Below are 111,219 nucleotides of genomic sequence, written 5' to 3' on the forward strand. Positions count from 1 at the left end.
GGCGCCCCCGGCACCACCGTTCATTCAAGCCGCAACGGGAACCCCCCCCCCCCGTCAACCCCCGGGTGCCCGCCCCCCCCGGGGGGCGCCCGGCCACCGGCTTTTCCGCAGGCCGTCAGGCGGTCAGGCCGACCTCGACCGGCTCGGCCTCGGACGGCAGCTCGATGTGCGCGCCCAGGTCGCGGAGCTTGTCCATGAAGTTCTCGTAGCCGCGGTTGATCAGGTCGATGCCGTGCACCGTCGAGGTGCCCTCGGCGGCCAGCGCCGCGATCAGGTACGAGAAGCCGCCGCGCAGGTCCGGGATGACCAGCTCGGCGCCGATCAGCTTGGACGGGCCGGAGACCACCGCGGAGTGCTTGAAGTTCCGCGCCCCGAACCGGCACGGGGTGCCGCCCAGGCACTCCCGGTACAGCTGGATGTGCGCGCCCATCTGGTTCAGCGCCCCGGTGAAGCCCAGCCGCGACTCGTACACCGTCTCGTGCACGATCGACAGGCCGGTGGCCTGGGTCAGCGCCACCACCAGCGGCTGCTGCCAGTCGGTCTGGAAGCCCGGGTGGACGTCGGTCTCCAGGGCGATCGCCTTGAGCTCGCCGCCCGGGTGCCAGAAGCGGATGCCCTGGTCGTCGATCTCGTAGGCGCCGCCGACCTTCCGGAAGGTGTTCAGGAAGGTCATCATCGGGATCTGCTCGGCGCCCCGGACGTAGATGTCGCCCTTGGTGGCCAGCGCCGCGCAGGCCCACGAAGCGGCCTCCAGGCGGTCCGGCAGCGCCCGGTGGGTGTAGCCGTCCAGCTCGTCCACGCCGGTGATCAGGATGGTGCGGTCGGTGCCCAGCGAGATGATCGCGCCCATCTTCTGCAGCACGCAGATCAGGTCGACGATCTCCGGCTCGATCGCGGCGTTGCGCAGCTCGGTGACGCCCTCCGCCAGCACCGCGGTCAGCAGCACCTGCTCGGTCGCGCCGACCGACGGGTACGGCAGCTCGATCTTGGTGCCGCGCAGCCGCTGGGTGGCGACCAGGTAGGTGCCCTGCGGGTGCTTCTCGATGGTGGCGCCGAACTGGCGCAGCACCTCGAAGTGGAAGTCGACCGGCCGGCCGCCGATGTCGCAGCCGCCGAGGCCCGGGATGAACGCGTGGCCGAGCCGGTGCAGCAGCGGGCCGCAGAACAGGATCGGGATGCGCGAGGAGCCGGCGTGCGCGTCGATGTCCGCCACGTTGGCGCTCTCGACGTGCGACGGGTCGAGGATCAGCTCGCCCTCCTCGTCGCCGGTGCGCACGGTGACCCCGTGCAGCTGCAGCAGGCCGCGGACGACCTTGACGTCCCGGATGTCCGGCACGCTGCGCAGTCTGCTGGGGCCCTGGCCGAGCAGTGCGGCGACCATGGCCTTGGGGACCAGGTTCTTGGCGCCGCGGATCTGGATCTCGCCTTCGAGCGGGTTTCCGCCGTGGACCAGCAGGACGTCGTCGGTCATCGTTCTCGCAATCCGGGTGCGCAGGGGAGGTTTTCGGCTGCGGAGCTGAGGGAACGGCCCTTCGCCACCTCATAGATGGTAGAGGGTGGGCGATTGGTTCCCGTGTGCCCTATTGGTGATCATGCTGTAAGGGGTGCTCCGCGGCACCGCCATTGGGCCGGACGGGTGGACGTGTCCCCGGCCCGCCGGCTGTCCGCGGCGGCCCGTCGGGGGGCATCATGGCAGGCATGGAAGCGGCCCCCTCGCTCACCGGCCGACTGCTCGTGGCGACGCCCGTGCTGACGGACCCGAACTTCGCCCGGTCGGTCGTCCTGCTGCTCGACCACGACGCCCAGGGGGCGCTCGGCGTGGTCCTCAACCGGCCCACCCCGGTGGACGTGGCCGCGGTGCTGGACGGCTGGGCGTCGCTCACCGGCGACCCCGCGGTGGTGTTCCAGGGCGGCCCGGTGGCGCTCGACTCGGCGCTGGCGATCGCCGTGGTGCCCGGCGAGGAGACCCACCCGGCGCCGCTGGGCTGGCGGCGGGTGCACGGCGCGATCGGCCTGGTCGACCTGGAGGCCCCGCCGCAGGTGCTGGCCGGGGTGCTCGGCGCGATGCGGGTGTTCGCCGGCTACTCCGGCTGGTCGCCCGGCCAGCTGGAGCGGGAGATCGCCGAGGGCGCCTGGTACCCGGTGGAGTGCGAGGCCGGTGACGTCTCCTGCATCGAGCCGGACCGGATGTGGCGATCGGTGCTGCGCCGGCAGCGCGGCCCGCTGGCGATGCTCGCCACCTACCCGGACGACCCCACCCTGAACTGACCGGCGGCCTCCTCCCGCATGGTGGCCGCCTTCCGGGCGGCCCCCATAGACTTGGCACCCATGAGCACTCTTGAGCCCGAGCGCGGCCTCGGCACCGGCACCCTGGTCGAGCCCGTCCCGCAGACTTCGCACGGGGACGGCGACCACGAGCGCTTCGCCCACTACGTCCAGAAGGACAAGATCATGGAGAGCGCGCTCTCCGGGTCCCCCGTGGTGGCGCTCTGCGGCAAGGTCTGGGTGCCCGGCCGCGACCCGAAGAAGTACCCGGTCTGCCCGATGTGCAAGGAGATCTTCGACGGGCTGAACAACCCGGGCGGGGACGACAAGAAGGACTGACCCGCACCTGCGGGAACGCCCCCCGAGTGGTCTATGCCAATCGGGGTCGATCGGGGCAGGATGAGGCGCATGGACCTCATCCCTGCCCCGTTGCACGTCCAGGCCCCCGACACCGCCGCCCCCTTCCGGCTGAACGCCGACACCCGGATCGCCGCCGCCCCCGGCACCGAGGGCGTCGCCCGCCGGCTGCGCGCCGACCTGTCCGCCGCCACCGGCTTCGACCTCGACCCCGCGCCCGCCGGGCAGGCCGCCGGCCTGGTGCTCGCCCTGGACGGGGCCCTCGCCGCCGAGGAGTACCGGCTGAGCGCCGGCACCGACGCCGTCCGGCTCACCGGCGGCAGCGCCGCCGGCCTCTCGCACGCCGCGCAGACCCTGCGCCAGCTGCTCGGCCCCGCCGCGTACCGCACCGCCCCGCTGCCCGGCGCGAGCTGGACGGTGCCCGCGGTGGAGATCCACGACGCGCCCCGGTTCGGCTGGCGCGGCGCACTGCTCGACGTCTCCCGGCACTTCATGCCCAAGGCCGGCGTGCTGCGGTTCATCGACCAGCTGGCCGCGCACAAGCTGAACGTCCTCCACCTCCACCTGACCGACGACCAGGGCTGGCGGATCGAGATCAAGCGCTACCCCGAGCTCACCGGGACCGGCGCCTGGCGTGAGCGCTCGATGGTCGGCTACCGGGCCGGCGGACGGCGCGACGACCAGCCGCACGGCGGCTACTACACCCAGGACGACCTGCGCGAGATCGTCGCCTACGCCGCCGCCCGGCACGTCACCGTCGTCCCCGAGGTCGACCTGCCCGGCCACAACCAGGCCGCCATCGCCGCCTATCCCGAGCTCGGCAACACCGACGTGGTCGACACCTCCGCGCTCGGCACCTGGACCGACTGGGGCGTCAGCGAGAACATCCTGAACCCCTCCGAGGACACCCTGCGGTTCTACGAGCACGTGCTGGAGGAGGTGCTGGAGATCTTCCCCTCCACCTTCGTCCACCTCGGCGGCGACGAGTGCCCCAAGGACCAGTGGAAGGCCAGCCCCGCCGCGCAGGCCCGGATCGCCGAACTCGGACTGAAGGACGAGTTCGAACTGCAGAGCCACGTCATCCGGCACTTCGACAGCTGGCTGGCCGAGCGCGGCCGCCGCCTGATCGGCTGGGACGAGATCCTGGAGGGCGGCCTCGCCCCCGGCGCCGCGGTCTCCTCCTGGCGCGGCTACGAGGGCGGCATCGCCGCCGCACGGGCCGGCCACGACGTGGTGATGTGCCCCGAGCAGCACGTCTACCTCGACCACCGGCAGGCCCCCGGCGACGACGAGCCGATCCCGGTCGGCTGGGTGCGCTCCCTGGAGGACGTCTACCGCTTCGAGCCCGTCCCGCCGCAGCTCGACGAGGCCGCCGCCCGGCACGTCATCGGCGCCCAGGCCAACATCTGGACCGAGTTCATGTGGGACGGCCGGGACGTCGACTACAAGGTGTTCCCGCGCCTCGCCGCGTTCGCCGAGGTCGCCTGGTCCGACCTGCCGCGCGACCCCGCCGCCCGCGACTGGGCCGGCTTCGAGGCCCGGATGGCCGGCCACTACCCGCGGCTGGACGCGCTCGGCATCGAGTACCGCCGCCCCGAGGGCCCGCGCCCCTGGCAGCGCAAGCCCGGCATCGTCGGCCGGCCGATCGAAGGCCGCCCCGGCGCCGGGCCCGCCGTCGGCTAGGCGCACCGGAACTCCGGACGCGGCCGCCTCGTCAAGACCAGGTGAACAACCGATCACCCGGACACCGACCCGGTCGCGTTCGCGTCCGGAGTTGTCCCGAGTTGGTCGGACCTGTCCGCGGCCCCGGAAATGATCAGCGGTCTTTGTGTGCCAGAGTTGCCCAACCCGCACCGATCGCCCGTACCCTACGGGCGGCAGGCCGCACTGCAAATGGAGCACGGTGGGAACCTGGTGAACCGGACGATCATGATGCCGGCCTCGGTCGACGAGGCGGTCGAAGCGCTGGCCGCCACCCCCGGGGCGGTGCCGGTGGCGGGCGCCACCGACCTGATGGAGGCCGTCAACGGCGGGCGGCTGCGGCCCGCCGCCCTGATCGGACTCGGCCGGATCACCGAACTGCGCGGCTGGCGCTACGAGGACGGCGGCACCGCCGTCCTCGGCGCCGGACTCACCCACGCCCGGATGGACCGCCCCGACTTCGCCGCCCTCATCCCCGCCCTCGCCGACGCCGCCCGCACCGCCGGCCCCCCGCAGGTGCGCAACGTCGGCACCCTCGGCGGCAACATCGCCACCGGCGCCCCCGCCGGCGACACCCTCCCGGTGCTCGCCGCCCTCGAAGCCACCGCCACCCTCGCCCGGCCCGGCACCGTCCGCGACGTCCCGATCAGCCACCTGCTCACCGGACTCGACCCGCTGCGCCCCGGCGAACTCCTCACCTGGGTACGGGTCCCGCTGCTGCACGCCCCGCAGGTGTTCCTCAAGTCCACCGGCCGCAGCGGCCCGTCCCGCGCCGCCGCCTCCGTCGCCCTCGTCCTCGACCCCGCCCGCCGCGGCGTGCGCTGCGCCGTCGGCGCCGTCGCCCCCGTCCCGCTGCGGCCGCTGGAGGCCGAGAGCTGGGTGGCCGGCTGCATCGACTGGGACGCCCGCGGCCAGGACGGCGCCGTCCTCATCGACCCCGCCGCACTCGCCGCGTTCGGCGAATACGTGGCCGGCGCCTGCGTCCCCGAAGGCACCGTGCCGGGCGAGGGGGCGGCCCAGACCGCCGCCCGCCTGCGGCGTACCGTAGCCGTGCTGGCCCGCCGGGCGTTGGGAAGGGCGCTGAAGTGACCGACGAACTGCTGAACCACCCCGGGGCGTTCCCGGGCGACGTGCGGCCCACCGCCTCGTACACGCTGCGCGTCAACGGCGTCGAACGGCCCGTCAGCGACGCCTGGATCGGCGAGAGCCTGCTGTACGTGCTGCGCGAGCGCCTCGGCCTGGCCGGCGCCAAGGACGGCTGCGAGCAGGGCGAGTGCGGGGCCTGCTCGGTGCAGGTCGACGGGCAGCTGGTGAACGGCTGCCTGGTGCCCGCCGCGCTCGCCGCCGACAGCGAGATCAACACCGTCGAGGGCCTGTCCGGCTCGGGCGGCGCCAGCGACGTCCAGCAGGCGCTCGCCGACTCCGGCGCCGTCCAGTGCGGCTACTGCACCCCCGGCATGGCGATGGCCGTCCACGACCTGCTGCAGCGCAACCACCGCCCCAGCGACATCGAGGCCCGCCAGGCGCTGTGCGGCAACCTCTGCCGCTGCACCGGCTACCGCGGCGCGCTGGCCGCCGTCCAGGCCGTCGCCGACGCCCGCGAGGCCGCCCTCGAAGCGGAACTCGACGCCGCCGAACAGGCCGCCGCCGCGGCGCCCGCCACCGGCGCGCCCGCCGCCGCCTCGCCCGCCGCCGAACCGGCCGCGGCGCCGCAGGCCACCGAGCAGTCCTTCGCCGACCTCGTGCTGGCCGGCGAGCTGCCGCTCTACGCCGACTCCGAACTCTGGCACGAAGCCGACCAGTTGATCCCCCCGCAGGCGCAGCCCGAGCCCGCCGCCGGCTACGCCCACCCGGCCGCCCCGGCCCCCGCCCCCGCCGGCTGGGAGCCCACCCCCGCCCACGGCACCGCGGCCGACGCCGCCGGCTACGGCACCCCGGCGCACGGCACCCCCTACCTGCCCACCCCGCCGCACGGCACCCAGCACCAGGACCCGGGCGGCTACGCCGGCACCCCCGCGCACGGCGTCCCGGCGCACGGAGCACCGCCGCACGGCACGCCTGCGCACGGCACCCCGGCGTACGGCACCCCGGCGTACGGCGTCCCGGTGTACGGCGTCCCGCACCAGGACCCCCAGGAGCAGGGCGTCTACGACGGCGCCCCGCCGCACGACACCCCGCCGCACGGCATCCCGCACCAGGACGCCGGGGCCTACGACGGCACCGTCTATGCCACCGACGGCCACGGACACCAGTACACCGGCTACGACGCCACCCCCGCCCACGGCATCAGGCTCCCCGAGGACGAGAACGCATGACCTCCGCCACCGAGCTGCCGGCGGCCGCCCCCGCGGACGACGAGACCGGCTCCACCGGACTCGGCAGCTCCCCGCTGCGCACCGACGCGCTCCCCAAGGCCCTCGGCATCTACCCGTACGCCGCCGACCTTTGGGCCGAAGGACTGCTCTGGGGCGCCGTGCTGCGCTCCCCGCACCCGCACGCCCGGATCGTCTCCGTCGACACCTCCGCCGCGCTCGCCGTCCCCGGCGTGCACGCCGTCGTCACCGCCGACGACCTGCCCACCGGTCCCGACGGCAGCCGGGACGGCGCCCCCGCCGGTCCCGTCGTCGCCGACCGGCCGGTGCTCGCCTCCGGCGTGGTCCGCCACCACGGCGAACCCGTCGCCGCCGTCGCCGCCGACCACCCCGACACCGCCCGGCTCGCCGCCGCCGCGATCCTGGTCGAGTACGAGGTCCTCGAACCCGTCACCGACCCCGAGGCCGCCTTCCACGCCCCGCCGCTGCACCCCGACGGCAACCTGCTGCGCCACCTGCCGCTGCGCACCGGCGACCCCGACGCCGTCGGCGAGGTCGTCGTCGAGGGCCTCTACCAGGTCGGCCGGCAGGACCCCGCCCCGATCGGCGCCGAGGCCGGCCTCGCCGTGCCCCGCCCCGACGGCGGCGTCGAACTGCACCTGTCCTCCACCGACCCGCACGGCGACCGCGACCGCACCGCCGCCTGCCTCGGCCTCGAACCCGACCGGGTCCGGCTCGTCGTCACCGGCGTGCCCGGCGCCACCAGCGACCGCGAGGACCTGTCCTTCCAGGTCACCCTGGCGCTGCTCGCGCTGCGCACCGGACGCCCCGTCAAGATGACCCTCACCCGCGCCGAGTCCTTCCAGGCGCACACCACCCGGCACCCCGCGCTGCTGCGCTACCGCCACCACGCCGACGCCGAGGGCCGGCTGGTCAAGGTCGAGGCGCAGATCCTGCTGGACGGCGGCGCCTACGCCGACGTCTCCGCCGAGGCGCTGGCCTCCGCCGTCGCGTTCTCCGTCGGCCCCTACACCTGCCCCAACGTCTTCGTCGACGCCTGGGCGGTGCGCACCAACAACCCGCCGGCCGGCCGGATGCGCGGCGAGGGCGCGCTGCAGACCTGCTTCGCGTACGAGTCGCAGCTCGACCAGCTCGCCAAGCAGCTCGGCGTCGACCCGCTGGAGATCCGCCGCCGCAACGCGATGTCCACCGGCGACCCGCTGCCCACCGGACAGGCCGTCACCTGCCCCGCGCCGGTCCAGGGCCTGCTCGACGCGCTCGCCGACTCCCCGCTGCCCGCCCTCCCGCTGGACGACCCGGAGGCCGACTGGCTGCTGCCCGGCGGCCCGGGCGGCGCCGGCGACCCCGGCGCGGTCCGGCGCGGCATTGGCTACGCCGTCGGCATGGTGCACATGCTCGGCGCCGAGGGCGAGGACGAGGTCGCCACCGCGACCGTCCGGGTCTCCGGCGACCACGCCACCGTGATCTGCGCCGCCGTCGACTCCGGACAGGGCTTCGCCACCCTCGCCCGGCAGATCGTCCAGTCCGTGCTCGGCGTCAGCGAGGTGTACATCGCGCCCGTCGACTCCGACCAGTCCGCGGCCGGCCCCGCCGCCCGCGGCCGGCACACCTGGGTCTCCGGCGGCGCGGTCGAACGGGCCGCGCTGATGGTCCGCCACCAGATGCTGCAGCCGATCGCCGCGGACTTCGGCATGTCCGTCGAACTGCTCACCATCAGCGACGGGAAGATCAGCTCGTACGACGGGGTGCTCGGGATGCCGGTCAGCCAGGCGCTCGAAGGCCGCGAACTGTGGGCGACCGCCCAGTGCCGGCCGCACCCCACCGAACCCCTCGACCCCGAGACCGGGCAGGGCGACGCCTTCGTCTCCATCGCGTTCTGCGCGATGCGGGCCGTCGTCGACGTCGACATCGAACTCGGCGCCGTCCGGGTCGTCGACATGACCGTCGCCCAGGACGTCGGCCGGGCGCTGAACCCCCGTCAGATCGAGAACCGCATCGAGGGCGCCGTCGCCCAGGGCGTCGGGCTCGCCCTGCTCGAGAACCTCCGCACCGAGCACGGCGTCCCCGTCAACGCCTCCCTCACCGGCTACCGCCTCCCCACCGCCCTCGACACCCCCGAGATCCGGATCGCCGCCCTCCTCGAGGAACGCGACGTGGTCGCCCCCTTCGGCGCGAAGGCCGTCAGCGCGGCCCCCGCCGTCGTCGCCCCCGCCGCCGTCGCCGCCGCCGTCCGCGCCGCCACCGGCCTCCCGGTCGGCCGCCTCCCCATCCTCCCGGAGGACGCCACCATCGCCTGACCCCGGCCTTCCGCCGCCCCGCACCCGCTACCATCCGATGGGCCCGGGCACCGGGGGGTGCGCGGGGAATCGGCCCGGGGGGATGTCGATGAGGTTGAGTGGGGCGCTGCGGATCTGCGGTGCCACGATTCTGGCGGGGGCGTCGCTGTTCGCCGCCGCGCCGGTGTCCGCGGCGGACCAGGTCCGGAACGACCAGTGGGCGAACTCGTACTTCGGCCTGGAGAGGGTGTGGTCGGTCAGCCGGGGAGCCGGAGTGACCGTCGCCGTGATCGACACCGGCGTGGACGCCTCGCACCCGGACCTCGCGGGATCGGTGCTCGCCGGCTACGACCCGAGCGGTCAGGGCCTCAGCACGAAGCCGACCGAGGCTCACGGCACCAAGATGGCGAGCCTGATCGCCGGCCACGGGCACGGGCCGGACGGCGTGGTCGGACTCGCGCCCGACGCGAAGATCCTCCCCGTCTACAAGGACGGCGCGGGCGGCACCGATGCCGTTCCCAAGGGCATCCGCTGGGCGGTCGACCAGGGTGCCAAGGTGGTGAACATCTCGCTGGGCGGCCCGGGCGCGCCCGGCTCGGACCCGGCGCTCACCGAGGCGGTCGGGTACGCCGTGAAGCACGATGCGCTCGTCGTCGGCCCGACGGGCAACAGCGGGCTCGGCTCGGTGGAGAGCCCGGCCAACGAGCCCGGAGTGCTCGCGGTAGGCGCGATCGACCGCAACGGGCGGATCTGGCCCCAGTCGAACTACGGCCCTCAGACGCTGATCTCCGCTCCCGGTGTCCGCATCGTCAGCGCCGGCGCCTGCGCGGGCAGCCGGTACTGCATCGGTGACGGCACCTCCGACGCGACCGCCTACGTGTCCGGTGCTGCGGCCCTGGTCCGGGCGAAGTACCCGAAACTGACGGCCGGCCAGGTGGCCGAGCGGCTGGTCGAGTCGGCCAAGCCACCCGCTGCACCGAAGGGCGGCAAACTGCCCGACCCGCACTACGGCTACGGGATCCTGTCGCCGTACGACGCCCTGACGAAGGACATCCCCGCCGGCCCGGAGCAGGGGCCGCTGGCCACGACCGCCGATGCACCCACCGGCCGAACTCCGGCGGACAGCGGCCCGTCGCCGGCGGGTGCCGGGCCGGCCGCCGCGGGGGAGATCGGGGATCCGTCGAAGTCCGCTCCGGGAGTCGGTGTCCTTCTCGCGGTCGGCGGGGGCTGCGCAGTCCTGCTGGTGGTCATCGTGCTCGTGGTCGCCAGGTCCCGCCGCCGTCCGGCACCCGGCTTCGCCCCGCCGCCCTACGCACCCGCGCCCGGTCGCCCGCCCGGCCCGCATCCGCAGTACGGCCCGCCCGCGCCGCCTGCACCGCACTGGCAGCACCCCGGGCAGCCGCACCAGCCGTACCGGAGTGGGCATCAATAGCCTTCCCTCCAAGGACGACAGCCGGACCTGGGAAGCGACCGTCCGCCGAGCCGGGCCCAGGTCCGGTGGGGCGAAATGTAGTTGGCTCGTCACCGGGGGTCTGCGCAGGGGCAGGGACGGGCGATACGATCGGACCGTCCTGCGTTCCGGGGGCGTTGCGAGAACGAACGGGCTGTCAATCGACTGACGGGGTATTGATGAGGCTGACCAGACTCACGCGTGCGCTCGGTACGGCCACGTTGACGGCGGGGTTCCTGTTTGCCGGACTGCCTGCCGCGTCGGCGGACCAGGTGCGGGACGCGCAATGGGCCAATCAGTACTTCGACCTCGAGAAGGTGTGGCAGGTCACCAAGGGCGACGGTGTGACCGTTGCCGTGATCGACACCGGCGTCGACGCCAGCCATCCTGACCTGACCGGCTCCGTCCTCAGGGGTTTCGACCCGGGCGGCCAGGGGCGCGATGCCAAGCCGACCGAGGAGCACGGCACCGGCATGGCGAGCTTGATCGCCGGCCATGGCCACGGAACTGACACGGGCATGGTCGGGCTCGCACCCGGAGTCAAGATCCTCCCCATCTACCGGGGGACGGCGACGAACGGGGACGCCATTCCGGACGGCATCAAGTGGGCAGTGGACCACGGTGCCAAGGTCATCAACATCTCCCAGGTCAGCTCCGGGGACGGTCGGGACGACCTGCCGGACGCCGTGGCCTACGCCATCAAGCACGGCGTCCTGGTCGTGGCGGGCAGCGGAAACGACGGTGGTGAAGTCCGCTCCCCGGCGAACATCCCCGGTGTCCTGGCGGTCGGCGCCGTGGACAAGAACGAACAGATCTGGCCGAAGTCGAACTACGGGCCCGAGGTGATGCTCACCGCGCCGGGCTCGGACATCGTCATGGCCGGTGTCGCGGGGCTCGGCTCGTGCAACAAGCAGTACTGCCTCGCCGACGGGACCTCCATCGCCACCGCCTACGTCTCGGCCGCTGCGGCCCTGGTGTACGCCAAGTTCCCCAACCTCACTCCGGGTCAGGTGGCGAACCGGCTGGTGAAGAGCGCCGCCGCGCCTGCCTCCGGAGGCAAGACGCCCGACCCCCACTACGGGTACGGCGTCATCCAGCCGTACGACGCCCTGACCAAGAACATTCCGACCGGAAGCGCGCAGGGGCCGCTCGGCGCGCCGTCCGGGTCCGCGCCCTCTGCCGGGGCTTCTGCTCCCGGCGATTCGCAGGGCGGCAGCTCGGGCAACGGCGGACTCGGTACTCCGGGCGCCGCACCGGAGTTGAAGCAGTCGTCCGGGGCGACCCCGATGATCATTGCGGCCGTCGGCGGCGTGCTCGTGCTGATCGTGGTGCTCATCGTGATCGTGGTGGTGAACAACCGCAGGCGTAGCCGCGCGCAGGCGGTCCAGCCTCCGGTCGGAGGTCCCGCGCCCTACGGCGCAGCACCCGGATGGCCTCCGGCGCAGCCGCCGTTCGGTCAGCAGGGCCCGCCGGGACAGCAACCGCCGCCGTACGGCTACCCGCCGCCGCAGCAGCCGTACAACAATCCGTACCAGGATGGCGGTCAGTCGCGTTGACGGTATGTCAGCGCACTGCGTGCACGCGATAGGATTGGACGCTCTGGCTGAACGGACAGCCCGTCGGTCGGAGTGCTACCACGGGGAAGTTTCGACACTCCAGGGGGAGAGGGCCTCGTGTCCGACGGATACAGCGTCAACCCAGCAGAGCTGGAGGCAGTCGTGAAGCGACTGCGGGCCCTCCAGCAGAACATCAGCACCTGCGGGACCAACACCAAGTACAAGACCGACATCACTCCGGATGCGTTCGGCGGCGACTTCGTCGAAGCCCGGGCACTGTACAGCGCCCACGGGAAGATGCAGGCGTTCCTGACTGAGACGATCTCGTCGATCGACGCACTGATCAACGAGTACGGCGACAAGACTCAGCTCGTCCATGACCGGTACATGGGTCGCGAGGACGACGGCCAGGCGACCATGAACCAGATTCAGGGGAGGTGAGCCCGACATGGCTTCGAAGACACGTTTCGACAGCTACGCCCTGATTCCGCTCAAGGGCATGGTCTCCAACTCGAGTCCTGAGCAGATCCGGGAAGTCGGACGGGCTTGGCAGAGCGTCCACGCGGAGCTGACGCAGGCCGCTGCGGACCTGCAGGCGGCGATCGAGCATGCGACGGCCAACTGGAGCGGTGCGGCGGCGCAGGGCTTCGCCGCGAAGGGCGCGCAGATTCAGCAGGGGATGGCCAACACGGCTGCCCACGCACAGAACACGTCTGCGGCGATGAACTACGCCGCGACGGCGCTGGCGCAGACCAAGTCGACCATGGCCCAGATCAAGGTCCCGACCTTCATGGACCGGGTCGGAAAGACGCTCAGCGACGGCTTCGCCAGTTCGGACGAGGGCTTCAAGCGCGACCTCGCTTCGGGCATGAATCGCATCGATGCGGTCAACAAGAACGCCCACGACCTGTCGGCCACCGAGGTTGCCCACCAGTACGCCATCGGCGTGATGGAGCACCTGGGGCCCCAGTACCTGGAAGCCGCGTCCTACCTGGACGGTGGCCCGAGCAGCATCACCGATCCGAGCAAGGGCTTCCCGCCCGACCCGCCGGCAACGATCTGCCCGCCGGGGCACACCCCGCCCAACGTGCCGATGCCGCAGTATCCCGAAGGCCACCCCAAGGACCTGCCCCCGCCCGGGTACGTGCCGGGGCATCAGCCGACGGTGCCGATGCCGGGGATTCCGCAGCCGACGGATCCGGGGCAGCACAAGGAGACGATCTACCCGGGGATCGATCCGTCGAGGCCGGTGACGCCTCCGTCGACCGGGCTTGACGGGTGGAAGCCGCCGGAGACCGGTGGCGGGCTGCCCGGGGTGCCCGGTGGCGGGTACCCGGGTGGGGTCGGAACGCTGCCCGGTCCGGGGACCGGTGGTGGCGGGACCGGCGGCGGTGGCATCGGTGGCGGTGGCATCGTGCCCGGCATCGGTGGCGGCGGCTACCTGCCCGGTGGCGGGTCCGGTGGCGGTCGTGCCGGTGGCGGTCGTACCGGCGGACTCGGGACCGGTGGTCTCGGGACCGGCGGCAGCGGCGCGGGCAAGGTCGGCGGTGCCGGCGGTGCCGCCGGTGCGGGCCGGGCCGGTGGTGCCGGGGCCGCGGGTGCGGGTGCCGGCGCGGGTGCCGCGGGTGGCCGTGGCGCGACGGGCGCCGGCGGCATGGGCGGCATGCACGGTGGCGGCATGGGCGGTGCCGGTGGCGCGAAGGGCGGCGGTGCCAAGGGCGGCAGCGGCCTGGTGCGCAAGGCCGGTGGCACGATCGGCGGCGCCAAGGCCGGCGGTGCCGGTGGCCGGGCGTTCACCGAGGGCGGCTCGGGCATCGGCAAGGGCCGGGGCACCGGACAGGGCGGTGCGGCCGGCATGCACGGCGCGCCGGGTTCCGGCGGCGCCAACCGGAAGAAGAAGAACGAGGGTCACCGTCCCGACTACCTGACCGAGGACGAGGAGACCTGGCGCGGTGGCACGGCGAACCCGCCGGTCATCGAGTAGCGGACAGGCGGTACGGCGGGCGTCGGTGCGGGTCCTGAGGACCCCGCCGGCGCCCGCCGCCGTTTCCGGGCCGGAACGGGGTGGGGTGCGGTGCGGCGCGGGGCAGAAAATTCGAGGGAAATTAAAAAACGGCAGCGGAATTCACCGGGCGCCGTGGTGCGGAAAATGGCGTCCGGTGAATTCCGGGGAGAGACCGTGACGGGAATCGAACCCGTGTAAACCGTTTTGCAGACGGTTCCCTGAACCACTCGGGCACACGGTCGTGAGAGGGTGCGCGCAGGCCTCGACGGGGCTGTCGGCGCAAGGGGGTTGCGGTCAGGCGCAACAGGAGAGGGAACACCGGCAGCCGGGACAGGGGGCACAGGTGCGGGGCGCTGCGAGGGCCACCGTCTTCCTGTTCATCGCCTTCTCCTGCCGTCCGTGGGGCTGCTCCGGTTCGTTCCGGTGAATTCACTATAGCGGGCGGCTTCGGTGCGGCGTCAATAGGCGGCGGTAATTCGCGGGGAATTTCGTGGCGCGGGGCTGTGCTACGGTCGGGAGCGAGGCGGGTGCTGGTGGCCCGTCCCGGACGAGGTGCGTCGTACCCGGTATGACAAGACGGCGCGGTAGGTGTTTCGACTACTGCGAGGAGTCCGTCGTCATGGCGTGGGTGGTTCTGATCGTGGCCGGTGTGCTGGAGACCGTCTGGGCGGTGGCGCTGGAGGCCAGCAAGGGGTTCTCGAGGCTGGTGCCGAGCCTGGTGTTCGCGGTGGCGCTCGCGCTGTCGATGGGCGGGTTGGCGTACGCGATGCGGTCGATCCCGCTGGGGACGGGCTACGCGGTGTGGGTCGGCATCGGCGCGGTGGGCACGGCGCTGTACGGGATGGCGGCGATGGGGGACGCGGTGAGCGCGGCCCGGATCACCTGTCTGGTGCTGATCATCGCCGGTGTGGTCGGCCTGAAGGCACTGCACTGAATCGGCCGAGGTCCTAGGCCTGCCGGGGGAGTCCCGTTCCGCCCGAAGGTCAGGATCAAAATGCCCTGACGGCACTTACCATATCGGGGTGACCACCACCTCCCAGGCCGAGACGGCAGCACCGCGCCCGATACCCGACGACCACGACGACGGCACCGGGGGAGTGCTCAGCGGCCCCTGGCGGGCGCTCACCCTGGGCATCGTCTCGGTGGTGCTGCTGCTGGCCTTCGAGGCGACCGCGGTGAACACCGCGATGCCGACGGCCGCCCAGCAGCTCGACGGCATCGGCCTGTACGCGTTCGCGTTCTCCGCGTACTTCACCACCACGCTGCTGGCGATGGTGGTCTCCGGGCAGTGGTGCGACCGGCGCGGACCGCTCGCGCCGCTGTTCAGCGGCATCGCGGTGTTCGCGGCCGGCCTGGTGACCGCCGGCACCGCCGTGAACATGTGGATGTTCGTCGCGGGCCGGGCGGTGCAGGGCCTAGGCGGCGGTCTGGTGATCGTCGCGCTGTACGTGGTGGTCGGCCGGGCGTTCCCGGAGCGGCTGCGCCCGGCGGTGTTCGCGGCGTTCTCGGCGGCCTGGGTGCTGCCGTCGATCCTCGGCCCGGTGATCTCCGGTGCCGTCACCCAGAACCTCGGCTGGCGCTGGGTCTTCCTCGCGGTGCCGGTGCTGGTCCTGCTGCCGCTCGCGGTGATGGGCCCGGCGCTGCGCCGCTCGGAGCGCCGCCAGCCGCCGCTGCGGGCGCAGCCGTACGACTGGCGGCGGACCCGGGACGCGGCGATGGTCGCGGTCGGTGCGGCGCTGCTGCAGTACGCGGGCCAGCGGCTGGACGGCTGGGCGCTGCTGCCCGCGGCGGCGGGAGCGGCGCTGATCGGTCCGGCGGTGCTGCGCCTGCTGCCGAAGGGGACGCTGCGGGCGGCCCGCGGCCTGCCGACGGTGATCCTGCTGCGCGGGCTGGCGGCGGGCGCGTTCTTCGCGTCCGAGCTGTTCATCCCGCTGATGATGCAGACCCAGCGCGGCCTGTCGGTGACGATGGCCGGTCTGACGCTGGCGCCGGGCGGACTGTCCTGGGCGCTCGGGTCGTGGTTGCAGGGCCGGCCGGGCGCGGAGCGGTACCGGGCGGCGATGATCCGCTACGGGTTCGTGCTGACCGCGGTGGCGATCGGCGGGGCGGCGCTGGTGCTGTTCGCGTCGGTGCCGGTGTGGGTGACGGCGGTGGCCTGGGCGGTCGGCGGGGTCGGCATGGGCCTGGCGATCGCCAGCATCAGCGTGCTGATGATGCGGCTGTCGGCGCCGGAGGAGACCGGGGAGAACTCGGCCGCGCTGCAGCTGAGCGACGCGCTGGGCAACGTGCTGCTGACCGGTCTGGCGGGCGTGCTGTTCGCGGCGCTGGGCGGTGGCGCGGTGAGCGCGGTGGCTCGGGACGCCGCGCTGCCGGCGGGGGCGTTCGCGGCGGTGTTCCTGACCATGCCGGCGGTGGCGCTGGTCGGTGCGGCGCTCTCCGGCCGGGCGACGGCGGCCCGGCCGAAGGGCTGACGGGCACCGTCGCCCGGCCGAGGGGCTGCCGGGCGGAGGACGGTCCCACCGCGGTCCGGCCGAGGGCTGACGGTTCGGCGCGCTACTTGCCGCCGGCCACGGGCGGGACGGACGGGCGGGCGGGTGCGGAGGCCGCGGCGCCCGTTCCGCCGAGGTAGCTGCGCCAGCCTTCGGCGGGGGCCTGGCCGGGGGTGAGGGCCTGGAGCTTCTTGAGCACGGCCGGGTCCTGCACCTCCAGCCATTCGACGAGCTGGCGGAAGGAGACCATCCGGACCTCGGGCTTGTCGGCGATCGCCTTCAGGGTCTCCTCGACGGCGTTCATGTAGATGCCGCCGTTCCAGCCCTCGAAGTGGTTGCCGATGATGAACGGGGCCCGGTTGCCGTTGTAGGCGCGGTCGAAGCCGGCCAGGTAGGAGTCCCGGGCCTGGGTCTGCCAGAAGGCTCGGCGGCCGGGGTCGCCCTTGGTGTTGTCGCCGGACTGGTTGTACATGATGTTGTAGTCCATCGAGAGCACCTGGAAGGTGTGCCCGGGGAACGGGATGGACTGCAGGGGCATGTCCCACAGCGCGCCGCCGGCGAACTTCTGCGGCCACATCTGCAGGCCGCCGGGGCCCGAACTGTCGTACTTCCAGCCGCGCTTGACGGCGGTGGGCAGCAGCCCGCGCTGGCCCTCCAGACAGGGGGTGCGGCCGCCGATCAGCTCCTTGCGGTAGTCGAAGGGGAAGGCCGGGAGGTCGGTGATGCCGGTGTTGGTCTTCCAGTTCATGACGAAGTCCATCGCCTGCTGGATCTCGCTGTCCCAGTCCTCGGGGGACCAGCGGCCGCCGCCGTTGGAGCCGCAGAAGTGCCCGTTGAAGTGGGTGCCGATCTCGTGGCCGTCCAGCCAGGCGGCGCTGATCTGCTCGATGGTGGCGCGGATGTGCTGGTCGCTCAGGTAGCCGATGTCGGAGGCGCCGACCGGGTGCTGCGGCGGGTGGTACATGGACTTCTTCGACTCGGGCAGGGTGTAGATGCCGGAGAGGAAGAAGGTCATGGCGGCGTTGTGGTCCTTGGCGAGCTGCCGGAACCGGCTGAACAGCCGGTCGTCGAGCTCGCCCGCGCCGTCCCAGGAGAACACCACGAACTGCGGGGGCTTCTGGCCGGGTTCGAGCGGTTCGGGGGTGGGCTGGTTGGGCTGCGGGCCGGTGTCGGAGGTGGAGCCGTCGCCGATCAGGGTGGCCGGGGGCTTGGGGACGGCGCTGCCGTTCGAGGTGAGGCCGTCGGCCTGGGCGGGCGGGGCGGCGCCCCCGCTCCCGGAGGTGCTCGCGCAGCCGGCCGCGAGGGTGGCGGCGGTCGCCGCACCGGCGGCCAGCAGCGACCTGCGGGAGAGGGCGTCCATGTCTCACATCCGTTCACCAGGGAGTCAGGGGAAGGCACCGGCCGGAGGGACGGTCCATCAGATGAAATGACTGATGCGTCGTCCGGGGGAGTCGGCCTCAGCATGGCACGGGCAGCCGCGCCACGCCGGGAAGCACGGCCCCGGGTACGGATGACCGGGGGACGCCGCAGCGGAACGGTCACCTGTTCGGCGCACCGGGTCGGAGCGGCACCGGCGCCCGGCAGGTGACCTGGCGTCAGATGGCAGGACCGGATCGGATCCTGGACACGGAGGTCGCACCCGCCGATGTGGCAGTCGCTGCTGGACGCCTACCGGGACCGGATCGTCGACACCGGACGGGAGCCGCTGTTCCTGCTGCTGCTCGGCCTGGTGCTGGCCTTCCTGTTCATCCGGATCAGCACCCGCCTGATCCGCGCCCAGGTCCGCTGGTGGCCCGGCAACGTCACCCCCGGCGGGCTGCACATCCACCACGTGGTGTTCGGCCAGGCCCTGCTGCTGATCTGCGGCGTCGCCGCGTTCGCGCTGCGCGGCGACGGCGGCGCCTGGTGGAACCTGCTCGGCTTCGGGTTCGGTGTCGGCTGCGGACTCGTGCTGGACGAGTTCGCGCTCGTCCTGCACCTCAAGGACGTCTACTGGTCCACCCAGGGCCGCACCTCGGTGGACGCCGTGATGCTCGCCGTGGCCACCATCGGACTGCTGCTGCTCGGCGAACTCCCGCTCGGCGGCTTCGCCCGCCACCCCGACGGGCCCACCCTGGCCGGGGCCGTCGTGCTGCTCGCCCTGGTGGTGGTCAGCCTGCTCAAGGGCAAGACCTGGACCGGGCTGCTCGGCATCATGCTCTGGCCGCTCGCCGTGGTCGGCGCCCTGCGGCTGGCCCGGCCGCAGAGCCCGTGGGCCCGCTGGCGCTACCGCTCCCGGCCCCGCCGCCTGGCCCGCGCCGAGCGGCGCGAGGAGCGCATCCACCGCCGCCTGGTGGCCGCCAAGACCACCGTCTACGACCTGCTGGCCGGCACCCCCGACGCCGACCTGGACCCCGCTGCCGCCGTGGGGCCGGCGCAGCCCGCACCGGCGCCGCCGCCCGCCGTCGAACCGCCGCCGCCCGCACCCTGGCGGCTGCGCTGCGCCGCGTTCGCCCAGTGGTACCTGCGGATCGCCACCGTCATCGACCTGCTCGGCGCGCTGGTCGCCCCGTTCCGCACCCAGGTCGCACGGGTCGACCGCGGCGAGTACTTCACGCCCGCGCTGGTCACCCCCGGCTTCACCACCGCGCTGCTGGCCGGGCTGCTCGCCGTCATGCTGCGCCGCCGCAAACGCGCCGCCTGGATCGCCGCGCTGGCCGTCGCCCTGGTGCACGCCGCGCTGTTCGCGCTGGCACTGGCCTTCCCCGAGTTCCGCGCCCACCCGTTCAACTGGGTGTCCGCCGCGCTCACCCTCGCGCTGCTGCTGGCCCTGCTGCTCGGCCGCCCCGTCTTCCGGGTCCGCGGCGGCCGCGGCAACCTGCCGCTGGCCGCCGCCGTCCTGCTGGCCGGCGGGGCGCTGCTCACCGGCCTCGGCGCGGCCGCCGTCCGGCTCGCGCACGCCGACGGCGAGCCGTCCTGGGGCGAGGCCGCCCGGTACGGGCTGCTGCGGCTGGTCACCCTGTCCGGCGTCGTCCGGGTCGGCGACGTGGACGTGCCGCGCTGGACCGACCTGACCCTCAACCTGCTCGGCACCGCTCTGCTGCTGCTCACCCTGCGGATCCTGCTGCGCTCCCCGCGCGGCGGCGAACGGCAGAGCCCCGAGGACGAGGCGGCGCTGCGCCGGCTGCTGGAGCGGCACGGCGACCGGGACTCGCTCGGCTACTTCGCGCTGCGCCGCGACAAGTCGGTGTGCTTCTCCGCCAGCGGCAAGGCCGCCGTCGCCTACCGGGTGGTCAACGGCGTCGCGCTGGCCTCCGGCGACCCGCTCGGCGACCCGGAGGCCTGGCCCGGGGCGATCGAGGAGTGGCAGCGGCAGGCCCGCGCGCACGCCTGGATCCCCGCCGTCACCGGCGCCGGCGAGCACGGCGGCACCGTGTACGCCCGGGTGGCCGGGCTGCGGGCGCTGCACCTCGGCGACGAGGCGGTGGTGGAGACCGCCGGGTTCACCCTCGACGGGCGGGAGATGCGCGGCCTGCGGCAGACCTGCAACCGGGTCGCCCGGGCCGGCTACCGGGTGGTGGTCCGCCGTCACCGCGACCTGCCCGCCGAGGAGTTCGCCGACCTGGTGCGGCTCGCCGACGCCTGGCGGCACGGCCGCACCGAGCGCGGCTTCTCGATGGCGCTCGGCCGGCTCGGCGACCCCGCCGACGGCGACTGCCTGCTCGCCGAGTGCCGCGACGAGGCCGGCCGGACCGCCGCCCTGCTGTCCTTCGTCCCCTGGGGCCCGGACGGGCTGTCGCTGGACCTGATGCGGCGCGACCGCGAGTCCGACAACGGGCTGGTCGAGTACACCGTGGTGCGGCTGCTCGAACAGGCCCGGGACGGCGGCCCGGCGGTGCGGCGGGTGTCGCTGAACTTCGCGATGTTCCGCGAGGTCTTCGAGGAACGGCTCGGCGCCGGACCGGTGCTGCGGCTGTGGCGCGGCGTGCTGCGGTTCCTGTCGCGCTGGTGGCAACTGGAGTCGCTGTACCGGGCCAACGCCCGCTACCGGCCGCACTGGGTACCCCGCTACGTGCTGTACGAGAAGGCCTCCGAACTGCCCGCGATCGGCGTCGCCAACGCGCTCGCCGAGGGCTTCCTGACCCGCCCCCGGCTGCGCCGCGGCCGCCGGGCGGACCGGACCTGACGGGCCGTCACCCGCGCGGTGCGCCGGGCGTGCCGGACCGGGCGGCGGTCGGTTGACTGGGCGGGACGGGTCGGCGCGGGCGGAGGATGCGGTGGTCGAGCGGGCGTGGGCCGGGGCGGCACTGGCCGCCGGGGCGATCGTGGCGGGCGCCCTGCTGCTGCACGGCGGGCTGGAGGGCGCGCTGCCCCCGGCGCCGGCCGCGGCGCAGGCGTACGACGGCACGCCGGTGGGGCCCGCGGTTCCGCCGCTGCCGCCGTCGCCGCCGGTGCGGATCCGGATCCCCGCGCTGGGCGTGGACGCCCCCGTGGCCCGGCTCGGCCTGGACGGCGAGGGGCGCCTGCAGCCGCCGCCCGAGGCGGACGGCAACCTGGCGGGCTGGTACCGCGACGGCGCGGCCCCCGGGTCGAGCGGTGCGGCCGTGCTGGCCGGGCACGTCGACACCGCGCACGGGCCGGCGGTGTTCTACCGGCTGGGCGCCCTGCACCGCGGCGACCTGCTGGACGTCGCCCGGGCCGACGGGTCCACCGCCTGGTTCCAGGTGGACGGCGTGGAGGTCTACCCGAAGCGGGACTTCCCCGACGCCAAGGTGTACGCGGCCACCCCGGACGCCCAGCTGCGGCTGATCACCTGCGGAGGCGGCTACACCCGCGAGGGCGGCTGGGACGGGAACCTGGTGGTGTACGCGCACCTGGTGCGCACCCAGCGCGCCTGACGGGCACCCGGCGGGCCCGCCGGCGCTCAGGCCAGCAGCTGGGCGAGCGCCCGGTCGCAGTCCTGGTGCCGCAGCTCCTGCCCCTCGGGTACCGCCAGGTGGCTGCGCCACAGGAAGCGGCGCAGGTCGTTGCGGGCGAACTGGAGCAGCGCGACGCCCTCCGGGGACCGCAGCTCGACCATGGTGCGCAGGCCGAACGCGGGCCGGATCCGGACGTCCCCCTCGCCGGCCGGCAGGTCCAGGCCGGCGGCGAGCAGCTGGCGGGCGAACACCCACTCGATCTCGGGCGGACACGGGTCCGCGGCGTCGACCGGGTCGTAGGGGTCGTACGGGTCGCGCGGCGCGTTCGGGTCGTACGGGTCGGGGTCGACGGCGTCCAGGGCGTACTCGGCGGGGAACGCCATCCGGACCGCCAGCGGGTCGTCGCAGCGGTAGCGCAGGGTGACCCGCAGCAGGGCGGAGCGGTGGGTACCGAGGATCAGTCGGGCTTGGACGGTCTGGGCTACCGGTGCGGGCGCTGCGGTCACGACGGTTCCTCCGGGGTGTGGGGGTCTGCGGGGTGCGACCGGTGTCGCCTCCCGTGACGGAAGAGTCGGAAGAGCGGGAGCGATTACACCGGTTTTGGGGCCCTTTCGAGTGATCTGCGCCACAGGACGAGGGGATGAACCGGGCATTTCGGGTGACGGGTGCGGGCCGCGGGAGGGTGCGCGCCGGATCGGGCCGCAGCGGCCGGCCGTGCCGGGTGAAGGTGCGGTGACGGCCGCGCGGGGGGAGTGGGACGCGCGCCACAGGGGCGTGCCGTCGCCGCGGTCCGGGCTCCGGAAGGAGCTAGGCTGGGCGGGTTCCACGACCGCCCGCCGACCGCGGGAGACGGGCCTCGCACAGGCCCTGACCTGCGACGACCCCGTTCGGAGACCGTGACTACCGCCGCCTCCTCTGCGATGGCCCCGCTGTTCTCGCACGCCGACAGCGCCCACCCGCGACCCACCGGAACCTCCGCCGCCGCGCACCTCTCCCCGGCCTTCCCCGGCCGCGCCCCCTGGGGCACCGCGGGCCGGCTCCGCGCCTGGCAGCAGGGCGCCCTGGAGAAGTACATCGAGAAGCAGCCCCGGGACTTCCTCGCGGTCGCCACCCCGGGCGCCGGCAAGACCACCTTCGCCCTGACCCTGGCGTCCTACCTGCTGCACAACCACCTGGTGCAGCAGATCACCGTCGTCGCCCCCACCGAGCACCTGAAGAAGCAGTGGGCCGAGGCCGCCGCCCGGATAGGCATCCGACTGGACCCGGCGTACTCCTCGGGCCCGCTGTCGAAGGACTACCACGGCATCGTGGTCACCTACGCGGGCGTCGGCGTCAACCCGATGCTGCACCGCAACCGCACCGAGGCCCGCAAGACGCTGGTGATCATGGACGAGATCCACCACGCCGGCGACTCGAAGTCCTGGGGCGAGGCCTGTTTCGAGGCGTTCGAGCCCGCCACCCGCCGACTGGCCCTCACCGGTACGCCGTTCCGCTCGGACACCAACCCGATCCCGTTCGTCACCTACGACGCGGGCAGCGACGGCATCCGCAAGTCCGTCGCCGACTACACCTACGGCTACGGGCACGCGCTCGCCGACCACGTCGTGCGGCCGGTGATCTTCCTCAGCTACTCCGGCAACATGCGCTGGCGCACCAAGTCCGGCGACGAGCTGGAGGCCCGGCTCGGCGAGCCGATGACCAAGGACCTGATCGCCCAGGCTTGGCGGACCGCGCTGTCCCCGCAGGGCGAGTGGATCCCCGCCGTACTGCAGGCCGCCGACCGGCGGCTGACCGAGGTCCGCAAGGGCATCCCGGACGCCGGCGGCCTGGTGATCGCCACCGACCAGACGGTGGCCCGCGCCTACGCCAAGATGCTGCGCGAGATCACCGGCGAGAAGGTCACCCTGGTGCTCTCGGACGAGACCGAGGCGTCCAAGCGGATCTCGGACTACGCCGAGGGCACCTCGCGCTGGATGGTCGCGGTCCGCATGGTGTCCGAGGGCGTCGACGTGCCCCGGCTGTGCGTCGGCGTGTACGCCACCTCGATCTCCACCCCGCTGTTCTTCGCCCAGGCCGTCGGCCGCTTCGTGCGTGCCCGCAAGCGCGGTGAGACCGCCTCGGTGTTCCTGCCGACCATCCCGATGCTGCTCGGCTTCGCCAACGAGATGGAGCTGCAGCGCGACCACGTCCTGGACCGCCCCAAGAAGGAGGGCGAGGGGCTGTTCGACGAGGAGGACCGGCTGCTGGCCGAGGCCGAGAAGGCCAACGACGGGCCGGACACCGGCGGCGAGGAGTTCTCCTACGAGGCGCTGGGCAGCGAGGCGGTCTTCGACCGGGTGCTGTACAACGCCATGGAGTTCGGCATGCAGGCGCACCCGGGCAGCGAGGAGGAGGAGGACTACCTCGGCATCCCGGGCCTGCTCGAACCCGACCAGGTGCAGATGCTGCTGCAGAAACGTCAGCACCGGCAGATCCAGCGCTCCAAGGCCCGGCCCGCCGAGGAGGCCGACCTGATCGAACTGCCCGCCGAGCAGCGGCCGGTGGTCACCCACCAGGAGCTGCGGGAGCTGCGCAAGGAGCTGAACGCGCTGGTCGCCGCCTGGCACCACCGCACCAACCAGCCGCACGGCACCATCCACAACGAGCTGCGCCGCCAGTGCGGCGGGCCGCTCACCGCGCAGGCCACCGCCAACCAGTTGAAGGCGCGGATCGGCCGGATCCGGGAGTGGGCGACCCAGGGTTGACGGAGAGTCACGCAGGTCGCTGACGGGGCGTCGGATTCTTTCAAGGTCCGGCAAAGAAAGTGTGCAGACGGGAAGGCTGATCATCCGCTAATCTTCCGCATGCCGGTGCTGGGGGGCCATCACGCGTGGTGCACCCTCGGCATGCGGAAAACCTGCCGATGCCGTCCCGTCCGACGCTCCGGCCCCACCCCGAACGAGGAGCCCACGGTGGCGTACCCCAACCAGAACCCCGAGCTGTCCGACAAGTCCAAGATCGTTGCCGGTGTCCTGCAGATCCTGCTCGGCGGCCTCGGCATCGGCCGCTTCTACACCGGCCACATCGGCATGGGCATCGCCCAGCTGCTCACCTGCGGCGGCTTCGGCATCTGGGCCCTGATCGACGGCATCATCTTCCTGGTCAGCGACGACCGCACCGACGCCCAGGGCCGCAAGCTGCGCGGCTGACCTTGCGCACCGAGGCGAACGGCCGGCGCCCCCGACCCGCGGACACCCGCGGCGGGGGTGTCGGCCGTTCGCCGTTCGCGCCGCTGCGGCACCCCGCCGCCGGCCCGCTCGGCCTGCTCGCCGCCGGCCTGGCCGGCGCCGCCTGGCTGTACACCCGCGACCCGCACCGGGCGGGGCAGGTGCTGCCGTTCTGCCCCTGGCGCCGGGTGACGGGCCTCCAGTGCCCCGGCTGCGGCGGCACCCGGATGGCGTGGGACCTGCTGCACGGCGACCTGCTCGCCGCCTGGCACGACAACGCCGCGCTGCTGCTCGCCCTCCCGTTCGTCGCCGCCTGGTGGGTCGTCCGGCTGCGCCACGGGCTGGCCGGCCGGCACTGGCGGCTGCGGCTCGGCCCGCGAGGGGTCGCCGCGGTGCTCACCGCCGCCGTGCTCTGGACCGTCGGCCGGAACCTGTTCTGACGTCCCCCGGCGGAGGGGGCGCTGTCCGGCTACCGGTCAGATATCGAACACCAGAGCGGTGGAGGCTGTGCTTTTGCCGCTCTTGTCCGTTTTTTCATCGCGACTTTCCAACGATGTGGACCGGATTTTGAACAACCACTTCCCCAGCGCACCTCCTGTTCACTAGCGTCTCCCCAACTCGTCCGGGCCCCACCCATCGGCCCGGCCGGGCAACCGCGGAGCCCTGCAACCGGCGTACCTCGCCGAGGCCGGACTCCCACGCCGTCCACCCCTCTGGCGTGTGATCAATTCCGGTGCGCCCCACGGCAGTTGTGCCGTAGGGTCGGACTCGCCGCGGAAAGGACCTGGCGTTCGTGACTGCTGAGACCTCCCAGACCCTGGACAGGGGTGTCCGGGTACTGAAACTGCTCGCCGACTCCGAGCGCGGGCTGACGGTGACCGAGCTGGCCGCCCGGCTGGCCGTCAACCGCACGGTCGTGTACCGCCTGCTGGCCACCCTGGAACAGCACGGGCTGGTCCGCCGCGACATCGGCGGCCGTGCCCGCGTCGGCCTCGGTGTGCTCCGCCTCGCCCACCGGGTGCACCCGCTGCTGCGCGAAGCCGCGCTGCCCGCGCTGCGCTCGCTCGCCGAGGACCTCGGCGCCACCGCCCACCTCACCCTGGTCGACGGCAACGAGGCGCTCGCCGTCGCCGTGGTCGAACCGACCTGGACCGACTTCCACGTCGCCTACCGCACCGGCCTGCGCCACCCGCTCACCGAGAGCGCCGCCGGCCGCGCCATCCTGGAGGCCCGCGCCTTCCCCGGCCAGCGCCGCCCCGAACAGGGCTTCGTGATCACCCGCGCCGAGGAGCAGTCCGGTGCCAGCGGCGCCGCCGCCGCACTGATCGGCCTGAGCGGCATCGAGGGCAGCGTCGGCGTGGTGATGCTCAACGGCCTGGTGCCCGAGCGGGTCGGCCCGCGCGTGGTGGAGGCCGCCACCGAAGTCGCCGACGCGCTGCGCTGAACAGGCGCCCGTGATCCGCGCGGCCGTCCCGGGTGGCGGCCCGGGTGTGTTTGGATGCGGGATGTGCCTTCCCTGAACCTGCCCCCGGCCCTGACCGCCCCGCGCAGCCGCGCCCTGGCCCTGTGCGCGCTGCCGGTGGTGGCGCTGTTCGCGGTGGCCGCGTTCGTGCCGCTGCCCTTCACCCTGGAGCAGCCCGGCGTCACCGCCGACACCCTCGGCGCGTACCAGGGCCACCAGGTGATCACCGTCACCGGGGCGCAGCAGCGCGCCACCACCGGCCAGCTGCGGGCGGTCACCATCACGGCCACCAACCCCGGCTACCGGAACACGTTGTGGGACTCGCTGCGGGCCTGGGCCGACCCGAAGCAGGCCGTCGTGCCCACCGAGGAGGTCTACCCGCAGACCGACCCGGCCAAGGCCCAGGAAGTGACGACCCAGCAGATGACGGAGTCCCAGGACAACGCGGCGCTGGCCGCGCTGGGCTACCTCAAGCTGTCGCCCGAGCAGGTGAAGGTCAGCATCGACCTCGGCGACATCGGCGGCCCGAGCGCGGGCCAGATGCTGGCCCTCGGCATCGTCGACAAGATCGCCGGCGACGGCCGGGGCGGCGACCTGACCGGCGGCCGCACCGTGGCCGGCACCGGCACCGTCGACCCCGACGGGCGGGTCGGCGCGGTCGGCGGCATCCCGCTGAAGACCCAGGCGGCGGCCCGCGACGGGGCCACCGTCTTCCTGCTGCCGCGCAGCGAGTGCGCGCAGGGCAAGGTCAACACCCCCGAGGGCCTGCAACTGGTGCCGGTGGACACCCTGTCCGACTCGATCGCCGCGCTCCAGGCGCTGCGCGACGGCGGCGCCGTCCCGCACTGCTGAACCCGCCCCGACGGCCCGCCCCGACGGCCCGCCCTGACGGTCCGTCGGGAACCGTGCCCGTCGGGAACCGCGCCCGGCCGGGTCTAGAGTCCGAACGCCGCCGTCACCAGGTCCTCGCCGACCCGGGTGCGCAGCTTCCCGGCCACCGCCGTTAACCGGTGCGCCTGGGAGACCGGCAGGGCCACCGCGATCGCCGCGAGGTCGCTGCCCATCACGATCGGCACCGCCGCCCCGACCAGGCCCAGCTCGTACTCCTGGTACTGGGTGATCGGTGCGGCCCGCTGCGGCCCCGGCCCGGGCAGCAGCGGCAGGTGGGCCGGCTCGCGCAGGGTGTACGGGGTGAACGGCACCATCGGGTGGCGCTCCAGGTGGGCCCGGCGCTCCTCGGCGGACATCATCGCCAGCAGGGTCTTGCCGCTGGCGTGGGCGTGCGCGCCGGCCCGGAAGCGCTCCGGGTCGGCGGTCGTGGTGCCGGGCGCGGCTCGGGCGGCGACCAGTTCGACCTCGCCGTCCTTGTACCGGGAGAAGTGCACGGCGGCCTTCAGCTCGTGGGACATCCGGCCGAGCAGCCCGTCCAGCCGGTTCCGCCCGGCCGCCCGGCCGTCCGGGCCGTCGTCGCCCCTCAGCCCGGACACCGCCGGGCCGGTGAGGTAGCGGCCCTCGCGGCGCTCCAGGTACCGGTCGTGCACGAGGGTGCGCAGCAGGTGGTACGTGGTGCCGAGGGCCAGGCCGGTGTCCCGGGCGAGCTGCTTGGCGGTGGCGCCGGACGGGTGCCGGGCGGCGGCCTCCAGCAGTCGCAGGGCGCGCTGCGCGGAGGCGATCAGGGTGGGCGCCTCCGCGCCGCGCCTCATCGCGGCGCCCCGGCGGGGTGAACGGTCCGCCGGCCGCGCCGGCCGCCCCCGCCCCGGCGGCCCTGCGGGTCCCGGGGCGCGGCGGCCGACGGACCCTGAGGGTGGGTGGTCCGCGGGCTCATCGCTGCATTCATTGCGTGCACGAGCCATAGGCATATGCCAAAAATCGCCCGCCGTCACCCGTGGACACGCCAAGCGGCCCGGAACGGCCGGATGTCATGCCCCGGCCGCCGCCCCCGCGGCCTGTTCGACCAGCGGCAGCACCCGGTACGGCACCGGGTTCTCCAGCGCGATCGCGGTGGACGCCCGGACGATCCCGTCGAAGCCCACCACCCGGTCGATCACCCGCTGCAGGTCCGCGTTCGACCGCGCCACGATCCGCACCAGCATGTCGCCGTGCCCGGTGATGGTGTGCAACTCCAGCACCTCCGGCACCGCCGCCAGGTGCGCCCGCACGTCCGCGCCCTGCCCCTGCGAGATCTCCAGGGTCGCGAACGCCGTCACCGGGTAGCCCAGCGCCGCCGGGTCCACCTGCGGCCCGAACCCGCCGATCACCCCGCGCGCCTGCAGCCGGTCCAGCCGGGCCTGCACCGTGCCGCGGGCCACCTGCAGGCGGCGCGAGCACTCCAGCACCCCGATCCGCGGCTCCTCGGCGAGCAGCCGGATCAGCCGTCCGTCCAGTGCGTCGATGGCATCGGGGTGCGGGGGCACGGGCGGCTCCTCGGTGGTGCGGGCGTCGACCGACATTGTGCGGTCGGCACGGCCCGCCCGTCAGCCCCGAACCGCCTCCGGTCAGCCCGGGACGACCTGCACGTTCGGCTCGAAGCCGTTCCAGGTCACGTACACCTGGGAGGCCCGGTCGTCCTTGGTGAAGTCGATCCGCATCCACTGGTCGCCGTGCCAGACCTGCATCGCCCAGCCCGCCTCCGGCGTCGCCGACACCAACTCGGCGTCGTGCGCCCGCAGATCCAGCGCCACCCGGCCGCCCGGCAGGACGTAGCTGTGCACCGACCCGGTCGGACTCGGCGAGCGGCGGGCCGCCGCGGTGCTCCGGGACGGCGACGCCTGGCCCCGGGTCGGAGCCGGGTCCGGATCCGGACCGGGGCGCGGAGCGGCCGAACCGGCCGGCGGGGCGGTGGACGACGACGGCGGCGCGGTCGCCGCGGGCGCGGGTGCGGGCGCTGCGGCCGAGGCCGTCGTCGGCGGCAGCGCCACCGGTTCCTCGAACACCGTGTCGGCGAGCACCGCGTGCACACCGAGCCAGGACAGCGCCACCGCCGCCCCGGTGGCCGCCGTCCAGGCGCCCAGTTGAACCCATCCGCTCCGCATCGCGGGCCATCCTGCCGTACGAAGGTCACGGGCAGGTCAGGGACCCGGTCAACACCCGGCAACCTTGCGGATCACGACTCCCGACGACCCGTCAGCTCCGCCCGGCGGCCCGCCGCAGGGCCACCTCGGCCCCCGAGGTACAGACCAATGGGCCGCCATGCCGTACCGTGCAGCCCCATGGCAACAGTGCTTGTGGTCGAGGACGACCCCTTTGTGCGTTCCGCCCTGATCCGCCATCTGGCCGACTCCGGCCACGCCGTGCGCTCCGTCGGCACCGCCCTGGAGGCGCTCCGCGAAGTCGCCCAGGTCGGCTGCGACCTGGTGATCCTCGATCTGGGACTGCCCGATCTGGACGGCAGCGAGGCGCTCAAGATGATCCGCGGACTGACCAACGTGCCGGTGATCATCTCCACGGCGCGGGACGAGGAGGCGGAGATCGTGCGGCTGCTCAACGACGGCGCCGACGACTACCTGGTGAAACCGTTCTCCGGCGAACACCTCACCGCCCGGATGGCCGCCGTCCTGCGCAGACTCGGCGGCGGCTCCCTGATGGCCCCTCAGATCCTGCGCGTCGGCGGCCTCGCCATCGACCCGCAACGCCGCGAGGCCCTGCTCGACGGGCAGCGCCTCGACCTCACCCGGCGCGAGTTCGACCTGCTGGCCTTCCTCGCCGCCCGGCCCGGCGTGGTCGTCCCCCGCAAGGAGATCCTCGCCGAGGTGTGGCGGCAGACCTACGGCGGCGACCAGACCATCGACGTCCACCTGTCCTGGCTGCGCCGCAAACTCGGCGAGACCGCCTCCAGCCCCCGCTACCTGCACACCGTGCGCGGCGTCGGCGTCCGGCTGGAAGCCCCCTCGGAACCGATCGGGTGCACCACATGAAGCGCCTGCTCCGCTCGCTGCGCTGGGCGATGGTCAAGGCCGCCATCGCCGGCACCGTCATGGTCGCGCTGGCGTTCCTCATCCCGCTCGGCCTGGTCGTCCAGCACACCGCCCGCGACCGGGCCTTCACCACCGCCCAGCGGCAGGCCGCCGCACTCGGACCGGCACTCGCCATCACCACCGACCAGGAAGCCGTCTCCCGCGCCCTCGCCTCCACCGACGCCGGCGCCCAGGACCGCCTCGCCGTCCACCTGCCCGGCGGCCCGACCGTCGGCAACGCCCGCGTCGACCCCGGGCCGCTCACCTCCGACCAGGGCCGCAGCCGGGCCGGCACCGTCCGCACCACCGGCGGCTACGCCCTGCTCCAGCCGTTCGCCGTCGACAACGGACGGACCGCGATGGTCGAGGTGTTCGTCCCCGACGAGGAACTGTCGCGCGGCGTCGGCACCGCCTGGCTGGTGCTCTCCGGCGTCGCGCTCGCCCTGGTCGCCGTCTCCGTCGCGGTCGCCGACCGGATGGGCACCCGGATCATCCGCTCCGCCCGCCGCCTCGCCACCGCCGCGCGCTCGCTCGGCTCCGGCAACCTCACCGTCCGGGTCCCGGTCGAAGGCCCCGAGGCGGCGGGCGCACCCGAAGAGCTCCGCGAAGCCGCCTACGCGTTCAACGCCATGGCCGACCGCGTCGTCCACCTGCTCGCCGCCGAACGGGAACTCGCCGCCGACCTCTCGCACCGGCTCCGCACCCCGCTCACCGTGCTCCGGCTCAACGCCGCCGCACTCGGCGAGGGCGACGCCGCCGACGCCACCCGGCACGCCGTCGCCCAACTCGAACGCGAGGTCGACCAGATCATCCGCACCGCCCGCCGGCACCCCGTGGACGCCCCACCGGTCGTCCTCGGCTGCGACGCCGTCGAAGTGGTCCGCGAACGCGTCGCGTTCTGGTCCGCCCTCGCCGAGGACGAAGGCCGCCCCTGGCAGCTCAACGGAGACGGGGACGCGGCACCCGTGCCCGTCCAGCGCGGCGACCTGGCCGCCGCCGTCGACGCCCTGCTCGGCAACGTCTTCCGGCACACCGCCGTCGGCACCGCCTTCGCCGTCGACCTGACCGCCACCGAGGACGCCGTCACCGTCCTGGTCGGCGACGCCGGCCCGGGCTTCGCCGACCCGGCCCCGGCGATCCGCCGCGGCGCCGGCCACGGCGGCGAAGGCTCCACCGGCCTCGGCCTGGACATCGTCCGCAAACTCGCCGAAGGCACCGGCGGCGACGTCGCCCTCGGCCGCTCCGCCGCCCTCGGCGGCGCCGAGATCGCCGTGCGGCTCAACACCCGCACCCAAGTCGAACTGCCGCGCCAGCAACGGCGCCGCCCCGGCCGACTGATCCGCAAGGACTGACGGACCGACGATGACGACACAGCAGCTGTTACCGCGGGGGCGACAGCTCGGGTGTCGCTCCCCTTCCTTAAGTACTCCCTAGTACGACCTCAGCGGCGGCTGATGCCGCCCCGACCGTGACGTTCCGGTCCGCCGGGTTGGCTAGGGTCGGGCCGCACGCCGTTCCCCACTCGTGGGCCGCAGCCCGTGGGCCGACCCGTCCTGTGGGATTCGTCGCACGGCGTCGCACATCGTCGCCCGTGCTCCGCCCGCCGTCGCTCTCCGTCCGCGGCGGCGGGCCGTCCGCCCGGGCGCGGACCGGCCGCCCGAACCAGCGGCCGCCCCGGGCCCGGGCCGGACCCGGACGGCCACCCTTCCCCGTGGCCGCCGGCAGGCCCCCGGAGGGGAGCCCGGGGCGACCGCGACCGGTGGCGTGGGCGGGGGAGCCGGGACGTCCGCGACCGGTGGCGTGGGCGGGGGAGCCGGGACGTCCGCGACCGGTGGCGTGGGCGGGGGAGCCGGGACGTCCGCGACCGGTGGCGCAAATCGGCAGGTCGGGTAGTGTCGGCTGCTGGCCCAGCGCAGGTCGACGGCGGACGGAGCAACACAGTGACCACGGTGCAAGCGGAACGCGCCACACCCTCCGGCGGGCCCGAAGAGCCGGCCGTTCCCGCCTGGCAGCGCACGCTGACCGCACCCCTCCGCCTGCTCACCGCCATCGCCGCAGCTCTGCGCGCCGCGCCCCGGCGGCCGCTCGCCGTCGCCACGGCGCTCGCCGTGGTCTCCCTGCTCGGCTACGCGGTCGTGCGGCACCTGGCCGGCACCTCGATGGTCGACATGATCGTCTACCGGGCCGAGGGCGCCGCCGTCGCCCACGGCCAGGACCTGTACGCGCTGCGGGTCACCGAGTGGAACCTGCCCGCCACCTACCCGCCGTTCGCCGCCATGCTGTTCGTGCCGACCACCTGGTTCGGCATCCCGTTCCTGCGGATCGCCATCACCGTCGGGAACCTGCTGCTGCTGGCCACCCTCGCCCACCTGTCCTTCAAACTGGTCGGCTGGCCGCGCCGCGAACTGCGGCCGATCGGCGTGGTCCTGATCACCGGACTGGGTGTCTGGCTGGAACCGGTCTTCACCACCCTGCGCTACGGACAGATCAACCTCGCCCTGGCCTGCCTGATCCTCTGGGACCTCACCCGCCCCGACCGCGCCCGCACCAAGGGCCTCGCCATCGGCCTGGCCGCCGGCATCAAGATCACCCCCGGGCTGTTCGCCGTCTACCTGCTGATCACCGGACGGATCCGGGCCGCGATGGTGGCCGGCGCCGCCTTCGTCGGAACCGTCCTGATCGGTGGGCTGGCGCTGCCCGACGCCACCCGCGGCTTCTGGACCGAGTACCTGTTCGACTCCACCCGGGTCGGCAAGACCGTCATCGTCGACAACCAGTCGCTCAGCGGCACCGTCGCCCGCCTGCTGCACACCGAGAACCCCGGACTGCCCGCCACCGCGCTCGCCGCCCTGGTCGCCGTCGGCGGCCTCGCCGTCGCCGTCTGGGCGCACCGCAGCGCCCGCTGGTCGCCCCGGGCCGACGCCTGGAGCGTCTGCTGCGCGCTGGTCACCGCCGTGCTGATCTCCCCGATCAGCTGGACCCACCACTGGGTGTGGTGCGTCCCCATGCTGGTGCTGCTCGCCGCCGAGGCCGCCCACGAACGCTCCCGCCCCGCCGCCGTCCGGCGCCTGCGCTGGCGGATCGTGTTCGGCCTCACCCTGCTCGGCTTCCTCTCCTTCGCGATGTGGATAGTCCCGCACAAGGGCGACCTCGACCTGCACCTGCCGCTGCCCAGCCAGGTGCCTGCCTCCGTCTACCCCCTGCTCGGCCTCTGCTTCCTGGCCGTCGCCGCCCTGCGCGTGCACTCGCGCCGCCGCGCCGCCGGCGCCTCCGTGGTGCACCTGCCCGCCCCCCGCACCGGCCCCGACGGGCTCACTCAGAAGGCCCCCGCGGCCCACTGAGCAGCGGCTCCGGCTCCGGTTCTGGCTCCGGCTCCGGTTCCGGTTCCCGCTCCCGCTCCCGTTCCCGTTCCCGTTTCGGTGGGGCGGGTGGGTGCCGGGGTGGGGCGGAAAGCGCTTGCCGAAGGTGGTTGGAAAACGTTTTCCGGGAGGTGAGGGAAAGCGTTTGCCGAACAGTGACTGGAAAACGCTTTCCGGAGGGGAGTGGAGAACGCTTTCCGGCGTGGACGGCGCTCCGTGCGCCGTGCCTGTACCGGTACCTGCGGCCGCTCCGACCGGGGCTCCGTGCGCCCGGCCCGAGGTGCGTGCCGGGCGCGGCGCGGACGTCCGGTCGGCGGGCGCTCCGGCGGACGTCCCGGCGGCCGGGTGGGGGCGGCCGGTGCCGACGCGGTCCGTCGGGGCGTCGCAGCGAACGTGGCGCGGGCCGTCGTGCGGAACGCCGTCCGGAACGCCGTTCGGGCCGCCGTCACGACGGGTGTCACGCCAGCAGTTCGGCGAGCGAGCCGTCCATGTCCATCGCCTCCAGCTCCGCGCCCGGCGGGACCAGGCGGTGCGCCCGCTCCAGCCACGCCGCCACGGTCGGCAGCGGCGCCTCCAGCAGCGCGTCGCCCGCCGGCGAGCTCAGCGCCATGCACAGCACGCTCCGCCGCCCCGAGCGGGTCGGCCAGATCCGCACGTCGCCCTGACCGCACGGGCGGAACGTTCCCTCCACCAGCAGCTCGCGCGCGAACACCCAGGTGACCGGCGTCCCACTGTCCAGGTGGAAGGTCACGTACACCGCGAACGGGTCGTGGCTCCCGTACGACAGCCGCGCCGGCACCGCGACGCTGCGCTCGGGCGACAGCACCAGGTTCAGCTCCAGCTCCTGCTCCACCACTCCGGTCGACTGTCCGGCCATGGCCGCTCACCCTCTTCGCCTCCGCTGGGCCGCCCATCGGCCCCGCACCTGGAGAGAGGAGGAGTGCCGCGGAGTCTTACACGGGTTTCCGAAGAACTTTTCCGGCGGACTTTCGCAGAACCTTTTCCCTGCCGCCCCGGTTGTTCCGGACGGGACACCCGCCCCGGCTGCCCGGCCCGGCCGGACTCCCAGGACTCGCGCCGTACCACTCGGGTCCATCCCGTTCCACCGGTTCCACGAGTTCCGTCGAACCAGGCGGACCGGGACACTCCAGGTACTACCCTTTGTGACTGCCCGGCGACTCTCCGCCCGCGGCCCTGTTGCGTACGTCCGCACACGCCTGCACGCCGCGGTGCCGGTACGAAGGAAGAGGCAATGACGGACCGGCCCCCCATCGCAGCACCGATGCTCGGCGCGACCGTGCCCGCGGACGCCGGAGCACCCGGCTACTACCCCGACCCCTCGGTACCCGGCTTCGTCCGCTACTGGGCCGGCCACGCCTGGGTCCCCGGCACCAGCCGGGCCGCCCCCGCGCCCGGCGAACAGCTCCACCCCCCGCGCTTCGTCGCCCGGTACCTCAGCCCTCCGCCGTACAGCATTCCGCCCGGCCTCGCCCACACCGCCCCCACCGGCCCGCTGATCGAGACCGGCCCCATCTACCTCGACGAGACCGGTGCCCACACCGCCTTCAACATGCCCGTCCACCCGGACGTGGCCGAGCCGCCGCCCGTGGCCGTCGACGTCCGCCCCCGCACCGGGATGTCGCCCCTGCGCCCGGACGAACCCGCCCCCTGGGCGGTCGCCGGCAGCGGGCTCCAGCCCGTCACCGCTGAGTCCTGGGCCACCGCCGCGGCGCTGCGGCTCGGCCCGCTCCCCGAAGCCGTCGCTGCCGCACCGCAGCGGGTCGGCGGGGGCGGGACAGGTGGCGTCGGTGCTGCCGTTGATGCGGAACGGGAGTCGGCAGAGGGGAAGATCCCGGGGCCCGAGCCCGAGGTGGTGGTGCCGGAGGAGGTCGGGCCGCGTCCGGCGCAGCCGCTCGGCGGCACGCCCTGGCACGGGGGCGCGGCCGCATCCGCATCGGCCGGCCCGGCCGGTACCGGGGTGGGCGGCGACGGTTCGGTCGGGATCTCGGCTGCGCCGGGGCCGCTGTACGAGCCGCGTGCGCCGTTCGAGCCGCGCAAGTCCTTCGAGCCGCGGGAGTCGTTCGCGCCGCGGGAGTCGTTCGCGCCGCGTGCTGCCGGGGCGGTGGCGGCGGAGGAGCAGCGGAGCGCCGAGCCGGCCGCCGGTTCGGCCTGGCGGGCGGATCCCCGGGCGCAGCGCGGGCTGATGGACACCGGGAACGCCGCGCGGCGGGTGTCCTGGGGGGTCGTCGAGTCGGCGTCCGCAGAGTCGGCGTCCGCAGGGTCGGGTCCTGTCGGGGCGGGTCCCGTCGGATCGGGGCCCGTCGAGTCGGTGCCGGGGAAGGCCCCGGCGGGGAAGGCCCCGGCGGGGAAGGGGCCGGCAAGGAGGGCTCCGGCGGGGACGGCCCCGGCGGGTTCGGCTCCGGTCGGCGGGGCGCCGTCGGCCGGGGAGCGGGTGGTTCGGGAGCCCCGGGCGGCGCACGTCACCAGCGAACGGGTGCGGCCGCCGCGCGGGGAGGCGGAGCCCGCTGCCGGGCAGACTGCGGAGCGTGCACCCGCGCGGGTGCGCGGTGGCGGGGAGCCGCGGCGGACGGCCGTGCCCGCGCCCGTTCCGGCGGGTCTCGCCGCGCGGGCGTTCGGATGGCTGGTGGACGCGGCGGTGGCGGCGGTGGTCGGGGCGGCCGTCGGGGTGCCGATGGCCGCCACGGTCTCGGCGCACGTCCAGCAGAAGATCGACCAGGCGCAGCGGGCCGCCCAGTTGACTGGCCGTCAGCACCAGGTGTGGCTGCTCGACCAGGTGGTGCTGGGCCGGCTGGGCGTGGTGGTCGGGGTGTTGCTGCTGTTCGCGCTGCTGTACCAGGTGCTGCCGATCGCCCGGACCGGCCAGACCTTCGGCAAGCGGCTGGCCCGGGTCCGGGTGGTCGTCGCGGGTGGCACCCGGCCGCCGGGCTTCGGACGTTCCCTGCTGCGGTGGCTGGTCGGCGGGCTGGGCACCGCCGTGCTGCTCGGCCTGGTCGCGCCGCTGCTGGACCGCTCCGCCCGGCGCGGCTGGCACGACCGGGCGGCCAGGACGAGGGTGGTGAAGGTGGCGCGGTCGGGGCGGCGGTGAGGGCCCACCCGGAGCGCGGCCGGAGCGCGGCCGGAGCCCAGCCGGAGCCCAGCCGTCGAGTGACGCCGCGTCAGTTTGGCGGCGCGAAGGGGAGGGCAGGCGTGGGCGGAACGGCGCGCGGTCGAAATGCCGTCGAAACGGGCCGAAACGGGGCGAATATCCCAACATCGTAGTAATTGCGGTGTTCTACTCGTGCCATGAGCACCCACGACCCCTCTGGGACCGAGCCGGAGGAGGGCGGCAAGCCTTCCTTCGACAAGCAGCCGCCGTCGGAGGGCAGCCCGTACGACACGCCGCCCGGCTACGGTGGCCAGTACGGTGCGCCACCCGGATCGGGCTCCCCCTACGACAACCGGCCCCCCGGCTACGTCCCCCCGCCGGGCCAGAACCCGCCCCCCGGCGACCCGTACGGTGCGCCCAACGGCGGCCAGTACGGCTCGCCCTACGGCACGCCGGGCCCCGGCCCGGTCCCCGGGATGCCCCCGCTCGGCGGCTGGGGCGCCCGGATCCTCGCCCGCCTGGTCGACTGGATCATGGTGCAGGCGGTCGCCGTCCTGGTGCTGCTGCCGTTCGCCAACTTCGGCAAGCAGGACGGCTGGGTCGGCTCGGCCTGGCTCGGCTACGCGCTCTACCTGGTCTACGAGGGCCTGATGCTCAGCCGGGACGGCCAGACTGTCGGCAAGAAGCTGATGAAGGTCCGCGTCGCGATGCTCGCCGACGGCTCCTCCCCGACTCCCGCCGCCGCCTGGTCCCGCGCCGCCACCTTCGTCGTCCCCGCGCTGATCTGCTGCGGCGGCCTGTGGTGGCCCGTCGACGGCCTGTTCGGGGTCTTCGACAAGCCCTACCGGCAGTGCATCCACGACAAGGCAGCCAAGACGGTGGTGGTCTCCACCGCTTGACGGCCGATCGGCTCGGGTTGGGCCCCGGGCCCGTGGCAGCCATCGACCTGCCGCGGACCCGGGAGTCGGTGCGTCCCGGTCGGCGCCCCGGACGCGGTAGTCGGTGCGTCCTCGCCTTCGGCTACCCGGACCGGTGGGCGTACTCCGGCCGGCGCGCCGCCGGCCTCGGGACGTCCGGGCTGCCCGTCGCGGCCACCGGCGGGCGTCGGCGCGCGGTGAGCAGGACGGCGGACAGCGTCCCCAGTGCGATCGCGAACGCCACCAGGACGGCGACCCGCCACACCCCCGTCTCGCCCGACACGGCCAGCAGGGCCACCGCGGCGGCCACCGCGATCAGGGCACCGGCGGCCACCTGGGCCGGCCCGGGGCGGGCGGCGGCGGACGACCGCACGGCAGAGCGCTGGGCGGCGGAGGGCCGAGCGGTGCCGGGCCGGGCAGCGGACGGCCGGGCAGCGGATGGCCGGGCGGTGGTGGGCCGGGCGGCAGGGGATCGGACGGCACGGGGCGGGGCGGTGGGGCGCGTCATGGTGGTGGACCCTTCGCGCGGGGAAATCCGGACCGGGGAGGGGCGTGGCGTTGAGCGTGGCACTGCACGTGGGTGCTGCACGTTGGCGCTGCATGTTGACGCTGTACCTGAGCGGGGCGCCGGCGGGGCCAGCGGCCTGGTGCGGGTAAGTCCAGCCTAATCGCTGGGAGTTGGGTCATCCCGGGGCACAGGGGGCGCACGGGCTCACAGCGTCGGGACGTACCGTCGTTCTCCGCGCCGCGACCCCGGGCGATAGCGTGCACACGGACAACACCGGGGTGGGTGCCCGCCCCGCGCCACCTGTTTCCGATCCGTCCGGAGTCGCCGTGACCGTCCCCGCCGACTGGCCCACCACCGCGGAAGCCGCCCGCGCCGAACAGGAACGCCTGCGCCCGCTGGTCGTCGCCGAAGGCCCCGAACCCCCGCGCCGCCCCGGCACGTTGATCGCCGGCGTCGACGTCGCCTACGACGACGAGCGGGACGTGGTCGCCGCGGCGGCTGTCCTCCTCGACTACGCGACCCTCGACGTCGTCGAACAGGTCACCGCCGTCGGCCGGGTCGCGTTCCCGTACCTGCCCGGACTGCTCGCGTTCCGCGAACTCCCCGCCGTCCTCGACGCGCTGTCCCGCCTCACCCGCACCCCCGACCTGATCGTCTGCGACGGCTACGGCCTCGCCCACCCCCGCCGCCTCGGCCTCGCCAGCCACCTCGGCGTCCACACCGGCCTGCCGACCCTCGGCATCGCCAAGACGCCCTTCACCTTCACCCACGAACCGCCCGGCGCCCACCGCGGCGACTGGTCCCCGCTCCTCGACGGCTCCGAAACGGTCGGCCGCGCCGTCCGCACCCGCCAGGGCGTCAAACCGGTCTTCCTCTCGGTCGGTCACCGCATCGGTCTACCTGAAGCCACCGCCGTCACCCTCGCACTCACCCCCTCCTACCGCCTCCCCGAAACCACCCGCCGGGCCGACTCCCTCTGCCGCCAGGCCCTCGCCGCCACCGCCCCCACTCCCTGACCTGACCCGCCGTCACCAGGGGGCGTTTTGACGGACCGTTCCATGTGTTAGACATATGGGTTGGAGCCAACTTTTCATCGGGCCCCAGGCGGTCGAGCGGGCAGTCCAGCGGGCAGCAGGTACGGGGGAGGTACGAAAACATGAGCACAGGCGGCAAGGGCTACCAGGTAGAGGTCGAGAGCCTGCGCGCGTTCGCGGCGCAAGTCCGTGGACTGCTCAAGGAGTTCGAAGACGGCGCAGGCGGCGCCAAGGTCCACGGCCAGACCGGCCTGGCGGGAACGGCCTTCGGCACGTTCCCGGAGGCGGAGGCGTTGCATGCGAAGTACGCGGAGATGCGGGATTCGCTGAAGCTGGTACTTGACCAGATTCAGCAGTCGATCGACGAGGCGCAGCAGAACGCTGACCGCACTGCAACGAACTACGAGGAGCAGGAGCACGACGCCAGCAAGCACCTGAGGCTGGCGAGTGACGGGTGGTCCACGGTCGGCCCCACCTCCGGGACCTCCAACCCGCGGACGGCAACGGCTGCCCCTCAGGCGAAGCCGCCGACGAGCAACGTCTCGCCGGCTGGCAGCGGGGAACCGAGGCCCCAGTGGTGACCGTCGTCAAAGCAGGGGAACAGGGCGACAGCCGAGGCACTGTCCGGCGTGAGGGGAGCCGATCGTGACCGACATGACCAACTTCTACTCCTACAGCCATGGCCAGATGCGCGACATGGTCCAGTCAATGGACTCCGGCTCGGTCATGGCAGCGGCCGACCCGTGGCGTCGCGCCACGAACACCCTCAAGCAGATCCGGACCGCGCTGAACACGGCTGCGGCGGACGCCAGCGACTCCTGGCAGGGTGACACCAGTAACGCGTTCTACTCGCGCATGACCACGCTCGCCAACAACGTCAACAACGTTGCCGCGTACGCGAATGACGCTGCGGGCGCGCTGGAGATGATGTCCGAGGCCATCGACAAGGCCAAGCGGGACATGCCCGAAGAGCCGGGGCTGTTGGACAAGGTGGGCGACGCGATCAGCGACACGGCCCAGCAGTCCGTCGGCATTGACAACGAGGAGACCCGCACCTCTGTCGCGGATTCGCGCAAGCAGGAAGCGGTCACGGTGATGCAGACGCTGGCGGCGAGCTACCGCGCCACCACCAGCTATCTGAAGCCGCCGCCGAACCGTGGCATCGATGAGGTGAAGGAGTTGCCGCCGCCGGACAATGGCGGCACCTCTGCCCTTGGTGCGCTGATCATGGGCATCGGAGCTGGAGTCGCCGCTCCGAACAGTGGCGGATCGACGGGTTCCTCCGGGTCGCGTGTTTCCGGCCAGGCCCCGGTGAGCAGCCGTACGCCCCAGGCCCCGAAGTTGCAGCCGGTGGTCGTGCGTCCGACTGACGCCGGCATCTCGGGCGGAACCGCCAACCCGGCCCCGCAGCCGAAGGGCCCGGGGACTGGCATCGACGGGATCCAGGGCGGAAACGGTGGTCTTCGCGGCGGTACCGGGACGATCGGTGGAACCGCCGGAACCGGCGGGGTGCACGGCCCGTCCGGTACCACTGGCCTCGGGCCGGCCGGAGGCACCGGCGGCAATCTGATCGGCCGCGGTGAAGGCGGACTGCTCGGAGGTGGCTCCGGTATCGGAGGCAGCCGCGCCGGGTTCAGTGGCAACAGCGTGTCGAAGGCAGGCACGTTCGGCGCTGGAGGCCTGGGAGGCAGTGGAGGCCTCGGTGGCGGTGCTGGCGCAGGCGCTGCTGGTGGTGGCGGTGCGGGTGGTGCCGGCGGCATCGGCGCGCGTTCCGGTGGCGGACTGACCGGCAAGGCCGGCGGCGTGATCGGCGAGGCGACCCACTCCACCTCCGGTGGACGTGCGTTCACCGAAGGCGGGTCGGGCATCGGCCGCAACCGCTTCGGCCAGGGCGGCGCGGGCGGCCAGGCCGGCGGCCCGGGTCAGGCCGGTGCCGGCCAGGGCGGCGGCATGGGCGGGCACGGCCAGGCCGGCAAGAAGGACAAGAAGCGGGGCAAGGACCGCCCGGACTATCTCGTCGAGGACGAGGAAACCTGGGCATCCGGCGATCCGGTGAACCCGAACGTGGTGGAATGACGTTCGGCCAGTAGAACAGTCGAAGACGACCGGCCGTCCCGCAGATCCGATGGTCTGCGGGGCGGCCGCTTCAACGAGTGGGGTGACGAGGCTTGACGACCAGCCGATCCGTGCGCGGTCTGGCCGCGCTCGCTGCGGGAGCCCTGGTGTGGGGTGTCGGCGCCGGGCCCGCGGCGGCGGACGAGATCCGCAACGGGCAGTGGGCGCTGAAGAACTACCGTGCAGCTGAGAAGGTCTGGCCGATAAGCGAGGGTGACGGTGTGGTAGTCGCCGTCATCGACAGCGGTGTCGGCTCGCACCCCGACCTGGTCGGCCAGGTCCTCCCCGGCACGGACTTCACAAATCCTGGTGGCGACGGGCGCAGCGACAGCGATGGCCACGGAACTGGCATGGCCAGCGTCATCGCGGGCCGCGGGCACGGCGACGACGCGGGCATCATGGGCCTCGCACCCAAAGCCAAGATCCTCCCCGTGAAGATCCACGTCTCGACCGGCCTGGACCTCGAGGCCGGCAGCGAGGCAGAGATCGGCCAGGCGATTCGCTACGCGGTCGACCATGGTGCCAAGGTCATCAACATGTCCTTCATTGGCGGCAGCAAGTTCGACGACGGTTACCAGGACGCCATCAACTATGCAGTCCAGAAGGATGTCGTCCTCGTCGCGGGTTCCGGAAACGATCCCAGTCTGAAGATCAGGTACCCGGCGGCCTTCCCCGGGGTGGTCGTGGCGACGGCGGTCGAGGAGAACGGCGATCTGTGGCCGAAGTCGACCACAGGCCCCGAGGTGACGCTCGCCGCTCCGGGTGCCAACATCTACCGGGCGAACGGGAAGCAGGGCTACGGCACAGCGAACGGCACATCCGATGCCGCTGCATTCGTTTCGGCGACGGCGGCGTTGGTGCGGTCGAAGTACCCGAACCTGTCGGCGGGACAGGTCATCAACCGGATGATCAAGAGCGCTGCGAAGCCGCCGGGCAAGGGGACGTTCCCGAACAATCAGTACGGCTACGGCATCGCATCCCCCTCCGGCTCTCTGGCCGCCAACCCCGAGGTGGACAACGGACCCAAGGAGAACCCGCTGCTCCACCGCGCAGGTTCGTCGTCAGCGGCTCCCAGTGCGGGTGCCTCCACCCCCGCGAAGCCCCCCGCGGGTGGTGGGGACGCCGCCTCCCCGCAGGCGAGTGGTGACTCCAAGGGCAGCAGCGGGATGCTGTTGGCGGTCGGCGGTGCCGTCGTCGGTCTCATCGTCATCGTGGTGATCGTGCTGCTTGTGCGCCGTTCCAAGAACGGCAACGGCGGTGGCTCTGGGGGGCCGGGCGGGTCCGGTGGGCCCGGGGGTGGGCCGGGTTATGGGTATCCGCCGCCGCAGCCCGGAGGCTATGGGCAGCAGGCGGGGCAGCAGGGTTATCCGGCGCAGCCGCCGTATCCGCAGCAGCAGGCGCCGTATCCGCCGCAGCAGCCGCCGGGTGGGGGGAATCCCTACCAGCGCTGAGTGGGCCCTGGTTGACGGCCCTCTCCCGAACGGGTGTGAAACCGTTCGGGAGGGGGCCGTTGGCGTCTTTCGGGTGGGGGACACGCTCACGGACGGCGGTAGGTGTTCGGCGGGGTGGGGTGCGCTCGGGTAGGAGATGACGGGAGTTCGGTTGTCGGATGCCCGGAGGTGGTTGCTGTGGTGCGGTGGACGAAGCTCGCGGTGGTGGGGATGGTCGCGGCGGTGACGGTGGGTGTCGCGGGGGCGGGTGTGGCCTCCGCGGAGGGGGTGCAGAACGCGCAGCAGGCGAAGGTGTGTTCGAAGATCTTGGGGCTGGTGTTCCAGGGTCTGGTGCCCACCGAGACGGTGTGCGAGGTGCACCAGGCGGGGTAGGCGGGCCGGGCCGTCTAGGCTCGTGGGCATGAGCCTGACGGAGTGTTACTCGTGTGCGCGCGAAGCGGAGTTCGGGGCGTTGCCGCGCTATCAGCGGATCGTGGTGGACGAGCACTGGCGGGTCGTGCACGCGGTGGACTGCGCGCTGCCGGGGTGGCTGGTGCTGTTGCCCCGGCGGCACGTGGAGTCGATGGCGGAGCTGACCGCTGCCGAGGCGGCGTCGCTGGGTGGGTGGCTGGTGCGGCTCGCCCGGGCGGTGGAGGCGGTGACGGGCTGCGCGAAGGCGTACGTGGCGCAGTTCGGGGAGGCGGAGGGGTTCGCCCACCTGCACTTCCATGTGGTGCCGCGCGGAGCGGAGTTGGACGTGGAGCTGCGCGGTCCGCGGGTGTTCGGCCTGTTGCGGGCCGGGGATCGGGCCGTGCCGGAGGACCGGATGGACGAGATCGGCCTCCGCGTCGCCGCCGCGCTGGAGACCGGCCTCGTCACCGACCCCGCGACGACGCGCTGAGGCCGGTCACCGACGATGCGGAGCTGTCGGCGTCGTGGCGTCGTGCTGAGGCCGGTCACCGACGATGCGGAGCTGTCGGCGGCACGCCGAGGCCCCCGCGTCGGCAGCAGCAGCCTGGGACCGGGCATCCCAACCAGGTCAACTCGCGCTGGTCCAGGGCGCCTTGTTCATCAGGGCCTTGACGTTGGCGACGTACGACGGGTTCGGGATGACGGATTCGCCGATCTGTGCGCCGGTGGCGGGGTCGGTGGTGAGGTTGTAGTGGACGTTGCCCGCGCCGGCGTTGTAGGCGGCGATGACGAGGTCGAGCAGCGGGGTCTTGCCGCTGGCCGGGTCGGGGGAGAGGTCGTAGTCGCCGCCGAAGCAGGAGTCGCCGTAGTAGGCGACCAGCCAGTCCAGGTACTCGGTGCCGAGTTGGACGTTGCCGGCGAGGGTGTGCGGGTCGGCGGTGTTGTTGTACTTGGCGTTCATGGTGGCGACGGTGCCGGGCATGACCTGCATGGTGCCGATGCCGCCGTCGCAGGCGAGGATCGCCGACTGCCAGCCGCTCTCCTGCCAGGCGATCGCCTTGACCAGGGCGGTCGGCAGCGGCGGGAGGGTGTCGGTGGTGCGGCCGCCGGACGGCGAACCGAGCGTGAAGGTACGGGACTTGGCCGCGGCGGCGGTGAGCGCGTCGCCGACGGCGGACTTGGGCTCGTTGGTACCGGTGTAGGACGGCTTGCAGGAACTCTGCAACGGCGGGGTGTGCGGCGGGACGGCCGGCGGCGGGGGCGCGACCGGTCCGGCCTTGGCGACGGGGGCGGGGGCCGCGGACGGCGGACGGCTCGCGGTGCGGGTGGGGGTGGCGCTGCGCGAGGGCTTCGAGGTGGCCGAGGCGCTGGGTGAGGCCGAGGCCGACGGCGCGGCGGACGCGGGGGCCGACCCGGACGGCGAGGCGGCGGCCGTCGGGCCGGTCGAGGGCTCGGCCGTGGCGGTGGTGTCGGTGCGGTGGCCGCCCGCCGACGTGGACTTCTTGGCGCAGCCGGCGACCGGGGCCAGGACGGCGGCGGCCGACAGTAGGCAGAGTGCGGCGCGCAGCGGAGTGCGAACAGTCATCAAATCCCCCCGTATGTGTACGAGCGACCCGGTCCGCGCAAGGCGACCGGCCCGCGAGTCGGGACGCATGCTACGCCCCCGCCGAAGCCGTGCGGGCGGCGGGCCGTCGGCTGCGGCCGTCGGCTGCGGGTGTTCGGCCGCGGGCGGCCGCGGGCGGTGGCGGGCGGTGGCGGGCGGTGGCGGGCAGTGGCGGGATCTCGACGGCCGCTGGCGGTGCTGCCCCTGTTCGGCCGGGGGCGGCGCGGGCGATGCTGGGCCGCATGATGATCCCTGACACCAAGGACTGGACCTGGGTGCTCGAGCGCCCCTGCACCGAGTGCGGTCTGGACACCCCCGCCGTCGGTTTCGCGCAGGTCCCGGGCATGATCCGGGCGAACGCCGAGGCCTGGGTGGAGCTGCTGGCCGGTGACCCGGCGGCGCTCCGCGAGCGTCCGCGGCCCGAGGTGTGGTCGGTGCTGGAGTACGCCTGCCACGTCCGGGACGTGTTCCGGCTGTTCGACGTTCGACTGCGGCTGATGCTGACCGAGGACGACCCGCTGTTCGCGAACTGGGACCAGGACGCGACCGCCGTCGAGGACCGCTACGACGAGCAGGATCCGGCCGTCGTCTCGGCGGAACTCGCTGCCGGTGCCGAGCAGTTGGCGTGCTCGTTCGAGGCGGTGCCGGACGCCGCCCGCAGCCGCACCGGACTGCGCAGCGACGGCGCCCGGTTCACCGTGGAGTCCTTCGCCCGCTACCTGATCCACGACCCGGTGCACCACCGGTACGACGTCACCGGTCGGCAGCACGAGAGCAGCTGACGACCCATCAGGTCAGGGCGAGTGCGGGGTCGTCCTGCTCCAGCGTCCACGCCGGGAGGCCGTGCGGCATCGCCTCGGCGAGGACGGCGGTGGGCCCGCTGCCGAGCCGTGCGGTGAGCAGGAAGCGGTGCCCGGCACCGACCCGGCGCGGCTCCAGGGCGAGGTGGACGAACGGCGCGGACGGACCGGACTCGGCCGCCAGGCGGTCCAACTCGGCTTCCACGGACCGCCATTCCCCGGCGGGGACGTACTGGCGCATGATCGAGTGCCAGACGACGGTGAGCGCCCCGTCGGCGACCCGGACGCCGCGCAGGAACTCCGCCGCACCGACCGGCTCGACGGGGGCGGGCAGCCGGGCGGCGAGGGCGAGGGCGCCGTTCAGGCGTTCCACGCGCGGGAGCTGGTCCGCCCAGAGGTAGGCGCGCAGGGCGAGCGCACCGTCGGCGGACCGCGGGTCGATCGGCGCGGGGTCGCAGCCGCGCCGCTCCACCACGTGCTGGAGCGGCGCGTCCCGCAGCCAGGCGGGCGGCTCGCCCCGCCAGGCGTCGGCGAGCACCACCGGCGAGTCCGCCGGACCGTACGCGAACCCGGGGGAGACGCAACGGAACTGCTCCGCCAGGAGGTTGAGGCCCGCGCTGGATCCGAGCTCGAACAGCCGCACCGGCGGCTGTGCGCCGTCGCCGGCGTTCTCGGCGAGCCGGTGCTGTGCCCAAGTCAGGCCGGTGAGCAGCAGGTTGGCGCGGCCGACCTCGTTGGTCTGCGGCGGCCGGGTGAGCCACTCGCGGATCCACGGCAGCTGGTCGGCGACGGTGGCGCGGAACGCCGGCCAGGGCGCGTCCGGATCGGCAGGGTCGAAGGTGCCGCCGGCGCTCGGGTAGTGGGCGGCGAGCGCGGGCGCGCGGCCGGAGATCACCAGGGCGTGGACGGCGCCGAGCAGGCGCAGCGCGACGGCCGACGGCCCGGGGGCGTCCTCGTGGCCGGCGATCGCCGCGGCGCACGGCCCGCCCGCGGCCAGGTCCTCGGCGGCCCGGCGCAGCAGGGCGGCGGACAGCGGGGAGCCGAGCTCCGCGCAGGCCTCGGCCTGGTGCCGGAACATGGCCACGGCGTGGTCGATGGGCATCCGGGAACTCCTCCGTCCTGGGGCGACAGAACGTCATCCTTCGCCTGAGGGGCGGCGTTCGGTAGCGGCTCCGGCGGTGATCTCGCTCACGGGTGGTGCGGATGCGACCGGCTCGGCCGCCCCGAAGAACCGCGCACGGGAGCACGCGCGGGGCAGTCGCGTCGACACGGGGGCGCACAGTCCACGCCGCGCGCCCACCTGCGACCCGCACCGGACCCCGGACGGCCCGCCTCCGACCCGCGCAGCCCATCCGCCCTTCGACCCGAGGCCGTGGTCGGGGCGGCCCCAGTGCCGTTCACCAGCCACGGCCCGGTCACCAGTCGGTGGCGCGCCGCCGGTCGGTCTGCCGGAGCTGGCTGGTGATGTTCGCGGTGTCGACGCCCACCACGTCGGCGATCTCCGGCGTGGCCAGGCCGACCACGTAGTGCAGGATCGCCAGGTCCTCGTCGGCGTCGACGTTCGGGCGCAGCCGTTCGGCACCGGCCAGTGCGTGCTGCTCGGTGACGGTGTCGCGCAGGATCTGCCAGGCCGCGGCGGCCGGGTTGGGGCTCTCCAGCACGGCCGGCCAGACCTCGGCCAGCGCGCGCAGGGCGAGCCGGACCACCCGGTGGGCAGCGCCGGGTTCCTGGAACCAGACCCGGGCGTAGCTCCGGTACCGCGGCTCGTGCAGCTCGCAGAAGGCGGCGAACTCGACGGACACGCGGGGAAGTTCGTCGGACCGTCCGGCGAATGCCGAGTCCGCGGCCGGGATATGACGGTCGGTCACATCAGCTGCCTCTCGATCTGGGTCCGGACGGGGAGCGTCAGCGCTCACTCTAGGCCCTCGGGCAGGTGCTGTGGGTGACAAGTCTGCTGAGATGCCCGGGGCTGGACCCGTTTCCGGGTGTTGTGTGACGCATCGTCAGCAACCGCCGCCCGCCGGACGCAGCTGCGAGCGCATCGCACCTGGTCAGGGATGGTAGATCGGCAGTGGCTGCAAGGCAGTTGGTGTGCCACTGTAGGCCTCATGGGTGAACGCGGACACGGCAACGGGGCTCACCTTCACGGGCGAAACCCGGACCACAGGCATGACCACCATCACACATCGAACCGGCAGCACCCCCAAGAACACGCACACCGACACGCGGACACGGGCCACGGCGCCCACCCGGACCGCTCCGGCGGTCCGCACCACCACCCGCACGTGCACGAACACGGGCACGAAGAGGGCCACGACCACGAACACGCGCACGACCGGTCGCACCACCACGCGCACCACGCGCACCACGACGCACCGGAGCACGCGGACGCGCACCGCGACGCGGATCCGCACCACCACGCGGACGCGCACCGCAACGCGCCCGAGCACGACCACCCGCATCCGCACGACCACCCGCACCGGCACGGTCCCGGCCACCGCCTGGCCCACCTGCTGCGCCCGCACTCGCACGACGCGGTGGACCGGGTGGACGCAGCGCTGGAGTCGTCCGCCGAAGGTCTGCGCACGCTGTGGGTCTCGCTGGCGGTGCTCGGCCTGACGGCTGCGGTGCAGGCGGTGATCGCGGTGCTGTCGGGCTCGGTCGCGCTGCTCGGCGACACCGTGCACAACGCCGCCGACGCGCTGACCGCCGTCCCGCTGGGCGTGGCGTTCCTGCTCGGAAGGCGGGCGGCGAACCGCAGTTACACGTACGGGTACGGGCGGGCGGAGGACCTGGCGGGCGTCGCGGTGGTGCTGGCGGTGGCGGCGTCCTCGCTGGTCGCCGGCTGGACGGCGGTGGAGCGGCTGCTGCACCCGCAGCCGGTGGGACACCTGTGGGCGGTGGCGGTGGCGGCCGTCGCGGGGTGCGTCGGCAACGAGTGGGTGGCCCGTTACCGGATCACGACCGGGCGGCGGATCGGTTCGGCGGCACTGGTCGCGGACGGACTGCACGCCCGCACCGACGGGTTGACCTCGCTGGCGGTGCTGCTCGGTGCAGGCGGCAGCGCGCTGGGCTGGCGGTCGGCCGATCCGGTGGTGGGGCTGCTGATCACGGTGGCGATCCTGATGGTGCTGCGGGGCGCCGTGCGTGAGGTGGGCCGACGGCTGATGGACGCCGTCGACCCGGCCCTGGTGGACGCGGCGGAGCGGGAGCTGGCCGCGGTGGAGGGGGTGCGCGGGGTCGGCGCGGTGCGGATGCGCTGGATCGGCCACGCGCTGCGGGCCGAGGCGGACGTGGTGGTGGACCGCACCCTGACGGTGGTGGCCGGCCACCAGGTCGCGGTGGCCGCCGAGCGGGCGCTGATCCGCGCCGTCCCCCGACTGCTGGCGGCCACCGTGCACATCGACCACGCTCCGACCGGGACCCCGGCCGGATTCTCTACGGCCCCCGGCTCCTGACGTTCCGTCAGAAACCGTCCCAGGGAGCCCTGGAGGGCTCCCTGGCGACCTTGCGGGGCGGTCAGTGACCCTCGGGGCCGCCCGCCTTCCGAACGGCCCGCAGAACGGCCCTCGCGCCCCCGACCCGCAGGCCGGTCCGTGCGCCGGCCTGCACGCCGCTCTGGACACCGGCCTCCGCATCGGTCGCCGGACCGGCCGTCGCGCCGCCCCCCGCAACCCGATCCGCGCCCGGCGCGGCGCCGCTCTCCGTGCCGCGCGCCGCGCCGTCCCGGCCCGCCGGGACGGCCGCCGCCGCCGCAGCCTCCGTCGCGGCCTCGGCGGCAGCCGCCTCCGCGGCCCGGGCGGCGGCGGCCACGCTGTCGGGCTCGCGCCGCAGTTGCTCGGGGATGCCGGCGGCGGTGCGGCGGATCCGGCCGGTCTCCTCGGCGGCCTCGCGGGCGGCCAGGTAGGCCTGCACCGCCGCGATCCCGTACACCGGCTGGATCAGCTGGTGGCCCTTGAAGAACGGCCGCGCGGGGGCGAACCCGGCGGCCGTGACCAACTCGCGGATCTCGGTTATCTCCTCTTCGCTGCGTGCCGTGAAACGGACTTCCCAGCCCTTCTTGTACGCACGTCCGTCCTCTCCGCCGCGGCGGGCGGGATCGGGTTGGCGGACGTAGCCGGGCAGGCGGCCGAGGCGCAGTCTGGCAGCGCGCTGGGCGGATGACTCGTCGCGGGACATGTGCCTGATGGTAGGCAATTCGGAACGGCCGCCGACGCCTCCGGGCGTGCCGCTGCGTGTGGGATCGATCACGGTCGGTCAGATCGCGCAGGTGGGCGGGCCGGGTCCGGCGCGATCGCGATGCTGTGTCGATCCAATGAAAATCGGATTGTAGGTGGTAAGTCCGCTCTAATCCGGCAACGGATCGAACGTCCGATCCGCCGAATGGGTGAGGGTATGAGGACTTTAGTGCGGAGCAGTCCCGGTTTGACGACGGTTGGGTAACAGGTCGTCAGGTCCGGCCCCGGGTGTCGGAGGCACGGGGGAGTGTGGTCGACATGAGCTACCGGATTCCGCAGCAGCCCGTCTCTCTCGAAGAGCTCGCCAGGCGCCAGCAGAATGTGGTGACGGCGAGTCAATTGCGGGCCCGGGGCGTGCCCGCCCGGCTGGTGAGCGAACACTGCCGGCGGGGCGGTCCGTGGCAGCGGCTGCTGCCGAGGGTGTACCTGCTGCAGGAGGGGCCGCCGACCCCGGAGCAGCGGATGTGGGCGGCGCTGCTCTACGCGGCGCAGAGCGGCCGGGCCGAGGGCGGTCGGGAGCGCGCGGTGATCACCGGCGCGGCGGCACTGGCACTGTACGGGTTCGTGTCGGTGCCGCGGCTGCCGGCGGTGCTCGGGGTGGACGTGCTGGTGCCCCGGCAGCGCCGGCTGCGGGACGCCGGCCAGGTCCGGATCCGGCGCACCGAACGGGAGTTGGAGGCCCGGACGGTGCACGGGCTGGCCTGCGCGCCGGTGGCCAGGGCGGTGGCGGACGCGATCCGCGAGTGGTCCGAGCCGGGGGCGTTCGAGGGCGGCCGGGCCGCCCCGGGGCTGCTGCGGGCGGTGCTGCGCGAGGCGCTGGCGCGGGAGGGCGGCTGCGGGGCGGCCGAGCTGCTGGCCGAACTGGCCGACGCGCAGCTGCTCGCGGAGCCGCAGGTGCGCGCGGCGGTGGACGAACTGCTGGCCGCGCAGAGGGAGTCGGCGCTCGCCTCGCTGATGGAGCTGGCCGTCGAGCAGGGGCTGCCGCTGCCGCTCCCCGGCGCGGAACTGCGGATGCGCGGCGGCACCTACGTCGCGGTGCCGGACCTGTACTGGCCGGAGGCGGCGGTGGCGGTGGAGGTCGACTCCGAGCTGCGCTGCGTCAGCGAGGGCGAGGCGGCCTGGATGCGGGCCGGCCAGCACCGGATGGAGTACCTGGGGGTGCGGGTGGTGTACGTCGGCTCGGCCCGCCTCGCCGCCGAACGGGACGCGGTCGGCGGCGAGTTGGCCGAGGCGTACGGGCTCGGCGGCGAGGACGTGGTGGAGCTGGTGGTCACCGAACGCTGAGCGCCGGCCGGCCGGTCGACGGCAGGGGCCGGGGCCGGCCGCGCACTGCCACACCCGCTCGGTCGCGCACCGCCGTCCCGCGGCACCCGCCCGCTCGGCGCCCCGGTCAGCCGCGGACCACCGGCGTCCCGGTCAACTCGACTCCGGCGGCGCGCAGTTCGGCGAGTGCGGCGTCGGTGGTGGCGGGCGCGACGCCGGCCGTCAGGTCGAGCAGGACGCGGGTGGCGAAGCCCTCCCGGGCGGCGTCCAGGGCGGTGGCGCGGACGCAGTGGTCGGTGGCGATGCCGACCACGTCGACGTCGGTGACGCCGCGCTCGTTCAGCCAGTCGGCGAGGGTTCCGCCGTGCTCGTCGAGGCCCTCGAAGCCGCTGTAGGCGGCGGCGTGGGCGCCCTTGGAGAAGACCGCCTCGACCGCTCCGGAGGTCACCGAGGGCGCGAAGTTGGGGTGGAAGCCCACGCCTTCGGTGCCGGCCACGCAGTGCGCGGGCCAGGAGTGGACGTAGTCCGGTTCGGCGGCGAAGTGCGCCCCGGGGTCGATGTGGTGGTCGCGGGTGGCGACGATGTGGGCGTAGCCGGGGGAGGCGTCGGCGATCAGGTCGGTGATCGCGGCCGCGACCTCGGCCCCGCCGGCGACGGGAAGGCTGCCGCCTTCGCAGAAGTCGTTCTGCACGTCGACGACGATCAGGGCCCGGTGCATGGCTGGCTTCTCTCGTTGGGTGGTGCGGTCCAAAGCCCGGGGGTCTCGGTGGCCGCGCAGGTGTGTCGGGGCAGGGGGTCCGGGGCGGGCCCGGACGGTACGGCGGTTGGCACTCTAGGCAGTGCCGGGCGGCTGGGGAAGGGTTCAGCCGGTGTGCCGCTCGGTGCCGATCACCGGCTCGCCGCGCGACAGCTGGGTGGCGGACAGCGGCAGCGTGGCGCGGGCCCGGCGGTGGCGCTCGCGGGCGGCGTCCAGCGGTTCGCGGCCGACCACCTCGCCGGCGGTGATCAGCGGCACGTGCAGCAGGTGCGGCTCCAGTTCGGCGGGCACCGGGCCGGTGCCGACCACCTCGGTCTCGGCGACGCCGTCGGCGTCGGGACGGCGGGCGGCCCACTTGCGGCCGCCGACGCTGGTCTTGCCGCCGGCCGAGCGCTTGGCGACCGGGACGAGCTCGCCGCCGGGCGAGGACTCGCGGGCGACCAGCTTGTAGACCATCGCGCAGGTCGGGTGGCCGCTGCCGGTGACCAGGCTGGTGCCGACGCCGTAGCCGTCCACGGGGGCCGCGGCGAGCGCGGCGATGGCGTACTCGTCGAGGTCGGAGGTGACGATGATCTTCGTGCCGGTGGCGCCGAGCTCGTCGAGCTGGCGGCGGACCCGGTGGGCGAGCAGCGTCAGGTCGCCCGAGTCGATCCGGACGGCGCCGAGGTCCGGCCCGGCCACCTCGACGGCGGTGCGGACCGCTTCGGCGAGGTCGTAGGTGTCGACCAGCAGGGTGGTGGCGCGGCCCATCGACTCGACCTGCGCGGTGAAGGCGTCCTTCTCGCTGTCGTGCAGCAGGGTGAAGGCGTGCGCGGCGGTGCCGGTGGTCGGGATGCCGTACGTGAAGCCGGCCTCCAGGTCGGAGGTGGCGGCGAAGCCGGCCAGGTAGGCGGCCCGGGCGGCGGCGACGGCGGCCTGCTCGTGGGCGCGCCGGGCGCCCATCTCGATCACCGGGCGGTCGCCGGCGGCGGCGGTCATCCGGGAGGCCGCGGCGGCGATCGCCGAGTCGAAGTTGAGGATCGAGAGGATCACCGTCTCCAGGATCACCGCCTCGGCGAAGGTGCCCTCGACGGTCAGCAGCGGCGAGCCGGGGAAGTAGACCTCGCCCTCGGGGTAGCCGTGGACGTCGCCGGTGAAGCGGTAGTCGGCGAGGTAGCGCAGGGTGTCGTCGTCGACCACCTGCTGGTCGGCCAGCCAGTCGAGTTGCGGGGTGGTGAAGCGGAAGTTCTCGATGGCGTCCAGCACCCGGCCGGTGCCGGCCAGCACGCCGTAGCGGCGGCCGTTGGGCAGGCGGCGGGTGAACACCTCGAAGACCGAGCGGCGGTGTGCGGCGCCGCTGCGCAGCGCGGCCTGCAGCATGGTCAGCTCGTAGCGGTCGGTGAGCAGCGCGGAGCTGCGGTGCGCGGTGATGGCGTCCATGGGATTGATGCTACTACCCCTTAGCGTCAGATTGACGATTTCCCTCGGGGGTTCGTGTCGGGCGACCCTGATTCGCTCCGCGGTCCCTCGGATGGAAGCATGGACCGCGGGGGAAAGATCGAGGTCGACGAGGAGAGACGGACTGTGAGTGTCGCGCCGGTGGAGATCGAGCGCCCGGAGGTGGAGGGGGTTCCGGTCACGGAGCCGGACACTCCCTGGGTGACCATCGTCCACAACGACCCGGTCAACCTGATGACCTACGTGCAGTACGTGTTCCAGAGCTACTTCGGGTACCCGAAGGACAAGGCGCACCGGCTCATGATGGACGTGCACACCAAGGGGCGGGCGGTGGTCTCCAGCGGAACCCGCGAGGAGATGGAGCGCGACGTGCAGGCGATGCACGGCTACGGCCTGTGGGCCACCCTGCAGCACGACTGACGGCCCGTCACCCACCACCCACGAGGGACTGATCCGAAACACATGGCCGGTTTGTTCGAGAGCGCCGCGGACGGCGGCGCGGCGATCCCGCTGGACGAGTTCGAGGCTTCCATCCTGCGCTCGCTGGAAGTGCAGATGCTGGAGCTGATCGGCCCGCCGCCCGGCGGGGAGAGCGACGACCCGCTGGCGGCGCTGTTCGCCGAGGGCCCGAGCCGCCCGCCCGAGGACCCGGCGCTGCTGCGGCTGTTCCCCGACGCGTACGGCGGCCCGGGCGCGCCCGAGGACCCGGAGGCCGCCGAGATGGCGTCCGAGTTCCGCCGCTACACCGAGCTGGACCTGCGGGCCCGCAAGCGCGAGGACGCGCTGGCGGTGGTCCGGGCGCTGGACGGCCTCGGCGGCGAGGGCGGCGTGGTCGCGGTCGGCGCCGGGGACTGCCCGCGCTGGCTGGGCGCGCTGAACGACCTGCGGCTGACCCTGGGCTCCCGGCTGGAGGTCGGCGAGGACGACGAGGACGGCCTGTACGGGCTGCCGGAGGACGACCCGCGCAAGCCGCTGGTGATCGCCTACCTGTGGCTCGGCGCGATGCAGGAGAGCCTGCTGGAGGCGATGATCGGCTGAGCCGTCCGGCCCACCATTCGCTCGTATTGTCCGATTGTTCTGTGAAAGCCCCGGAATCACGTGGTTCCGGGGCTTTCCCATGATTCACTGCTGCTTCCGAGGGAAGACGGGGCGGGCCGGCCGACCGGTCGGCGCGGATCGTGAGGCGAGGGCGGGCGGATGACGCAGGAGACGAACGAGGCGACCGACCCCGTCCCCGACGAGGAGGGCTACCAGCGCGGCCTGGGCGGTCGGCAGATCCAGATGATCGCGATCGGCGGTGCGATCGGCACCGGCCTGTTCCTCGGCGCCGGCACCGCCATCTCCAAGGCCGGCCCCAGCCTGCTGCTCGCCTACGCGGTGGCCGGCGTGGTGATCTTCGTGATCATGCGGGCGCTCGGCGAACTGCTCACCTACCGCCCGGTGTCGGGCAGCTTCGCCGAGTACGCCCGGGAGTTCCTCGGCCCGTTCGCCGGCTTCGTCACCGGCTGGACGTACTGGCTGTTCTGGGTGGTCACCGGCATGGCCGAGACCACCGCCGCCGCCGTCTACGTGCGGTTCTGGGAACCGGGCGTCCCGCAGTGGGGGACGGCGCTGGTGTTCCTGCTGCTGCTGTACGCCGCCAACCTGATCTCGGTGAAGCTGTTCGGCGAGATCGAGTTCTGGTTCTCCATGGTCAAGGTCACCGCGATCGTCGGCATGATCCTGATCGGCGTCGGCGTGCTCGTCTTCGGCTTCTCCGCGGCCGGCGACACCGCCTCGATCACCCACCTGTGGAAGGACGGCGGCTTCTTCCCCAAGGGCGTCGGCGCCGCCGTGATGTCCCTGCAGATCGTCATGTTCGCCTACCTGGGCGTGGAGCTGGTCGGTGTCACCGCGGGCGAGAGCGAGAACCCGGAGAGGACCCTGCCGCGGGCGATCAACACGCTGCCGGCCCGGATCGCGCTGTTCTACGTCGGCGCCCTGCTGATCATCCTGTCGCTGGTGCCGTGGTCCGAGTTCGAGCCGGGGGTCAGCCCGTTCGTCGCCGCGTTCGGCAAGATCGGCATCCCCGCGGCGGCCGGCATCATCAACTTCGTGGTGCTCACCGCCGCACTGTCCTCCTGCAACTCCGGGATGTACTCCACCGGCCGGATGCTGCGCGACCTGGCCCTGCGCCAGGAGGCCCCCCGGCGGCTCACCCGGCTCACCGCCAGCCGCACCCCGGCCGCCGCGATCACCGTCTCCTGCCTGCTGATGGGCGTCGGCGTGGTGCTCAACTACCTCGTCCCGGAGCGGGCGTTCGAGTACATCACCTCGGTCGCCACGGTCTGCGGCCTGTGGACCTGGGGGGTCATCCTGGCCAGCCAGCTCCGCTACCGCAGGGCTTGGAGGGCCGGCCGGCTGCCCGCGCCGACCTTCCGCGCGCCCGGCGGCAGTTGGAGCCGCTGGGTGGCGCTGGGCTTCCTGGTGATGGTCGCGGTGCTGATCGCCCTCGACCCCACCGCCCGGATCTCGCTGTACGTCTTCCCCGGCTGGGCGCTGCTGCTGGTCGTCGGCTTCCGGGTGCTCGGCCGCCGCAACCCGGCCGCCGTGCACGGCGATCCGCACGGGCACCTGCACGCCGGAAGCGGCGAATGAGGCCTCGCTATCCTGGCCGCATGCTGACCATCACCCGAGAACTGCGCGACCGGATGGTCGCCCACGCCCGCGCCGACCACCCGGACGAGGCGTGCGGCGTGATCGCCGGACCGGCCGGCACCGGCCGGCCCGAGCGGTTCGTCCCGATGCTCAACGCGGCCCGCTCGCCCACGTTCTACGAGTTCGACTCCGGCGACCTGCTGAAGCTGTACCGCGAGATGGACGACCGGGACGAGGAACCGGTGGTGATCTACCACTCGCACACCGCCACCGAGGCGTACCCGTCCCGCACCGACGTGAGCTACGCGTCCGAGCCGTTCGCCCACTACGTGCTGGTCTCCACCGCCGAGGGCACCGGCGAGGACGACCCCTACCAGTTCCGCTCGTTCCGCATCGTGGACGGCGTGATCACGGAGGAAGACGTCCAGGTGGTCGAGGCGTACCAGGACTGAGCCCCGCCCGCCCCGCGACGGGCCCGATCCGGCCGCTCCCCGAGCGGCGGACGGGCCCGTTTTCCCAATCCTCGGAACACGGCCGACCGGATGGCGAGACGAGCATGTCAAAGCAGGGGCGGGAATCTATACGATGAGTCCATGCGTTCCGTCGATGTGAGCATTCAGGCCCCAGGCACCCGCCTCGTGGCACGCCTGCACGTCGACCTGTGCCGGCTCGCCAGCGCGATCTGTCCCGGTACCGCCGCGCGCTGACCGGCCGAGCCGGCGGCAAGCCGCTCGACAGCTTTCTCGACCCTCCCGCCCCGGGCGCCCCGGGGCCCTTCCTCCTGCCGCGCCCCGCCCGGCCCGGCACACGACCCCACTCCACAGGAGCGCAGCCATGGCCATCGAGGTCCGCATCCCGACCATCCTCCGCACCTACACCGACGGCGCCAAGGCCGTCGACGGCAACGGCGCCAACCTCGGGGAGCTCTTCACCGACCTCGACGCCCGCCACCCCGGCATCGCCGCCCGCCTGCTGGACGGCGGCGAGCTGCGCCGCTTCGTGAACGTGTACCTGAACGACGAGGACGTCCGCTTCCTCGACGGCGTGGCCACCGCGGTCGCCGACGGCGACAGCGTCACCATCCTCCCCGCCGTGGCCGGCGGTATGAAGTAATGCGCTACGACAGCCCGATCGAGGCCGTCGGCAACACCCCGCTGGTGCGGCTGCCGCGGCTGTCCGCGGCCGTGCCGGGGAACGACGACGGCCTGGTCACGCTGTGGGCCAAGCTGGAGGACCGCAACCCCACCGGCTCGATCAAGGACCGCCCGGCGCTGCACATGATCGAGCGCGCCGAGGCGGACGGCCGGCTCACCCCGGGCTGCACCGTCCTGGAGCCGACCAGCGGCAACACCGGCATCTCGCTCGCCATGGCGGCCAGGCTCAAGGGCTACCGGATGGTCTGCGTGATGCCGGAGAACACCAGCGAGGAGCGCCGCGAGCTGCTGCGGATGTGGGGAGCGGAGATCATCCCCTCGCCGGCCGCCGGCGGCTCCAACACCGCGGTGCGGATCGCCAAGGAGATCGCCGCCGAGCACCCCGACTGGGTGATGCTCTACCAGTACGGCAACCCGGACAACGCCGGCGCGCACTACCACGGCACCGGCCCGGAGATCCTCGCCGACCTGCCCACCGTCACCCACTTCGTGGCGGGCCTGGGCACCACCGGCACCCTGATGGGCGTCGGCCGGTACCTGCGCGAGAAGGTCCCCGGCGTGCAGATCGTCGCCGCCGAGCCGCGCTACGACGACCTGGTGTACGGCCTGCGCAACCTCGACGAGGGCTTCGTGCCCGAGCTGTACGACGCCGAGGTGCTGACCACCCGCTTCTCGGTCGGCTCCGCCGACGCGGTCGCCCGTACCCGCGAACTGCTCCAGCAGGAAGGCATCTTCGCGGGCGTGTCCACCGGTGCGATCCTGCACGCCGCGATCGGGGTGGCCCGCAAGGCCGCCCGGGCCGGCGAGCGGGCGGACGTGGTCTTCGTGGTCGCCGACGGCGGGTGGAAGTACCTGTCCACGGGCATCTACACCGCCGAGTCCACCGAGGCCGCGGTCGAGGCCCTGCAGGGCCAGCTCTGGGCCTGACGGAACGTCGGTCCGACGGCGCGGCACCCCCTCCGGGTGCCGCGCCGTCGCCGTTCCCGCGGTAGGGACGTCCGATCATCGGCCCGCCGTGACATCCGGGTATTTGTCCGTTCCCGGTGACCGCTCTGTCACGGAACCGCGACCGGCCCGGGTCGCGCGGCGGTACCGGGCGCCCTCCCCGTGAGGCTGACGGCGCACCACTCGGTTCACCGTCACCCTGGAGGTGGGCAGCCATGCCCGGCCGGAAGCTCTGGTCCTACGTCGAGATCGCCCGCCACATCGGCGTGCAGGCCGAGACCGTCCGCACCTACAAGCGCCACGGCCTGCTCCCGCACCCCGACCGGGTGGACTCCGGCTACCGTCCCCGCTGGTACCCGGAGACCATCCGGCACTGGGCCCGCAGCCGCCCCGGGAGGCGCTGAGGCGCCCCGCCCCGTCCTGGTGATTCCGCCCACAGCGCGGCACGGGAGAGGGGGCAAAGTGCCGACCGGCCCTTACCCTCGACACTCAAAGAACCCGCTCCGCCCCCGGCGGCGCGGACGGCCGCGGACGATGGCCCGACGGGGCGGGAAGGGCTCGGCATGAAACTGACCGTGGTGGGATGCTCGGGGAGCTTCCCGTCCGTGGACTCCCCGTGCTCCAGCTACCTGGTGGAGGCCGACGGCTACCGCCTGGTGGTCGACCTCGGCAACGGCGCGCTCGGCAACCTGCAGAAGCACACCGGCCTGTACGACGTCGACGCGGTGCTGCTCAGCCACCTGCACGCCGACCACTGCATCGACCTGTGCGCCTACTGGGTGGCCCGCAACTACCGGGTCGAGGGCTGCCCCGCCCCGCTGCCCGTGTACGGCCCCGCCGGCACCGCCGACCGGCTGGCCCGCGCCTACGACATGCCGGAGAAGCCCGGCATGACCGAGGTCTTCGACTTCCGCGACCTCGGCGACGGCGCCCGGCTGTCCCTCGGCCCGTTCACCGTCACCGCGGCCCGGGTCAACCACCTGGACTGCGAGGCCTACGGCTTCCGGATCGAGGCGGACGGCCGCAGCGTGGTGTACTCCGGCGACACCGGCATCTGCCAGGACCTGGTCGAACTCGCCCGCGGCGCCGACCTGTTCCTCTGCGAGGCGGCGTACACCCACGGCAAGGAGACCTTCGACTCCATCCACCTCAACGGCCGGCAGGCCGGCGAGCACGCCGCCCGGGCCGGCGTCGAACGCCTGGTGCTCACCCACATCCCGCCGTGGACCGACGCCGAGCACAACCGCCGCGACGCCGCCGCCGCCTTCCCCGGCCCGGTCGACCTGGCCCGCGCCGGAGCCGTCTACGAGCTGTGAACCGGCGTCAGCCAGTGCCGGTACCGGACGTCCTCGCCGTGCACCGCGGCCCGGTACGCCTTCCCTAGGAGTGCGGTCAACTCTCCCTCGCCCGAAGGTAGTTCACGGTCATCGAGGGAGGCGACCGGGACCACCCCGGCGGCCGTCCCGGAGATGAACACCTCGTCGGCGGCGTACAGGTCCGAGCGCAGCAGCGGCTCCACCCGGACCTCGACGCCGAGGTCCCGGGCCAGCGTCAGCACGGTGTCCTGGGTGATCCCCTCCAGCGCGCCCGCGCTCGCGGGCGGGGTGCGCAGCACCCCGCCCCGCACCGTGAACACGTTCTCCGAACTGCACTCGCCGACCGTCCCGTCCGGGGCCAGCAGCAGCGCCTCGTCGTAGCCGGCGTCGGTCGCCTCCCGCCGGGCCAGCGCCGAGTTCAGGTACGGCCCGGTCGCCTTCGCCGCCGGCGGCACGGAGTTGGGGTCGGTGCGCCGCCAACTGCTGGTCGTCAGCCGCAGCCCGCGCCCCGTCGGCAGGTGGGCCGGCCACTCCCAGGACGCGATCGACACGCTGGTGGGGGAGTGCCGCATGTCCAGCCCCATCGAGCCGTACCCCAGGAACGCCAGGTGCCGCAGGTAGCACTCCCGGTGGCCGTTGGCCGCCACCAGCGCCACCGTCGCCGCCGCCAACTCCTGGCAGGTGTAGGGGAGTTCGATGCGCAGCATGCGGGCGCTGCGGTCCAGCCGGGCCAGGTGGTCGGCCAGCCGGAACACCGCCGGCCCGTCCGCCGTCCCGAACACCCGGGTGCCCTCCAGCACCCCGGTGCCGTAGTGCAGCGCATGGGTCAGCACGTGGACGCGGGCCTCCTGCCAGGGCACCAGCGCGCCGTCGAACCAGATCACGGAAGACTCGGGAATCGCCATGCCGCCCATCCTGGAGACCTCGGCCCGCCCGGCGAAGAGCACCGGTCCCGCCGGATCCGGCCATGGCCGCCACCGGCGGGCCCGTCTCGCATGCTGAAAACCACCGGTCCGCCCACCGGCCGCGGCCCTACCCTCCGGAGGGTGGAGACCAGCACCGCCGTGTACGCCCGCCTGCTCGCCGACCCCGGCTGCACGCTGGCCGGCCTCCGCGGGGAACTCGGCTGCGGGGAGCAGGAGTTCGCCCGCGCGCTGGAGGAACTGCAGGCTCTCGGACTGCTCCGGCCGACCACCGCCACCACCAGCGGCCTGGCCGCCGTGTCCGTCGACAGCGCGGTGCGCCGGCTGCTGGCCGACTCCGACCGCCGGCTCGCCGGACTGCTCGGCGAGGCCCGCCGCACCCGCGAGCAGGTCGAGCACCTGCACAGCCACTACCTGCCGCTGCGCACCGCCGCCGCGCACGAACTCGTCCGCGGCCCCGACCGGATCGCCGCCCTGCTGGAGGACGCCGCCCGCTCGGCCCGCACCGAGGCGCTGTCGCTGCGGCCCGGCCAGGACCAGTCCGAGGCGGGCCTCGCCGGGAAGCTCGCCCGCGAGCGGATCGCGCTCGCCCACCGGGTGGCCCTGCGCACCGTCTATCCCGCGGCCGCCCTGCACCAGCCGGCCGTGCTCGCCCACGTGCAGGCGCTGACCGCCGCCGGCGCGAGCATCCGCGTCGCGCACACGCTGCCGCTCTGGCTGATCGTCGTCGACACCCGTCTCGCCGTTCTGCCCGCCCCGGGCGAACCGCCCGGCACCGCGGCCGTGGTGGTCCGCGACCCGGCGGTGGTCTCGGTGGTCCGCGAGCTCTTCGAGCAGTTCTGGGCGGGGAGTTGGGTCCCGTCGGAGCTGCTGGGCCGGGCGGCGCCGGACGACCGGCACCGGGAGGTGCTGCGCCTGCTCGCGGCCGGCCTGACGGATCAGGCGATCGGGCGGAAGCTGGAGATCTCGGACCGGACGGTGCGGCGGCTGGTCGCCGACCTCACGACGGCGCTGGGGGCGCAGTCGCGGTTCCAGGCGGGCGTGCACGCGACCAGGCTGGGGTGGATCTGACCGGCCGCCGGGGTCATTCGAAGTCGTCGTCCTCGCGTCCCGGGGTCTTCAGGTCGAAGCGGAGGATGACGAAGCGGAAGGTCGCGTAGTAGACCGCCGCGATCACCAGTCCGATCGGCAGGATCAGCCAGGGTCTGGTGGCGTAGCCCCAGTTGAGGACGTAGTCGATGACGCCGGCGGAGAAGGTGAAGCCGTGGTGGACGCCCAGGCCCCAGGTGACGGCCATGGAGAGGCCGGTGAGGACGGCGTGCGCGGCGTAGAGCGCGGGGGCGATGAAGACGAACGCGAACTCGATGGGTTCGGTGATGCCGGTGACGAAGGAGGTGAGGGCCAGCGAGACCATCATGCCGAGGACGGCGCGGCGGCGTTCGGGGCGGGCGCAGTGGGCGATGGCGATGGCGGCGGCGGGCAGGCCGAACATCATGACGGGGAAGAAGCCGGACATGAACTGGCCCGCGTCCGGGTCGAACTGGAAGAACCGGGTCTGGTCGCCCTGGAAGGTGCGGTCGCCGACGGTGTAGGTGCCGGCCTGCTGCCAGAAGAAGGTGTTGGCTATCTGGTGCAGGCCGAACGGCAGCAGGGCCCGGTTGACCAGGCCGAAGACGCCGGAGCCGAGGGCGCCGAGGCCGATCACCCAGTTGCTGAAGTCGTCGACGGCGGTGCCGATCGGACCCCAGCAGAGGCCGAAGAGGACGCCGAGGCCGGTGCCGACGAAGGCCATCACGATGGGGACCAGCCGGCGGCCGTTGAAGAAGCCGAGCCAGTCGACCAGCCGGGTGCGGTGCAGCCGCTGCCACAGGACGGCGGAGAGCAGGCCGACGACCACGCCGCCGAGCACGCCGGGGTCCTGGTAGGTGGCCGGGAGGTCCTTGCCGGGCAGGACGACGTACTCGCTCTTGGGGAAGGCGGTGAGCACCTGGTGGTAGGTCAGGAAGCCGACCAGGGCGGCGAGCGCGGTGGAGCCGTCGGCCTTCCTGGCGTAGCCGATCGCGATGCCGACGCAGAACAGCAGCGGCATCCAGTCGAACACGGCGTGGCCGGACGCGGCGAAGACCTCGGCGACCTTGGTCCAGCCGAGGCCGTTGGGGCCGAACACGTCGTCCTGGCCGAGACGCAGCAGGATGCCGGCGGCGGGCAGCACCGCGATGGGGAGCTGGAGGCTGCGGCCGATCTTCTGGAGCGCGGGGAAGACCCGTGCGCGCAGGGCCGGTCCGCCCGGTGCCGTCTGCGAGTTCGGTGCGGTCGTACTCATGGCGGACGGTTCCTCACGGCAGCGCGATTCTGGTCTAGACCACTGGTGGCCCGGTCCAGTTTCTAGCACGCGCCGATCGGGCTCCGGAACCTTTTGGGGATCGCCGAGGACAAGCGCTGCGGAATCGAAACCTTCGGGGGGTTGACGTCCCGTCAGCCCGGGGACGGCACCGCGCCCCCGGTGGGAATTGTCTCCCACCGGGGGCGCCGGAGGCGAATGCGTCAGGCCTTGGTGACGTCCTCGACCTCCTCGTCGTCCTCGCGGCCCGGTGTCTTCAGGTCGAACTTGACGATGATGAACCGGAACAGCACGTAGTAGACCACCGCGAAGCAGAGGCCGATCGGAATGATCAGCCACGGTTTCGTGGCCAGGTTCCAGTTGATGACGTAGTCGAGCAGTCCGGCCGAGAAGCTGAAGCCGTCGTGGACGCCGAGCCCCCAGGTGACCGCCATCGAGGCGCCGGTGAGCAGGGCGTGCACCGCGTACAGCAGCGGGGCGACGTAGGCGAAGGAGTACTCGATGGGTTCGGTGACGCCGGTGACGAAGGAGGTCAGCGCGACCGAGGTCATCAGGCCGTAGATCTCCTTGCGCCGGTGCGGCTTGGCGGCGGCGGCGATGGCCATCGCGGCGGCCGGGAGCGCGAACATCATGATCGGGAAGAAGCCGGAGGTGAACTGGCCGGCCGTCGGGTCGCCCGCCAGGAAGCGGTTGATGTCGCCGTTGACCACTTGGCCGTCCGGCTTGGTGAAGCTGCCGAACTGGAACCAGACGAAGGTGTTCAGCAGCTGGTGCATGCCGATCAGCAGCAGCGCGCGGTTGGCGACGCCGAAGATGCCGGCGCCGCCGGAGCCGAGGTCGGCGAGCCACTGGGAGAAGTCGTTCAGGCCGGTGCCGATCGGCTTCCAGACCCAGACCATCAGCGAGCCGAACAGCAGGCCGACCAGGGCGGTGATCATCGGGACCAGGCGGCGGCCGTTGAAGAAGCCCAGCCAGTCGACCAGCCGCACCCGGTGGAAGCGCACCCACAGCCAGGCGGAGAACAGGCCCATCAGGATGCCGCCGAGCACGCCCGGGTTCTGGAAGGCGGCGTTCTCGGCCACGTCGGCGGTGAAGTCCACGCACTGGTTGCCCTTGAGCACCGCCCCGGCCTTGCAGGCCTCCGGGAACGCCTGCAGGACGTTGTAGTAGACCAGGAAGCCGGCCACCGCGGCGAGCGCCGTCGAGCCGTCCGCCTTCTTGGCCATGCCGATCGCCACGCCGATGCAGAACAGCAGCGGCAGGCCGAGGGCCGAGTTGAGCAGCGCGCCGCCGGCCGCGGCGATGGCGGTGGCGACCTTGTCCCAGCCGAGCCCGTCGGCGCCGAAGATGTCGGGCTGTCCGAGCCGGTTGAGGATGCCGGCGGCGGGCAGGACGGCGACCGGCAACTGGAGGCTGCGGCCCATCTTCTGCAGGCCGCCGTAGAAGGTGTGCCACCAGGTGCTCTGATGAGCCGTGGCGCCTGTTGAACTCATTCGTCGGCCCTCCGCGTTCCGTGCCCGCTCTCGTCCGTCCGTGGTCGGGGCCCGGAACACCGGCGGACCGTCCGGCGTTGTCCGGAGTACACCTACGATTGGTGTAGACCATTTTCGAGGCCGGTGGCGGTCCGCGGGGTTCGAGAACCCGGTGATCGTCATCCTCGGGCGGTCCGCGCGAGGGCCGCGCGCGGAGCTAGCCCGAAAGTGGACTAACGTGGCATACCGGCTGAAATCGGGTGATGCTGGTCGCGCCGTCGGAGGGCGCGGCAGACTGATTCCGAGTCACTTCCGGCCGGCACCACCGCACACGCAGTACGGCACCCGGCGACCGACCGCCGAAGCGCCGAGACAGAGGGAGAAAGACCATGGCCAGCAAGGCTGAGAAGATCGTCGCCGGTCTCGGCGGTATCGAGAACATCGACGAGGTCGAGGGCTGCATCACCCGGCTGCGCACCGAGGTCCACGACGCCTCCAAGGTCGACGAGGCCGCGCTCAAGGCGGCCGGCGCGCACGGTGTGGTGAAGATGGGCACCGCCATCCAGGTCGTCATCGGCACCGACGCCGACCCGATCGCCGCCGAGATCGAGGACATGATGTGAGCTGAGCCGGCCCGGCCCGCCCCACCTCGACGGCCCGCCCCGGACTCCCGGCGGCGGGCCCTCGCACGTCCGGGCGCGGGGCCCGGACCCGGACGGGATACGCTCGTTCGCATGTCACGCATCGACGGCCGCACCCCCGACCAGCTCCGCCCCATCACCATCGAACGGGGCTGGAGCAAGCACGCCGAAGGCTCCGTCCTGGTCTCCTACGGCGACACCAAGGTGCTGTGCACCGCCAGCGTCACCGAGGGCGTCCCGCGCTGGCGCAAGGGCAGCGGCGAGGGCTGGGTCACCGCCGAGTACGCCATGCTGCCCCGGGCCACCAACACCCGCGGCGACCGCGAGTCGGTGCGCGGCAAGATCGGCGGCCGCACCCACGAGATCAGCCGGCTGATCGGCCGCTCGCTGCGCGCCGTGGTCGACCACCGGGCGCTCGCCGAGAACACCATCGTGCTGGACTGCGACGTGCTCCAGGCCGACGGCGGCACCCGCACCGCCGCGATCACCGGCGCGTACGTGGCGCTGGTCGACGCGGTGTCCTGGGCCCGCGGCAAGAAGCTGCTGCGCGCCAAGGGCCAGCCGATCACCGGCGGCGTCAGCGCGGTCAGCGTCGGCATCATCGACGGCGTCCCGATGCTCGACCTGCGCTACGAGGAGGACGTGCGGGCCGAGACCGACATGAACATCGTCTGCACCTCCGACGGGCGCTTCGTCGAGGTCCAGGGCACCGCCGAGGGCGCCCCGTTCGACCGGGAGCTGCTCAACCGGCTGCTCGACCTGGGCAGCCTGGGCTGCGCCGAGCTGGACGAGATCCAGCGCAAGGCCCTGGAGCTGTGAGCCGGCCAGGAACCGCGGTGGGCTGAACGGCCGTCAGAACCGAAGGGTGACCCGCGCGTGCTGTACAGCCGCGCGGGAAGACCCTTAACGTTCGCTGTGAGCCAGCACACCCTCCTGGAGGACTCGCCGATGCAGCAGCCGCTCAGCATCAACCGCACCACCGCGCTCGCCGTCGCCGCGCTGGTGCTGATCCTGCCGCTGAGCGCGGTCAGCTGCTCCGCCGCGGAGAAGGCGGTGAGCTGCGCCAACACCGCGGTGCAGATCTCCACCGACGTGGCGCAGCTGGGAACGGCGTACAACAACGCGGACAAGGACCCGGCCGCCGCCGGCGAGGCGCTGAAGAAGATCAAGGGCGACCTGGACAAGATCGGCCGCAACTCCAGCGACGCCGACCTGGCCAAGGCCGTCGGCGACCTGCAGGCCCAGGTCGACAAGGTGCAGACGGCCGTCGACAACAACCAGGTACCGGACCTCGGGCCGCTCGGCGACGCCGCGGGCCGGGTCAGCAAGGTGTGCACGGGCTGACCCCGGCCGCTGGTTAGGCTTGCGGCATGACCAAGCGACTCGTTCTCGCCACCCGCAACCAGCACAAGGTCGCCGAACTGCGCGACATCCTCGGCGCGGCCGGACTGGAGGTCGAACTGGTCGGCGCCGACGCCTTCCCCGAGGTGCCGGACGTCCCGGAGACCGGCGTGACCTTCGCCGAGAACGCCCTGCTGAAGGCGCACGCGCTGGCGAAGGCCACCGGAATCCCGGCGGTCGCCGACGACTCCGGGCTGTGCGTGGACGTGCTCGGCGGGGCGCCCGGCATCTTCTCCGCCCGCTGGGCCGGCCGGCACGGCGACGACAAGGCCAACCTCGACCTGCTGCTCGCCCAGCTCGGCGACATCGCGCCCGAGCACCGCGCCGCCTCCTTCGCCTGCGCCGCCGCGCTGGCCCTGCCGGACGGCACCGAACGGGTCGTCGAGGGCCGGCTGCACGGCACGCTGCGCACCGAGCCGGCCGGCGCCAACGGCTTCGGCTACGACCCGATCCTGCAGCCGCTCGGCGAGAGCCGGACCTGCGCCGAGCTGAGCCCCGAGGAGAAGAACGCGATCAGCCACCGCGGACAGGCGTTCCGCTCGCTCGCCCCCGTGGTCGCCGAACTGCTCGGCTGAGACGCCGCGCCCGCACCCGCGCGAGGCCCGCCCGGAATGCTCCGGGCGGGCCTCGCGCAGTTTGAAATCCGGTGCGGCCTGAGGGACTCGAACCCTCACGAGATCTCTCTCACGGGCACCTAAAACCCGGGCGTCTGCCAATTCCGCCAAGACCGCAGGCAATGACTTCCCCGTCATGCTACTTGTCCGTCACCTCGGCGTGCACCACCCTTTCGGGCGGCGTCCGGTCCCCCCGCCGGGCCCGAGCAGCGGAGCGGCCCCAGGCCCGGACGGGCCACATCCGCGCGCCCCGCAGGCCGGCGCCCGTTGAAGGCCAGCGCCGCGCCGGCGACCGCGGCGGGTACGCCGCGGGCGTGAAGCAGCGTCAACTCTCCCTCGAGTAGGCCGGATCGTCCGAGTGCGGACGGTTCGGCCTTTCTCGCCAAGTTGGTACAGACCTGTTGACGCGGGTGGTCCAGACCTTTTAAGTTCGGCGGAACTTCCCCCACATGTGCATGCCCTCCCACAGGCGTGCACGCGACACTCTCTCCCGGAGGACCGAGTGTTGATCCGACACACGACGGCGCAGCGTCCCACCGCTGCGGGCCGTCAGAAGACCGGCCGCAAGGTGGCGTTCGCCGCCACCGCGGCGGCGGGGCTGGCGGGCCTGCTCATGGGCACGCTCGGCGTCGCGCCGTCCGCCGCCGCCGTCGACAACCAGGCCTGTCGTCCCGACGGCATGTACACCACGCCCGGCGTCGACGTCCCCTACTGCAACGTCTACGACACCAGCGGCCGCGAGCAGATGGGCGCCGACCACCAGCGCCGCGTCATCGGCTACTTCACCGGCTGGCGCACCGGCAAGGACGGCACGCCCGCCTACCTGGTGAACAACATCCCGTGGGACAAGGTCACCCACCTCAACTACGCGTTCGCGCACGTCGCCAGTGACAACACCCTGTCGGTGGGCACGGACGGCCCGGACAACGCCTCCACCGGGATGACCTTCCCGGGCGTGGCCGGCGCGGAGCTCGACCCGTCGCTGCCGTACAAGGGCCACTTCAACCTGCTGACCAAGTACAAGAAGCAGTACCCGAACGTCAAGACCATGGTCTCGGTGGGCGGTTGGGCCGAGACCGGCGGCTACTTCGACGACTCGGGCAAGCGGGTCAACTCCGGCGGCTTCTACTCGATGACCGTCAACGCGGACGGGTCGGTCAACCAGGCCGGCATCAACACCTTCGCGGACTCCGCCGTCGCCTTCATCAAGAAGTACGGCTTCAACGGCGTCGACCTCGACTACGAGTACCCGACCTCGATGAAGGACGCGGGCAACCCGCTCGACTACTCCATCTCCAACGCCAAGCGCGCGTCCCTGATGAAGGGCTACGCGGCGCTGATGAAGACCATGCGCGAGAAGCTCGACCGGGCCTCCGCCGCCGACGGCAAGTACTACCTGCTGTCGGTCGCCGCCCCGTCCTCGGGCTACCTGCTGCGCGGCATGGAGACCTTCCAGGTCACCCAGTACCTGGACTACGTCAACATCATGTCGTACGACCTGCACGGCGCCTGGAACAAGTACGTCGGACCGAACGCCGCGCTGTACGACGACGGCAAGGACGCCGAGCTGGCGGCCGCCAACGTGTACGGCACCTCGCAGTACGGCGGCATCGGCTACCTGAACGGCGACTGGGCCTACCACTACTTCCGCGGCGCGATGCCGGCCGGCCGGATCAACCTCGGCGTGCCGTACTACACCCGCGGCTTCCAGAACGTCCAGGGCGGCACCAACGGGCTGTGGGGCACCGCCTCCACCACCAACTGCCCGGCCGGCTCCGGCCTCACCACCTGCGGCGACGGCGCCGTCGGCATCGACAACATCTGGCACGACCTGGACGACAACGGCAAGGAGTCGCCGGCCGGCTCCAACCCGATGTGGCACGCCAAGAACCTGGAGAAGGGCGTCCTGCCGGACTACCTCTCCAAGTACGGCGTCAAGGACACCGCGCTGAACGGCACCTACACCCGCAACTACAGCTCCTCGCTGGTCGCGCCGTGGCTGTGGAACGCCGACAAGAAGGTGTTCCTGTCCACCGAGGACGAGCAGTCCATCGGCGCCAAGGCCGACTACCTGGTCAACCAGGGCGTCGGCGGCGCGATGATCTGGGAGCTCGCCGGCGACTACAAGTGGGACGCCACCGCCAACGGCGGCAAGGGCGAGTACGTCCAGGGCTCCACGATGACCTCGCTGCTGTACGACAAGTTCAAGTCGGCCTCGGCGTACGGCGCGACCCGCTCCACCGTCGCGCTGCCGCAGCAGACCCTGCCGATCGACGTGTCGTTCACCGCCTTCGCGCTGGGCGACAACAACTACCCGATCAACCCGAAGATCCACATCGTCAACAACTCGACCGTCACCCTGCCGGGCGGCACCGAGTTCCAGTTCGACTACTCGAACTCCGCGCCCGGCAACGCCGCCGACCAGTCCGGCTTCGGCTCCAAGGTGATCCGCGCCGACCACACCGGCAGCAACGTCGGCGGCCTGAAGGGCACCTACAACCGGGTCTCGCTGAAGCTGCCGACCTGGCAGTCGCTGGCCCCCGGCGCCTCGGTGGACGTCGCCTTCGTCTACTACCTGCCGGTCTCCACCCCCGCCAACTGGACCGTCAACGTCGGTGGCACCCTGTACGGCATCGCCGGCGACTACACCCGCGGCACCACCGCGGGCACCGGCTCGCCGTCGCCCAGCGCCTCGGCCTCGGCCTCCGCGTCGGCCTCGCCCTCGCAGTCGGCGTCCCCGTCGGCGTCCGCGTCGGCCAGCGCCTCCGCCTCGCAGTCGGCGTCGCCGTCCGCGTCCGCCGGGAACTGCTCCGGCGCTCCGAGCTGGAACGCCGGCACCACCTACGCCACCGTCACCAAGGTGTCGTGGAAGGGCCACTACTACCAGAACAAGTGGTGGACCGCGGGCGAGGACCCGTCGCTGAGCGGCGCCTGGGGCGTCTGGACGGACCTCGGGGCCTGCTGATCCCGAGCCCATGAACGGCGGTGGCGGTCGACCCGGTCGGGGGGTCGGCCGCCACCGCTGCCGTTCTCCGGCCCTACTGGCCGACCTTCAGGTCCTTCAGCAGCTTCGCCACGTGCCCGGTCGCCCGGACGTTGTACAGCGCCCGCTCGACCTTGCCCTGCTCGTCCACGATCACCGTGGAGCGGATCACGCCCTGGTAGGTGCGGCCGTAGTTCACCTTCTCGCCGTACGCGCCGTACGCCTCCAGCACCGCGTGCTCCGGGTCCGACAGCAGCGTGACCTTCAGGTCCTCCTTCTCGCGGAACTTGCCGAGCTTCTCCGGCTTGTCCGGCGAGATGCCGATCACGTCGTAGCCCGCGCCCGCGAACACCTCCAGGTTGTCCGTGAAGTCGCAGGCCTGCTTGGTGCAGCCCGGGGTCAGCGCCGCCGGGTAGAAGTACACGACTACCTTCCGGCCCAGGTGGTCGGCCAGCGACACCTGGTTGCCGTCGGCGTCGGACAGGGTGAAGGCGGGGGCGGTGTCGCCCGCCTGCAGACGCTCGCTCACGATGGTGCTTCTCTCCTCTGAGCCGGGACGGGGTGCTCGTACTGCTGGCCAACCTACCTCCGTTGGAGGGTGGCGCTGCGCGAGCGCGACACGGAGCTGACAGACTGTCGGTGGAGAGAAGTACCTAGCGGTAACAGAGATGGGGTGGCCCCAGTGGCAGCGAGCAGCAAGGACACGTCGGCACCGCGCACGACGGCCCAGATCGAGGCGGACATCGCCGGGACCAGGGACAGGCTCGCCGCGACCCTCGACGAGCTCGCCATGCGCGTGCACCCGGCCACCGTCGCCGCCCAGACCAAGGCCAAGCTGCGTGCGACGGTCGAGCAGAAGGCCGGCAAGGCGTACGTCGCCGCGAGCGGCGCCGTCGAGCAGGTCAAGTCCAAGTTCGTCGACGAGGACGGCCGGCCCCGCCCCGAGCGGATCGTGCCCGCCGCGCTGGTCGGCGTCGGAGTGGTGCTGCTGATCGCCTCCGCGAAGCGCCGCCGCAAGGGCTGAGGCGTCCGCCGGGACGGCGGGGTCACGGGCCGGGAGCCCGGGACCCCGCCGTTTTCGGTGTCCGGTACCGTCGGGGCGTGAGTGAGAACGACACGCGAAGCACGGCCGGGCACGGCGACGAAGGACGGCACGACCGGCTCGGGGAGAAGCTCCCGATCCGGATGCTGCACGACCGGGTCCTCGTCAGGACCGAGACCGGCGAGGGCGAACGCCGCTCCACCGGCGGCATCCTGATCCCCGCCACCGCCGAACTGTCCCGCCGCTGCGCGTGGGCCGAGGCGGTGGCCGTCGGCCAGAGCGTCCGGTCCGTGGAGCCGGGCGACCGGGTGCTCTACGACCCGGAGGACAAGCTGGAGGTCGAGGTCCGCGGGGCGACGTACGTGCTGCTCCGGGAACGCGACCTGCACGCGGTCGCGGCCGGCCGCTTCGGGGACCTGGAGGGGTCGACGGGTCTGTACCTGTGACGGAGCCCGACCGGGGTCGCGGCGCGCGCGGCCCGCGGTCCGGGCCGGGGAGGCGAGGAACGGGATGGGCGTCTACTCGGCCGTCGCCCGCGGCGCGTTCCGGCGGTACTCGACGTACCGGGCGGCGACGGTGGCGGGGGCGGTCACCAACACGGTGTTCGGGGGGATCCTGGCCTCGACGATGCTCGCGCTGTGGCACGCCCGGCCGGGGCTGGGCGGGTACGACGCGCGGCAGGCGGTGACGTACATCTGGATCAGCCAGGCGCTGCTGGTGACGGTGGCGGTGTGGGGCGGCGGGTTCCAGGACGACGTGCAGGCGCGGTTCCGCAGCGGGGACATCGCGATCGACCTGTACCGGCCGGTGGACTTCCAGGGGTGGTGGCTGGCCTCGGACCTGGGGCGGGCGGCGTTCCAGCTGGTCACCCGGGGCGCGGTGCCGATGGCGGTGGGGGCGCTGGTGTTCGACCTGACGCTGCCCCGGCAGCCGCTGGTGTGGGCCGAGTTCCTGCTCGCCGTCGCGCTGGGGCTGCTGGTCAGCTTCGGGCTGCGGTTCCTGGTCTCGCTGACCGGGTTCTGGCTGCACGACGCGGAGGGGGTGCGGGCGGCGATGACGGTGGTGTCGATGTTCTTCTCCGGGACGCTGCTGCCGCTGGCGCTGTTCCCCGGCCTGCTGGGCGAGTTGGCCCGGGTGCTGCCGTTCTCGGCGCTGGTGCAGCTGCCCGCCGACGTGCTGCTGCAACGCCGCACCGGACAGAGCCTGCTGAACCTGTACGCCTTCCAACTGGCCTGGGCGGTCGCCCTGCTGGCGGCGGGCCGGGCGGTGCAGGCGCTCGCGGTGCGCAAGGTGGTGGTCCAGGGTGGTTGAGGACGAGCCGCTCGCCGCCCGGGCCGGATGGGCGGTGCGGTCCTGGTGGCTGATCGCCGCGATGTGGGCCCGGTCGATGCTGACCTACCGGGCGTCGTTCGTGCTGAGCCTGGCCGCGAACGTGCTGATCACGTTCCTGGACTTCGCGGTGCTGATCCTGATGTTCCAGCACACCCGGCAGCTGGCCGGCTGGACGCTCGCCGAGACCGGGTTCCTGTACGGGACGAGCTCGGTGGCGCTCGGCACGGCCAACTTCCTGGTCGGCTCGGTCGGCGACCTGGGGGAGCGGGTGCGGACCGGGGCGCTGGACACCATGCTGATCCGGCCCGCCCCCGCACTGTCCCAACTCGCCGCCGAGCGCTTCTCGTTGCGGCGCCTGGGCCGGCTGGTCCAGGCGTTCGCGGTGCTCGGCTGGTCGCTCGCCGCGCTGGACGTCCAATGGACCTGGGACCGGGTGCTGATGGTGCCCGCGCTGCTGGTCTGCGGCTCGGTGATCTTCTGCGCGGTCTTCGTGGGCTGCTCGTGCGTGCAGTTCTGGTGGGGCGACGCCGCCGAACTCCAGAACTCCGTCACCTACGGCGGCGCCACGCTGCTCCAGTACCCGCCGACCGTGTTCGCCAAGGAGGTCGTCGCCGGCACCGTGTTCGGGGTGCCGCTGGCGTTCGTCAACTGGCTTCCCGCCCTGCACGTCCTGGGCCGGCCCGACCCGCTCGGGCTGCCCGTCGCGTTCCGGTTCGCGTCGCCGCTCGCGGCCGCGCTGTGCGTGCTGGCGGCGGCGGCCGCCTGGCGGACCGGACTGCGCGCCTACCGCTCCACCGGCAGCTGACCCCGAAGAAGGAGGAAACCGTGGCGGTGATCGAGGTCGAGGACGTCCGGCGGAGCTTCACCGTCCGCACCGGCAACGGCCGTTGGCGGCGCGAGAAGCGCGAGGTGCGGGCCGTGGACGGGCTCACCTTCCAGGTCGAGGAGGGCGAGTGCGTCGGCTACATCGGGCCGAACGGGGCCGGCAAGTCGACCACCGTGAAGATGCTCACCGGCATCCTGGTGCCCAGCGGCGGACGCCTGCGGGTCGCCGGCGTCGACCCCGCCGCGCGGCGGACCGCGCTGGCCCGGCGGATCGGCGTGGTGTTCGGCCAGCGCACCACCCTGTGGTGGGACCTGCCGCTGCGCGACAGCTACGAACTCGCCCGCCGGATCTACCGGATCCCCGACGCCCGCTACCGCGCCAACCTCGACCGGTGCGTCGACCTGCTCGACCTGGGCGCGCTGCTGGACACCCCGGTCCGTCAACTCTCGCTCGGCCAGCGGATGCGCGGCGACCTCGCCGCCGCCCTGCTGCACGACCCGAGCGTGCTCTACCTGGACGAGCCGACCATCGGACTCGACGTGATCAGCAAGACCAAGGTCCGCGAGTTCCTCCGCGAGACCAACCGGGAACAGCGCACCACCGTGCTGCTCACCACCCACGACCTCACCGACATCGAGCAGCTGTGCGGCCGGGTGATGGTGATCGACCACGGCCGGCTGGTCCTGGACGGCCCGCTGGAGCAGCTGCACGCGGCCGGCGAGAGCGAACGCACCCTGGTGGTCGACCTGGCCGCCGCACACCCGCCGATCGAGCTGCCCGGGGTGCGCACCGTCAAGGTCGAAGGCCCCCGGCAGTGGCTGGCGTTCCCGGCCCGGCAGAGCGCCGCGCCACTGGTCGCCGCCGTCGCCGAACGCTACCCGCTGGTCGACCTCTCGGTGCGCGAACCCGCCATCGAGGACGTGATCGCCCGGATCTACGCCGGCGCCGCCGAACCCGCCGTCTGACCTCGGAACGGCGGAATCGCGAGGCGGCGGTCATTTCGTGCGACCGGTGTGCCAATCTGACGGGGTGAGTGTGGACGAGACGGCACCAGGAGTCAGCTTCACCGCCGCCGACGAGGCCAAGCGCCAGGGCGTACGGCGGATGAAGACCATCGCCACCGGCCTGCTCGGCCTCGCCACGGTCGTCTTCGCGCTCGCCACCTGGGCGGGCGCCGCCGGCGCGGGCAGCTGGGCGGGCTACGTGGCGGCCGCGGCCGAGGCCGGCATGGTCGGCGCGCTCGCCGACTGGTTCGCCGTCACCGCGCTGTTCCGCCGCCCGTTCGGGCTGCCGATCCCGCACACCGCGATCATCCCCACCAAGAAGGACGCGTTCGGGCGCTCGCTCGGCGACTTCGTCGGCGACAACTTCCTGTCCGCGCCCGTGGTCCGGGCCCGGCTCGGCCGGATCGGGGTGGCCCGGCGGCTCGGCGAGTGGCTGTCCGAGCCCGGCAGCGCCGAACGCGTCACCCACGAGGCCGCGGCCGCGCTGCGCGGCGTCCTCGCGGTGCTGCGCGACGAGGACGTGCAGGCCGTGGTCGCCGAGGCGATCACCCGGCGGGCCGCCGCCACCTCGGTCGCCGAACCCGCCGGCCGGCTGCTCGGCAAGATCGTCGCCGACGGCGGGCACCGCGGCGTGGTCGACCTGATCGCGGTGCGCGCCCGCGACTGGCTGGTCGAGCACCACGTCGAGGTGATCGCCCGGGTCACCGCCAAGACCCCCGGCTGGACGCCCAAGTTCCTCGACCAGCAGGTCGGCGAACGCGTCTACAAGGAGCTGCTGCGCTTCGTCACCGACGTCCGCGACGACCCCGCGCACCCCGCGCGCGGCGCCCTCGACAACTTCCTCGCGGACTTCGCACAGGAACTCCAACACGACCCGGAGACCATCGCCCGGGTCGAGCGCGCCAAGTCCGACCTGCTGGTCCGTCCCGAGGTCCAGGACCTGATCGCCTCCTCCTGGTCGGCGGTGCGAACGCTGGTGCTGAACGCCGCCGAGGACCAGGACAGCGAACTGCGCCGCCGGATCACCGAGGGCCTGCGCTCGCTCGGCCGCCGCCTCGCCACCGATGGCAAACTCCAGGCCAAGACCGACGGCTGGCTGCTGGACGCCGCCGAGTACGTGGTCTCCACCTACCGGCAGGAGATCACCTCGCTGATCTCCGACACCGTGGCCGGCTGGGACGCCGACGACGCCTCCCGCAAGATCGAGGCCAACGTGGGCCGTGACCTGCAGTTCATCCGGATCAACGGCACCGTGGTCGGTGCCCTGGCGGGCCTGCTCATCCACACCGTCAGCACCGCGCTGGGCGGCTGACGGACCGTCGGACGCCCACCCGGCCGCAGCGCCCCCGGTGGGCGCGCGTCCGCGCCCTTGGGTAGGGTGATCGACCGATCGGCGGCGGCCAGGGGGGCCGAAGCCAAGTACGGCACGGGGGAGTTGACGGGGATGACAGTACGCACGCGCACGCTGGGTCTGCGGGTCGCGGCGCTGATGGCGGCCGGCCTGGTCCTGACGGCCTGCAACGACGACGAGACGGCCACCGGCGCGGCCGGCCACACCTCGCCCACCGCGGCGGCCTCGGCGTCGCCGTCCGGGTCGGCCGGCGGCAAGGCCAAGGAGCCCGCCAAGCCCAGCAGCCGCCCGAGCGGCGGCGCCGCGGGCGGCGACGCCGCCGCGCAGGCCAGGACCAACAAGCTGGCGCTGAGCGCCAAGGAGTGGGACAACGCCTTCGTCGCCGACGGCGACGACGACACCAGCCTGGGCAACCAGGTGATGGACAAGTCCTGCAAGCTCAAGTCCGACGGCACCCACGTCAAGGGCCTGGTCGCCGACACCTACCGGTTCGTGCGCCAGGACCACGAGAAGGACAGCACCTTCGCCAACACCGCGGCCAGCGTGTTCAACAGCGCCGACGCGGCGGCCAAGGACATCGCCGAGCGCCGCGACAACACCAAGCGCTGCGAGAACTACACCGACGTCGACACCCACGACGCCTTCCAGACCGTCCACGACATCGAGTCGCCGCAGGTGGCCGGCGCCGACGAGGTGTACTCCGAGGAGGGCCTCGCCGTGTACGACACCACCGACGGCGGCCGGACCGACCCGCGGCCGTTCTCGTACGTGATCGCCCGCAAGGGCGCGGTCACCGTGTCGGTGTTCGTCGACGTCGACCCCGAGCGGCAGGTCTTCGAGGGCCGGGCCCAGGCGCGCGAGGCGCTGAAGAAGCTCACCGCGAAGTGGTGACCGCGCGATTCGCGTCGGCGGGTTAGCATGCGAGGTCTGTCCGGGTCCGGGTGAAGTAGACGGGAGCGTGCCATGGCCGAGGGAGCCCAGGGGATCGAGGCGTTCATCGCGGGAATGCCGAAGGCGGAGCTGCACGTGCACCACGTGGGCTCGGCCTCGCCGCGCGTGGTCGCCGAGCTCGCCGCCCGGCACGCCGGGCGCACCAAGGTCCCGCTGGACCCGGAGGCGCTCGCCGAGTACTTCACCTTCACCGACTTCGCGCACTTCATCGAGGTGTACCTGAGCGTCGTCGACCTGATCCGCGACGCCGAGGACGTCCGGGCGCTGACCTACGGCGTCGCCCAGGACATGGCCCGGCAGAACATCCGGTACGCCGAACTCACCGTCACGCCCTACTCGTCGGTCAGCCGCGGCATCCCCGACGTCGCCTTCATGGAGGCGATCGAGGACGCCCGGCTGGCCGCCGAGAAGGAACTCGGCGTCGTCCTGCGCTGGTGCTTCGACATCCCCGGCGAGGCCGGACTGGCCTCCGCCGAGGAGACCGCCCGGCTCGCCCTCGACCTGGCGCCCGCCGGACTCGTCTCCTTCGGCCTCGGCGGCCCCGAGATCGGCGTGCCGCGCCCGCAGTTCAAGCCGTACTTCGACCGCGCCCGGGCGGCCGGCCTGCACAGCGTGCCGCACGCCGGCGAGTCCACCGGGCCGGAGACCGTCTGGGACGCGATCCGGGTGCTCGGCGCCGAACGCATCGGCCACGGCACCCAGTCCGTGAAGGACCCGGCACTGGTCGACCACCTCGGCGAGCACCGGATCCCGCTGGAGGTCTGCCCGACGTCCAACCTGGCGACCCGGGTGGTCGAGCGGATCGAGGAGCACCCGATCCGGCAGATGGTCGAGGCCGGGCTGCTCGTCACCGTCAACAGCGACGACCCGCCGATGTTCGGCACCGACCTGAACACCGAGTACGCGGTCGCCGCGAAGCTGCTCGGCCTGGACGAGGCCGGCGTCGCCGGGCTCGCCCGCAACGCCGTGGAAGCCTCCTTCCTGGACCCGGCGGGCAAGCAGCGGCTGACCGGCGAGATCGACGCCTACCTGGCGGGCTGGCGGCGCACCGTCTGACGGGCCGCCGGAACGGTGCTCCCGCGTTCACCGGTGGCGGCGGTCGGGCGGTGCAGGTACCAGCGCTCGGCCGCCGTCCACGCGGTGCTGGTCAGCAGGTAGACGCCGCCCGCGAGCGGCAGCAGCAGGGCGAACAGCGGCGTGCCGAACGCCAGCCAGCGCATCGCCCCGAGGCCGGCGGGGGCGTCGTCCGGCACCGGCAGCGCGCTCGCGCGGCGGACGTTCCACCAGGCCAGGGCGAGCAGCGCGGCCTCCAGGACGGCGAACACCGCGAACTGGGCCGGAGTGTGGGCGGCAGTGGGGTGCGTGCCGAGCGGAACTCCCGCCAGGGAGGCGTCCAGCAGGTTGCCCGGGGCGGTGGTGAACAGGCGGTACATCACCGAGAAGAACGGCGCCTGCGCGAGGGCCGGCAGCAGGCCCGCGAACGGGGAGATGCCCTCGGCGCGGTTCAGGGCCGCGAGTTCGCGGGCCAGCCGCTCACGGTCCTTGCCGTGGCGCTTCCTCAACTTCTGGACCTGCGGGGCGATCCGGGCCCGGGCCCGCTCGCCGCGGGCCGCGGAGCGGGCCAGCGGGTGCAGGGCGGCGCGGACCGCCAGGGTGAAGACGACGATCGCGACGGCCGTGGGGACGACGGTGGCGAGGGCCGCGACGGCGGCATGGGCGAGACGGACGGCGGGGTCGAGGACGCTCAGAACGGACATGGGTGGGCTCTCCGGATTCACGCTCGGCTGGCGGGACTGGTCGCGGAGGGCGGACGGGACGGAGGGGCCCGGCGGCGCCGGGAGTGCGGCGCGGGAGTCGACCACGGTGGTGGGTCGCTCGCGCAGCCCCCGCGCCTCAGGGCGTGCGGGAGCTACGGCGTGCGCGGGAAGCGGGTGCCCCTCAGACGGCGGCCGCCGGGCCGTGGCCCGGGGCTCGGGGGCGCGGGCGGCCAGGGGCGGCCGGGTCGCGCGGCGGAAGGTACGCGGTGCGGTAGGCGCGGCGGCGCATCGCGGCGGCGTGGACCGCGGCGGGGGTGCCGGCGACGGGGAGGCGGGCCGTGCTGAGGGCCAGGGTGACGGCGCAGGTCAGCAGCAGGAAGGCTGCGGTGGTGACGGCGCCCGGGCCGGCCGGCAGGTCTCCGGTGAGGACCCGGAGCAGCGCGAGCAGAAGGGGAGCGACGAGCACGTGCACACCTCCTTCTGGCCGGGTCCGGCCTTGATGCTACGTCACCGGCGGGCCGGGGTACAGCAGTTGCGGCCCCGTCCCGCCGGTGACGGTGCCGATCAGGGCAGGCGGACGACGTTCGCGGTCGCGGCGGAGGCGCGGGCGGCCTCCAGGACGGCGAGGGTGGCCACGGCGTCCCGGGGGTCGACCGGCGGCGGGGTGCGCTCGGTGAGCGAGGCGGCGATGCCCGCGTAGTACGCCGGGTAGTTGCCGGGGTCGGTCGGGACGGGCTCGGCGTCCCCGTCGGAGCCGAGCAGGCCGTACGCGGCGGGATCGTCGTCGCCCCAGTGCGTGGCGGCCGGTCCGGGGCGGCGGCCGGCCCGCAGCGCGGCCTCCTGCGGGTCCATGCCGAACTTGACGTAGCCCGCGCTGTCGCCGAGGACCCGCAGCCGCGGACCGGCGAGCGGCGCGAGGGCGCTGGCCCACAGCTGGGAGCGGACGCCGCCGGTGTGGGTGAGCGCGAGGAACGCGTCGTCGTCGACCACCGCGCCGTCCCGGCGGACGTCGATCTCCGCGTACACCGTCTCGACCGGGCCGAACAGGGCGAGGGCCTGGTCGACCAGGTGGCTGCCCAGGTCGTACAGGGTGCCGCCGACCTCGGCGGGGTCGGCGAGTTCGCGCCAGCCGGGCTTGGGCTTGGGACGGAAGCGCTCGAACCGGGACTCGAAGCGGTGCACCCGGCCGAGCCGGCCCTCCTCGATCAGCCGGCGGGCGGTGAGGAAGTCGCCGTCCCAGCGGCGGTTCTGGAAGACCGACAGCAGCAGGCCGGACTTCTCGGCGAACTCGCACAGGTCGCGGGCCTCGGCGCTGGTCGCGGCGAGCGGCTTGTCGACGACGGTGGCCAGGCCGGCCAGCAGGGCGGTGCGGGCGAGCGGCACGTGGGTGCGGTTCGGGGAGGCGATCACCACCAGGTCGAAGCGGTCGGCGTCCTCGAACAGCTGGTCGGGGTTGTCGAGGGCGCGGGCGCCGGGGTGGTCGCGGTGCAGTTGGGCGCGGCGGTCGGGGTTGGCGGTGACCACCGCGTCCAGCCGGAGTCCGGGAGTGGTGGCGATCAGCGGGGCGTGGAAGGCCGAGCCGGCCAGGCCGTAGCCGATCAGTCCGACGCGGAACGGGGCAGGGGGCGTGCTCATGCCCCCACTCAACCATCCCCGTCCCCCGGAGCGGCGGAGGCCACCCCCTCCACCGCCCCCGGTCGGCGCGGACCGGCGGGCCCGCCCGGCCGGCGGCGGTGCACGCTGGCCGCCGCCGCGCCGGCCAGCAGCAGCACCGACCCGAGCGACAGCAGCACGCCGCCGGCGGCGTCCCCGTCGGCGAGGGCGGCGGTGCGACCGACGGGATCGGCGACGGCCGGGGTGGCGGCCGGGCTGCCGAGCAGGGCGGCGACGGCCAGCAGGACGGCGGTGCGGCGGACGGAGGCCACGGGCGGGGCTCCTTGCGTCGAGCGGAGGGTGTGACCGCGACGCTAGCCGTACGAGGAAGGGAAACTGACGGTACGTCAGAGTAGTTGGGCGGCGCTTAAGGCTGCCTTCAGGTGGCCCAGGCCGACGGCGACGGGCCGGGGCCGGACGGTCACCCGGCGTCGGCGGCCGGGCCGCACCGGGCGGCGGGCGTGCGGCCGTCCGGGCGGCGGCGGACCGGCTGCGAGGGGCGCCCGGCGGCGCGCGGGACGGCAGAAGGGCCCTGCGGCAGTGCCGGAGAGCCCTTCTGGCAGCGGGTCAGATCAGCTCGACCAGGTCCGCGATGGACTCCACCACCTGGGTCGGCCGGTACGGGAAGCGGTCCACGTCGCCGGCCTGGGTGAGGCCGGTCAGCACCAGGAAGGTCGACATGCCGGCCTCCATGCCGGAGACGATGTCGGTGTCCATCCGGTCGCCGATCATCGCGCTGTTCTCCGAGTGCGCGCCGATCGCGTTCAGGCCCGCCCGCATCATCAGCGGGTTCGGCTTGCCGACGAAGTACGGCTCCACCCCGGTCGCCTTGGTGATCAGCGCCGCGACCGCACCGGTCGCCGGCAGCGCGCCCTCTGCGGACGGGCCGGTCTCGTCCGGGTTGGTGGCGATGAACCGGGCGCCCGCGTCGATCAGCCGGACCGCCTTCGTCATCGCCTCGAACGAGTAGGTGCGGGTCTCGCCGAGCACCACGAAGTCCGGGTCGCTGTCCGTCAGCACGTAGCCGACGTCGTGCAGCGCGGTGGTCAGACCGGCCTCGCCGATCACGTACGCGGAGCCGTTCGGCCGCTGGTCCGACAGGAACTTCGCGGTCGCCAGCGCGGACGTCCAGATGTGCTCGGCGGGCACGTCCAGGCCCATCCGGGACAGCCGGGCGTGCAGGTCCCGCTGGGTGTAGATGGAGTTGTTGGTGAGCACCAGGAACGGCTTTCCGGACTCACGCAGCCGCTTGATGAAGGCGTCGGCCCCCGGGATCGGCACGCCCTCGTGGATGAGGACTCCGTCCATGTCGGTCAGCCAGGTCTCGATGGGCTTGCGGTCTGCCACGGTGGGTCTCTCCTAGGTCTTGCGACGGTCGAACGATCGATGTGCATCGCTCCGACCGGACACCGCTGGCCGGTCGGGCGCCACTGGCTGCCCCAACACGGCCCAGCCTAGTGCGCCGCGACGGCCGCCCACAGGGGCGTCCGCCCCGGTGAACCCCGCAGACGCCGACGGTGGCGGCCCGGGCGTCCCGGTCCGCCACCGTCCGTGGCCCGACTGCCGTGCCCTCAGCCCGCGTACGGGTTCCCACCGGCCGGCGGCTGCTGACCGTACGGCGGCTGCTGGCCGTACGACTGCGGAGGCTGCCCGTAGGGGGGCTGCTGACCGTACGGCTGCTGCTGCGGGGCCTGGCCGTACGGGGGCTGACCCTGCATCGGCTGGCCCGGGAACGGCGGCACCGGGCCCGTCGCGGCCGGGCGGTTGCGGCGGGCGATCAGCACCGCCACGACCACCAGCAGCACCACGCCCACCGCCACGCCGCCGATCACCAGCGGCATGCTGCCCGACCCCGAGGACGTCCCGCCGGCGGACGGCTGCTGCGCCGCCGGGTCCTGCCCGGCCGGGGAGTCGGCGGCCGCGGACGGCTTCGCGGCCGCGCCGTCGGACTTGCCCGGCTTCGGTGAGGACCCCGCCGCGGCGGGCAGCGGGCTGACGTTCGCCGGACCCGGGTCGCCGGGATCGGTCAGCGCGATGCGCGGGCGGACGGTGCCGTAGCCGAGGTAGTCGCTGCGCTCCTTCGGGTTGCTCGCGGTGTTGATCAGTACGCGCAGCACCTGATTGTTCGTCCAGTCCGGGTGGGCGGACCAGATCAGCGCGGCGGAGGCGGAGACCAGGGCGGTGGCGTCAGAGGTGCCGGTCCCCTTGCAGTAGCCGGACGGGCCGGTGCACGCCCCGTAGATGTCCACACCCGGTGCGGCGAGCGTCACCTGCGGCCCGTACTCCGAGATCGCCGCGACCTTTCCGTCCTGGTCGGTGGCGCCCACGCCGACCACACCGCTCATCGCGGCGGGGTACTCCAGGCGGTTGTCCGTGTTGCCGGTGTTGCCGACCGCGGCGAACAGCAGGACCCCCCGGGCCGCCGCATGGTCGACCGCGGCCCGGAGCTTGTCGACCTCGGCCGACTGCAACGATCGGACCGGGACGCCCAGGGACATGTTGATGATCTTCGCGTTGTGGTCGGCGGCGTAGGTGATGCCCCGGGCGACCTCGTCGATGACCTGGCTGTCGCTGGTCCCGTTGTCCAGGTCGATCCTGATCGGGAGGATCTTCGCCCCGGGCGCGAGACCGTACGCCCCCTTGCCGCCCAGCCCCTTGCCGGTGCCGGCGATGGTGCTGGACATCTTCGTCCCGTGGCCATCCTTGGGAGCGAGCTCGCTGCCGGACTCCTTGCTGAGATTCGTGCCGGTCACCAACTGCCCGGCCAGGTCGGGTGCGTCGCCCTTCACCCCGGAGTCGATCACGGCCACGGTGATCCCGGACCCGGTGCTGGTCCGCCACATCTCCTCGGCGTGCATGGCGTCCAAGTACCACTGCTGTTCGCGGATCGAGTCCGCCGCGAGCGCGGGCCCCGCCATCCACCCCCACAGGACGCCGACGACCGCTGCTGCGGCTGCGAACCGCCGCCGCCGTTCTGCCCCGCCCGTTCGCCGCATCACACGCTCCTTCGCACGCCGTATGTCGCCAGGTATCGGTGCCCGGTTGCACAGTGCTGCCCGGTCGCGGAAGCGGTGGCTCTCACGACCGGGCAGTCGATGCGGTCCTACTCGATCACATTCGGGTTGACCGGGCCCATGCCCGACGTCCAGGTGTCCTCGTCCTCGTTGAGGTAGTCGGGGCGCTTGCCCTGCGGCTTGCCCTTGCGGTTCGCACCGCCGTGGCCGCCGCCGAACGCGCCCTGACCGGCCCGGCCGTCGGCGCCCCGCTCGGCCCGGCCGCGCAGCCCGGTGCCGCCCGGCGTGAACCCGCCGCCCGATCCCGACCCGCGCTGTCCGCCGACGGTGCCGCCCGCCCGGCTGACCAGGCCGCCGCCGCGGGCACCGCCACCGCCGCCCTTGGCACCGCCGGCGCCTGCGCCGCCACCGCCGTGGGGCATGCCGCCGCCCATGCCCGGGGCGCCCGCACGCCCGGCCTGACCGGCCTGGCCCGCTCCGGCCGTGCCCGCGGTGGTGCCGCCGGGACGGGCGCCCGCACCGCCGGCTCCGCCGGTGCCCGGCACGCCACCGCCGCCGACTCGGCCGCCACCGGCCGTGCCGCCGCCGAGGCCACCGCCACCGAGGCCACCGCCGCCCAGGCCGCCGCCCGGGTAGCCGCCGCCGTGCAGACCGCCACCGCCGCTGCCGCCGCCGAGGTCACCGAGGCCGCCCCCGCCGAGGCCGCCGCCCCCGCCGCCGTGGACCGGGATCCTCGGGTCGGGGAGCGTCGTGCCGGGCGGCGGCGTGTGGTCGATCCGGGTGCCCGGGTCCTTGATCACCGGGTCGGTGATCGGCGGAACCGGGTTCTGGACCGGGGGAATCCTCGGGGGCTGCTGCACCGGTCCGCCGTGTACCGGCGGCTCCCACGGCGCGGGCCGGGGGACGGGTGTCGGCGTCGGCTGCGGGGTCGGGTTGGGAGCCGGCGCGGGCTGCACCCTGGGCGGCGTCGGCATGGTGGTGCCTCCGCCGGGGCCGCGACCGGTGCCACCGCCGCCGCCGTCGATCGGCACGTCCACCAGGCTGGTGTGCCCTTGCCCGTCCCCTGGCAGCGGCGGGAACTCCGGCGGCTGCACCGAGTTGAGCTGGGTGGTCGACTGCTCGTACGCCTGGCTGAGCCGGGTCATCTGCTGGATGGCCTCGTTGTGCGCCTGCTCGATGCGGCGCTGCGCGGCCTGGGCCTCCTCGGGGCTGACCCAGTCGGAGTCGACCATGTCGGCGACCTTGCCGGCCGCCCAGCCGCCGATGGCCGTGCCGACGCCCGGGACCACGCTGCCGAGGATGGCGCCGCCGACGGTGACGGCCGTGTTGGGCTGGTCGTTGTAGCGGCTGACGATCTGCATGTCGGCGTGCGGCACGGCGGGCATGCCCGACCTGACGGCGGCGAGCGTTTCGCCCGCGGACGCCATGTAGGTGCCGGCGTTCCGCGAGTACGAGGCCAGGTCCATGGTGGACCGGGAGACCTGGCTGCCCCAGGACTTGAAGCTGTCGGCGGCGCTGCCCTCCCAGTCGAGGCCGCTCATGTGCGCGTGCAGCTCGTTGCTGACCTCGTCCATCTTCTGCGCGGCGAGCAGCAGTCGCTGGCCCACCTGCATGACGGCGACCGGGTCCGTGTGCTGGACCATCGCCACCAGTTCCTCGTGGCTGGCGCCGTCGATCTCGCCGCCGTCACGGGCCATCCGCACGAAACGCTTCTCGGTCATCTCTCTCTCCCCCGAAGCTCCGTCGCCGGAGCGGTCGTCAGTACGCGCCTTGCTGGGTGCCGGTGGCCGGGGCCTGCGGGCTCGCCGGGTAGGCGGCGGGCCGGGGCTGCGATTCGGTCCGGGCCATCGCCTGGAACCGGGACTCCTGCTCGGCGTCCGCGTTGCTGTAGGTTCCGGCGGCCCGGCCGACGCTCGCGCTCATCGCCTCGATCTGGGCGGCGAGGGTCTGCGAGAGGCGCTCCAGGTTGTTGTGCACGTTCGTGTAGGCGGTCATCAGGTCGCCGGCCTGGCCGAAGTTCTGGCCGAGCTGATGTCCGGTCAACTGCTGTTGGGAGACCTCGCCGTGGCTCGCGGGGGAGCCGTCGAGTTCGCGCAGGATCTGGTCGACCTTGTTCTTGAAGGTCTGCAGGTTCTCGACCTCGACCTGGACGGCCCCGCCGCCCACCTGGCTCGTCAGTGCCTGTGCCTGCGACACGGCGACCATGGCCGCCGTCTGCACGGCTGTCGCGGTCGACACCGCGTTGTAGATGAACCCGGACAACCCGTTGCCGGAGACGTCACTCATCGCCGATCCCCCCTCCCCCTTGGCGGACCCACCCCCGTGGTGGCCCGCCGGTGGCTTCTGGCCGCCCCCAAGATAGCGGTACGAACGGACGGACCGTCAGGGGGCGGGGGGTCCGGGCCCCGGTAGCCTGTGCCGGTCGTCCCTGCGGGGCGGCGTCAACGGGCTTGGGGTGCAGGGGAGTTCGGATGGGGGAGAAGCGCGTCACCTGGGCGGAGCTGTACTTCGACCTGGTGTTCGTGTTCGCGGTGACGCAGGTGTCGGCGCTGCTGCACCACCACCACGACTGGGCGGGCTGCGGGCGGGCGCTGGTGGCGTTCGTGCCGGTGTACTGGTGCTGGGTGGGGACCACCGTGCAGGCCAACGTCCGGGACGTGGACAATCCGCGGGACCGGATCGGGATCTTCGCGGTGGGCCTGGCCGGGCTGTTCATGGCGCTCGCCCTGCCGGCGGCGTTCGGCGCCCGCGGGGTGCTGTTCGGCGGCGCGTACTGGGCGGCCCGGCTGGTGCTGATCGGGCTGCTGGCGCGCCGGGTGCGGCGGATCCGGACCGGCCCGTACGGGGTGGGCGCGTTCTGCACCGGCCCGCTGCTGGTGGTCGGCGGGCTGCTGCCGTCCCCGGCCCGGGAGGTGCTGTGGGCGCTGGCCGCGGCGGCGGACCTGGCGGCGCCGCTGGTGTTCCGCCGGCGGCTGGCGAAGGTCGAGTACCACCCGGGGCACCTGCCGGAGCGGTTCGGCCTGTTCCTGCTGGTGGCGCTCGGCGAGTCGATCGTGGGGATCGGCGCCCCGGTGGCCGCGGGCCCGCTGCACGCGGGCCAACTCGCGTCGGTGGCCGTGGCGTTCGTGATCTCCTGTGCGCTGTGGTGGCAGTACTACGGCTACGCCTCCGACGCGATGCGGTTCGCCCTGGAGACCGCGAGTTCGCGCCGCGACATGATGCGGCGGGTGTTCTCGTACGGGCACCTGGCGCTGATCGCCGGGGTGATCACCGTCGCGGTGGGTCTCGCGGAGACGGTGGCCCGGCCCGGGGCGGCGCTCGGCGGGGGTGCGCTGGGGCTGCTGTACGGCGGCAGCGCGCTGTACCTGCTGGCGTTCAACTACACCCGGCGGATGATGTTCGGCGTCCTCTCGCCGACCCGGCTGGCGGCCGGCCTGCTGGTGGCGGCGCTGTTGGCGCTGCTGCTGCTCACCCCGCTGCACCGGCTGCCGGCGCTGGCCGTGCTGGTCCTGCTGGCGGTGGTGCTGGTCGGTCTGAACGGCTGGGAGGCGCTGCGGGTGCGGCGGGCGGCGCGGCCTGTCGGCGCGACTGTGTAGCGTTCTTCGCAGCGGGTCCGGGACGGGCCCGGGAACGTTCGAGCGAGAGCGGTCGCCGTGCGGCGCGCGGCCGGTGGGAGGTACAACGTGACGGAGCTGGCCGAGGCGTCCGTGGGCGGCGCGCTGGAGCTGCCCGAGTCGTGGCGCGAGGTGCTCGCCGAGGAGACCGGCAAGCCGTACTTCGCGCAGCTGGCGGAGTTCCTGGCGGCCGAGCGGGCCGAGCACGAGGTGTTCCCGCCCGCCGGGCAGGAGTTCTCGGCGCTCGCGGCCACGGCGTACCAGGACGTGAAGGTGCTGCTGCTCGGCCAGGACCCGTACCACGACAACGGGCAGGCGCACGGCATGAGCTTCTCGGTGCTGCCGGGCGTGAAGACCCCGCCGTCGCTGCGCAACATCTACAAGGAGCTGAACACCGACCTCGGCCTGCCGGTGCCGGACAACGGGTACCTGATGCCGTGGGCCGAGCAGGGCGTGCTGCTGCTGAACGCGGTGCTCACCGTGCGGGCGCACGAGGCGAACTCGCACAAGAACAAGGGCTGGGAGCAGTTCACCGACGCGGTGATCAAGGCGGTCAGCGCCCGCGAGGAGCCCTGTGTGTTCGTGCTGTGGGGCGGCTACGCGAAGAAGAAGCTGTCGCTGATCGACACCGAGAAGCACGTGGTGGTGCAGAGCGGGCACCCGTCGCCGCTGTCGCAGAAGACCTTCCTGGGGACGAAGCCCTTCTCGCAGATCAACGCCGCGCTGGAGGGCTTCGGCCAGAAGGCGATCGACTGGAGCATTCCGAACGTGAAGTAGCGGTCGGCGCAGGGGCGGTGGGCGTGAGGGGGCGCCCGCCGCCCCTGCGGCGCGTCCGGGGTCAGTCGGTGAGGATCTCCGGCTCGGTGGCGGCGCGGAGCTGCTCCAGGGTGGTGCCCTCGGCGAGTTCGACCAGGCGGAGGCCCTCGGGGGTGACGTCGAGGACGGCCAGGTCGGTGACGATGCGGTGGACGACGCCGCGGCCGGTGGCCGGCAGGGACAGCTCGTCGACGATCTTCGGGGTGCCGTCCTTGGCGGTGTGCTCCATCACCACGATCAGGCGGCGGGCGCCGTGGACCAGGTCCATGGCGCCGCCCATGCCCTTGACCATCTTGCCGGGGATCATCCAGTTGGCGAGGTCGCCGGAGGCCGAGACCTGCATCGCGCCGAGCACCGAGACGTCGATCCGGCCGGACCGCACCATGCCGAAGGAGAACGCCGAATCGAAGTACGCCGCACCGGGGTTGACGGTGACGGTCTCCTTGCCGGCGTTGATCAGGTCGGGGTGGACGTCGGCGTCCGCCGGGTAGGGGCCGACGCCGAGGATGCCGTTCTCGGAGTGCAGCACCACGTGGACGCCGGGCGGCAGGTGGTTGGGGATCAGGGTGGGCAGGCCGATGCCGAGGTTGACGTACTGGCCGTCGCGCAGTTCGCGGGCGGCCCGGGCGGCGAGCACGTCGCGGGGATCCGGGCGGGTGGTCATCAGGACTCCTTCGCGGCGGTGCGGCTGACGGTGCGGCGCTCGATCCGGCGGTCGTCGGGGTCGGCGGCGACCACCCGGTCCACGTACACGCCGGGCAGGTGGACGGCGTCCGGGTCCAGTTCGCCGGCCTCGACGATGCGGTCGGCCTCGACGACGGTGATCCGGCCGGCGGTGGCGCACAGCGGGTTGAAGTTGCGGGCGGCGGCGTGGAAGACGCAGTTGCCGTGCCGGTCGGCGACCTCGGCGCGGACCAGGGCGAAGTCGGCGACGATCGCCTCCTCCAGCAGGTGGCGGCGGCCGCCGAACTCGCGGACCTCCTTCGGCGGGGAGGCGACCGCGATCGCGCCGCCGCCCGGCGCGTACCGCCAGGGCAGGCCGCCCTCCTCGACCTGGGTGCCGGCGCCGGCCGGGGTGTAGAAGGCGGGGATGCCCGCGCCGCCGGCCCGCAGCCGTTCGGCGAGGGTGCCCTGCGGGGTGAGTTCGACCTCGAGTTCGCCGTTCAGGTACTGGCGGGCGAACTCCTTGTTCTCGCCGACGTAGCTGGAGGTCATCCGGGCGATCCGGCCGGCCCGCAGCAGCAGGCCGAGGCCCCAGTCGTCCACGCCGCAGTTGTTCGAGACGACCCGCAGGCCGGTGGTGCCGGCGTCCACGAGCGCGTCGATCAGGGTGGACGGGATGCCGCACAGGCCGAAGCCGCCGACCGCGAGCACCGCGCCGTCGGGAATGTCCCCGACCGCGTGGGCGGGGGAGTCCAGGACCTTGTCCAAGGGGGCCACCTTCTCGAAGGGGGAGGGCTGACTGCGGCACCACACTCGCCGCAGGCCCCGGTCCTTTCCATGGCGGGCGACGCCATGGAGCAGGGCCGATCCATGTGTGTGCCGCACACCTCGCGGTGGCCGGCACCCGGACATGTCGCCGACCCACACAGCTGTGGCCGCCGATGCGTGTTCCCGTCACATGTCGCCTTCCGGGCGACCCCCCTACGGTTCCGGCATCCCACCAGCACAGGCACGTCAGGAGCTCCCCACCATGTCAGTCACGGACGCCACCCCCAGACGACCCGTCCGCAAGCTCGCCGCGCTGGCCGCCTGCGTGCTGCTCGCGTCCGCCTGCGCCAAGGCCGGTACGGCGGGCACCTCGGGCGAGGGGGGCGGGGGCGACAAGAGCCCGGTCAAGGTCGGCCTGCTCTACTCGAAGACCGGCCCGCTGGCGGCCTACGGCAAGCAGTACCTGGAGGGCTTCAAGGCGGGCCTGTCGTACGCCACCAAGGGCACCAACGCGGTGAACGGCCGCCCGGTGGAGATCGCCGAGCAGGACGACGCGGGCGACCCGGCGAAGGCGGTCTCCGCGGCCAAGGACCTGATCGGCAAGAACTACAAGATCCTGGCGGGCTCGACCGCGTCCGGCGTGGCGCTGCAGGTCGGCCCGATCGCGGCGCAGAACAAGGTGCTGTTCATCTCCGGGCCGGCCGCCGCCGACAAGGTCACCGGCCTGAACAAGTACACCTTCCGCTCCGGCCGGCAGTCCTACCAGGACACCAGGGCCGCCGCGTCCTTCATCGGCGACGCCAAGGGCAAGAAGGTCACCGTCCTCGCCCAGGACAACGCCTTCGGCCAGGCCAACGTGGCCGCCGTCAAGGACGTCCTCGGCGGCGAGGGCGCCACCGTCGACGCGGTGCTCGCCCCGCCGTCCGCGACCGACCTGACGCCGTTCGCCACCCAGGCCAAGGCCGCCAAGCCCGACCTGCTGTTCGTCGCCTGGGCCGGTGACACCGCCTCCGCGCTGTGGACCTCGCTGAACCAGCAGGACGTGTTCTCCGCGACCAAGGTCGTCACCGGCCTCGACGTGGCCGCGTCCTACCCGCTGTTCGGCCCCGCCGCCGAGAAGATCGACTTCCTGAACCACTACTTCTCGGGCGCGGCCGGCGGCACCGAGGCCGAGCTGGCGATGAACGACTTCGTCACCAAGAACGGCTCCAAGTCCGACCTGTTCACCCCGGACGGCTTCACCGCCGCCCAGATGGTGGTGCACGCGCTGGACGCCAACAAGGGCTCCGACGCGGACACCGACGCCCTGGTGAAGTCCCTGGAGGGCTGGAGCTTCGACGGCGTCAAGGGCAAGCTCACCGTCCGCGCCGAGGACCACGCGCTGCTCCAGCCGATGTTCCAGGTCAAGCTGACCGGCACCGGCGCCGCCGCCAAGCCCACCGCGGAGAAGGTGCTGTCCGCCGAGCAGGTCGCCCCGCCGGTCGCCAAGATGGCGGGCTGAACGCCATGAGCACCACCGCCCCGGTCCTGCGGCTGAACGGCCTCGGCTGGTCCGTCCGCGGCGTCCCGATCGTCCAGGACGTCACCCTCGACGTCGCCGAGGGCGAGTTCGTCGCCTTCATCGGCCCGAACGGGGCGGGCAAGACCTCCCTGTTCAACCTGGTCTCCGGGATCTACCCGGCCAGTCACGGCACCCTCCACCTGGACGGCGCCGACATCACCGCCCTGCCGGTGCCCGCCCGGGCCCGGCGGGGCCTCGGCCGGACCTTCCAGACCTCCTCGCTGTGGCCCGGCCTGACCGTCGCCGAGCACGTCCGCCTCGCCGCCCAGGCCGCCGCCGGGCCCGCCGCGTCCTACCGGATCTGGCGGCGCGCCGACCGCTACCGGCAGCAGGTCGAGGAGGTCCTGGAGCGCACCGGCCTCGCCGACCGGGCCGACGACCCGGCCGGCTCCCTGTCGCACGGTGGCAAGCGGAAGCTGGAACTCGCCGTCCTGCTGGTCGGCGACCCCCGGCTGATCCTGCTCGACGAGCCGATGGCCGGGGTGAGCGCCGAGGAGGTGCCCGCCCTGGTCGAGCTGATCCGCTCCGTCCACCAGGAGCAGGGCTGCACCGTGCTGATGGTCGAGCACCACATGGACGTGCTGCTCGGCCTCGCCGACCGGCTCGCCGTGATGCACCACGGCACCCTGCTCGCACTCGACACCCCCGAGGCCGTGATGGCCGACGAAACCGTCCAGGGGGCCTACCTGGGGGAGGCGCTGTGACGACGCTGCTCGCCGTCCGCGACCTCAGGGTGGTGATCGACGGACTGCACATCCTGCACGGGGTGGACCTGGACGTCGCCGCCACCGGGGTCACCGCGCTGCTCGGCCGCAACGGCGCCGGCAAGACCACCACCGTCAAGGCCGTCATGGGGCTCGTCCCGCGCACCGGCTCGCTGGTGTTCGACGGCGCCGACATCGGCCGGCTGCCCACCCACCTGGTGGTCCGCCGCGGCATCGGCTACGCCCCCGAGGACCGCGGCATCTTCGCCGGCCTCAGCGTCGCCGAGAACCTGCGCCTCGCGGAGCGGGACTCCACCCCGGCCTACGACCTGGTGTTCGAGCTGTTCCCGGAGCTGAAGCAGCGTCACCGGCAGGCCGCCGGAACGCTGTCGGGCGGCCAGCAGCAGATGGTCGCGATCGCCCGCACCCTGCTCAACGGCAACCGGCTGATCATCGCCGACGAGCCCACCAAGGGCCTCGCCCCGAAGATCGTCACCGAGGTCGCCGACGTGCTCGCCCGGGCCGCCGAGACCGTGCCCGTGCTGCTGGTCGAACAGAACCTGGCGCTGGTGCGCCGGGTCGCCGGCCAGTGCGCCGTCCTCGCCGACGGCCGCACCGCCCACCAGGGCGACGCCCGCGACCTGCTCGCCGACGAGGACGCCGCCCGCCGCCTGCTCGGCGTCGGCAGCCACCGCCCCGCACCCGAGGTGACCCCCTGATGAACACCGTCGTCCTGCTCGCCTGCACCGGACTGGGGCTCGGCGCGCTGTACTTCCTGGTCGCCTCCGGCCTGTCGCTGATCTTCGGCCTGATGGACGTCCTCAACTTCGCGCACGGCGCGCTGCTGTCCGTCGGCGCGTACGCCGCCTGGTGGGCCGCCACCGACGGCGGGCTCGGCTTCTGGCTGGCCGTCCCGTTCGGCACCGCGGTCGGCACCGCCGCCTCGGTGCTGCTCGAACTCGCCCTGATCCGGCCGCTGTACGCCCGGCCGCGCGACCAGATCCTCGCCACCGTCGGCGTCGGGCTCGCGCTGCCCGCCCTGATCATGGGCGTCTGGGGCGCCGACGCCCGGCCGTTCCCGCAGCCCGAGTCGCTGTCCGGCACGGTGCGGCTGCTCGGCGCGACCGTGCCGGTCAACCGCTTCGTGCTGATGGCCGCCGCGCTCGTCGTGCTGGTGCTGCTGCGGCTGTTCCTGGCGAAGACCCGGTACGGGCTGATCGTCCGGGCCGGCGTCGAGGACCGGGCCATGGTGACCGCCCTCGGCATCGACGTCCGCAAGGCGTTCACGCTGGTCTTCGCGATCGGCGGCGCCGCCGCCTCGCTCGGCGGGGCGCTGGCGGGCCTGTACTTCGGCTCGCTCAACCCCGGCCAGGGCACCGGACTGCTGATCTTCGCGTTCGTCGTCGTCGTGATGGGCGGCATGGGCTCGGTCACCGGTGCGGCCGTCGCCTCGGTCGGCGTCGGGCTCGTCCAGCAGTTCGCCAACTACTACACCGCAGCCGGCCTGGGAGACCTGTCCGTGGTCGTCCTGCTGGCCGTGCTGCTGCTCGTCAAGCCGCGCGGACTCACCGGGAGACTCGCATGACCGCCCACCTCAAGCGCTGGTGGCCGCTGGCCCTGCTGCTCGTCCTGCTGATCGCGCCGTACAGCACCCTCCCGCTGCCCGGCCTGCTCGACGGGCCGCTCGGCAGCCCCGGCAGCCTCCAGCTGATCGCCCTGTGCCTGGTCTACGGCGGCCTCGCCACCGGCTACGACCTGCTGCTCGGCCGCACCGGCCTGCTGTCCTTCGGCCACGCCCTGTACTTCGCCACCGGCCTGTACGCCACCGACCTGGCGATGCTGGAGCTCGGCCTCGGCTTCGTCCCGGCCGCGGTGTTCGGCATCGCCTGCTCGATCGCGCTGGCGCTGCTGCTCGGCTCGGTGTCGCTGCGGGTCACCGGCATCGGCTTCTCCATGGTGACCCTGGCCTTCGCCCAGGCCGGCGCGATCCTGGTGCAGCGCAACCCCGGCGGCCTGACCGGCGGCGAGGAGGGCCGCTCCGCGCCCGCCGAGCACCTGCCGGACGCGCTGATCGGCATCCAGAACACCGCCAACCTGTACTGGATCGCGGTGCTGTACCTGGTCGTCACGCTCGCCGTGGTGCACTGGACGGTCTCCTCGCCGACCGGCCGGGTCTGGGCCGGCATCCGGGAGAACGAGCGCCGCGTCGAGGTGCTGGGCCTGCGGCCCTACGGCTTCAAGCTGGTCGCGTTCACCGTGGCCGGCGGCCTGGCCGGCGCCGGCGGCGTGGTCTACCTGCTGCTGACCGGCGGCGCCACCCCGCAGGCGGCGAGCTCGGACGCGACGCTGGCGCTGCTGGTGATGGTGGTGCTCGGCGGCTCCGGCACCCGGTGGGGGCCGCTGCTCGGCGGCGTGCTGTACACCTGGGCCGCGCACCGGCTGGGCGACCTCGCCAACTCGCAGTCGATCGCCGAACTCCCGTCCGTGCTGCGGGTTCCGCTCTCCCAGCCGCTGTTCCTGCTCGGTACCCTCTTCGTCGCCGTGGTCTACCTGCTGCCCGGCGGCCTGGCCCGGCTCCCCGCCCGGCTGCGGGCGGGCCGCGCCGCCAGGGCCGCCGAGGTGTCCGTCACCGCCGTCCCGGAAGGCGCCGCATGATCCTCCCCCAGCACCTCACCGTCCCCGTCGACGGCGGCGAGCTCGCCGTCCTGCACTGGCCGGCCGCCGTGCCGGACGCGCCCGTGGTGGTCGCCGTGCACGGCATCACCGCCAACGCGCTGGCCTGGGCGGGCCTGGCCCGCCTGCTGGACGGCCGGGTCTCGCTGTACGCCCCGGACCTGCGCGGCCGGGCCGCCAGCCGCGACCTGCCCGGCCCGTGGGGCCTCGGCCGGCACGCGGACGACGTCGCCGCGCTGATCCGGCACCTGGACGCCGGCCCGGTCCGCCTGGTCGGCCACTCGATGGGCGCCTGGGTCTCCGCCGTCACCGCCACCCGGTATCCGGAGCTGCTCGCCGACCTGGTCCTGGTCGACGGCGCGGTGACCTTCCCGCTTCCGGACGGCGTCCGCGAGGAGGACGCGCTGGCCGCCGTCCTCGGCCCGGCGCTGGCCCGGCTGTCGATGACCTTCGAGAGCCGCGAGGCGTACCGCGCGTTCTGGCGGGCGCACCCCGCGTTCGCCGACTGGAACGAGGAGTTGGACGCCTACACCCAGCGCGACCTGGTCGGCGAGGCCCCCGAGCTGGTCTCCTCCTGCGTCCACGAGGCGATCACCACGGACGGCACCCAGGTGCTGCTCGACCCGGAGGCGGCCGGCGCGATCCACCGCCTGACCGTGCCGGTCCGGTTCCTGTACGCCGAGCGCGGCCTGCTGAACGAGCCCCAGGCGCTGTACGACGAGGACCGGTTGACGGCGGCGAAGGTGACCGTCCCGACCGAGCTGCTGCCCGGCACCAGCCACTACTCGATCATCTGGGCCGACCGGCTGGCCGCCCTGGTCGGCTGAGCGCCCCGGGCCCGGACGGCCGGGCGCCCTCCCGCCTTCGCGTCGAAGGGGGAGGGCACCCGGCTGTCCGCACCCGGCGGGTCAGGCGCGGCGGCGCCGCAGGTACGCGGTGCCGAGGACGGTCGCGGCGGCCAGCGAGCCGCCGATCACGCCGACCTTGGTGTTGATCATCGGGACGGTTCCGGCCGGCGGGGCGCCGCCGCACTCGACGTGGCCGACGATCACGTTGGCGCCGCCGAGGGCGGGCAGCAGGGTGAAGTGGACGGCGTTGACGGTGAGGACCCCGTTGGCGTCGGTGGACTGCTCGTTGAGGACCAGCTGTCCCAGGCCGGCCACGGTGACGCCGGTGTTGACCGGCGCGTTCGCCTGCAGGGTGGTCGGGACGCCCAGGACGGTGACGGTGCCGCTCGCGATGACGCCGTTGCCGGTGGCGCCGCTCGGGGTGGCCTCGCAGGTGGCGCTGACGCCGGTCAGCGCCGCGGTGAGGGTCGGGCCGAAGGTGATGCCCAACTGGTCGACGGTGGCGGAGGCGGAGGAGGTGCCGGCCGCCGGGTCGCCCGCCGTGGTCGCGGTGAGCGTGGAGTTGGTGGCGAACGGGCCGACGGTCAGGCCGATCTCGGTGACGGTGCCGCCCGGCGGGTAGGTGGACAGCGGCTGCGGGGGCACCGCGGCGGCGCCGTTCAGAGCGTCGGCCGAGACCACGTAGGCCGTTGCCTCCGGGGAGGTGAGGGCGGCGAACGCGGGGGCGGTGCTGCAGAACAGGCCGGCGGCGAGGGCCGCGCCGGCCAGGACGCGGCGGCGGGTGGAGACGGTGGTCACGGAGGGACCGCCTTTCTGGGGGAGGGAGCCGGGTTCCGGTGGTCGATGACCAATTCCCTGATCCGGTAAGGGGTTTATGTGAAAGTCGGGAAATCCGGTCGAATGGAGTACTTGGCGGATATGGCCTGACGGGCCGTCAATTCAGTGCCGCGGAAGCCGTCCGGGCGGTCTTGTGCCAGCCGCGGTTCCCGCGCAGCAGCCGCCAGAACGCGCGCACCGCCACCAGGTAGGTGCCGGCCGCGTACACCGCCAGCGCCAGCCCGTAGCCGAGCGCGGAGCCCCGGCCGATGTCCCGCTCGCAGCGACGCCGGTACAGCGGCCCCCAGATCGCGAACTCGGCCACCCCGAGCAGCAGGTACAGGGACAGCAGCAGCGCGCCGCCGTGGCCGAGGAAGTCGGCGGTGAACTCCGGGTAGGCCCAGGCGTGGTAGCCGAACACCCCGATCGGGATCAGGTACGCGAACAGCCCGACCACCTGGAGCCAGGGCTGCGCCATGAAGTAGCCCACCTCCAGGAAGCCGAGGGCGGTGAACTCCCGGGATCTCCAGATCCGCGGCAGGTAGCGGGCGCACTGCATCGAGCCCTGCGCCCAGCGCACCCGCTGGGTGAGCAGCTGCCGGACGCTCCACAGCGCCTCCTGCTCGACCCAGGCGGTGGTGGTGTAGCCGTTGCGCCGGCCCGCCAGCATCATCCGCAGGCCGAGCTCGAAGTCCTCCAGCAGGGCGCGGCCCCACGGGTCCCCGGTCTCCGCGGCGACCCGGCGCAGCGCGCTGAGCCGGTTGGCCTGCCCGTTGCCGCCGACGTTGACCGTGCCGGTGCGGCGGCGGGTGATCTGCATCGCGGAGATCGGCCCGCGGAACTCCAGGTCCTGCAGCCGGGCGAGCAGCCGGGCGCGGGCGTTGGCGGCCCGGCCGCGGCCGGGCAGCGGCGCGGCCACCGCCCGGTTCGACATCCGGACCTCGACCTGGACGGCGCCGACCGCCGGATCGCCGAACGAGGCCGGCCCGGACAGCACCTGGAGCAGGTTCGGCGACGGCCGGCCGTCCGCGTCCACCACCGTGAGCACCACCCGGTCCGGATCGGCGCCGGGCGGCAGCCAGGCCTCCAGCGCGTGGTAGGCGGCGTTCAGCGCGTCGCCCTTGCCGGTGCGCGCGTCCGGCAGCCGGCGCTGCACCAGGTGGACGGGGAGCCCGGCGTCGCCGAGCGCGCGCACCACCTCGGCGGTGCGGTCCACCGAGGCGTCGTCCACCACCCACAACTCGGCGGTGGGGAAGCGGCGGTGCAGGTGGTCGAGGGTGGTGCCGATCACCGACTCCTCGTCGCGGCACGGGACGACGAAGTGCCACTGGTAGCCGGACGGGTCGCCGGGGGCGTCGGGCCGGGCCCGCAGGAAGCCGGTCACGATCACGCCGACGTAGCCGAGGAAGCCGACGCCGAGCACGAAGGACAGGCAGACGGAGAGATCGAGCAGGCTCACGGGGCGACGTCCTCGGCTGGGGCGGAGCCGCGGGCGACCACGGCGAGGCAGAGCAGCAGCGCCACCAGCGCGGCGGCCATCATCAGCACCGAGCCGAACAGGACGTGCGTCCACTCGAACCCGGCGCTGCCGTAGCGGTGCTGCATGGCGACGATCAGGGTGAGCCGGCCCAGGTTGGTGCCGGCGATCAGCGCGACCGCCAGGCCGAGGGCCAGCAGCAGCCGGCCGGGGCGGCGGTGGCCGAACAGCAGCAGCAGTCCGAGGACCAGCGCGAACGGCGCGATCAGCAGGGCGCTGCTGCACCCGGTGGTCAGCGCGATGCCGCGCTCCATGCCCTCCGGCCCGCCGGCGTACAGCACCGGCGCGTGCGGGCTGGGCAGCAGCAGGGTGCGCAGCCCCAGCAGGTGCGTCGCCAGCTGGGCGACGGCGGTCAACTCCAAGTTGCGGTACAGGTGTTCGCCGCCGACCAGCAGGCCGGCCAGGGCGAGGGAGAGCGGGCCGCACACCATGCCGAGGCGGCCGGGGCGGGAACGGGTGGCCGGCCGGGCCGACAGCCCGGAGAGCGCAGTGGCAGGCATGGGCGGCTCCACGCGGAAGGGCCGGACCCGGTGGTCGCCCCACCCGGGTCCGGGGGCGGTCAGGGGCGGCGGTCCGGACCGGGGCGCTCGGGCGGCTGCTCGGAGGCCGCGGCCGGGGTGCCCAGCCGGCCGCGCCGCACCAGCAGTACGCCCAGCAGCAGCATCCCGGTGGCCGCGGCGGCGGCCAGGCCGAGCCCGGGCGAGCCGGTGGAGGCCAGCACTCCGCCGCCGGCCGCGGCGGGCGGCATGCCGCCCGTGATGTGTCCGTACACGGTCGTCTCCTCTCGTCTCGGCCCGGTGGCTTCCAGGCCGAGCCAAAGGTGACTTCCAGGCCGATCATCAGACCGCATCGACGCGCGGTTCGGGCGGAAGTCCACTCGGACGTCGGACGCCCGGCCACAGCGCGATCGGCCGTCGGTGGCGGCGGGGACGAGGGAGCGTCAGGACGGGAGGCGGCGGCGCCGGACGGGTGGAGTCGCCGTGCGGCGGCCGGGAGGGGGCGCCGTACGCAGAACGGCCGGGGCGCGCCCTCGCAGGGCGCGCCCCGGCCGGTGCGGCCGAATCCGACGGGCCGTCAGGCGGTGCCCAGGAAGGCCTGCCAGCCGCCCGCCGGGGCCTGGCCGACGTTCAGGGTGCGGAGCTTGCGCAGGGTCGACTGGTCCTGCACCTCCAGCCACTCGACCAGCTGCTTGAATGAGACCAGGCGCACGTCCGGCTTGCCGGCGATCTGCTTCAGGGTCTCCTCGACGGCGTCCATGTAGATGCCGCCGTTCCACTGCTCGAAGTGGTTGCCGACGAAGAACGGCGCCCGGTTGGTGGTGTAGGCGCGGTTGAAGCCCGCCAGGTAGGCGTCGCGGGCCTGGTCGCGCCACTGGCCGTACTTGGCCGGGTCGCCCTTGGTGGAGCCGGCGGACTGGTTGGCGAGGATGTTGTAGTCCATCGACAGCACCTGGAAGCCGTGCCCCGGGAACGGGATGCCCTGCAGCGGGAAGTCCCAGATCTTGCCGTCCTGGACCTTCTGCGGCCAGATCTGCTGCCCGCCGGGCGAGCTGGCGTCGTACTTCCAGCCGAGCTTGGCGGCCGTCGGCAGCAGCGCCTTCTGGCCCTCCAGGCACGGGGTGCGGCCGCCGATCAGCTCCTTCTTGTAGTCGAAGGGCAGCGGGTCGACGTCGGTGATGCCGGTGTGGGTCTTCCACTGGGTGACGAAGGAGACCGCCTGTTCGATCTCGCTCTCCCAGTCCTCCGGCGTCCACTTGTTGACGCCGTTCCCGTCCGAACGGGTCGAGCAGAAGTGCCCGTTGAAGTGGGTGCCGATCTCGTGGCCCGCCAGCCACGCCTGGCTGATCAGCTTCAGCGTGTTGCGGACGGCGCCCTCGGACAGGAACGGGATGTCGGACGCGCCCTGCGAGTGCTTCGGCGGGTGGTACAGCGACGCCTTCTCCTTCGGCAGCGTGTAGATGCCGGACAGGAAGAACGTCATCGCCGCCTTGTGCTCCTCGGCGAGCTTCAGGAAACGGGCGAACTGGCCGTCGTCGGTGGCGCCCGCGCCGTCCCAGGAGAACACCACGAACTGCGGCGGGGCCTCGCCCGGCTTGAGCTTCTCCGGCTTCGGCTGGTTGGGCTGCGGACCGGTGTCGGCGTTCGAACCGTCGCCCAGCGGCGTGCCCTTGGTCGCGGACTGGCCCGGCGCGGGCTTGCCTCCGCCGCTGCCCGCACCCGCGTCCGACCCCGGGCGGCCGCTCGCACCGCCCCCGCCGGAGCAGGCGGCGACGGCCCCCAGGGCCGCGGTGGCCGCCGTGGCGGACAGCACTGTCCTGCGCGAGATGGTGCTCATGGTCTCCCCTGCCGCAGTGGGCCCGGCCGGCCGAAGGTCCGGAGCCGGCCTGCGGATCCGAAAGTCAACTTCTGGCAAACTCGGACAATTTGACGGTTTAGCCACCCAAGGATGGCATGTCCCGGGTGGCCGGTCCAACGCCGCCCACCCGTCAACCGGTCATCACGCGGAACGAGTTCGCCCGGCTCCCGCCCGGGCCGCCCTGTTGCAGTCCTGAGACACGAAACCCGAGGCCGCAGCCCTGCCGGGCCTACTCGCCCTCGACCAGCACGGCCAGCCGACGGCGCCGGCGCACCAGTTGGACCACCGCGCTGCTGATCACCGTCGCGGCCAGGCAGGAGATCACCAGGCTCAGCCACTCGGTGTCGAACCAGTGCAGGTTCAGCCAGCCCAGACTGACGATGTACGCCGCCCACACCACCGCGGCCACCGCCGACCAGCGCAGGAACGTCCAGGGCCGGTTCGGGGAGTGACCCACCGCCAGGTCCAGCACCGTCCGCCCCGCCGGGACGAACCGCGCCACGATCACGATCGCCGCCGCCGTCCGGCTGGTGGTGCGGCCGGTCAGCGCCCGCTGCACCCGGGCCACGCTCGCCGCCAGCCGCGGCCGGCGCTCCAGCCGCCGGTTGACCGCGGGCGCGCCGCGCCGGGCCAGGTGGAGCAGCAGCAGATCGCCGAGGAAGGACGCCAGCGCCACGCCGGCGCCCAGCAGCAGCGGCGAGCCGCCGACCTGGCCGGTCTTCAGCACGGCCAGGATCACCAGCGTCCCGCTGGGCAGGAACGGCAGGAAGGCGTCGCCGAGCACCGCCACCAGCGCGAGCGCGCAGTACCACGCCGGTGCGACGACCGCGTTGGCGTCCATGGTTCTCTCCCTCCAGCCCGCCCGGGGGAGAGGCAGCTGCAACGAGGGTCAACGCTAGCGCGAACACGTTTCATCACCTGAAGCACCCCCGTGTGGCATACCGCACACGCCCCCGGACATGCTGAGAGCCCCCGGCGGGGTGCCGCTGCGGGGGCTCGGGGAAGACCGTCGGCGCTGGTCGAGCCCGCCGGTCCGTCGGCGCGCGGAGCCGGTACGGCGTCCGCGACGACCACCAGCCTGCCGCATCCGCGGACCCGGTTCGACCACTGCGCGTGGCGACTTCTCACGCTGGCGTGAAGTCGCCACCCGACACGCGCGGACCGACCCGGGCCGGGAACAGCCCGGCCGGCCGGCGGGTTGTGCTCCGACGAACGCCCGGGCACCCGGCCGGGGCACCCAGGAGGACGCGCCGCATGAGCACCGCACCGGAGCCGACCGACCACCAGTCCGGCGAGGACCCGATCCGCGGCCGGGCGGCCGGCACCGCCCCCGCCCCGCTCTCCGTCCTCGACCTCGCCACCGTCGGCGCAGGCCACACCGCCGCCGAAGCGCTCGCCGCCACCACCGAACTCGCCCGCAGCGCCGAGCGCCTGGGCTACCACCGGTTCTGGGTCGCCGAGCACCACGGCATGCCGGGCGTCGCCTCCTCCGTCCCCGCCGTGCTGCTCGCCCACCTCGGCGCGCACACCGAGACCCTGCGGCTCGGCTCCGGCGGCGTGATGCTCCCCAACCACGCGCCGCTCTCGATCGCCGAGCAGTTCGGCCTGCTGGAGGCCCTGCACCCCGGCCGGATCGACCTCGGCCTCGGCCGCGCCCCCGGCACCGACCAGGCCACCGCCCGGGCACTGCGCCGCGGGCTCGCCGACGGCGCCGACGACTTCCCCCGCCAACTCGCCGAACTCACCCACTTCCTGGACGGCGACTTCCCCGGCGGCCACCCCTACGCCCGACTGGAGGCGGTGCCGCGCTCCGCCGCCCGCCCGCCGATCTGGCTGCTCGGCTCCTCCGGCTTCTCCGCCCAGCTCTCCGCCCGGCTCGGCCTGCCGTTCGCCTTCGCGCACCACTTCAGCGCCGCCAACACGGTGCCCGCGCTCGACCTCTACCGGGACACCTTCTGCCCGTCCGACGTGCTCGCCGAGCCGTACGCGCTGATCGGCGTCAGCGCGGTCGCCGCCGAGACCACCGAGCGCGCACGGTGGCTGGCCCGCTCCGCGGGCCTCGGCATGCTGCGGCTGCGCCAGGGCCGGCCCGGGCCGATCCCCACCCCCGAGGAGGCCGCCGCGCACCCCTACACCCCGGCCGAGGAGGACTTCATGGACTCCTGGCTGGCCAACGTGGTGCTCGGCACCCCGGCCGAGGTCGCCGAGGGCCTGGAGGCGCTGCGCCGCCGCACCGGCGCGGACGAGCTGATGGTGACCTCCCACATCCACGGCCACCACAACCGGCTGACGTCCTACCGGCTGATCGCCGAGGCGTACGGGCTCACCGCCGAGGCCTCCGCCTAGGCCTCGCGGAGTATCGCCGCGATCCGGTCCGGCGGGCCGGGGCGGGCGAAGTACCAGCCCTGTGCGGTGTCGCAGCCGGTCTGGCGCAGGCGCTCGGCCTGGGCGGCGTTCTCGATGCCCTCGGCGGTGACGGTCAGGCCCAGTGCGTGGGCCAGTTGCACGACGGCGCCGACGATCTGCTCGTCGGCGGCGCGCCGCCGGCCGCCGTCGCCGGGGGCGCTCTCCCGGAACGCCTCGATGAAGGTGCCGTCGAGCTTCAGCGCGTGCACCGGCAGCCGGGACAGGTAGGCGAGGTTGGAGTAGCCGGTGCCGAAGTCGTCGATGGCGATCCGCACGCCCATGTCGGCGAGCGCCTGTAGGGCCTGCAGCGGGCGGCCGCTGGGGCCGAGGATCGCGCTCTCGGTGATCTCCAGCTGCAGCAGCCGGGCCGGCAGGCCGGTGCGCTCCAGCACCTCGGCGACGTCGGCGACCACGTCGGAGTCCCAGATCTGACGGGCTGCCAGGTTCACCGACACGAAGGTCTCGGCGTCGGGGAACTCGGCCAGCCAGCGCCGCGCCTGACGGCACGACTCCTCCAGCACCCACTTGCCGAGCGGCACGATCGCCCCGGACTCCTCGGCGAGCGGGATGAACCGGTCCGGCGACAGCAGCCCGTACCGGGGGTGGCGCCAGCGCACCAGCGACTCCGCGCCGTGCACCGCCCCGTCCGCCAGGCCCACCAGCGGCTGGTACTCGACGGTGAACTCGCCGCGCTCGACGGCCGGTCGCAGCGCGGTGGCCAGCAGGTGCCGGGTGAGCTGGTCGGCGCCGCGGTCGCGGTCGTACAGCGTCCAGCGGGCGCGGCCGTCGGCCTTCGACCAGTACAGGGTGGAGTCGGCGTCGCGGATCAGGTCGGTGGGGGTGGAGCCGCGCACCGGGCGTTCGACCACGCCGATCGAGGCGGTCACCGTCAGCCGGTGCCCCGCCACCTCGAACGGCCGCTCCAGGGCGTCCATCAGTCCGGCCGCGAGGTGGGTGAGCTGCTCGTGGCCGACGCTGTCGACGACCAGCACGGCGAACTCGTCGCCGCCCATCCGGGCCACCAACTGGCCCTCGCCGTCGGCGAATCCGTGTTCCAGCCGGGCGGCGACGGCGACCAGCAGCTGGTCGCCGATGTGGTGGCCGAGGGTCTCGTTGATGGCCGCGAAGCCGTCCAGGTCGACGTAGCAGAGCCCGATCCGGCGCTCGCCGGGCGGCTCGTTCGACCCGGCCTGCCCGGCCGGCTTGAACGCGGCCTCCAGCCGCTCGTAGAACAGCGTCCGGTTCGGCAGCCTGGTCAGCGGGTCGTGCAGGGCCTGGTAGGCGAGCCGGTCGCCGAGCTGCCGCTGCTCGGTGATGTCCTCCACCATGACCAGCGTGTAGTAGGGGCGGCCGGCGCCGTCGCGGATCAGCGAGACGGTGACCCGGCCCCAGACCTCGCGCCCCTCGCGGTGCTTGAGCCGCTTCTCGGTGCGCATCCGGTCGCGCTCGCCGCGCACCAGTTCGCGGTAGCGGCGGCGGGACGGGTCCTCCGGGTCGATGATCCGGTGGATGTGCATGCCGGGCAGTTCGGCGGTCTCCCGGCCGAGCATGGCCGCGAACGCCGGGTTGCCCTCGATCACCAGGTCGTCGGTGTCGATCAGCGCCATGCCGATGCCGGCGTCGGAGAACGCGGCGCGGAACCGCGACTCGCTGGCGCGCAGCGCGTCGGCGAGGTGTGCGGCGTCGGCGCTCAGCGGGGTGCCGCAGGCGGAGCAGGTCTCCGGTGCGTGCGGCGGGTGTTCGGCCGCGCCCGGGGCGGGCGCTCCGGTCTGCGGGCGCGGCGTTTCGGGCCGCCCACCCCGATGGTGTGCGTCGGCCCCGACGTTCCGGCCCGGCACGGCACGCTCCCGTCCGCTGCTGCCACTGATCACGGCCGGCACCCGCGCGGGCGGAGACCGGCCCGCGGCCCCGCTCCGGCCGGCGGGCCTCGGCCGGTGGCCGGGGCACGGTCGGCGGCCGAGGGCCACGTCCGGCGATCATAGGCCGCCGGTGTAACTGTGCGCGACCGCCGCCAGGGTGATTGGGGCGGAATGTCCGCAGATGTCGCTCGACATTCCGTGCGAAGCCCCCGGCCTGCACCGATCCGGTGCACGCCGGGGGCGTGCGCCCGTGCTCACGCGCCGTAACGGCGCGCGAGTTGAGGGCGGGTCAGGCCAGGCTCGCGGAGAGCGTGATGGTGGTGCCGGCGAGCGCCTGGCTGACCGGGCAGTTCGCCTTGGCGTCCTCGGCGGCCTTCACGAAACCCGCCTCGTCCAGGCCCGGCACGGTGCCGACCACGGTCAGGTGGATGCCGGTGATGCCGGTGCCCGGCTGGAAGGTCACGTCCGCCTTGGTCTCCAGCTTGGCGGGCGGGTTGCCCGCGCCGGTCAGGCCGTGCGACAGCGCCATCGAGAAGCACGCCGAGTGCGCGGCCGCGATCAGCTCCTCCGGGCTGGTCTTCCCGTTGGCGGCCTCGGCCCGGGACGGCCAGGACACCGGGTACTCGCCGATGCCCGAGGAGTCGAAGGTCACCAGGCCCTTGCCGTCGAGCAGGTTGCCCTCCCACTCGGTGTGCGCGGTGCGGGTCGTTGCCACGATCAGGTACCTCCTGTAGGGGGAACTGCCGGTCGAACTGCTCCACCCGCGACCGCACTTGCGGCCGCGGCCCGCCCAGCCTACGGCCCGCACCGAGCCCCGGTGGGCGAACGCCGCGCCGTCGGCCCCCCGGTGTCCGGCGGCCGTCCCACATCCCGGAACGCGGCGGAAATCGGGGCGGGAACGGCGGGTTTGCCCTGTTAGATTGGCCGTTCGCCCGCGCCCGGGACGGCCGTCCGCCGCGCCCCGCCGAGCCCGGTCGACCCACCCGAACCCGGGAACCCACCCGAACCCGCATCGGAGCCACCCCACATGACGGACCAGCCCACCTCCGCCCCGGAGGGGATCGACCACGCCGTGCTGGCCGAGCTGACCCGCCTGCGCGAGTCGATCGACAACATCGACGCCGCCGTCGTCCACATGCTCGCCGAGCGCTTCAAGGCCACCCAGCAGGTCGGCCGGCTGAAGGCCGAGCACCGGCTGCCGCCGGCCGACCCGGAGCGCGAGCGCCGGCAGATCGCCCGGCTGCGCGAACTGGCCGTCAGCGCCAACCTGGACCCGGTGTTCGCCGAGAAGTTCCTCAACTTCATCATCGCCGAGGTGATCAGGCACCACGAGGCCATCGCCGGCGACAGCGGCCGCGCCGAGGCCTGACCGCCGCCGCCGGGGACGGCCGCCGTCCAGTGCCGGGCGCCGTCCCGGGACGGCCGCATCCGGTGCCCGCCGCCGCGCCGCGGCTGTCCGGTCCGCGTAAGGACCGGATTTCGCGCCGCCCGGTGGGCGGGTTAGCGTGCTGTCCTTCGGAGGAGGCGGTTTCGGTGTCGGTAGCGGTGACCGAGGAGACCACGCAGGCGCAGGGCTGGCGCAAGCGCCGGCCCTGGTACGTGGAGCTGCCCGTGATGATCGCGGTCGGCCTGGCCGTCGCGGTGGTGATCAAGTCCTGCCTGTTCCAGATGTTCTCCATCCCGTCCGGCTCGATGGAGAACACCCTGCAGGTCGGCGACCGGGTCGCGGTCAACAAGCTCGCCCCGCTGACCGGATGGAAGCCCGCGCCGGGCGAGCCCGTGGTGTTCAAGGACCCGGGCGGCTGGCTGCCGCCCACCCCGAAGGACACCAACGCCTTCACCAGCACGCTGCACTCCGGCCTCAGCGCGATCGGCCTGCTGCCGCCCGGCGACGACTACCTGGTCAAGCGGGTCATCGCCACCGGCGGCCAGACCGTCGCCTGCCGCGGCACCACCCTCACCGTGGACGGCCAGCCCGTCGCCGAGCCCTACCTGCACCCCGGCGACGACTCCTGCGCCGGTCTCGACTTCGGCCCGCTCACCGTCCCCGCCGGCCACGTCTGGGTCGAGGGCGACCACCGCAGCGACTCCGCCGACTCCCGCTACCACCGCGACGAGCCGGGCGGCGGCGCCGTCCCCGTGGACGACCTGGTCGGCCCGACCGCCGCCGTGGTGTGGCCGCTCAACCACTTCACCTGGTTCGGCTGGACCGGCCGCTGACCGGCCGTCAGGCCGCCGCCCCGCGCCGCAGCCGCACGGCCCGCCCCGTCGCTCGACCCACTGGCACGCCCAGTGGCGACGGCCCGCCCGCCCGGAACTCGGCGCCGCGCCAGGTGCCTGTGCCACCATCGATGCGCCCGCCACCATGGCCGGCGTCCCCCGCCGTCGCCGCGACCTGACGGCGCAGCAGCAGGCCCGCGCCGGCGGCCGCGCTCGGGGTGTCGGCAGCGTCGAGGCGGTGGAACTCGCCCGCAGGGAGCGGCTGGACGTGTCCTGAGGGGCGTGCGGGCACCGCGCCCGGCCGCGGCGTCGAGGCGACGCGCGCGCCGGCCGCCGGACAGCTCCTGCCGGAACCCCGGCGCGGTGCCACCCCGATCGGGGAGTGGTACCGGCGTCGCGCCCAACTGGTCGCTGCGGCCCGCGAGTCGAGGCTGATCCGGCCCGGCGGGGACCACGTCCTACGATGATCGGGTGTTCATTCTCGAGTTGACCTACACCGCCCCGCTGGAGCGCATCGACGCCCTCCTGCCCGCCCACGTCGCCTGGCTGGAACAGCACTACGCGAACGGCACCTTCCTCGCCTCCGGCCGCAAGGTGCCGCGCGACGGCGGCGTCATCCTCGCCGTCGCCGAGAGCCGCGACGCCGTCGAGGCCCTGGTCGCCACCGACCCCTTCAGCCGGGCCGGCGCCACCGCCTACCGCATCACCGAGTTCCTCGCCACCACCACCGGCCCCGAACTCGCCCCGCACCGCCAGACCCTCCCGTCCTGACGCACCGCGGGAGCCGACCGCCGGACGAGCCCCGGACGGTCGGACCGCCGCAGGCAGGAACCTGCTAGCTCCTGGCCGACGTCGCCGACTGGGCGGCGAACGCGCCGGCCAGGACGAGGGCGCCGCCGGCGAGTTGGGCGGGGCCGAGGTGCTCGCCGAGGAGGATCCAGGCGAGCACGGTGGCGACCACGGCTTCCAGGTTGGCGACCACGCCGGCCACCGGCGGGGAGAGGTGCTGCACGGAGACCACCCCGGTGAGGTACGCGAGGACGGTGGCGACCAGGACCATCCACAGCGCGGGCAGCAGCGCGGGCAGCCGGTGGCCGTTCATGGTGACGGAGCGGGTCAGCAGGGACCAGTCGGCGGTCCACGGGTGGGTGAGGACGGTCAGCAGCACGGCGCCGATCAGCAGCCCGTACGCGGAGACCGCCAGCGGGTCGACCGGGCGGTCGCCCTGGCGGCCGGCGTCGGCGAGGACGAAGTAGCCGACCTGGCAGCAGGCCGCGCCGAGCGCGAACGTCACGCCGAGCGCGTCGAAGGAGAGGCCGTGCCACACCTCGACGACGCAGGCGAGGCCGGCCACCGCGACGCCCGCACCGGCCGTCGCGCGGCGGGAGACGGGCCGGCGCTGGACGAGCCGGACGTAGGCGATCAGCAGCGGCGGGCCCAGGTACTCGATCAGCAGGGCGACGCCCACCGGGATGCGGGAGATCGCCGCGAAGTAGCAGGCCTGCACGCCGGCGACGGCGAGGAGGCCGAAGCCGAGCAGCAGGCCCGGCCGGCGCCGCACCGCGTCGCGGTGCTTCCAGGCGACCGGCAGCAGGACCAGCGCCGCGCCGGCGACCCGCAGCCAGACGGTGTGGGTGGGGGAGAGCCCGGCCTCGATCAGCGGTTTGGCGGCCGTCCCGGACCCGCCGAACGCGACCGCGGACACCAGCGCGAGGGCCAGGCCCACCGTGGCGGCCCGGTCTCCGTGAGCGGGGAATTGGCGATGCCCGGTCGGGGGGAGATCGGCGGCCGGTCGCGGGTCCAGCGACATGGCGGAGGGGTCCGAGCTGCTGTGCATCGCCGCATTGTGCCAGCTCGGACCCCTCCGCCGTAAGGCGCTATTCCGTTGGTTGGTCCTGAGGAACGAGCAGTCCGCCCGTCCCGCCGAGACCCGGTGTGCCGGTCGGCGCCGGCGTGCTGGTGGCACCGCCGCTGGGCTTGGCCGACGGGGTGCGGCTGGGCCGGGCCGGGCCGCCGCCCTCGGTCGCGCCGTCGGTGGGCCGCGAGCTGGGCCGGCCGGTGCCGGTGCCGGTGCCGGTGCCGTCACCGGCGGTCGGCGACGGCGCGGTGGCCGTGTCGTCGGTCGCGGACGGGCTCTGGCTCGGCGAGGGGGAGCCGGACGGCGTGGACGGCACGGTGGTGGACGGCGTCCGGCCGGCCCCGGGGAACGAGGCGACCGGCTGCCCGGCCAGCGCGGACTTCATGTACGCCGTCCAGATCGCCGCCGGGAACCGGCCGCCGGCCGCGCTGCCGGCGCCGCCGACGCCGTCCAGGGTGACCTGCTTGCCGGTGGCCGGGTCCTGCCCGAACAGGCCGACCACGGTGACCAGGTCGGGGGTGTAGCCGGCGAACCACACCGACTTGGAGTCGTCGGTGGTGCCGGTCTTGCCGGCCGCGGGACGGTTCAGCGCGGCGGCCCGGTAGCCGGTGCCGCCCTGGTCGTCGATGACGCCGCGGAGGATCGCGGTGGTGCTGCGCGCGGCGTCCTTGGAGATCGCCTGGGTGGCCTTGTGCTCGGGCAGCGCCACCTGCTCGCCGCCGGCCTCCAGCGACTTCACCAGCCACGGGGTGATCTGTTGGCCGTCGTTGTCCAGGGTGGCGTACACCCCGGCGAGCTCCAGCACCGACGGGGTGGCCGCGCCCAGCGGGATCGACGGGACGGCCTTCAGGCCCGGGGTATCGGCGGGCAGGCCCATCGCGACCGCGGTGGAACGGACCTTCTCCAGCCCGGTGTCCTGGGCGAGCTGCGCGAACACCGAGTTCACCGACCAGTCGGTGGCCTGCTGGAGGGTGATCTGCCCGTACGAGCGCTCGCCCTCGTTCGGCGGCGCGTACGGCACGCCCTTGGCGCCGCGCACCGCGCGCCGGTTGGTGCCGTCGTAGACGGTGTCGGCGCTGATCCGTTCGCCGTACTGGGTGCGCGCCCCCGAGTCCAGGGCGGCGGCCAGGGCGATCGCCTTGAAGGTGGAGCCGGCCTGGTAGTCGGTGCGGGTGGCGTTGTCGATCCAGTGCTTGGTGGCGTCGGCGCCGCCGTACAGGGCCAGCACCTGCCCGGTCTTCGGGTCGACGGACACCGCGCCGGCCTGCGCGGCCGCGTCGACCTTGCGGCTGTCGGGCTTCAGGTTGTCGGTCAGCTGGGCCTGCACCGCGTCCTGCAGCTGCTGCTGCTTCTTGGAGTCCACGGTGAGGGTGATGGTGTAGCCGCCCTGTGCGAGCTGGGCGTCGCTGACGATGTTGTTGTCGGTCAGGTACGAGGTGGCGGCGGCCACCAGGTAGCCGGCCTGGCCGGACAGGCCCGGCGCGGACTTCGGTGCCAGCACCTCCGGGAACGCCGTCTGCTTGCGCTCCTCGGCGCCCAGCCACTTCTTCGAGACCATGCCGTCCAGCACGTAGTTCCAGCGGGCCACGGCCTTCTGCTTGCCGGCCTCGGTCGCCGAGGACACGTCGAACGCGCTGGGCGCGTTCAGCAGCGTCGCCAGGTAGGCGCCCTGGGCGGCGTTCAGCTGGGAGGCGTCCACCCCGAAGTAGGCCTGCGCGGCGGCCTGGATGCCGTACGCGCCGCGCCCGTAGTACGAGGTGTTCAGGTAGGAGGAGAGGATCTCGTCCTTGCTCTGGGTCGCGTCCACCTTGATCGCGATGAAGACTTCCTTCACCTTGCGGCTGACGGTCTGCTTCTGGTTCAGGTACGCGTTCTTCACGTACTGCTGGGTGATCGTCGAACCGCCCTGGGTGGAGCCCCCGGAGGCGGTGTTGAAGGCGGCCCGGGCCATGCCCTTGATGTTGATCGCGCCCTCGGAGTAGAAGTTGCGGTCCTCGGCGGCCAGTGCGGCGTGCTGCGCCTCCTGGGAGACCTTGTCCAGCCCGACGTTCTGCCGGTTGGTCTGCCCGGTCCGGGCCAGCAGCGAGCCGTCCGAGTACAGCCAGGTGTTGGACTGCGCGGTGGCCGCGGCGTGCGCGTCCGGCACCTTGACCAGGGCGATCCCCAGCGCGAACAGGCCGATCCCCAGCAGCACCGAGGCGGCCAGCCCGATCAGGGTGGTCCGCCACGTGGGTATCAGCCTGCGCCAGCCGGTCCGCTTCGTGCGTTCACGGGGCTTTCGAGGCAACGGAAACCTTCCCGCAGGCCCCGGACGGGCTGCTCGCTCGGGCGAGGGTGCGAACCTCGCCGGCTTGATCGATCGACTTGTCAGATGTTAGGGAACTATGTCCCATTTCTCCTAAGACGATCTTTAAATACCTCTTAGCCGCGTGTCTCCCGCTTCCTCAACGAGCGGACCCCGGAAGGGGACATGGGCGGACCGATCACACGATCGAGGCGACCCGACGGGCCCGGAGAACGCCGAAGGCCCCTCGCTCTCGCGAGGGGCCTTCGACCGTCTGTGCGCCGCCAGGGACTCGAACCCCGGACCCGCTGATTAAGAGTCAGCTGCTCTAACCAACTGAGCTAGCGGCGCCTGCTGACCTGGAGAACACTACACGGCCGTCGCCGTTCCACCGAATCGTGACGGATCCGCCACGCACCGTGCAGGCGTCGGCGCGCCCGGACCGCGCCGCTCAGCGCTGCGGCGGCAATCGGCTCAGGAACACTTCGAAGGCGGTCGACTGCACCTTGTTCGCCCCGTCGAACGGATAGTTCATCTCCTTGATCGCGATCAGCGACAGGCCGATCAGCCCGGCCAGCGACAGCACCATCGCCAGGTGCACCCAGGTGTTGGACAGGCCGAACAGGAAGGTGAACGCGATGGTGACCACCGCGCCGGCGATCAGCGCCGCCCACAGCAGCGGCGGCACGCAGTCCGCGATCAGGTTCAGCCGGGCCCGGCGCTTGCTGGCCAGGCCGTCCACGTGCTGGACCAGGTTCTGGTAGATCGTGGACTCCTGGTCGGTGCTGGGCTGGAACGACAGCGCCGAGTCGCGGATCTTGTACATCAGCGCGGTCGCCGCCGGGTCGCTCCGGTGGTCGGCCATCAGCCGCCACTCGGTGTCCACCACCGCGTGCGCGTAGCTGAGCGTCAGCCCCTCCAGCTGGCCGCCCTCCGGCAGCGGCATCTGACGGGACATCCAGTAGACGCCGGCCAGCTCGTCCGCCTCCTCGAAGGTCGTCACCTTCGCCGTCGAGGTGTTCTCCCACACCACGATCACCACGAAGGCCACCAGCACCGCGTAGAACGCGCCGACCGCCGCGAAGATGAACCCCGCCACGTCGTTGCAGCTCTCCCGGGCGGGGACGGAGGCATGACGCTGCACCAGGAACATGCCGCCCGCGGTGAGCAGCAGGATGCCGAGCAGAACGGCCACATCGACCCAGTTCACGACGACCCCCGCTGATCTCGGTGCACGGCTGTACGCATACCGTCATCAGGCCACGTCGGGACGGTGCGGGGCGACCGGGGATAGCCCGACCGGCCGGTCGGGGGCGCCGCCGGACAGCGCGGTGATCGCGAGGAGGAACGACGGACGGACCCGGGCGCAGCGGCAACTCCGCCCCCGTCGTCCGCGCCGCCCTCCTTGACCTTCCGCGTTGCCCGTGAAGCGCCCGTCCGGCCGTCCATCCGCAGAGGAATCTATCGGGCCAAACAGGGCGAGCGGGACAAGTCGCACGGCAAACGCCCCGGAAGGCGCCAGCTGTCACCCGGATCGCGCACTGCGGCGTCAACTCTGCCTGACGGACGGTCAAAACGGTCCGAACCGGGCCAATCGGCGTGCCGGGGGCGGTGCGTGCGCCGCCGCGCCCCGGATGTCAGGATCACCGATGTCCCTCAACTCCCCGGCCGTGCGCGTCCCCTGTCGCGCGGCCACGCCGTGAAAGCAGGCCGATGACCGCCGCCCCCGACCGCTACCGCCCGGTCCGCCGGATGCTGGCCCGCGACCAGGGTGAGTCCCACCGGGTCTCCACGCCGCTGGAGCTCTTCTTCGACCTGTGCTTCGTGGTGGCCATCGCCCAGGCCGGCCGGGAACTCGCCCACGCGCTCGCCGCCGGCCACCTGTCGGTCGCCCTGACCGGCTACCCGATGTCGTTCTTCGCCATCTGGTGGGCCTGGATGAACTTCACCT

Annotated in this window: 110 protein-coding genes, 3 tRNA genes and 1 riboswitch (1 of these 114 only partly in view); of the genes, 70 read left to right on the plus strand and 43 right to left on the minus strand. The window is 73.4% G+C overall.

Annotated features, from left to right (window positions below; all coding sequences use genetic code 11):
• Positions 1 to 115: 115 nt before the first annotated feature.
• Positions 116 to 1,471 carry a UDP-N-acetylglucosamine 1-carboxyvinyltransferase gene (murA, locus tag ACFV1L_RS02755; protein WP_380362254.1) on the minus strand — a complete coding sequence of 452 codons (1,356 nt, stop codon included), beginning with the start codon at positions 1,469 to 1,471 and terminating at the stop codon, positions 116 to 118.
• A gap of 218 nt (positions 1,472 to 1,689) precedes the next feature.
• On the opposite strand from murA, the gene ACFV1L_RS02760 reads away from it, so the two are divergent.
• The 10 genes from ACFV1L_RS02760 to ACFV1L_RS02805 all read left to right on the plus strand — a co-directional run bounded on the left by ACFV1L_RS02760 (position 1,690) and on the right by ACFV1L_RS02805 (position 13,922).
• On the plus strand, positions 1,690 to 2,268 hold the full coding sequence (locus tag ACFV1L_RS02760; RefSeq protein WP_380362255.1) for a YqgE/AlgH family protein: 579 nt from the start codon (positions 1,690 to 1,692) through the stop codon (positions 2,266 to 2,268).
• A 60-nt stretch (positions 2,269 to 2,328) separates the two neighbouring features.
• The gene (locus ACFV1L_RS02765; protein WP_030459614.1) at positions 2,329 to 2,604 is read left to right on the plus strand and encodes a DUF3039 domain-containing protein; all 276 of its coding nucleotides are present in this window, start codon (positions 2,329 to 2,331) and stop codon (positions 2,602 to 2,604) included.
• A gap of 69 nt (positions 2,605 to 2,673) precedes the next feature.
• Positions 2,674 to 4,305 (plus strand): beta-N-acetylhexosaminidase, encoded by a 1,632-nt coding sequence (locus tag ACFV1L_RS02770; RefSeq protein ID WP_380362257.1) that lies wholly within the window; start codon positions 2,674 to 2,676, stop codon positions 4,303 to 4,305.
• 210 nt (positions 4,306 to 4,515) lie between these two features.
• A complete protein-coding gene (locus tag ACFV1L_RS02775) occupies positions 4,516 to 5,412 on the plus strand; it encodes an FAD binding domain-containing protein (protein WP_380362258.1) in 897 nt (298 codons plus the stop codon).
• Positions 5,409 to 6,638 carry a 2Fe-2S iron-sulfur cluster-binding protein gene (locus ACFV1L_RS02780; protein ID WP_380362259.1) on the plus strand — a complete coding sequence of 410 codons (1,230 nt, stop codon included), beginning with the start codon at positions 5,409 to 5,411 and terminating at the stop codon, positions 6,636 to 6,638. Before ACFV1L_RS02775 ends, ACFV1L_RS02780 begins: the two co-directional genes overlap by 4 nt.
• Positions 6,635 to 8,953 (plus strand): xanthine dehydrogenase family protein molybdopterin-binding subunit, encoded by a 2,319-nt coding sequence (locus ACFV1L_RS02785; RefSeq protein ID WP_380362261.1) that lies wholly within the window; start codon positions 6,635 to 6,637, stop codon positions 8,951 to 8,953. Before ACFV1L_RS02780 ends, ACFV1L_RS02785 begins: the two co-directional genes overlap by 4 nt.
• 88 nt (positions 8,954 to 9,041) lie before the next feature.
• Positions 9,042 to 10,364, plus strand: coding sequence for a S8 family serine peptidase (locus ACFV1L_RS02790; RefSeq protein WP_380362262.1), 1,323 nt, complete (start codon positions 9,042 to 9,044; stop codon positions 10,362 to 10,364).
• Positions 10,365 to 10,561: 197 nt separating this feature from the next.
• Positions 10,562 to 11,938 carry a S8 family serine peptidase gene (locus tag ACFV1L_RS02795; protein ID WP_380362264.1) on the plus strand — a complete coding sequence of 459 codons (1,377 nt, stop codon included), beginning with the start codon at positions 10,562 to 10,564 and terminating at the stop codon, positions 11,936 to 11,938.
• Between the two features lie 117 nt (positions 11,939 to 12,055).
• Complete coding sequence (locus ACFV1L_RS02800; RefSeq protein ID WP_380362265.1) at positions 12,056 to 12,379, plus strand: hypothetical protein; 324 nt, start codon at positions 12,056 to 12,058, stop codon at positions 12,377 to 12,379.
• Between the two features lie 7 nt (positions 12,380 to 12,386).
• Positions 12,387 to 13,922 (plus strand): WXG100 family type VII secretion target, encoded by a 1,536-nt coding sequence (locus tag ACFV1L_RS02805; protein WP_380362266.1) that lies wholly within the window; start codon positions 12,387 to 12,389, stop codon positions 13,920 to 13,922.
• Between the two features lie 190 nt (positions 13,923 to 14,112).
• Here ACFV1L_RS02805 and ACFV1L_RS02810 read toward each other — a convergent pair.
• Positions 14,113 to 14,184, minus strand: a tRNA-Cys gene (locus ACFV1L_RS02810).
• 278 nt (positions 14,185 to 14,462) lie between these two features.
• Positions 14,463 to 14,529, plus strand: a riboswitch (guanidine-III (ykkC-III) riboswitch).
• 33 nt (positions 14,530 to 14,562) lie between these two features.
• On the opposite strand from ACFV1L_RS02810, the gene ACFV1L_RS02815 reads away from it, so the two are divergent.
• Both ACFV1L_RS02815 and ACFV1L_RS02820 read left to right on the plus strand, forming a co-directional pair.
• Positions 14,563 to 14,877: a DMT family transporter gene (locus ACFV1L_RS02815; protein ID WP_380362268.1), complete on the plus strand. Its 315-nt coding sequence runs from the start codon at positions 14,563 to 14,565 to the stop codon at positions 14,875 to 14,877.
• Between the two features lie 88 nt (positions 14,878 to 14,965).
• Positions 14,966 to 16,414: an MFS transporter gene (locus tag ACFV1L_RS02820; protein WP_380362270.1), complete on the plus strand. Its 1,449-nt coding sequence runs from the start codon at positions 14,966 to 14,968 to the stop codon at positions 16,412 to 16,414.
• An 82-nt stretch (positions 16,415 to 16,496) separates the two neighbouring features.
• On the opposite strand, the gene ACFV1L_RS02825 is transcribed toward ACFV1L_RS02820, so the two are convergent.
• Positions 16,497 to 17,792, minus strand: a complete 1,296-nt coding sequence (locus tag ACFV1L_RS02825; RefSeq protein ID WP_380362271.1) for a hypothetical protein — start codon at positions 17,790 to 17,792, stop codon at positions 16,497 to 16,499.
• Positions 17,793 to 18,077: 285 nt separating this feature from the next.
• Between ACFV1L_RS02825 and ACFV1L_RS02830 the strand changes: the two genes are divergently transcribed.
• Together ACFV1L_RS02830 and ACFV1L_RS02835 are read left to right on the plus strand one after the other, a co-directional pair.
• On the plus strand, positions 18,078 to 20,597 hold the full coding sequence (locus tag ACFV1L_RS02830; protein ID WP_380362272.1) for a phosphatidylglycerol lysyltransferase domain-containing protein: 2,520 nt from the start codon (positions 18,078 to 18,080) through the stop codon (positions 20,595 to 20,597).
• A gap of 91 nt (positions 20,598 to 20,688) precedes the next feature.
• On the plus strand, positions 20,689 to 21,309 hold the full coding sequence (locus tag ACFV1L_RS02835) for a class F sortase (RefSeq protein WP_380362274.1): 621 nt from the start codon (positions 20,689 to 20,691) through the stop codon (positions 21,307 to 21,309).
• A gap of 26 nt (positions 21,310 to 21,335) precedes the next feature.
• Here ACFV1L_RS02835 and ACFV1L_RS02840 read toward each other — a convergent pair whose 3' ends face one another.
• Positions 21,336 to 21,836, minus strand: coding sequence for an SsgA family sporulation/cell division regulator (locus tag ACFV1L_RS02840; protein WP_380362275.1), 501 nt, complete (start codon positions 21,834 to 21,836; stop codon positions 21,336 to 21,338).
• 414 nt (positions 21,837 to 22,250) lie between these two features.
• Here ACFV1L_RS02840 and ACFV1L_RS02845 point away from each other — a divergent pair, with 414 nt between their 5' ends.
• From ACFV1L_RS02845 to ACFV1L_RS02865, 5 genes are all read left to right on the plus strand, one after another.
• Positions 22,251 to 24,074 (plus strand): DEAD/DEAH box helicase, encoded by a 1,824-nt coding sequence (locus ACFV1L_RS02845; protein WP_380362505.1) that lies wholly within the window; start codon positions 22,251 to 22,253, stop codon positions 24,072 to 24,074.
• Positions 24,075 to 24,281: 207 nt separating this feature from the next.
• A complete protein-coding gene (locus ACFV1L_RS02850) occupies positions 24,282 to 24,518 on the plus strand; it encodes a TM2 domain-containing protein (RefSeq protein ID WP_380362277.1) in 237 nt (78 codons plus the stop codon).
• An 83-nt stretch (positions 24,519 to 24,601) separates the two neighbouring features.
• Complete coding sequence (locus ACFV1L_RS02855) at positions 24,602 to 24,976, plus strand: DUF2752 domain-containing protein (RefSeq protein WP_380362507.1); 375 nt, start codon at positions 24,602 to 24,604, stop codon at positions 24,974 to 24,976.
• 353 nt (positions 24,977 to 25,329) lie between these two features.
• Positions 25,330 to 25,980, plus strand: coding sequence for an IclR family transcriptional regulator (locus tag ACFV1L_RS02860; protein ID WP_380362279.1), 651 nt, complete (start codon positions 25,330 to 25,332; stop codon positions 25,978 to 25,980).
• A 54-nt stretch (positions 25,981 to 26,034) separates the two neighbouring features.
• The gene (locus ACFV1L_RS02865; protein WP_380362280.1) at positions 26,035 to 26,850 is read left to right on the plus strand and encodes a S16 family serine protease; all 816 of its coding nucleotides are present in this window, start codon (positions 26,035 to 26,037) and stop codon (positions 26,848 to 26,850) included.
• An 83-nt stretch (positions 26,851 to 26,933) separates the two neighbouring features.
• On the opposite strand, the gene ACFV1L_RS02870 is transcribed toward ACFV1L_RS02865, so the two are convergent.
• The 3 genes from ACFV1L_RS02870 to ACFV1L_RS02880 all read right to left on the minus strand — a co-directional run bounded on the left by ACFV1L_RS02870 (position 26,934) and on the right by ACFV1L_RS02880 (position 29,030).
• On the minus strand, positions 26,934 to 27,701 hold the full coding sequence (locus ACFV1L_RS02870; RefSeq protein ID WP_380362282.1) for an IclR family transcriptional regulator: 768 nt from the start codon (positions 27,699 to 27,701) through the stop codon (positions 26,934 to 26,936).
• Positions 27,702 to 27,917: 216 nt separating this feature from the next.
• Positions 27,918 to 28,448, minus strand: a complete 531-nt coding sequence (locus ACFV1L_RS02875) for an Lrp/AsnC family transcriptional regulator (protein WP_051653065.1) — start codon at positions 28,446 to 28,448, stop codon at positions 27,918 to 27,920.
• A 45-nt stretch (positions 28,449 to 28,493) separates the two neighbouring features.
• The gene (locus ACFV1L_RS02880; protein ID WP_380362284.1) at positions 28,494 to 29,030 is read right to left on the minus strand and encodes a hypothetical protein; all 537 of its coding nucleotides are present in this window, start codon (positions 29,028 to 29,030) and stop codon (positions 28,494 to 28,496) included.
• A gap of 177 nt (positions 29,031 to 29,207) precedes the next feature.
• Here ACFV1L_RS02880 and ACFV1L_RS02885 point away from each other — a divergent pair, with 177 nt between their 5' ends.
• The 3 genes from ACFV1L_RS02885 (at position 29,208) to ACFV1L_RS02895 (ending at position 33,292) form a co-directional block, all read left to right on the plus strand.
• On the plus strand, positions 29,208 to 29,912 hold the full coding sequence (locus tag ACFV1L_RS02885) for a response regulator transcription factor (RefSeq protein ID WP_380362286.1): 705 nt from the start codon (positions 29,208 to 29,210) through the stop codon (positions 29,910 to 29,912).
• Between the two features lie 17 nt (positions 29,913 to 29,929).
• A complete protein-coding gene (locus ACFV1L_RS02890; RefSeq protein ID WP_380362509.1) occupies positions 29,930 to 31,303 on the plus strand; it encodes a sensor histidine kinase in 1,374 nt (457 codons plus the stop codon).
• Between the two features lie 588 nt (positions 31,304 to 31,891).
• Entirely contained in the window at positions 31,892 to 33,292 is a 1,401-nt protein-coding gene (locus tag ACFV1L_RS02895; RefSeq protein WP_380362287.1) for a glycosyltransferase 87 family protein, read from the plus strand.
• Positions 33,293 to 33,767: 475 nt separating this feature from the next.
• Here ACFV1L_RS02895 and ACFV1L_RS02900 read toward each other — a convergent pair whose 3' ends face one another.
• Positions 33,768 to 34,187, minus strand: coding sequence for an SsgA family sporulation/cell division regulator (locus ACFV1L_RS02900; RefSeq protein ID WP_380362288.1), 420 nt, complete (start codon positions 34,185 to 34,187; stop codon positions 33,768 to 33,770).
• A gap of 375 nt (positions 34,188 to 34,562) precedes the next feature.
• Here ACFV1L_RS02900 and ACFV1L_RS02905 point away from each other — a divergent pair, with 375 nt between their 5' ends.
• A complete protein-coding gene (locus ACFV1L_RS02905; RefSeq protein WP_380362290.1) occupies positions 34,563 to 36,416 on the plus strand; it encodes an RDD family protein in 1,854 nt (617 codons plus the stop codon).
• A 197-nt stretch (positions 36,417 to 36,613) separates the two neighbouring features.
• The gene (locus ACFV1L_RS02910) at positions 36,614 to 37,315 is read left to right on the plus strand and encodes an RDD family protein (protein ID WP_380362292.1); all 702 of its coding nucleotides are present in this window, start codon (positions 36,614 to 36,616) and stop codon (positions 37,313 to 37,315) included.
• Positions 37,316 to 37,436: 121 nt separating this feature from the next.
• Here the strand turns inward: ACFV1L_RS02910 and ACFV1L_RS02915 are convergent, their stop codons facing one another.
• Positions 37,437 to 37,706 carry a hypothetical protein gene (locus ACFV1L_RS02915; RefSeq protein WP_380362294.1) on the minus strand — a complete coding sequence of 90 codons (270 nt, stop codon included), beginning with the start codon at positions 37,704 to 37,706 and terminating at the stop codon, positions 37,437 to 37,439.
• Between the two features lie 461 nt (positions 37,707 to 38,167).
• Between ACFV1L_RS02915 and ACFV1L_RS02920 the strand changes: the two genes are divergently transcribed.
• From ACFV1L_RS02920 to ACFV1L_RS02945, 6 genes are all read left to right on the plus strand, one after another.
• On the plus strand, positions 38,168 to 38,857 hold the full coding sequence (locus ACFV1L_RS02920; protein ID WP_380362296.1) for an endonuclease V: 690 nt from the start codon (positions 38,168 to 38,170) through the stop codon (positions 38,855 to 38,857).
• A gap of 140 nt (positions 38,858 to 38,997) precedes the next feature.
• Positions 38,998 to 39,456, plus strand: a complete 459-nt coding sequence (locus ACFV1L_RS02925; protein ID WP_380362298.1) for a hypothetical protein — start codon at positions 38,998 to 39,000, stop codon at positions 39,454 to 39,456.
• A gap of 64 nt (positions 39,457 to 39,520) precedes the next feature.
• Positions 39,521 to 40,951 (plus strand): WXG100 family type VII secretion target, encoded by a 1,431-nt coding sequence (locus tag ACFV1L_RS02930; protein WP_380362300.1) that lies wholly within the window; start codon positions 39,521 to 39,523, stop codon positions 40,949 to 40,951.
• Between the two features lie 92 nt (positions 40,952 to 41,043).
• Positions 41,044 to 42,441, plus strand: a complete 1,398-nt coding sequence (locus ACFV1L_RS02935; RefSeq protein WP_380362302.1) for a S8 family serine peptidase — start codon at positions 41,044 to 41,046, stop codon at positions 42,439 to 42,441.
• 177 nt (positions 42,442 to 42,618) lie between these two features.
• Positions 42,619 to 42,813, plus strand: a complete 195-nt coding sequence (locus ACFV1L_RS02940; RefSeq protein WP_380362304.1) for a hypothetical protein — start codon at positions 42,619 to 42,621, stop codon at positions 42,811 to 42,813.
• A 28-nt stretch (positions 42,814 to 42,841) separates the two neighbouring features.
• The gene (locus ACFV1L_RS02945; protein WP_380362305.1) at positions 42,842 to 43,321 is read left to right on the plus strand and encodes an HIT family protein; all 480 of its coding nucleotides are present in this window, start codon (positions 42,842 to 42,844) and stop codon (positions 43,319 to 43,321) included.
• A 138-nt stretch (positions 43,322 to 43,459) separates the two neighbouring features.
• Here the strand turns inward: ACFV1L_RS02945 and ACFV1L_RS02950 are convergent, their stop codons facing one another.
• Positions 43,460 to 44,416 carry a lytic transglycosylase domain-containing protein gene (locus ACFV1L_RS02950; protein ID WP_380362307.1) on the minus strand — a complete coding sequence of 319 codons (957 nt, stop codon included), beginning with the start codon at positions 44,414 to 44,416 and terminating at the stop codon, positions 43,460 to 43,462.
• Positions 44,417 to 44,676: 260 nt separating this feature from the next.
• Here ACFV1L_RS02950 and ACFV1L_RS02955 point away from each other — a divergent pair, with 260 nt between their 5' ends.
• On the plus strand, positions 44,677 to 45,216 hold the full coding sequence (locus tag ACFV1L_RS02955) for a DinB family protein (RefSeq protein WP_380362308.1): 540 nt from the start codon (positions 44,677 to 44,679) through the stop codon (positions 45,214 to 45,216).
• 7 nt (positions 45,217 to 45,223) lie between these two features.
• On the opposite strand, the gene ACFV1L_RS02960 is transcribed toward ACFV1L_RS02955, so the two are convergent.
• From ACFV1L_RS02960 to ACFV1L_RS02970, 3 genes are all read right to left on the minus strand, one after another.
• Positions 45,224 to 46,336, minus strand: a complete 1,113-nt coding sequence (locus ACFV1L_RS02960; protein ID WP_380362309.1) for a DUF2332 domain-containing protein — start codon at positions 46,334 to 46,336, stop codon at positions 45,224 to 45,226.
• A gap of 313 nt (positions 46,337 to 46,649) precedes the next feature.
• On the minus strand, positions 46,650 to 47,036 hold the full coding sequence (locus tag ACFV1L_RS02965) for a hypothetical protein (RefSeq protein ID WP_380362311.1): 387 nt from the start codon (positions 47,034 to 47,036) through the stop codon (positions 46,650 to 46,652).
• Between the two features lie 249 nt (positions 47,037 to 47,285).
• Positions 47,286 to 47,732, minus strand: coding sequence for a hypothetical protein (locus tag ACFV1L_RS02970; protein WP_380362520.1), 447 nt, complete (start codon positions 47,730 to 47,732; stop codon positions 47,286 to 47,288).
• Between the two features lie 3 nt (positions 47,733 to 47,735).
• Between ACFV1L_RS02970 and ACFV1L_RS02975 the strand changes: the two genes are divergently transcribed.
• Positions 47,736 to 48,692, plus strand: coding sequence for a cation diffusion facilitator family transporter (locus ACFV1L_RS02975; RefSeq protein WP_380362511.1), 957 nt, complete (start codon positions 47,736 to 47,738; stop codon positions 48,690 to 48,692).
• Between the two features lie 61 nt (positions 48,693 to 48,753).
• Here the strand turns inward: ACFV1L_RS02975 and ACFV1L_RS02980 are convergent, their stop codons facing one another.
• A complete protein-coding gene (locus ACFV1L_RS02980; protein ID WP_380362312.1) occupies positions 48,754 to 49,413 on the minus strand; it encodes a hypothetical protein in 660 nt (219 codons plus the stop codon).
• 317 nt (positions 49,414 to 49,730) lie between these two features.
• On the opposite strand from ACFV1L_RS02980, the gene ACFV1L_RS02985 reads away from it, so the two are divergent.
• On the plus strand, positions 49,731 to 50,756 hold the full coding sequence (locus tag ACFV1L_RS02985) for a type IV toxin-antitoxin system AbiEi family antitoxin domain-containing protein (RefSeq protein WP_380362313.1): 1,026 nt from the start codon (positions 49,731 to 49,733) through the stop codon (positions 50,754 to 50,756).
• Between the two features lie 106 nt (positions 50,757 to 50,862).
• On the opposite strand, the gene ACFV1L_RS02990 is transcribed toward ACFV1L_RS02985, so the two are convergent.
• Entirely contained in the window at positions 50,863 to 51,453 is a 591-nt protein-coding gene (locus ACFV1L_RS02990) for an isochorismatase family protein (protein ID WP_380362314.1), read from the minus strand.
• Between the two features lie 144 nt (positions 51,454 to 51,597).
• Entirely contained in the window at positions 51,598 to 52,911 is a 1,314-nt protein-coding gene (locus tag ACFV1L_RS02995; protein WP_380362315.1) for a nicotinate phosphoribosyltransferase, read from the minus strand.
• A gap of 144 nt (positions 52,912 to 53,055) precedes the next feature.
• On the opposite strand from ACFV1L_RS02995, the gene clpS reads away from it, so the two are divergent.
• From clpS to ACFV1L_RS03040, 9 genes are all read left to right on the plus strand, one after another.
• Positions 53,056 to 53,349, plus strand: a complete 294-nt coding sequence (gene clpS / locus ACFV1L_RS03000; RefSeq protein WP_380362317.1) for an ATP-dependent Clp protease adapter ClpS — start codon at positions 53,056 to 53,058, stop codon at positions 53,347 to 53,349.
• Between the two features lie 42 nt (positions 53,350 to 53,391).
• Positions 53,392 to 53,967, plus strand: coding sequence for a DUF2017 domain-containing protein (locus tag ACFV1L_RS03005; RefSeq protein ID WP_380362319.1), 576 nt, complete (start codon positions 53,392 to 53,394; stop codon positions 53,965 to 53,967).
• 159 nt (positions 53,968 to 54,126) lie between these two features.
• On the plus strand, positions 54,127 to 55,566 hold the full coding sequence (locus ACFV1L_RS03010; RefSeq protein WP_380362320.1) for an amino acid permease: 1,440 nt from the start codon (positions 54,127 to 54,129) through the stop codon (positions 55,564 to 55,566).
• A gap of 20 nt (positions 55,567 to 55,586) precedes the next feature.
• On the plus strand, positions 55,587 to 56,018 hold the full coding sequence (locus tag ACFV1L_RS03015; RefSeq protein ID WP_035863058.1) for a Mov34/MPN/PAD-1 family protein: 432 nt from the start codon (positions 55,587 to 55,589) through the stop codon (positions 56,016 to 56,018).
• A 141-nt stretch (positions 56,019 to 56,159) separates the two neighbouring features.
• Positions 56,160 to 56,273 carry a putative leader peptide gene (locus ACFV1L_RS03020; protein ID WP_338015809.1) on the plus strand — a complete coding sequence of 38 codons (114 nt, stop codon included), beginning with the start codon at positions 56,160 to 56,162 and terminating at the stop codon, positions 56,271 to 56,273.
• A gap of 127 nt (positions 56,274 to 56,400) precedes the next feature.
• Complete coding sequence (locus ACFV1L_RS03025) at positions 56,401 to 56,679, plus strand: MoaD/ThiS family protein (protein WP_380362323.1); 279 nt, start codon at positions 56,401 to 56,403, stop codon at positions 56,677 to 56,679.
• A complete protein-coding gene (locus tag ACFV1L_RS03030; protein WP_380362325.1) occupies positions 56,679 to 57,647 on the plus strand; it encodes a PLP-dependent cysteine synthase family protein in 969 nt (322 codons plus the stop codon). The genes ACFV1L_RS03025 and ACFV1L_RS03030 overlap by 1 nt, the downstream gene beginning before the upstream one ends.
• Positions 57,648 to 57,880: 233 nt before the next feature.
• Positions 57,881 to 58,069, plus strand: coding sequence for a MerR family DNA-binding transcriptional regulator (locus ACFV1L_RS03035; protein WP_380362327.1), 189 nt, complete (start codon positions 57,881 to 57,883; stop codon positions 58,067 to 58,069).
• A 159-nt stretch (positions 58,070 to 58,228) separates the two neighbouring features.
• The gene (locus ACFV1L_RS03040; RefSeq protein WP_380362328.1) at positions 58,229 to 58,981 is read left to right on the plus strand and encodes an MBL fold metallo-hydrolase; all 753 of its coding nucleotides are present in this window, start codon (positions 58,229 to 58,231) and stop codon (positions 58,979 to 58,981) included.
• Here the strand turns inward: ACFV1L_RS03040 and ACFV1L_RS03045 are convergent.
• Positions 58,969 to 59,886 (minus strand): branched-chain amino acid transaminase, encoded by a 918-nt coding sequence (locus ACFV1L_RS03045; protein ID WP_380362330.1) that lies wholly within the window; start codon positions 59,884 to 59,886, stop codon positions 58,969 to 58,971. The two genes, ACFV1L_RS03040 and ACFV1L_RS03045, sit on opposite strands and share 13 nt — an antisense overlap.
• A gap of 141 nt (positions 59,887 to 60,027) precedes the next feature.
• Between ACFV1L_RS03045 and ACFV1L_RS03050 the strand changes: the two genes are divergently transcribed.
• On the plus strand, positions 60,028 to 60,975 hold the full coding sequence (locus ACFV1L_RS03050) for a LuxR C-terminal-related transcriptional regulator (protein ID WP_380362332.1): 948 nt from the start codon (positions 60,028 to 60,030) through the stop codon (positions 60,973 to 60,975).
• Between the two features lie 13 nt (positions 60,976 to 60,988).
• Here ACFV1L_RS03050 and ACFV1L_RS03055 read toward each other — a convergent pair whose 3' ends face one another.
• Positions 60,989 to 62,227: a PTS transporter subunit EIIC gene (locus tag ACFV1L_RS03055; RefSeq protein WP_380362334.1), complete on the minus strand. Its 1,239-nt coding sequence runs from the start codon at positions 62,225 to 62,227 to the stop codon at positions 60,989 to 60,991.
• A 221-nt stretch (positions 62,228 to 62,448) separates the two neighbouring features.
• A complete protein-coding gene (locus tag ACFV1L_RS03060; RefSeq protein ID WP_380362335.1) occupies positions 62,449 to 63,738 on the minus strand; it encodes a PTS transporter subunit EIIC in 1,290 nt (429 codons plus the stop codon).
• A 368-nt stretch (positions 63,739 to 64,106) separates the two neighbouring features.
• Here ACFV1L_RS03060 and ACFV1L_RS03065 point away from each other — a divergent pair, with 368 nt between their 5' ends.
• The 4 genes from ACFV1L_RS03065 to rdgB all read left to right on the plus strand — a co-directional run bounded on the left by ACFV1L_RS03065 (position 64,107) and on the right by rdgB (position 66,334).
• A complete protein-coding gene (locus ACFV1L_RS03065) occupies positions 64,107 to 64,340 on the plus strand; it encodes a glucose PTS transporter subunit EIIB (RefSeq protein WP_014135942.1) in 234 nt (77 codons plus the stop codon).
• Between the two features lie 111 nt (positions 64,341 to 64,451).
• Entirely contained in the window at positions 64,452 to 65,177 is a 726-nt protein-coding gene (gene rph, locus ACFV1L_RS03070; protein WP_380362337.1) for a ribonuclease PH, read from the plus strand.
• A gap of 96 nt (positions 65,178 to 65,273) precedes the next feature.
• Positions 65,274 to 65,702: a hypothetical protein gene (locus ACFV1L_RS03075; RefSeq protein ID WP_380362338.1), complete on the plus strand. Its 429-nt coding sequence runs from the start codon at positions 65,274 to 65,276 to the stop codon at positions 65,700 to 65,702.
• Between the two features lie 26 nt (positions 65,703 to 65,728).
• Complete coding sequence (gene rdgB, locus ACFV1L_RS03080; protein WP_380362340.1) at positions 65,729 to 66,334, plus strand: RdgB/HAM1 family non-canonical purine NTP pyrophosphatase; 606 nt, start codon at positions 65,729 to 65,731, stop codon at positions 66,332 to 66,334.
• A 72-nt stretch (positions 66,335 to 66,406) separates the two neighbouring features.
• Here the strand turns inward: rdgB and ACFV1L_RS03085 are convergent.
• Positions 66,407 to 66,490: transfer RNA gene (locus ACFV1L_RS03085), tRNA-Leu, on the minus strand.
• Positions 66,491 to 66,986: 496 nt separating this feature from the next.
• Between ACFV1L_RS03085 and ACFV1L_RS03090 the strand changes: the two genes are divergently transcribed.
• On the plus strand, positions 66,987 to 69,338 hold the full coding sequence (locus tag ACFV1L_RS03090; protein ID WP_380362512.1) for a chitinase C-terminal domain-containing protein: 2,352 nt from the start codon (positions 66,987 to 66,989) through the stop codon (positions 69,336 to 69,338).
• Between the two features lie 73 nt (positions 69,339 to 69,411).
• Here ACFV1L_RS03090 and bcp read toward each other — a convergent pair whose 3' ends face one another.
• A complete protein-coding gene (gene bcp / locus ACFV1L_RS03095) occupies positions 69,412 to 69,885 on the minus strand; it encodes a thioredoxin-dependent thiol peroxidase (protein WP_380362342.1) in 474 nt (157 codons plus the stop codon).
• A gap of 153 nt (positions 69,886 to 70,038) precedes the next feature.
• Here bcp and ACFV1L_RS03100 point away from each other — a divergent pair, with 153 nt between their 5' ends.
• The 8 genes from ACFV1L_RS03100 to ACFV1L_RS03135 all read left to right on the plus strand — a co-directional run bounded on the left by ACFV1L_RS03100 (position 70,039) and on the right by ACFV1L_RS03135 (position 76,918).
• The gene (locus ACFV1L_RS03100) at positions 70,039 to 70,380 is read left to right on the plus strand and encodes a DUF3618 domain-containing protein (protein ID WP_380362343.1); all 342 of its coding nucleotides are present in this window, start codon (positions 70,039 to 70,041) and stop codon (positions 70,378 to 70,380) included.
• 161 nt (positions 70,381 to 70,541) lie between these two features.
• A complete protein-coding gene (locus ACFV1L_RS03105; protein WP_051732111.1) occupies positions 70,542 to 70,844 on the plus strand; it encodes a co-chaperone GroES in 303 nt (100 codons plus the stop codon).
• Between the two features lie 64 nt (positions 70,845 to 70,908).
• A complete protein-coding gene (locus tag ACFV1L_RS03110; RefSeq protein WP_380362345.1) occupies positions 70,909 to 71,709 on the plus strand; it encodes an ABC transporter permease in 801 nt (266 codons plus the stop codon).
• 61 nt (positions 71,710 to 71,770) lie between these two features.
• A complete protein-coding gene (locus ACFV1L_RS03115; RefSeq protein ID WP_380362514.1) occupies positions 71,771 to 72,535 on the plus strand; it encodes an ABC transporter permease in 765 nt (254 codons plus the stop codon).
• Positions 72,536 to 72,555: 20 nt separating this feature from the next.
• On the plus strand, positions 72,556 to 73,521 hold the full coding sequence (locus ACFV1L_RS03120) for an ATP-binding cassette domain-containing protein (RefSeq protein WP_380362346.1): 966 nt from the start codon (positions 72,556 to 72,558) through the stop codon (positions 73,519 to 73,521).
• A gap of 70 nt (positions 73,522 to 73,591) precedes the next feature.
• Positions 73,592 to 74,872, plus strand: coding sequence for a DUF445 domain-containing protein (locus tag ACFV1L_RS03125; RefSeq protein ID WP_380362516.1), 1,281 nt, complete (start codon positions 73,592 to 73,594; stop codon positions 74,870 to 74,872).
• A 132-nt stretch (positions 74,873 to 75,004) separates the two neighbouring features.
• Positions 75,005 to 75,802, plus strand: a complete 798-nt coding sequence (locus ACFV1L_RS03130; RefSeq protein ID WP_380362348.1) for a hypothetical protein — start codon at positions 75,005 to 75,007, stop codon at positions 75,800 to 75,802.
• 72 nt (positions 75,803 to 75,874) lie between these two features.
• Complete coding sequence (locus tag ACFV1L_RS03135; protein ID WP_380362350.1) at positions 75,875 to 76,918, plus strand: adenosine deaminase; 1,044 nt, start codon at positions 75,875 to 75,877, stop codon at positions 76,916 to 76,918.
• On the opposite strand, the gene yidC is transcribed toward ACFV1L_RS03135, so the two are convergent.
• The 8 genes from yidC to ACFV1L_RS03175 all read right to left on the minus strand — a co-directional run bounded on the left by yidC (position 76,888) and on the right by ACFV1L_RS03175 (position 84,572).
• Complete coding sequence (gene yidC / locus ACFV1L_RS03140; RefSeq protein WP_380362352.1) at positions 76,888 to 77,619, minus strand: membrane protein insertase YidC; 732 nt, start codon at positions 77,617 to 77,619, stop codon at positions 76,888 to 76,890. The genes ACFV1L_RS03135 and yidC overlap by 31 nt on opposite strands.
• 181 nt (positions 77,620 to 77,800) lie before the next feature.
• Positions 77,801 to 78,085, minus strand: coding sequence for a DUF6412 domain-containing protein (locus ACFV1L_RS03145; RefSeq protein WP_380362354.1), 285 nt, complete (start codon positions 78,083 to 78,085; stop codon positions 77,801 to 77,803).
• A gap of 98 nt (positions 78,086 to 78,183) precedes the next feature.
• The gene (locus tag ACFV1L_RS03150; RefSeq protein ID WP_380362356.1) at positions 78,184 to 79,254 is read right to left on the minus strand and encodes a Gfo/Idh/MocA family oxidoreductase; all 1,071 of its coding nucleotides are present in this window, start codon (positions 79,252 to 79,254) and stop codon (positions 78,184 to 78,186) included.
• Positions 79,255 to 79,262: 8 nt separating this feature from the next.
• Positions 79,263 to 79,544, minus strand: coding sequence for a hypothetical protein (locus tag ACFV1L_RS03155; protein WP_380362357.1), 282 nt, complete (start codon positions 79,542 to 79,544; stop codon positions 79,263 to 79,265).
• 295 nt (positions 79,545 to 79,839) lie between these two features.
• Positions 79,840 to 80,619, minus strand: coding sequence for an HAD-IIA family hydrolase (locus ACFV1L_RS03160; protein WP_380362359.1), 780 nt, complete (start codon positions 80,617 to 80,619; stop codon positions 79,840 to 79,842).
• 224 nt (positions 80,620 to 80,843) lie between these two features.
• Positions 80,844 to 82,268 (minus strand): type VII secretion-associated serine protease mycosin, encoded by a 1,425-nt coding sequence (gene mycP / locus ACFV1L_RS03165; protein WP_380362361.1) that lies wholly within the window; start codon positions 82,266 to 82,268, stop codon positions 80,844 to 80,846.
• Positions 82,269 to 82,375: 107 nt separating this feature from the next.
• On the minus strand, positions 82,376 to 84,007 hold the full coding sequence (locus tag ACFV1L_RS03170; RefSeq protein ID WP_380362363.1) for a WXG100 family type VII secretion target: 1,632 nt from the start codon (positions 84,005 to 84,007) through the stop codon (positions 82,376 to 82,378).
• 37 nt (positions 84,008 to 84,044) lie between these two features.
• Positions 84,045 to 84,572: a hypothetical protein gene (locus ACFV1L_RS03175; protein ID WP_380362365.1), complete on the minus strand. Its 528-nt coding sequence runs from the start codon at positions 84,570 to 84,572 to the stop codon at positions 84,045 to 84,047.
• A 185-nt stretch (positions 84,573 to 84,757) separates the two neighbouring features.
• On the opposite strand from ACFV1L_RS03175, the gene ACFV1L_RS03180 reads away from it, so the two are divergent.
• Positions 84,758 to 85,882 (plus strand): low temperature requirement protein A, encoded by a 1,125-nt coding sequence (locus tag ACFV1L_RS03180; protein ID WP_380362366.1) that lies wholly within the window; start codon positions 84,758 to 84,760, stop codon positions 85,880 to 85,882.
• A gap of 87 nt (positions 85,883 to 85,969) precedes the next feature.
• Positions 85,970 to 86,677, plus strand: a complete 708-nt coding sequence (locus tag ACFV1L_RS03185; protein ID WP_380362368.1) for a uracil-DNA glycosylase — start codon at positions 85,970 to 85,972, stop codon at positions 86,675 to 86,677.
• A gap of 61 nt (positions 86,678 to 86,738) precedes the next feature.
• On the opposite strand, the gene ACFV1L_RS03190 is transcribed toward ACFV1L_RS03185, so the two are convergent.
• Positions 86,739 to 87,380: a 3-oxoacid CoA-transferase subunit B gene (locus ACFV1L_RS03190; RefSeq protein ID WP_380362370.1), complete on the minus strand. Its 642-nt coding sequence runs from the start codon at positions 87,378 to 87,380 to the stop codon at positions 86,739 to 86,741.
• A complete protein-coding gene (locus ACFV1L_RS03195; RefSeq protein WP_380362371.1) occupies positions 87,380 to 88,147 on the minus strand; it encodes a CoA transferase subunit A in 768 nt (255 codons plus the stop codon). Before ACFV1L_RS03195 ends, ACFV1L_RS03190 begins: the two co-directional genes overlap by 1 nt.
• A gap of 262 nt (positions 88,148 to 88,409) precedes the next feature.
• Here ACFV1L_RS03195 and ACFV1L_RS03200 point away from each other — a divergent pair, with 262 nt between their 5' ends.
• Genes ACFV1L_RS03200 through ACFV1L_RS03225 form a run of 6 tightly spaced genes read left to right on the plus strand, consistent with a single transcriptional unit; the run spans position 88,410 to position 93,912 of the window.
• A complete protein-coding gene (locus ACFV1L_RS03200; protein WP_380362373.1) occupies positions 88,410 to 89,648 on the plus strand; it encodes a substrate-binding domain-containing protein in 1,239 nt (412 codons plus the stop codon).
• Positions 89,649 to 89,653: 5 nt separating this feature from the next.
• Positions 89,654 to 90,412, plus strand: coding sequence for an ABC transporter ATP-binding protein (locus tag ACFV1L_RS03205; RefSeq protein WP_380362375.1), 759 nt, complete (start codon positions 89,654 to 89,656; stop codon positions 90,410 to 90,412).
• Positions 90,409 to 91,131 (plus strand): ABC transporter ATP-binding protein, encoded by a 723-nt coding sequence (locus ACFV1L_RS03210; RefSeq protein ID WP_380362377.1) that lies wholly within the window; start codon positions 90,409 to 90,411, stop codon positions 91,129 to 91,131. The genes ACFV1L_RS03205 and ACFV1L_RS03210 overlap by 4 nt, the downstream gene beginning before the upstream one ends.
• A complete protein-coding gene (locus ACFV1L_RS03215) occupies positions 91,131 to 91,997 on the plus strand; it encodes a branched-chain amino acid ABC transporter permease (protein WP_380362379.1) in 867 nt (288 codons plus the stop codon). Before ACFV1L_RS03210 ends, ACFV1L_RS03215 begins: the two co-directional genes overlap by 1 nt.
• A complete protein-coding gene (locus ACFV1L_RS03220; protein WP_380362381.1) occupies positions 91,994 to 93,067 on the plus strand; it encodes a branched-chain amino acid ABC transporter permease in 1,074 nt (357 codons plus the stop codon). The genes ACFV1L_RS03215 and ACFV1L_RS03220 overlap by 4 nt, the downstream gene beginning before the upstream one ends.
• The gene (locus ACFV1L_RS03225; RefSeq protein WP_380362382.1) at positions 93,064 to 93,912 is read left to right on the plus strand and encodes an alpha/beta hydrolase; all 849 of its coding nucleotides are present in this window, start codon (positions 93,064 to 93,066) and stop codon (positions 93,910 to 93,912) included. Before ACFV1L_RS03220 ends, ACFV1L_RS03225 begins: the two co-directional genes overlap by 4 nt.
• Before the next feature lie 81 nt (positions 93,913 to 93,993).
• Here the strand turns inward: ACFV1L_RS03225 and ACFV1L_RS03230 are convergent, their stop codons facing one another.
• The 6 genes from ACFV1L_RS03230 to ACFV1L_RS03255 all read right to left on the minus strand — a co-directional run bounded on the left by ACFV1L_RS03230 (position 93,994) and on the right by ACFV1L_RS03255 (position 99,482).
• Positions 93,994 to 94,731 (minus strand): choice-of-anchor P family protein, encoded by a 738-nt coding sequence (locus tag ACFV1L_RS03230; RefSeq protein ID WP_380362384.1) that lies wholly within the window; start codon positions 94,729 to 94,731, stop codon positions 93,994 to 93,996.
• A gap of 136 nt (positions 94,732 to 94,867) precedes the next feature.
• Positions 94,868 to 96,208 (minus strand): glycosyltransferase, encoded by a 1,341-nt coding sequence (locus ACFV1L_RS03235; RefSeq protein WP_380362386.1) that lies wholly within the window; start codon positions 96,206 to 96,208, stop codon positions 94,868 to 94,870.
• Entirely contained in the window at positions 96,205 to 96,786 is a 582-nt protein-coding gene (locus ACFV1L_RS03240; RefSeq protein ID WP_380362387.1) for an archaeosortase/exosortase family protein, read from the minus strand. The genes ACFV1L_RS03235 and ACFV1L_RS03240 overlap by 4 nt, the downstream gene beginning before the upstream one ends.
• Before the next feature lie 59 nt (positions 96,787 to 96,845).
• Entirely contained in the window at positions 96,846 to 97,058 is a 213-nt protein-coding gene (locus ACFV1L_RS03245; RefSeq protein WP_380362388.1) for a hypothetical protein, read from the minus strand.
• Between the two features lie 302 nt (positions 97,059 to 97,360).
• Positions 97,361 to 98,620 (minus strand): hypothetical protein, encoded by a 1,260-nt coding sequence (locus ACFV1L_RS03250; protein ID WP_380362389.1) that lies wholly within the window; start codon positions 98,618 to 98,620, stop codon positions 97,361 to 97,363.
• Positions 98,621 to 98,870: 250 nt separating this feature from the next.
• Positions 98,871 to 99,482, minus strand: coding sequence for a DedA family protein (locus ACFV1L_RS03255; RefSeq protein WP_380362390.1), 612 nt, complete (start codon positions 99,480 to 99,482; stop codon positions 98,871 to 98,873).
• Positions 99,483 to 99,895: 413 nt separating this feature from the next.
• On the opposite strand from ACFV1L_RS03255, the gene ACFV1L_RS03260 reads away from it, so the two are divergent.
• Positions 99,896 to 100,987, plus strand: a complete 1,092-nt coding sequence (locus tag ACFV1L_RS03260; protein ID WP_380362392.1) for an LLM class flavin-dependent oxidoreductase — start codon at positions 99,896 to 99,898, stop codon at positions 100,985 to 100,987.
• On the opposite strand, the gene ACFV1L_RS03265 is transcribed toward ACFV1L_RS03260, so the two are convergent.
• Together ACFV1L_RS03265 and ACFV1L_RS03270 are read right to left on the minus strand one after the other, a co-directional pair.
• The gene (locus ACFV1L_RS03265; protein WP_380362394.1) at positions 100,984 to 102,885 is read right to left on the minus strand and encodes a putative bifunctional diguanylate cyclase/phosphodiesterase; all 1,902 of its coding nucleotides are present in this window, start codon (positions 102,883 to 102,885) and stop codon (positions 100,984 to 100,986) included. The genes ACFV1L_RS03260 and ACFV1L_RS03265 overlap by 4 nt on opposite strands.
• 310 nt (positions 102,886 to 103,195) lie before the next feature.
• A complete protein-coding gene (locus ACFV1L_RS03270; RefSeq protein WP_380362395.1) occupies positions 103,196 to 103,621 on the minus strand; it encodes an OsmC family protein in 426 nt (141 codons plus the stop codon).
• 312 nt (positions 103,622 to 103,933) lie between these two features.
• Here ACFV1L_RS03270 and ACFV1L_RS03275 point away from each other — a divergent pair, with 312 nt between their 5' ends.
• From ACFV1L_RS03275 to ACFV1L_RS03290, 4 genes are all read left to right on the plus strand, one after another.
• On the plus strand, positions 103,934 to 104,275 hold the full coding sequence (locus tag ACFV1L_RS03275) for a chorismate mutase (protein WP_380362396.1): 342 nt from the start codon (positions 103,934 to 103,936) through the stop codon (positions 104,273 to 104,275).
• 164 nt (positions 104,276 to 104,439) lie between these two features.
• Positions 104,440 to 105,126: a signal peptidase I gene (gene lepB / locus ACFV1L_RS03280; RefSeq protein ID WP_380362398.1), complete on the plus strand. Its 687-nt coding sequence runs from the start codon at positions 104,440 to 104,442 to the stop codon at positions 105,124 to 105,126.
• A 145-nt stretch (positions 105,127 to 105,271) separates the two neighbouring features.
• Positions 105,272 to 105,403 carry a hypothetical protein gene (locus ACFV1L_RS03285; protein ID WP_380362400.1) on the plus strand — a complete coding sequence of 44 codons (132 nt, stop codon included), beginning with the start codon at positions 105,272 to 105,274 and terminating at the stop codon, positions 105,401 to 105,403.
• Positions 105,404 to 105,597: 194 nt separating this feature from the next.
• Entirely contained in the window at positions 105,598 to 105,897 is a 300-nt protein-coding gene (locus tag ACFV1L_RS03290; RefSeq protein ID WP_380362402.1) for a YciI family protein, read from the plus strand.
• A 64-nt stretch (positions 105,898 to 105,961) separates the two neighbouring features.
• Here ACFV1L_RS03290 and ACFV1L_RS03295 read toward each other — a convergent pair whose 3' ends face one another.
• The 4 genes from ACFV1L_RS03295 to ACFV1L_RS03310 all read right to left on the minus strand — a co-directional run bounded on the left by ACFV1L_RS03295 (position 105,962) and on the right by ACFV1L_RS03310 (position 110,478).
• Positions 105,962 to 106,963, minus strand: a complete 1,002-nt coding sequence (locus ACFV1L_RS03295; protein ID WP_380362403.1) for a DMT family transporter — start codon at positions 106,961 to 106,963, stop codon at positions 105,962 to 105,964.
• Between the two features lie 40 nt (positions 106,964 to 107,003).
• Positions 107,004 to 109,271 (minus strand): transglycosylase domain-containing protein, encoded by a 2,268-nt coding sequence (locus ACFV1L_RS03300; RefSeq protein ID WP_380362404.1) that lies wholly within the window; start codon positions 109,269 to 109,271, stop codon positions 107,004 to 107,006.
• A 274-nt stretch (positions 109,272 to 109,545) separates the two neighbouring features.
• A tRNA-Lys gene (locus ACFV1L_RS03305) sits at positions 109,546 to 109,619 on the minus strand.
• A 100-nt stretch (positions 109,620 to 109,719) separates the two neighbouring features.
• The gene (locus ACFV1L_RS03310) at positions 109,720 to 110,478 is read right to left on the minus strand and encodes a hypothetical protein (protein WP_380362405.1); all 759 of its coding nucleotides are present in this window, start codon (positions 110,476 to 110,478) and stop codon (positions 109,720 to 109,722) included.
• A gap of 503 nt (positions 110,479 to 110,981) precedes the next feature.
• On the opposite strand from ACFV1L_RS03310, the gene ACFV1L_RS03315 reads away from it, so the two are divergent.
• Positions 110,982 to 111,219, plus strand: the beginning of a protein-coding gene (locus tag ACFV1L_RS03315; protein ID WP_380362407.1) for a low temperature requirement protein A. The gene runs 944 nt beyond the window's last position; 238 of the gene's 1,182 nt are visible here — the first part of the coding sequence; it begins with the start codon at positions 110,982 to 110,984; the stop codon falls past the right edge of the window.

This window comes from Kitasatospora sp. NPDC059646 (assembly GCF_042734615.1).
Taxonomy (GTDB): Bacteria; Actinomycetota; Actinomycetes; order Streptomycetales; family Streptomycetaceae; genus Kitasatospora.

Bases quoted from the DNA above. Each gene is read 5' to 3' on its own strand.
- murA (WP_380362254.1), bottom strand. From the start codon at position 1,471: ATGACCGACGACGTCCTGCTGGTCCACGGCGGAAACCCGCTCGAAGGC.
- ACFV1L_RS02760 (WP_380362255.1), top strand. From the start codon at position 1,690: ATGGCAGGCATGGAAGCGGCCCCCTCGCTCACCGGCCGACTGCTCGTG.
- ACFV1L_RS02765 (WP_030459614.1), top strand. From the start codon at position 2,329: ATGAGCACTCTTGAGCCCGAGCGCGGCCTCGGCACCGGCACCCTGGTC.
- ACFV1L_RS02770 (WP_380362257.1), top strand. From the start codon at position 2,674: ATGGACCTCATCCCTGCCCCGTTGCACGTCCAGGCCCCCGACACCGCC.
- ACFV1L_RS02775 (WP_380362258.1), top strand. From the start codon at position 4,516: ATGGAGCACGGTGGGAACCTGGTGAACCGGACGATCATGATGCCGGCC.
- ACFV1L_RS02785 (WP_380362261.1), top strand. From the start codon at position 6,635: ATGACCTCCGCCACCGAGCTGCCGGCGGCCGCCCCCGCGGACGACGAG.
- ACFV1L_RS02790 (WP_380362262.1), top strand. From the start codon at position 9,042: ATGAGGTTGAGTGGGGCGCTGCGGATCTGCGGTGCCACGATTCTGGCG.
- ACFV1L_RS02795 (WP_380362264.1), top strand. From the start codon at position 10,562: ATGAGGCTGACCAGACTCACGCGTGCGCTCGGTACGGCCACGTTGACG.
- ACFV1L_RS02805 (WP_380362266.1), top strand. From the start codon at position 12,387: ATGGCTTCGAAGACACGTTTCGACAGCTACGCCCTGATTCCGCTCAAG.
- ACFV1L_RS02815 (WP_380362268.1), top strand. From the start codon at position 14,563: ATGGCGTGGGTGGTTCTGATCGTGGCCGGTGTGCTGGAGACCGTCTGG.
- ACFV1L_RS02825 (WP_380362271.1), bottom strand. From the start codon at position 17,792: ATGGACGCCCTCTCCCGCAGGTCGCTGCTGGCCGCCGGTGCGGCGACC.
- ACFV1L_RS02830 (WP_380362272.1), top strand. From the start codon at position 18,078: ATGTGGCAGTCGCTGCTGGACGCCTACCGGGACCGGATCGTCGACACC.
- ACFV1L_RS02845 (WP_380362505.1), top strand. From the start codon at position 22,251: ATGGCCCCGCTGTTCTCGCACGCCGACAGCGCCCACCCGCGACCCACC.
- ACFV1L_RS02865 (WP_380362280.1), top strand. From the start codon at position 26,035: ATGCGGGATGTGCCTTCCCTGAACCTGCCCCCGGCCCTGACCGCCCCG.
- ACFV1L_RS02870 (WP_380362282.1), bottom strand. From the start codon at position 27,701: ATGAGGCGCGGCGCGGAGGCGCCCACCCTGATCGCCTCCGCGCAGCGC.
- ACFV1L_RS02875 (WP_051653065.1), bottom strand. From the start codon at position 28,448: ATGTCGGTCGACGCCCGCACCACCGAGGAGCCGCCCGTGCCCCCGCAC.
- ACFV1L_RS02880 (WP_380362284.1), bottom strand. From the start codon at position 29,030: ATGCGGAGCGGATGGGTTCAACTGGGCGCCTGGACGGCGGCCACCGGG.
- ACFV1L_RS02885 (WP_380362286.1), top strand. From the start codon at position 29,208: ATGGCAACAGTGCTTGTGGTCGAGGACGACCCCTTTGTGCGTTCCGCC.
- ACFV1L_RS02900 (WP_380362288.1), bottom strand. From the start codon at position 34,187: ATGGCCGGACAGTCGACCGGAGTGGTGGAGCAGGAGCTGGAGCTGAAC.
- ACFV1L_RS02905 (WP_380362290.1), top strand. From the start codon at position 34,563: ATGACGGACCGGCCCCCCATCGCAGCACCGATGCTCGGCGCGACCGTG.
- ACFV1L_RS02910 (WP_380362292.1), top strand. From the start codon at position 36,614: ATGAGCACCCACGACCCCTCTGGGACCGAGCCGGAGGAGGGCGGCAAG.
- ACFV1L_RS02925 (WP_380362298.1), top strand. From the start codon at position 38,998: ATGAGCACAGGCGGCAAGGGCTACCAGGTAGAGGTCGAGAGCCTGCGC.
- ACFV1L_RS02945 (WP_380362305.1), top strand. From the start codon at position 42,842: ATGAGCCTGACGGAGTGTTACTCGTGTGCGCGCGAAGCGGAGTTCGGG.
- ACFV1L_RS02950 (WP_380362307.1), bottom strand. From the start codon at position 44,416: ATGACTGTTCGCACTCCGCTGCGCGCCGCACTCTGCCTACTGTCGGCC.
- ACFV1L_RS02955 (WP_380362308.1), top strand. From the start codon at position 44,677: ATGATGATCCCTGACACCAAGGACTGGACCTGGGTGCTCGAGCGCCCC.
- ACFV1L_RS02960 (WP_380362309.1), bottom strand. From the start codon at position 46,336: ATGCCCATCGACCACGCCGTGGCCATGTTCCGGCACCAGGCCGAGGCC.
- ACFV1L_RS02980 (WP_380362312.1), bottom strand. From the start codon at position 49,413: ATGTCCCGCGACGAGTCATCCGCCCAGCGCGCTGCCAGACTGCGCCTC.
- ACFV1L_RS02985 (WP_380362313.1), top strand. From the start codon at position 49,731: ATGAGCTACCGGATTCCGCAGCAGCCCGTCTCTCTCGAAGAGCTCGCC.
- ACFV1L_RS02990 (WP_380362314.1), bottom strand. From the start codon at position 51,453: ATGCACCGGGCCCTGATCGTCGTCGACGTGCAGAACGACTTCTGCGAA.
- ACFV1L_RS02995 (WP_380362315.1), bottom strand. From the start codon at position 52,911: ATGGACGCCATCACCGCGCACCGCAGCTCCGCGCTGCTCACCGACCGC.
- ACFV1L_RS03005 (WP_380362319.1), top strand. From the start codon at position 53,392: ATGGCCGGTTTGTTCGAGAGCGCCGCGGACGGCGGCGCGGCGATCCCG.
- ACFV1L_RS03010 (WP_380362320.1), top strand. From the start codon at position 54,127: ATGACGCAGGAGACGAACGAGGCGACCGACCCCGTCCCCGACGAGGAG.
- ACFV1L_RS03015 (WP_035863058.1), top strand. From the start codon at position 55,587: ATGCTGACCATCACCCGAGAACTGCGCGACCGGATGGTCGCCCACGCC.
- ACFV1L_RS03020 (WP_338015809.1), top strand. From the start codon at position 56,160: ATGCGTTCCGTCGATGTGAGCATTCAGGCCCCAGGCACCCGCCTCGTG.
- ACFV1L_RS03025 (WP_380362323.1), top strand. From the start codon at position 56,401: ATGGCCATCGAGGTCCGCATCCCGACCATCCTCCGCACCTACACCGAC.
- ACFV1L_RS03030 (WP_380362325.1), top strand. From the start codon at position 56,679: ATGCGCTACGACAGCCCGATCGAGGCCGTCGGCAACACCCCGCTGGTG.
- ACFV1L_RS03035 (WP_380362327.1), top strand. From the start codon at position 57,881: ATGCCCGGCCGGAAGCTCTGGTCCTACGTCGAGATCGCCCGCCACATC.
- ACFV1L_RS03040 (WP_380362328.1), top strand. From the start codon at position 58,229: ATGAAACTGACCGTGGTGGGATGCTCGGGGAGCTTCCCGTCCGTGGAC.
- ACFV1L_RS03045 (WP_380362330.1), bottom strand. From the start codon at position 59,886: ATGGCGATTCCCGAGTCTTCCGTGATCTGGTTCGACGGCGCGCTGGTG.
- ACFV1L_RS03055 (WP_380362334.1), bottom strand. From the start codon at position 62,227: ATGAGTACGACCGCACCGAACTCGCAGACGGCACCGGGCGGACCGGCC.
- ACFV1L_RS03060 (WP_380362335.1), bottom strand. From the start codon at position 63,738: ATGAGTTCAACAGGCGCCACGGCTCATCAGAGCACCTGGTGGCACACC.
- ACFV1L_RS03065 (WP_014135942.1), top strand. From the start codon at position 64,107: ATGGCCAGCAAGGCTGAGAAGATCGTCGCCGGTCTCGGCGGTATCGAG.
- rph (WP_380362337.1), top strand. From the start codon at position 64,452: ATGTCACGCATCGACGGCCGCACCCCCGACCAGCTCCGCCCCATCACC.
- rdgB (WP_380362340.1), top strand. From the start codon at position 65,729: ATGACCAAGCGACTCGTTCTCGCCACCCGCAACCAGCACAAGGTCGCC.
- ACFV1L_RS03090 (WP_380362512.1), top strand. From the start codon at position 66,987: ATGGGCACGCTCGGCGTCGCGCCGTCCGCCGCCGCCGTCGACAACCAG.
- ACFV1L_RS03105 (WP_051732111.1), top strand. From the start codon at position 70,542: ATGCTGCACGACCGGGTCCTCGTCAGGACCGAGACCGGCGAGGGCGAA.
- ACFV1L_RS03110 (WP_380362345.1), top strand. From the start codon at position 70,909: ATGGGCGTCTACTCGGCCGTCGCCCGCGGCGCGTTCCGGCGGTACTCG.
- ACFV1L_RS03115 (WP_380362514.1), top strand. From the start codon at position 71,771: ATGTGGGCCCGGTCGATGCTGACCTACCGGGCGTCGTTCGTGCTGAGC.
- ACFV1L_RS03130 (WP_380362348.1), top strand. From the start codon at position 75,005: ATGACAGTACGCACGCGCACGCTGGGTCTGCGGGTCGCGGCGCTGATG.
- ACFV1L_RS03135 (WP_380362350.1), top strand. From the start codon at position 75,875: ATGGCCGAGGGAGCCCAGGGGATCGAGGCGTTCATCGCGGGAATGCCG.
- yidC (WP_380362352.1), bottom strand. From the start codon at position 77,619: ATGTCCGTTCTGAGCGTCCTCGACCCCGCCGTCCGTCTCGCCCATGCC.
- ACFV1L_RS03150 (WP_380362356.1), bottom strand. From the start codon at position 79,254: ATGAGCACGCCCCCTGCCCCGTTCCGCGTCGGACTGATCGGCTACGGC.
- mycP (WP_380362361.1), bottom strand. From the start codon at position 82,268: ATGCGGCGAACGGGCGGGGCAGAACGGCGGCGGCGGTTCGCAGCCGCA.
- ACFV1L_RS03170 (WP_380362363.1), bottom strand. From the start codon at position 84,007: ATGACCGAGAAGCGTTTCGTGCGGATGGCCCGTGACGGCGGCGAGATC.
- ACFV1L_RS03175 (WP_380362365.1), bottom strand. From the start codon at position 84,572: ATGAGTGACGTCTCCGGCAACGGGTTGTCCGGGTTCATCTACAACGCG.
- ACFV1L_RS03180 (WP_380362366.1), top strand. From the start codon at position 84,758: ATGGGGGAGAAGCGCGTCACCTGGGCGGAGCTGTACTTCGACCTGGTG.
- ACFV1L_RS03190 (WP_380362370.1), bottom strand. From the start codon at position 87,380: ATGACCACCCGCCCGGATCCCCGCGACGTGCTCGCCGCCCGGGCCGCC.
- ACFV1L_RS03200 (WP_380362373.1), top strand. From the start codon at position 88,410: ATGTCAGTCACGGACGCCACCCCCAGACGACCCGTCCGCAAGCTCGCC.
- ACFV1L_RS03205 (WP_380362375.1), top strand. From the start codon at position 89,654: ATGAGCACCACCGCCCCGGTCCTGCGGCTGAACGGCCTCGGCTGGTCC.
- ACFV1L_RS03215 (WP_380362379.1), top strand. From the start codon at position 91,131: ATGAACACCGTCGTCCTGCTCGCCTGCACCGGACTGGGGCTCGGCGCG.
- ACFV1L_RS03220 (WP_380362381.1), top strand. From the start codon at position 91,994: ATGACCGCCCACCTCAAGCGCTGGTGGCCGCTGGCCCTGCTGCTCGTC.
- ACFV1L_RS03225 (WP_380362382.1), top strand. From the start codon at position 93,064: ATGATCCTCCCCCAGCACCTCACCGTCCCCGTCGACGGCGGCGAGCTC.
- ACFV1L_RS03240 (WP_380362387.1), bottom strand. From the start codon at position 96,786: ATGCCTGCCACTGCGCTCTCCGGGCTGTCGGCCCGGCCGGCCACCCGT.
- ACFV1L_RS03250 (WP_380362389.1), bottom strand. From the start codon at position 98,620: ATGAGCACCATCTCGCGCAGGACAGTGCTGTCCGCCACGGCGGCCACC.
- ACFV1L_RS03255 (WP_380362390.1), bottom strand. From the start codon at position 99,482: ATGGACGCCAACGCGGTCGTCGCACCGGCGTGGTACTGCGCGCTCGCG.
- ACFV1L_RS03260 (WP_380362392.1), top strand. From the start codon at position 99,896: ATGAGCACCGCACCGGAGCCGACCGACCACCAGTCCGGCGAGGACCCG.
- ACFV1L_RS03275 (WP_380362396.1), top strand. From the start codon at position 103,934: ATGACGGACCAGCCCACCTCCGCCCCGGAGGGGATCGACCACGCCGTG.
- ACFV1L_RS03285 (WP_380362400.1), top strand. From the start codon at position 105,272: ATGGCCGGCGTCCCCCGCCGTCGCCGCGACCTGACGGCGCAGCAGCAG.
- ACFV1L_RS03295 (WP_380362403.1), bottom strand. From the start codon at position 106,963: ATGCACAGCAGCTCGGACCCCTCCGCCATGTCGCTGGACCCGCGACCG.